Annotated in this window: 86 protein-coding genes and 1 pseudogene (1 of these 87 only partly in view); 50 read left to right on the top strand and 37 right to left on the bottom strand. The window is 60.1% G+C overall.

Annotation, left to right across the window (positions count from 1 at the left end; genetic code table 11):
* On the top strand, window positions 1-469 hold the 3' portion of the coding sequence (locus ACWKV4_RS14835) for a flavin reductase family protein (protein WP_483832851.1). Its footprint begins 149 nt before the window's first position; 469 of the gene's 618 nt are visible here — the last part of the coding sequence; its start codon lies beyond the left edge, outside the window; it ends in the stop codon at window positions 467-469.
* 257 nt (window positions 470-726) lie between these two features.
* On the opposite strand, the gene ACWKV4_RS14840 is transcribed toward ACWKV4_RS14835, so the two are convergent.
* The gene (locus tag ACWKV4_RS14840; protein ID WP_483832852.1) at window positions 727-1,056 is read right to left on the bottom strand and encodes an antibiotic biosynthesis monooxygenase family protein; all 330 of its coding nucleotides are present in this window, start codon (window positions 1,054-1,056) and stop codon (window positions 727-729) included.
* Window positions 1,057-1,364: 308 nt separating this feature from the next.
* Between ACWKV4_RS14840 and ACWKV4_RS14845 the strand changes: the two genes are divergently transcribed.
* Both ACWKV4_RS14845 and ACWKV4_RS14850 read left to right on the top strand, forming a co-directional pair.
* The gene (locus tag ACWKV4_RS14845; RefSeq protein WP_483832853.1) at window positions 1,365-2,300 is read left to right on the top strand and encodes an AraC family transcriptional regulator; all 936 of its coding nucleotides are present in this window, start codon (window positions 1,365-1,367) and stop codon (window positions 2,298-2,300) included.
* Window positions 2,301-2,479: 179 nt separating this feature from the next.
* Window positions 2,480-3,898 (top strand): MDR family MFS transporter, encoded by a 1,419-nt coding sequence (locus ACWKV4_RS14850; protein WP_483832854.1) that lies wholly within the window; start codon window positions 2,480-2,482, stop codon window positions 3,896-3,898.
* Here ACWKV4_RS14850 and ACWKV4_RS14855 read toward each other — a convergent pair.
* A complete protein-coding gene (locus tag ACWKV4_RS14855; protein WP_483832855.1) occupies window positions 3,881-4,540 on the bottom strand; it encodes a TetR family transcriptional regulator in 660 nt (219 codons plus the stop codon). The two genes, ACWKV4_RS14850 and ACWKV4_RS14855, sit on opposite strands and share 18 nt — an antisense overlap.
* Before the next feature lie 225 nt (window positions 4,541-4,765).
* On the opposite strand from ACWKV4_RS14855, the gene ACWKV4_RS14860 reads away from it, so the two are divergent.
* The 4 genes from ACWKV4_RS14860 (at window position 4,766) to ACWKV4_RS14875 (ending at window position 12,149) form a co-directional block, all read left to right on the top strand.
* Window positions 4,766-5,920, top strand: a complete 1,155-nt coding sequence (locus ACWKV4_RS14860; protein ID WP_483832856.1) for an efflux RND transporter periplasmic adaptor subunit — start codon at window positions 4,766-4,768, stop codon at window positions 5,918-5,920.
* Between the two features lie 3 nt (window positions 5,921-5,923).
* A complete protein-coding gene (locus tag ACWKV4_RS14865; RefSeq protein WP_483832857.1) occupies window positions 5,924-9,073 on the top strand; it encodes an efflux RND transporter permease subunit in 3,150 nt (1,049 codons plus the stop codon).
* Complete coding sequence (adeC, locus tag ACWKV4_RS14870) at window positions 9,070-10,521, top strand: AdeC/AdeK/OprM family multidrug efflux complex outer membrane factor (protein WP_483832858.1); 1,452 nt, start codon at window positions 9,070-9,072, stop codon at window positions 10,519-10,521. Before ACWKV4_RS14865 ends, adeC begins: the two co-directional genes overlap by 4 nt.
* A gap of 323 nt (window positions 10,522-10,844) precedes the next feature.
* The gene (locus ACWKV4_RS14875) at window positions 10,845-12,149 is read left to right on the top strand and encodes an OprD family porin (RefSeq protein WP_483832859.1); all 1,305 of its coding nucleotides are present in this window, start codon (window positions 10,845-10,847) and stop codon (window positions 12,147-12,149) included.
* Between the two features lie 194 nt (window positions 12,150-12,343).
* On the opposite strand, the gene pcaF is transcribed toward ACWKV4_RS14875, so the two are convergent.
* The 4 genes from pcaF to pcaR all read right to left on the bottom strand — a co-directional run bounded on the left by pcaF (window position 12,344) and on the right by pcaR (window position 16,167).
* Entirely contained in the window at window positions 12,344-13,549 is a 1,206-nt protein-coding gene (pcaF, locus tag ACWKV4_RS14880; RefSeq protein WP_483832932.1) for a 3-oxoadipyl-CoA thiolase, read from the bottom strand.
* Window positions 13,546-14,328 (bottom strand): CoA-transferase subunit beta, encoded by a 783-nt coding sequence (locus ACWKV4_RS14885; protein WP_483832933.1) that lies wholly within the window; start codon window positions 14,326-14,328, stop codon window positions 13,546-13,548. Before ACWKV4_RS14885 ends, pcaF begins: the two co-directional genes overlap by 4 nt.
* On the bottom strand, window positions 14,325-15,182 hold the full coding sequence (locus tag ACWKV4_RS14890; protein ID WP_483832860.1) for a CoA transferase subunit A: 858 nt from the start codon (window positions 15,180-15,182) through the stop codon (window positions 14,325-14,327). Before ACWKV4_RS14890 ends, ACWKV4_RS14885 begins: the two co-directional genes overlap by 4 nt.
* 142 nt (window positions 15,183-15,324) lie before the next feature.
* A complete protein-coding gene (pcaR, locus tag ACWKV4_RS14895) occupies window positions 15,325-16,167 on the bottom strand; it encodes a pca regulon transcriptional regulator PcaR (protein WP_483832861.1) in 843 nt (280 codons plus the stop codon).
* Between the two features lie 445 nt (window positions 16,168-16,612).
* On the opposite strand from pcaR, the gene ACWKV4_RS14900 reads away from it, so the two are divergent.
* From ACWKV4_RS14900 to gpgF, 5 genes are all read left to right on the top strand, one after another.
* Window positions 16,613-16,816 (top strand): hypothetical protein, encoded by a 204-nt coding sequence (locus tag ACWKV4_RS14900; protein ID WP_483832862.1) that lies wholly within the window; start codon window positions 16,613-16,615, stop codon window positions 16,814-16,816.
* Window positions 16,817-16,947: 131 nt separating this feature from the next.
* Window positions 16,948-18,420: an inorganic phosphate transporter gene (locus ACWKV4_RS14905; protein WP_483832863.1), complete on the top strand. Its 1,473-nt coding sequence runs from the start codon at window positions 16,948-16,950 to the stop codon at window positions 18,418-18,420.
* 179 nt (window positions 18,421-18,599) lie between these two features.
* Window positions 18,600-19,715, top strand: coding sequence for an N-acetylglucosaminyl phosphatidylglycerol synthase (gene gpgS, locus ACWKV4_RS14910; RefSeq protein ID WP_483832864.1), 1,116 nt, complete (start codon window positions 18,600-18,602; stop codon window positions 19,713-19,715).
* On the top strand, window positions 19,708-20,490 hold the full coding sequence (gene gpgD, locus ACWKV4_RS14915) for an N-acetylglucosaminyl phosphatidylglycerol deacetylase (RefSeq protein ID WP_483832865.1): 783 nt from the start codon (window positions 19,708-19,710) through the stop codon (window positions 20,488-20,490). The genes gpgS and gpgD overlap by 8 nt, the downstream gene beginning before the upstream one ends.
* A complete protein-coding gene (gpgF, locus tag ACWKV4_RS14920; RefSeq protein WP_483832866.1) occupies window positions 20,487-21,482 on the top strand; it encodes a glucosaminyl phosphatidylglycerol flippase in 996 nt (331 codons plus the stop codon). The genes gpgD and gpgF overlap by 4 nt, the downstream gene beginning before the upstream one ends.
* Here gpgF and ACWKV4_RS14925 read toward each other — a convergent pair.
* Window positions 21,459-21,686 carry a hypothetical protein gene (locus tag ACWKV4_RS14925; RefSeq protein WP_483832867.1) on the bottom strand — a complete coding sequence of 76 codons (228 nt, stop codon included), beginning with the start codon at window positions 21,684-21,686 and terminating at the stop codon, window positions 21,459-21,461. The two genes, gpgF and ACWKV4_RS14925, sit on opposite strands and share 24 nt — an antisense overlap.
* Window positions 21,687-21,706: 20 nt before the next feature.
* The gene (gene purU / locus ACWKV4_RS14930; protein WP_483832868.1) at window positions 21,707-22,558 is read right to left on the bottom strand and encodes a formyltetrahydrofolate deformylase; all 852 of its coding nucleotides are present in this window, start codon (window positions 22,556-22,558) and stop codon (window positions 21,707-21,709) included.
* Window positions 22,559-22,826: 268 nt separating this feature from the next.
* Between purU and mvaT the strand changes: the two genes are divergently transcribed.
* Window positions 22,827-23,207 (top strand): histone-like nucleoid-structuring protein MvaT, encoded by a 381-nt coding sequence (gene mvaT / locus ACWKV4_RS14935; protein ID WP_483832869.1) that lies wholly within the window; start codon window positions 22,827-22,829, stop codon window positions 23,205-23,207.
* A gap of 42 nt (window positions 23,208-23,249) precedes the next feature.
* Here the strand turns inward: mvaT and sbcB are convergent, their stop codons facing one another.
* Window positions 23,250-24,680, bottom strand: coding sequence for an exodeoxyribonuclease I (gene sbcB / locus ACWKV4_RS14940; RefSeq protein ID WP_483832870.1), 1,431 nt, complete (start codon window positions 24,678-24,680; stop codon window positions 23,250-23,252).
* Window positions 24,681-24,870: 190 nt separating this feature from the next.
* Here sbcB and ACWKV4_RS14945 point away from each other — a divergent pair, with 190 nt between their 5' ends.
* The 4 genes from ACWKV4_RS14945 to ACWKV4_RS14960 are packed head-to-tail and all read left to right on the top strand — an operon-like array spanning window position 24,871 to window position 28,688.
* The gene (locus tag ACWKV4_RS14945; protein ID WP_483832871.1) at window positions 24,871-25,452 is read left to right on the top strand and encodes a DUF4129 domain-containing protein; all 582 of its coding nucleotides are present in this window, start codon (window positions 24,871-24,873) and stop codon (window positions 25,450-25,452) included.
* Window positions 25,449-26,525: a DUF4350 domain-containing protein gene (locus ACWKV4_RS14950; RefSeq protein ID WP_483832872.1), complete on the top strand. Its 1,077-nt coding sequence runs from the start codon at window positions 25,449-25,451 to the stop codon at window positions 26,523-26,525. The genes ACWKV4_RS14945 and ACWKV4_RS14950 overlap by 4 nt, the downstream gene beginning before the upstream one ends.
* Window positions 26,522-27,478, top strand: coding sequence for an AAA family ATPase (locus ACWKV4_RS14955; RefSeq protein WP_483832873.1), 957 nt, complete (start codon window positions 26,522-26,524; stop codon window positions 27,476-27,478). The genes ACWKV4_RS14950 and ACWKV4_RS14955 overlap by 4 nt, the downstream gene beginning before the upstream one ends.
* Before the next feature lie 10 nt (window positions 27,479-27,488).
* Window positions 27,489-28,688, top strand: a complete 1,200-nt coding sequence (locus tag ACWKV4_RS14960) for a DUF58 domain-containing protein (RefSeq protein WP_483832874.1) — start codon at window positions 27,489-27,491, stop codon at window positions 28,686-28,688.
* Between the two features lie 26 nt (window positions 28,689-28,714).
* On the opposite strand, the gene ACWKV4_RS14965 is transcribed toward ACWKV4_RS14960, so the two are convergent.
* Together ACWKV4_RS14965 and ACWKV4_RS14970 are read right to left on the bottom strand one after the other, a co-directional pair.
* On the bottom strand, window positions 28,715-29,074 hold the full coding sequence (locus ACWKV4_RS14965; RefSeq protein WP_483832875.1) for a PilZ domain-containing protein: 360 nt from the start codon (window positions 29,072-29,074) through the stop codon (window positions 28,715-28,717).
* Window positions 29,075-29,193: 119 nt separating this feature from the next.
* Window positions 29,194-29,568 (bottom strand): tetratricopeptide repeat protein, encoded by a 375-nt coding sequence (locus ACWKV4_RS14970; protein ID WP_483832876.1) that lies wholly within the window; start codon window positions 29,566-29,568, stop codon window positions 29,194-29,196.
* Window positions 29,569-29,714: 146 nt separating this feature from the next.
* Between ACWKV4_RS14970 and pyk the strand changes: the two genes are divergently transcribed.
* From pyk to ACWKV4_RS15005, 7 genes are all read left to right on the top strand, one after another.
* Window positions 29,715-31,166, top strand: a complete 1,452-nt coding sequence (gene pyk, locus ACWKV4_RS14975; RefSeq protein WP_483832877.1) for a pyruvate kinase — start codon at window positions 29,715-29,717, stop codon at window positions 31,164-31,166.
* A 100-nt stretch (window positions 31,167-31,266) separates the two neighbouring features.
* Window positions 31,267-32,106 carry an STAS domain-containing protein gene (locus ACWKV4_RS14980; protein WP_483832878.1) on the top strand — a complete coding sequence of 280 codons (840 nt, stop codon included), beginning with the start codon at window positions 31,267-31,269 and terminating at the stop codon, window positions 32,104-32,106.
* A gap of 10 nt (window positions 32,107-32,116) precedes the next feature.
* Complete coding sequence (locus ACWKV4_RS14985; RefSeq protein ID WP_483832879.1) at window positions 32,117-32,539, top strand: STAS domain-containing protein; 423 nt, start codon at window positions 32,117-32,119, stop codon at window positions 32,537-32,539.
* Window positions 32,499-32,897: an ATP-binding protein gene (locus tag ACWKV4_RS14990; RefSeq protein ID WP_483832880.1), complete on the top strand. Its 399-nt coding sequence runs from the start codon at window positions 32,499-32,501 to the stop codon at window positions 32,895-32,897. The genes ACWKV4_RS14985 and ACWKV4_RS14990 overlap by 41 nt, the downstream gene beginning before the upstream one ends.
* Complete coding sequence (locus ACWKV4_RS14995) at window positions 32,888-33,868, top strand: SpoIIE family protein phosphatase (RefSeq protein WP_483832881.1); 981 nt, start codon at window positions 32,888-32,890, stop codon at window positions 33,866-33,868. The genes ACWKV4_RS14990 and ACWKV4_RS14995 overlap by 10 nt, the downstream gene beginning before the upstream one ends.
* On the top strand, window positions 33,861-35,627 hold the full coding sequence (locus ACWKV4_RS15000; RefSeq protein WP_483832882.1) for an ATP-binding response regulator: 1,767 nt from the start codon (window positions 33,861-33,863) through the stop codon (window positions 35,625-35,627). The genes ACWKV4_RS14995 and ACWKV4_RS15000 overlap by 8 nt, the downstream gene beginning before the upstream one ends.
* Window positions 35,617-36,720, top strand: a complete 1,104-nt coding sequence (locus ACWKV4_RS15005) for a hybrid sensor histidine kinase/response regulator (RefSeq protein WP_483832883.1) — start codon at window positions 35,617-35,619, stop codon at window positions 36,718-36,720. The genes ACWKV4_RS15000 and ACWKV4_RS15005 overlap by 11 nt, the downstream gene beginning before the upstream one ends.
* A gap of 148 nt (window positions 36,721-36,868) precedes the next feature.
* Here the strand turns inward: ACWKV4_RS15005 and hemB are convergent, their stop codons facing one another.
* The 9 genes from hemB to ACWKV4_RS15050 form a co-directional block, all read right to left on the bottom strand.
* Complete coding sequence (hemB, locus tag ACWKV4_RS15010) at window positions 36,869-37,843, bottom strand: porphobilinogen synthase (protein WP_483832884.1); 975 nt, start codon at window positions 37,841-37,843, stop codon at window positions 36,869-36,871.
* Between the two features lie 16 nt (window positions 37,844-37,859).
* Window positions 37,860-39,023 carry a cyclopropane fatty acyl phospholipid synthase gene (cfa, locus tag ACWKV4_RS15015; protein ID WP_483832885.1) on the bottom strand — a complete coding sequence of 388 codons (1,164 nt, stop codon included), beginning with the start codon at window positions 39,021-39,023 and terminating at the stop codon, window positions 37,860-37,862.
* A gap of 261 nt (window positions 39,024-39,284) precedes the next feature.
* On the bottom strand, window positions 39,285-40,505 hold the full coding sequence (gene alaC / locus ACWKV4_RS15020) for an alanine transaminase (protein ID WP_483832886.1): 1,221 nt from the start codon (window positions 40,503-40,505) through the stop codon (window positions 39,285-39,287).
* Between the two features lie 181 nt (window positions 40,506-40,686).
* Window positions 40,687-41,577 carry a heme o synthase gene (cyoE, locus tag ACWKV4_RS15025; RefSeq protein WP_483832887.1) on the bottom strand — a complete coding sequence of 297 codons (891 nt, stop codon included), beginning with the start codon at window positions 41,575-41,577 and terminating at the stop codon, window positions 40,687-40,689.
* Between the two features lie 10 nt (window positions 41,578-41,587).
* Entirely contained in the window at window positions 41,588-41,917 is a 330-nt protein-coding gene (gene cyoD, locus ACWKV4_RS15030; protein ID WP_483832888.1) for a cytochrome o ubiquinol oxidase subunit IV, read from the bottom strand.
* On the bottom strand, window positions 41,917-42,540 hold the full coding sequence (locus tag ACWKV4_RS15035; RefSeq protein WP_483832889.1) for a cytochrome o ubiquinol oxidase subunit III: 624 nt from the start codon (window positions 42,538-42,540) through the stop codon (window positions 41,917-41,919). Before ACWKV4_RS15035 ends, cyoD begins: the two co-directional genes overlap by 1 nt.
* A 3-nt stretch (window positions 42,541-42,543) precedes the next feature.
* On the bottom strand, window positions 42,544-44,568 hold the full coding sequence (gene cyoB / locus ACWKV4_RS15040) for a cytochrome o ubiquinol oxidase subunit I (protein ID WP_483832890.1): 2,025 nt from the start codon (window positions 44,566-44,568) through the stop codon (window positions 42,544-42,546).
* 3 nt (window positions 44,569-44,571) lie between these two features.
* Window positions 44,572-45,507, bottom strand: coding sequence for a ubiquinol oxidase subunit II (cyoA, locus tag ACWKV4_RS15045; RefSeq protein WP_483832891.1), 936 nt, complete (start codon window positions 45,505-45,507; stop codon window positions 44,572-44,574).
* A 537-nt stretch (window positions 45,508-46,044) separates the two neighbouring features.
* A complete protein-coding gene (locus tag ACWKV4_RS15050; RefSeq protein ID WP_483832892.1) occupies window positions 46,045-46,557 on the bottom strand; it encodes a disulfide bond formation protein B in 513 nt (170 codons plus the stop codon).
* A 272-nt stretch (window positions 46,558-46,829) separates the two neighbouring features.
* Between ACWKV4_RS15050 and ACWKV4_RS15055 the strand changes: the two genes are divergently transcribed.
* Window positions 46,830-47,723 (top strand): chemotaxis protein, encoded by an 894-nt coding sequence (locus ACWKV4_RS15055; protein ID WP_483832893.1) that lies wholly within the window; start codon window positions 46,830-46,832, stop codon window positions 47,721-47,723.
* Between the two features lie 18 nt (window positions 47,724-47,741).
* On the opposite strand, the gene ACWKV4_RS15060 is transcribed toward ACWKV4_RS15055, so the two are convergent.
* Window positions 47,742-47,879: a hypothetical protein gene (locus ACWKV4_RS15060; RefSeq protein WP_483832894.1), complete on the bottom strand. Its 138-nt coding sequence runs from the start codon at window positions 47,877-47,879 to the stop codon at window positions 47,742-47,744.
* Between the two features lie 324 nt (window positions 47,880-48,203).
* Here ACWKV4_RS15060 and ACWKV4_RS15065 point away from each other — a divergent pair, with 324 nt between their 5' ends.
* Window positions 48,204-49,718, top strand: coding sequence for a GGDEF domain-containing protein (locus tag ACWKV4_RS15065; protein ID WP_483832895.1), 1,515 nt, complete (start codon window positions 48,204-48,206; stop codon window positions 49,716-49,718).
* A gap of 24 nt (window positions 49,719-49,742) precedes the next feature.
* On the opposite strand, the gene ACWKV4_RS15070 is transcribed toward ACWKV4_RS15065, so the two are convergent.
* Complete coding sequence (locus ACWKV4_RS15070; RefSeq protein WP_483832896.1) at window positions 49,743-50,198, bottom strand: ferritin-like domain-containing protein; 456 nt, start codon at window positions 50,196-50,198, stop codon at window positions 49,743-49,745.
* Window positions 50,199-50,387: 189 nt separating this feature from the next.
* Between ACWKV4_RS15070 and ACWKV4_RS15075 the strand changes: the two genes are divergently transcribed.
* Window positions 50,388-50,660 carry a DUF3820 family protein gene (locus ACWKV4_RS15075; RefSeq protein ID WP_483832897.1) on the top strand — a complete coding sequence of 91 codons (273 nt, stop codon included), beginning with the start codon at window positions 50,388-50,390 and terminating at the stop codon, window positions 50,658-50,660.
* A gap of 13 nt (window positions 50,661-50,673) precedes the next feature.
* On the opposite strand, the gene ACWKV4_RS15080 is transcribed toward ACWKV4_RS15075, so the two are convergent.
* Window positions 50,674-51,354, bottom strand: a complete 681-nt coding sequence (locus ACWKV4_RS15080) for a bifunctional 4-hydroxy-2-oxoglutarate aldolase/2-dehydro-3-deoxy-phosphogluconate aldolase (protein WP_483832934.1) — start codon at window positions 51,352-51,354, stop codon at window positions 50,674-50,676.
* A 95-nt stretch (window positions 51,355-51,449) separates the two neighbouring features.
* On the bottom strand, window positions 51,450-52,916 hold the full coding sequence (gene zwf / locus ACWKV4_RS15085; RefSeq protein ID WP_483832898.1) for a glucose-6-phosphate dehydrogenase: 1,467 nt from the start codon (window positions 52,914-52,916) through the stop codon (window positions 51,450-51,452).
* Between the two features lie 213 nt (window positions 52,917-53,129).
* Here zwf and hexR point away from each other — a divergent pair, with 213 nt between their 5' ends.
* On the top strand, window positions 53,130-53,984 hold the full coding sequence (gene hexR / locus ACWKV4_RS15090) for a DNA-binding transcriptional regulator HexR (RefSeq protein WP_483832935.1): 855 nt from the start codon (window positions 53,130-53,132) through the stop codon (window positions 53,982-53,984).
* 46 nt (window positions 53,985-54,030) lie between these two features.
* Here the strand turns inward: hexR and ACWKV4_RS15095 are convergent, their stop codons facing one another.
* From ACWKV4_RS15095 to edd, 10 genes are all read right to left on the bottom strand, one after another.
* Entirely contained in the window at window positions 54,031-55,320 is a 1,290-nt protein-coding gene (locus ACWKV4_RS15095; RefSeq protein WP_483832936.1) for a carbohydrate porin, read from the bottom strand.
* A gap of 145 nt (window positions 55,321-55,465) precedes the next feature.
* Window positions 55,466-56,626: an ABC transporter ATP-binding protein gene (locus tag ACWKV4_RS15100; protein WP_483832899.1), complete on the bottom strand. Its 1,161-nt coding sequence runs from the start codon at window positions 56,624-56,626 to the stop codon at window positions 55,466-55,468.
* A 3-nt stretch (window positions 56,627-56,629) separates the two neighbouring features.
* Window positions 56,630-57,475 carry a carbohydrate ABC transporter permease gene (locus tag ACWKV4_RS15105; RefSeq protein WP_483832900.1) on the bottom strand — a complete coding sequence of 282 codons (846 nt, stop codon included), beginning with the start codon at window positions 57,473-57,475 and terminating at the stop codon, window positions 56,630-56,632.
* A complete protein-coding gene (locus ACWKV4_RS15110; protein WP_483832901.1) occupies window positions 57,468-58,376 on the bottom strand; it encodes a carbohydrate ABC transporter permease in 909 nt (302 codons plus the stop codon). Before ACWKV4_RS15110 ends, ACWKV4_RS15105 begins: the two co-directional genes overlap by 8 nt.
* Before the next feature lie 78 nt (window positions 58,377-58,454).
* The gene (locus tag ACWKV4_RS15115; RefSeq protein ID WP_483832902.1) at window positions 58,455-59,741 is read right to left on the bottom strand and encodes an ABC transporter substrate-binding protein; all 1,287 of its coding nucleotides are present in this window, start codon (window positions 59,739-59,741) and stop codon (window positions 58,455-58,457) included.
* Window positions 59,742-59,855: 114 nt separating this feature from the next.
* On the bottom strand, window positions 59,856-61,103 hold the full coding sequence (locus ACWKV4_RS15120) for a D-mannose isomerase (protein WP_483832903.1): 1,248 nt from the start codon (window positions 61,101-61,103) through the stop codon (window positions 59,856-59,858).
* A 127-nt stretch (window positions 61,104-61,230) separates the two neighbouring features.
* Window positions 61,231-62,643, bottom strand: coding sequence for an ATP-binding protein (locus tag ACWKV4_RS15125; protein ID WP_483832904.1), 1,413 nt, complete (start codon window positions 62,641-62,643; stop codon window positions 61,231-61,233).
* 34 nt (window positions 62,644-62,677) lie between these two features.
* Complete coding sequence (locus tag ACWKV4_RS15130; protein WP_483832905.1) at window positions 62,678-63,397, bottom strand: response regulator; 720 nt, start codon at window positions 63,395-63,397, stop codon at window positions 62,678-62,680.
* Between the two features lie 54 nt (window positions 63,398-63,451).
* Window positions 63,452-64,408, bottom strand: a complete 957-nt coding sequence (locus tag ACWKV4_RS15135; RefSeq protein ID WP_483832906.1) for a glucokinase — start codon at window positions 64,406-64,408, stop codon at window positions 63,452-63,454.
* Entirely contained in the window at window positions 64,405-66,231 is a 1,827-nt protein-coding gene (edd, locus tag ACWKV4_RS15140; RefSeq protein WP_483832907.1) for a phosphogluconate dehydratase, read from the bottom strand. Before edd ends, ACWKV4_RS15135 begins: the two co-directional genes overlap by 4 nt.
* A gap of 351 nt (window positions 66,232-66,582) precedes the next feature.
* Here edd and gap point away from each other — a divergent pair, with 351 nt between their 5' ends.
* The 15 genes and pseudogenes from gap (at window position 66,583) to ACWKV4_RS15215 (ending at window position 83,341) form a co-directional block, all read left to right on the top strand.
* Window positions 66,583-67,584: a type I glyceraldehyde-3-phosphate dehydrogenase gene (gap, locus tag ACWKV4_RS15145; protein WP_483832908.1), complete on the top strand. Its 1,002-nt coding sequence runs from the start codon at window positions 66,583-66,585 to the stop codon at window positions 67,582-67,584.
* A 93-nt stretch (window positions 67,585-67,677) separates the two neighbouring features.
* Complete coding sequence (locus ACWKV4_RS15150) at window positions 67,678-68,190, top strand: RNA polymerase sigma factor (RefSeq protein WP_483832937.1); 513 nt, start codon at window positions 67,678-67,680, stop codon at window positions 68,188-68,190.
* A gap of 51 nt (window positions 68,191-68,241) precedes the next feature.
* Window positions 68,242-68,565 carry a FecR/PupR family sigma factor regulator gene (locus ACWKV4_RS15155; RefSeq protein ID WP_483832909.1) on the top strand — a complete coding sequence of 108 codons (324 nt, stop codon included), beginning with the start codon at window positions 68,242-68,244 and terminating at the stop codon, window positions 68,563-68,565.
* 217 nt (window positions 68,566-68,782) lie between these two features.
* Complete coding sequence (locus ACWKV4_RS15160; RefSeq protein WP_483832910.1) at window positions 68,783-71,275, top strand: TonB-dependent receptor; 2,493 nt, start codon at window positions 68,783-68,785, stop codon at window positions 71,273-71,275.
* Window positions 71,276-71,306: 31 nt separating this feature from the next.
* Window positions 71,307-71,918 (top strand): biliverdin-producing heme oxygenase, encoded by a 612-nt coding sequence (locus tag ACWKV4_RS15165; protein WP_483832911.1) that lies wholly within the window; start codon window positions 71,307-71,309, stop codon window positions 71,916-71,918.
* Window positions 71,919-71,979: 61 nt separating this feature from the next.
* Window positions 71,980-72,384, top strand: a complete 405-nt coding sequence (locus tag ACWKV4_RS15170; protein ID WP_483832912.1) for a YbaN family protein — start codon at window positions 71,980-71,982, stop codon at window positions 72,382-72,384.
* Window positions 72,385-72,760: 376 nt separating this feature from the next.
* Window positions 72,761-73,786 (top strand): annotated as a pseudogene (locus tag ACWKV4_RS15175) (methyl-accepting chemotaxis protein); the annotation flags it as partial.
* Window positions 73,787-73,888: 102 nt separating this feature from the next.
* Window positions 73,889-74,644 carry a methyl-accepting chemotaxis protein gene (locus tag ACWKV4_RS15180; RefSeq protein WP_483832938.1) on the top strand — a complete coding sequence of 252 codons (756 nt, stop codon included), beginning with the start codon at window positions 73,889-73,891 and terminating at the stop codon, window positions 74,642-74,644.
* A 78-nt stretch (window positions 74,645-74,722) separates the two neighbouring features.
* Window positions 74,723-75,082, top strand: coding sequence for a DUF5064 family protein (locus ACWKV4_RS15185; RefSeq protein WP_483832913.1), 360 nt, complete (start codon window positions 74,723-74,725; stop codon window positions 75,080-75,082).
* Between the two features lie 81 nt (window positions 75,083-75,163).
* Window positions 75,164-76,681 carry a sigma-54-dependent transcriptional regulator gene (locus tag ACWKV4_RS15190; protein WP_483832914.1) on the top strand — a complete coding sequence of 506 codons (1,518 nt, stop codon included), beginning with the start codon at window positions 75,164-75,166 and terminating at the stop codon, window positions 76,679-76,681.
* A gap of 246 nt (window positions 76,682-76,927) precedes the next feature.
* On the top strand, window positions 76,928-77,305 hold the full coding sequence (gcvH, locus tag ACWKV4_RS15195; protein WP_483832915.1) for a glycine cleavage system protein GcvH: 378 nt from the start codon (window positions 76,928-76,930) through the stop codon (window positions 77,303-77,305).
* A 10-nt stretch (window positions 77,306-77,315) separates the two neighbouring features.
* Complete coding sequence (gene gcvP, locus ACWKV4_RS15200; protein ID WP_483832916.1) at window positions 77,316-80,174, top strand: aminomethyl-transferring glycine dehydrogenase; 2,859 nt, start codon at window positions 77,316-77,318, stop codon at window positions 80,172-80,174.
* A 65-nt stretch (window positions 80,175-80,239) separates the two neighbouring features.
* On the top strand, window positions 80,240-81,616 hold the full coding sequence (locus tag ACWKV4_RS15205) for an L-serine ammonia-lyase (protein ID WP_483832917.1): 1,377 nt from the start codon (window positions 80,240-80,242) through the stop codon (window positions 81,614-81,616).
* A 30-nt stretch (window positions 81,617-81,646) separates the two neighbouring features.
* Window positions 81,647-82,768 (top strand): glycine cleavage system aminomethyltransferase GcvT, encoded by a 1,122-nt coding sequence (gene gcvT / locus ACWKV4_RS15210; protein ID WP_483832918.1) that lies wholly within the window; start codon window positions 81,647-81,649, stop codon window positions 82,766-82,768.
* Between the two features lie 360 nt (window positions 82,769-83,128).
* Window positions 83,129-83,341, top strand: coding sequence for a cold-shock protein (locus ACWKV4_RS15215; protein WP_003227496.1), 213 nt, complete (start codon window positions 83,129-83,131; stop codon window positions 83,339-83,341).
* A gap of 141 nt (window positions 83,342-83,482) precedes the next feature.
* Here ACWKV4_RS15215 and lptG read toward each other — a convergent pair whose 3' ends face one another.
* Together lptG and lptF are read right to left on the bottom strand one after the other, a co-directional pair.
* Window positions 83,483-84,544, bottom strand: a complete 1,062-nt coding sequence (lptG, locus tag ACWKV4_RS15220) for an LPS export ABC transporter permease LptG (protein WP_483832919.1) — start codon at window positions 84,542-84,544, stop codon at window positions 83,483-83,485.
* Complete coding sequence (gene lptF / locus ACWKV4_RS15225) at window positions 84,541-85,659, bottom strand: LPS export ABC transporter permease LptF (protein ID WP_483832920.1); 1,119 nt, start codon at window positions 85,657-85,659, stop codon at window positions 84,541-84,543. Before lptF ends, lptG begins: the two co-directional genes overlap by 4 nt.
* 226 nt (window positions 85,660-85,885) lie before the next feature.
* On the opposite strand from lptF, the gene ACWKV4_RS15230 reads away from it, so the two are divergent.
* The 6 genes from ACWKV4_RS15230 to rlmF all read left to right on the top strand — a co-directional run bounded on the left by ACWKV4_RS15230 (window position 85,886) and on the right by rlmF (window position 92,586).
* Window positions 85,886-87,370, top strand: a complete 1,485-nt coding sequence (locus ACWKV4_RS15230; protein ID WP_483832921.1) for a leucyl aminopeptidase — start codon at window positions 85,886-85,888, stop codon at window positions 87,368-87,370.
* A gap of 50 nt (window positions 87,371-87,420) precedes the next feature.
* Window positions 87,421-87,849, top strand: coding sequence for a DNA polymerase III subunit chi (locus tag ACWKV4_RS15235; RefSeq protein ID WP_483832922.1), 429 nt, complete (start codon window positions 87,421-87,423; stop codon window positions 87,847-87,849).
* A gap of 11 nt (window positions 87,850-87,860) precedes the next feature.
* Complete coding sequence (locus ACWKV4_RS15240) at window positions 87,861-88,262, top strand: DNA polymerase III subunit chi (protein WP_483832923.1); 402 nt, start codon at window positions 87,861-87,863, stop codon at window positions 88,260-88,262.
* 40 nt (window positions 88,263-88,302) lie between these two features.
* On the top strand, window positions 88,303-88,578 hold the full coding sequence (locus ACWKV4_RS15245) for a hypothetical protein (protein ID WP_483832924.1): 276 nt from the start codon (window positions 88,303-88,305) through the stop codon (window positions 88,576-88,578).
* Window positions 88,579-88,703: 125 nt separating this feature from the next.
* A complete protein-coding gene (locus ACWKV4_RS15250; protein WP_483832925.1) occupies window positions 88,704-91,550 on the top strand; it encodes a valine--tRNA ligase in 2,847 nt (948 codons plus the stop codon).
* 112 nt (window positions 91,551-91,662) lie between these two features.
* Complete coding sequence (gene rlmF, locus ACWKV4_RS15255; RefSeq protein WP_483832926.1) at window positions 91,663-92,586, top strand: 23S rRNA (adenine(1618)-N(6))-methyltransferase RlmF; 924 nt, start codon at window positions 91,663-91,665, stop codon at window positions 92,584-92,586.
* 43 nt (window positions 92,587-92,629) lie between these two features.
* On the opposite strand, the gene ACWKV4_RS15260 is transcribed toward rlmF, so the two are convergent.
* Window positions 92,630-92,911 (bottom strand): HU family DNA-binding protein, encoded by a 282-nt coding sequence (locus tag ACWKV4_RS15260; RefSeq protein WP_483832927.1) that lies wholly within the window; start codon window positions 92,909-92,911, stop codon window positions 92,630-92,632.
* Window positions 92,912-93,367: 456 nt separating this feature from the next.
* On the opposite strand from ACWKV4_RS15260, the gene yejK reads away from it, so the two are divergent.
* Window positions 93,368-94,375: a nucleoid-associated protein YejK gene (yejK, locus tag ACWKV4_RS15265; RefSeq protein WP_483832928.1), complete on the top strand. Its 1,008-nt coding sequence runs from the start codon at window positions 93,368-93,370 to the stop codon at window positions 94,373-94,375.
* Window positions 94,376-94,506 lie beyond the last annotated feature (131 nt).

The raw sequence follows: 94,506 nt of genomic DNA on the forward strand, positions 1-94,506 counted from the left end.
CAACGCTTTTAACTACGTTCCACCCATCGTTGGTTTCAGCAGCGTTGGCCGCAAGGACAGCCTCAATAACATCGAAGCGACCGGCGAATTCGTCTGGAACCTGGCTACCTTTGAACTGGCCGAGCAGATGAACCAGAGCTGCGCGGCCGTTGGGCCGGAGGTCAACGAGTTCGAGCTGAGCCGCCTGGCCACCGCGCCCTCGCGGATCATCTCGGTGCCGAGGGTAGCCAGCACGCCAGTGTCCTTCGAATGCAAACTCAGCCAAATCGTGCAATTGCAGCGCGCCGATGGGCAGACCGTGCCAAGTTGGCTGATTCTGGGTGAAGTGGTGGCGGTGCATATCCGCCGCGACCTGCTCAAAGAGGGTGTGTATGACACCGCGGCAGGGCGGCCCATCCTGCGCGGCGGCGGGCCCGCGGATTACTTCGAGCTGGGCAACCTGTTCAAGATGGGCCGGCCTGGGGCCTGAGTGTTGTAGATACCGTTTTGGCCCTTACCTCGCATAGGCCCATCCACCTCATAGCAGCAGGCCTTGGCCGCGACCAGGCTCAACACCGCTGCATGGCCGGTCGCCAGCAAGCTGTAATTGGTTCCCTCACCTTGCATAGGCCATCCAGCCCGTAGCAGCAGGCCTTGGCCGCGACCAGGCTCAACACCGCTGCATGGCCGGTCGCCAGCAAACTGGGCTGCTACAGGCTGTGTGTAGCCATGGCGTAATTGGTGGTCTTAACCCGCCCGTCGCAGCCTGGCTTCGGGCAGCACTGTATCTCCTGGCTGGAAGTCGATCTGCATCACCAGTCGCCGAGCCACCAGTTCAGTAATCAACTCCGCTGCTGGGCCGGCCAGCCAGGCGCCCATGGCCCGTTCATCGTCCCAGCACAGGCTAAGGTGCCACTCCCGCACATCGTTGGGCGCGTGGCTGGCGGCGATGGACAGGCAACCCGGCACTGAGCGAGTGGCCTTGACCAAGCGGGCCAGGCCCTCCCCAACCGCAAAGGAGCGGCCTGGCCAGGCAAGAATCACTGCGCGGTGGCTGGTCAATGGCTGATAGGTCATGGTCGAACTCCCCGGGGTTGGTATTGCCACAGGGCTTAGGCTAGCGTTACGCGGGCAAGGGCCGTTATACCAATCCTGCCCTTGGGTTGCCTGATCCTGCCGGGCAGGCTTATCGAGGGTTTGTCGCGGGTTTCGCCCCTATTAAGGCGCTGGCCGAGGCTTTGGGCAAAGTAGAGGGTCCCTTCCTGGGCCTAAGCGCAGCTCAGGGCGCCGGTTCGCAGGATCAGGCAAGGATCTGGCAGCTTTTGCCTACCCCCGCGGCTTGCTTGTTTATAAGCTAGCATCCGCTTTCCAACGCCGGAGCCGCCATGACCGAATCCGCCACCGCGCCCGAGCCAAGGGGTACCTTGCTTGAGCAACAACGCGCCGAACTGGCCGATATCATTCGCCGCCATACCCAGGCTCAACCCCTGTGCCAAAGCCCGGTGCAAAAGCTTCACCTCATCCGTTACGACTACTGCGCGAAGACCTTTCCAGCGTTGGCCCAGCCCGCGTTGTGCGTACTGGCCCATGGCAGTAAAGAGGTCGCCTTGGGGGACGAGCGTTATCTGTATGACGCGCTTAATTACCTGGTGGTGTCAGTGGCCATGCCGATCAGCGGGCGGATCCTGGAGGCCAGCGAAGAGAACCCTAGCCTATCGCTACGACTGGATATCGACCCGGCGGATATCACTGCCCTGATCGCTGACACCGGGCCCTTGAGCGTGCCAACGCGGCCCGCCAGCCGTGGCCTGTATGTGGACCACCTGTGCCCTGACCTGCTGGATGCGCTGTTGCGCCTCACCCGGCTGACCGATAACCCGCGCGATGCGGCCGTGCTGGGGCCCTTGATTCGCCGAGAAGTGTTATATCGGCTGTTGCGTGGGCCTCAGGGTCATCGGCTCTACGAAATTGCCCAGGCCAATAGCCAGGCCCATCGGGTCACCCAAGCCATTCATTGGCTTAACGATAACTTTGTAGAGCCGTTGCGGATCGAAGCGCTGGCTCGGCGGGTGAACCTCAGTGCGTCGACCTTGCACCATAGGTTCAAGGCAGTGACGTCCATGAGCCCATTGCAGTATCAAAAGCAGCTGCGTTTGCAGGAGGCGCGGCGGTTGATGCTCAGTGATGGTTTGGAGGTGTCGGTGGCCAGTTATCGGGTGGGGTATGAGAGCCCTTCTCAGTTTAGCCGGGAGTACAGCAGATTGTTTGGGGCCCCGCCGAGTCGGGATATGGCGAGGTTGAAGTTGAGTGTTGGGGGGTAGGCGAGGCTCAACCTGATATGTGCTTCAGGCTTTTAGTGTCACAACGTTCATAGCACTGCCCGGTAGGCTTGGGTAGACTCGATTTCCACTTTGGCCCATGGCCCTTTTAGTGAAGTAGCCCGCCTTTGAATCCAGCCAGCCCTTCTGCCCCTGCGTTGCGGGATATTCTTGTTGCATTGATGAGCGCGATTTTTCTGGGTGCGTTGGACCAGACCATCGTGGCGGTGTCGATGCCGGCGATTTCTACTCAGTTCGCGGATGTGGGGCTGTTGGCCTGGGTGATTTCAGGGTACCTGGTGGCCATGACGGTGGCGACGCCGATTTACGGCAAGCTGGGGGACCTGTACGGCCGGCGGCCTATGTTGCTGGTGGGCATGGGGGTATTCACCTTGGCCTCTGTATTCTGCGCTTTGGCGCAGAGCATGGAGCAACTGGTGCTGGCGCGGATCGTTCAGGGGGTGGGGGCCGGCGGGATGGTCTCGGTGAGCCAGGCCATCATCGGCGATGTGGTTCCGCCCCGCGAGCGTGGCCGCTACCAAGGGTATTTCAGCAGTATGTACGCCGCTGCCAGCGTAGCCGGGCCGGTGATCGGCGGGCTGATGACTGAGCACCTGTCCTGGCGCTGGGTGTTCTGGCTTAACCTGCCCCTGGGCCTGGCGGCCTGGCTGTTTATCCGAAGAACCCTGGCCGGCTTGCACACGCCTCAGCGCCAGGCACGTATCGACTACCTGGGCACTGTGCTATTGATCGTTGGCCTGGGCGCGGTGCTGCTGGCCATCACCGATGTGGGCCAGGGCCTGGCTTGGAACAGCTTAACGGTGCTTGGGCAGTTCGCCGGAGGCGCGCTGGTGTTGGCGCTATTCGTGTGGCATGAGCGGCGTTTCAGCGAGCCCTTACTACCCATGCGGCTGTTCGCGGACCGTTCGGCGGTGTTGTGCTGGGTCACTATCTTCTTTACCAGCTTTCAGGCCATTTCCCTGTCGGCGCTGGCGCCGCTGCGCTATCAGACCATCGCCGGGGGTGGCGCGGACCACGCCGCCTTATTTTTACTGCCCTTGGCCATGGGCCTGCCTATAGGTGCATTTTTTGGTGGCCGCCATACGGCCCATAGCGGCCGTTTCAAGCCCGTTATCCTGACCGGGGCGCTGCTGGTGCCTGTAGGCGTGCTGGGCATGGCGGCTACGCCGGTGACGAATCTGGGCTTGAGCGCACTCTTTATGTTGCTTACTGGGATTGGCTGCGGGTTGCAGTTCCCCACATCCCTGGTAGGGGCCCAGAGCGCCGCCCAGCCCCAGGACATGGGTGTAAGCACCAGCACCACCAACCTGTTTCGTTCATTGGGTGGCGCGGTAGGAGTGGCGGTGATGTCCGCGGTGCTGTTGACGTTGCTCGGCCTTGGCGCCGCGCCTTCGCTTGAGGGTAGCCAGGGCAACCTGCTGTTGGAAAGCCTGGCTACGGTCAACGCCCAGGGCAACGGCAACTTGGAGCGGTTGGCCGAGGTATTCCGCCAATTGTTCTGGGTCAGTGCCGGGTTTTCGCTGTTTGGGCTGGCGGCAGCGCTGGCGATGCCCAACCGGTTGTTACGCGGGCGTGGCTGAGTAGGCGTTCAGTAGCCTAAGGGCGGGGCTGAACCTGAGCATGTCGAACAGGCAAGCCACCAGCCGAGGCGCTTCATGGTCCAGGCGCTGGCTTTCAGGCAGCAACAGCCAGAGGCTGATATGGCCGTCGATAAAAGCATGCAAGGCCAACGCTGCACGGCGGGTGTCCAGGTCTTTGGGAAGCTGGTCACGGTTGACGGCGTTACGCAGGGTGCACTCGATGCGCTCATTGCATTCGCTGGTCACCGCCTGGCGCTGCTGACGCAGGTCGCACATCTCATTGGTAAACTCGCACTTGTGGAACAGGATTTCGTTGATACGTCGCGTCTTGGGGTCCAGAGAAACACCTTGAAACAGTTTAATCAGCAACGCTTCCATGCACCCCAAGGGATCGGGCTCGTCCTCGCTTTCACTGGCGCGAGCAAGGTCTTCCAGCGGTTCGCTCAGGCTGTCGAGCATTGCCTGAAGCACATCGGCCTTGTTACTGAAGTGCCAATAGATAGCGCCCCGAGTGACCCCTGCCCGGGTGGCGATGTCTGCCAAGGTGGTATGCGCCACGCCGCGTTCATAAAACGCATGCTCTGCCGCTTCTACAATTTGTTTACGGGTTTCCAGCGCTTCTTCTTTGGTACGGCGAACCATGGCAGTGACCTCAAGGGCGCTCCGCTTGTGGCGAAGCGAGCCGGCGCTTTTATTGTAGTAACGGGCCGGGGGCTAATCGAGACGGCGGTCGCAGGCAGGCGAAACGCCTATTTACAAACAACCGCGAACGTAAGTATATTCGTTAGTAAGCTATTTATCTAGATGTAACAAATCTTCCGTCCCATTACTCTTGAGCGTCTTCCGCGTTCCGCCCCGAGGATCTTCATGCAATTCAAGCCAGCTGTTACCGCCTTGGTATCCGCCGTCGCCCTGGCCACGCTGCTCAGTGGCTGTGAGAAGCAAGAGGCGGCCCCTCCCGCCCCGCAAGCTCCTCAGGTAGGCGTGGTCACCCTGCAACCGCAAACCGTTACCCTGACCAACGATCTGCCAGGCCGCACCAGTGCGTTCCGCATGGCTGAGGTGCGGCCTCAGGTGGACGGCATCATCCTCAAACGTTTATTCCAAGAAGGCGGGGATGTAAAAGCGGGCCAGCAGCTGTACCAGATCGACCCCTCGGTGTACGAAGCAACCCTGGCCAATGCCCAGGCGAGCGTTGAGCAGTACCGCTCCCTGACCAATCGTTATAAGCAGCTGATCGCAGAGCAAGCGGTCAGTCGCCAAGAGTACGACACCGCACGGGCCCAGCAGCTGCAGGCCGAGGCGACCCTCAAGAGCGCTCAGATCAACTTGCGCTATACCAAGGTGCTGGCGCCTATCTCAGGGCGTATCGGCCGTTCCTCGATGACCGAAGGCGCGTTGGTAACCAGCGGCCAGACGATGGCCATGGCGACCATTTCCCAGCTGGACCCAATTTATGTGGACGTGACCCAATCCACCGCCGACATGCTCAAGCTGCGTCGTGCGCTGGATAACGGCCAGTTGCAAAAAGCCGGCAACAACGCGGCCAAGGCGCGGCTAACGCTGGAAGACGGCACCCCCTACGGCCCGGAAGGTAAGTTGGAATTCTCCGAAGTGTCCGTGGATGAAACCACCGGCTCGGTAACCCTGCGCGCGGTGTTCCCGAACCCCGACCACACCCTGCTGCCAGGGATGTTCGTGCATGCCGAACTGATGGCCGGCGTTGCCCAAGCGGCCATCCTCGCGCCTCAACGCGGCGTGACCCGGGACCTTAAAGGCACCCCGACCGCTTTGGTCGTGACCGCGGACAACAAAGTAGAGCAGCGCCAGCTCAAGACCAGCCGCACCGTGGGCGATGCCTGGCTGATCGAAGATGGCCTCAAAGCAGGTGATCGCCTGATTGTCGACGGCCTGCAGTACGTCAAGCCCGGCGCTGAAGTCAAACCGCACGAAGCTGGCGCCACCGCGCCCGCAGCAAACGGGGCGGCGCCTGGCCAAGCCTCCGGGGGCCAACAGGAGTAAACCATGTCGAAGTTCTTCATTGATCGACCGATCTTCGCGTGGGTCCTGGCACTGGTGATCATGCTGGTGGGCGGCCTGTCGATCCTCAAGCTGCCGATCAACCAGTACCCAGCCATCGCGCCGCCTGCCATCGCCATCGCGGTGAACTACCCGGGCGCCTCGGCGCAAACCGTGCAGGACACGGTGGTGCAGGTTATCGAACAGCAGATGAACGGCATCGATAACCTGCGGTATATCTCCTCGGAAAGTAACTCCGACGGCAGCATGACCATCACAGTGACCTTCAATCAAGGCACGAACCCGGACATCGCCCAGGTACAGGTGCAAAACAAACTGAACCTGGCCACCCCGCTGCTTCCTCAAGAAGTGCAACAGCAGGGCCTGCGGGTGACCAAGGCGGTTAAAAACTTCCTGCTGGTAATCGGCCTGGTGTCCACCGATGGCGCCATGACCAAGGATGACTTGGCCAACTACATCGTGTCCAACCTGCAAGACCCGATTTCCCGGACCTCTGGGGTGGGTGACTTCCAGGTGTTCGGTGCCCAGTACGCCATGCGTATCTGGCTGGACCCGGCCAAGCTCAACAACTTCCAGCTCACGCCCTTGGACGTCACCTCCGCCATCACCGCGCAGAACGTTCAGGTATCGTCTGGCCAGTTGGGCGGCTTGCCTGCCCTGCCGGGCACGCAGCTTAACGCCACCATCATTGGTAAAACCCGCTTGCAGACCGCCGAGCAGTTCGGCGACATTCTGCTGAAGGTCAACTCCGACGGCTCCCAAGTACGCCTGCGGGACGTGGCCAACATCGGCCTGGGCGGTGAGAACTACAGCATCAACGCCCAGTACAACGGCAAGGCGGCCTCGGGCATGGCGATCAAGCTCGCCACCGGCGCCAACGCGTTGGACACCGCCAAGGCCATTCGCGCCACCATCGATAACCTCAAGCCCTTCTTCCCCCAAGGCGTAGAGGCCGTGTTCCCGTACGACACCACCCCTGTGGTGACCGAGTCGATTTCAGGCGTTGTCCATACCCTGATCGAAGCCATCGTGCTGGTGTTCCTGGTGATGTACCTGTTCCTGCAAAACTTCCGCGCCACGGTGATCACCACCATGACGGTGCCGGTGGTACTGCTGGGGACCTTCGGCATTCTTGCGGCGGCTGGGTTCACCATCAACACCTTGACCATGTTCGGGATGATCCTGGCCATCGGCTTGCTGGTGGACGACGCCATCGTGGTGGTGGAAAACGTCGAACGGGTGATGGCCGAGGAGCATCTGTCGCCCAAAGAGGCCACGCGCAAGTCCATGGAGCAGATCCAGGGCGCGCTGGTGGGTATTGCCCTGGTGCTTTCGGCGGTACTGCTGCCCATGGCGTTCTTTGGCGGCTCTACCGGGGTAATCTATCGGCAGTTCTCCATCACCATCGTCTCGGCCATGGCCCTCTCGGTGTTCGTGGCCTTGGTGTTCACCCCGGCACTGTGTGCCACCATGCTCAAGCCAATCGACCCGGACAAACATGGCCAACCCAAGCGCGGGTTCTTCGGCTGGTTCAACCGCACCTTCGACCGTGGGCTGGTTCGCTACGAGCGCGGCGTGAGCAGGATGATCCGCCACCGCCTGCCTGCCTTCCTGGTGTACCTGGTGATCGTGGCCGGCATGGCCTTTCTGTTCACCCGTATTCCGGCAGCCTTCCTGCCTGAAGAAGACCAGGGCGTGATTTTCACCCAGGTACAAACCCCGCCCAACACGTCGGCGGAAAACACCCAGAAGGTACTGGACCGAGCGCGAGAATACTTGCTGGACGCCGACAACGGCGAAGGCAAGGCAGTGAAATCCGTGTTCACCGTGAGCGGTTTCAACTTCGCTGGCCGTGGCCAAAGCTCTGGCCTGGCCTTCGTGATGCTCAAGCCGTGGGATGAGCGTGATTCGAGCATGAGCGTGTTCGAAGTGGCCAAGCGCGCGCAACAACATTTCTTCGGCTACCCCGATGCCATGACCTTCGCCGTGGTACCGCCATCGGTACTGGAGCTGGGTAACGCCACCGGCTTTGACTTCTACCTGCAAGACCAGGGTGGGGTTGGCCACGCCAAGCTGATGGAAGCGCGTAACCAGTTCCTCGGCCTGGCCGCGCAAAGCAAGATTATCACCGGCGTACGTCCCAACGGGCTAAGCGATGAGCCGCAATACCAGCTCATCATCGATGACGAACGCGCACGAGCCCTGGGCTTGAGCTTGTCGGACATCAACAGCACCCTGTCGGTGGCGCTGGGCGGCAGCTACGTCAACGACTTCATCGACCGTGGTCGCGTGAAGAAGGTGTATGTGCAAGGGGATGCCAGCGGCCGTATGCGCCCTGAAGACCTGGAAAAGTGGTACGTACGCAACAGCAGCGGCAAAATGGTACCGTTCTCGGCGTTTGCCACCGGCGAATGGACCTACGGTTCGCCCAAGCTGTCTCGTTACAACGGGGTAGCGGCTGAAGAAGTACTGGGCGCCCCTGGCCCCGGCTACAGTACCGGCCAGGCCATGGATGAAGTAGAGAAAATCGCCAAGCAGCTGCCCGCGGGCATCGGTTACAGCTTCACTGGGCTGTCGTTCGAAGAGCGGCTGTCGGGCTCTCAGGCCCCGGCCCTTTACGCGCTTTCGCTGTTGGTAGTGTTCCTCTGCCTTGCGGCCTTGTACGAAAGCTGGTCGATCCCGATCGCGGTGATTCTCGTGGTGCCATTGGGGGTGATCGGTGCCCTGATCGCCACCAGCCTGCGCGGTTTGTCCAACGATGTGTTCTTCCAGGTAGGATTGCTGGTAACGGTGGGCTTGGCGGCGAAAAACGCCATCTTGATCGTCGAGTTCGCCAAAGAGCTTCACGAACAGGGCAAGAGCCTGATGGAGGCGGCCGTCGAAGCCTGCCGCATGCGCTTGCGCCCGATCGTGATGACATCCATGGCGTTCATCCTGGGCGTTGTGCCACTGGCGATTTCCAGCGGCGCAGGCTCGGGTAGCCAGCACGCCATCGGTACTGGCGTAATTGGTGGGATGATCACCGCAACCATTCTGGCGATCTTCTGGGTGCCGATGTTCTTCGTTGCCGTATCTTCTGTATTCACGGGTCGCAAAAAGCATGACGACCCTAAACCTGATGAGGCTGGCCAATGAGCAAGTCCCTGATATCCCTGGCGGTGGCCGCCGCCCTGCTTAGCGGCTGCTCGCTGATTCCTGATTACCAGCAGCCTGCCGCGCCGGTAGCGCCCCAGTACCCGCAGGGGCCCGCCTACGCCCCGGCGGATGCGGCCAAGACAGCGGCGGCCGAACAGGGCTGGCGCGAATTCTTCCGCGATCCGGCGCTGCAACGGCTGATCGAGCAAGCGCTGCAGAACAACCGTGACCTTCGGGTCGCGGCGCTGAACGTCGACGCCTACGCCGCGCAGTTCCGCATTCAGCGGGCCGACCTGCTGCCGGCGGTGAGCGCCGATGCCGCGGGTACTCGCCAACGCAACCCAGCGGACCTGTCTACCGCTGGCCGCTCGGGTATTTCCAGCACCTATGCCGCCACGCTGGGCATTTCCGCCTATGAGCTGGATTTGTTCGGGCGCATTCGCAGCCTCAGCGAGCAAGCTCTGGAAAGCTACTTGGCCACTGAAGAAGCGCGTCGCTCCACGCAGATCAGCCTGGTAGCTAGCGTGGCTAATGCCTACCTGACGTGGCAGGCCGATAAAGAGCTGTACCAGCTCACCCAAAACACCCTACAGGCCTATGAAGAAAGCCTGCGCCTGACCAGCCGCAGCGCTGAAGTGGGTGTGTCTTCGGCCTTGGACCTGAGCCAGGCACGTACCGCGGTGGAAGGCGCCCGGGCAAACCTGGCGCGCTACCAGCGGCAAGTGGCCCAAGACTTGAACAACCTGACGGTACTGGTTGGCGCGCAGTTGCCAAACGATCTACCGGAGCCCCAGCGCCTGGATGCGGACCTGCTGACCGAGGTACCCGCGGGGCTGCCATCGGACCTGCTGACCCGGCGCCCGGATATTCTTCAGGCCGAACATAACCTGAAGGCCGCGAATGCCAACATTGGCGCGGCCCGCGCGGCGTTCTTCCCTAGCATCAGCCTGACCGCCAGTGCCGGCACCGCCAGCGCAGACCTGGACGGCCTGTTCAAGGGTGGTTCGGGGCGCTGGGTCTTCAGCCCCTCCATTAGCCTGCCGATCTTCAACGCTGGCGCCCTTGAAGCCAGCCTGGATTACTCGAAAATCCAGAAAGACATCAACGTGGCAAACTATGAGAGGGCGATTCAAACCGCTTTCCAGGAAGTGTCGGACGGCTTGACCGCGCGCAAAACCTACACCGATCAGTTGCAGGCGCAGCGGGACCTGGTTCAATCCAGCGAAGATTACTACCGGCTTGCAGATCGCCGCTACCGCATCGGCGTGGATAGCCACCTGACCTTGCTCGACGCCCAGCGCGAGTTGTTCAGTGCCCAGCAATCGTTGATCAGCGACCGCCTGGCGCAACTTAACGCCGAAGTTAACCTGTACCGAGCCCTGGGCGGTGGCTGGTACGAACGCACTACCCAAGCCGGCCCACAGGCTGCGCAGCCTCCTCGGGGCTAAGCCCCTCGCGCCTTGCCCCAGCTTAGCGGCTGGGGTGAAGGCCGCCCTCTTTCGCCGATGCTGTCTCAGAAGAAAGTCATAGCGCGCCCGCAAAATTTTTACATACAATGTGGTCGGACATCGTTTGACTAGGTCCGATGGCATCCACCGTTATTAATGCGCCCCCTGCCACAAAACCAATAACAATAGGTTAGCCACCATGCATATCACTAGCGCTCGCACCAGCTAAGCCCTTTTGCTGCTCGATACTCCACGCTGCGGCTGCCCTTCCGGCTGCCTGCACAGCTTGCTGCTGCCTACGATTACTAGAGACCATAACAACAATGAACGCACTCTCGTCGCGCTTTGCCTGCAACAAAGGTTTTACCCTGGCCTTGCTGGGCCTGGCCGTTTCCGCCGCCGCGTTGCCCTTGGCAGCCGCTGAATCAGGGTTCGTGGAAGACGCTACCGCGAACCTGAACCTGCGTAACTTTTACTTCAACCGCAACTTCATCAACCCGAACTATACCGCCCAGGACAAAGCCGAAGAGTGGACCCAGAGTTTTATCCTGGATGCCAAATCCGGTTACACCCAAGGTGTAGTGGGCTTTGGTGTAGATGTACTGGGCCTGTATGCAATCAAGCTCGACGGTGGCGCGGGGACCTATGGCACGCAGTTGTTGCCCACCCACGCAGGCAATGAGCCTGCTGACGACTTTGGCCGCCTGGCCGTAGCGGGCAAGATGAAGTTTTCCAAGACCGAGTTGAAAGTAGGCGAATGGATGCCGGTACTGCCCATCCTGCGCAGTGACGATGGCCGTTCTCTGCCCCAAACCTTCCAGGGCGCCCAGATCACCTCCAAGGAAATCGACGGAGTGACCCTCTACGGCGGGCAGTTCCGGCAAAACAGCCCGCGTAACGACGCCAGCATGGAAGACATGTTCTTGAACGGCAAGGCGGGAGCCACTTCGGACCGCTTCAATTTTGCCGCGGGCGAATACACCTTCAACGACAAACGCACCCTGGTTGGGCTGTGGGGCGCGCAACTCGAAGACATCTATAAGCAGCAATATGTGCAGCTGCTACACAGTCAGCCCCTTGGCGACTGGACTCTGGGGGCGAATCTGGGCTTCTTCCATGGCTCGGATGACGGTAGCGCCCTGGCCGGTGATATGAACAACCGTACCTATTCAGGCCTGTTCTCGGCCAAGTACGGTGGTCATACCTTTTATGTAGGCCTGCAAAAGGTCACCGGCGATACCTTATGGATGCGGGTCAACGGCACCAGTGGCGGTACCCTGGCCAACGACACCTACACTTCAAGCTTTGAGAACCTCAAGGAGAAATCCTGGCAGCTGCGCTACGACTATAACTTCGCTGCCATGGGCATCCCCGGCCTGACCCTGATGAACCGTTACCTGCAAGGCAGCAATGTGCACGTAGCCGCCAGCCGCACTGCCGCTGAAATCGACGATGGCAAAGAATGGGCGCGGGAAACCGAGCTGGCGTACACCGTTCAAAGCGGTACCTTCAAAGCCCTTAGCGTACGCTGGAGAAACTCCTCCCTGCGCAGGGACTTCGTGGCCAGTGGCAACGGCGATTACAACGAAAACCGGGTGATCATTAACTATCCGTTTAGCCTGCTGTAACAGGAAACGCGAAACCCTGTTCGCCAGCGCTGCTGGCTCCCACATCATCGGTGGCTGGCTTGCCAGCGACCGCGACTGCCTTGATTCACCGCCTGTAGAGCCAGCGAGAGCTGGCGAATGTGGTTTCCAGGCCTAAAGGTATCGGGTTGGAAGCCACGTTCGCTCGATCACCGCGCAGTCATGTGGGCCGATGCCTAAACCCGCTCCAGCGCCAGGGCGACCCCCTGCCCTACCCCCACGCACATGGTGGCCAGGGCTTTACGGCCGCCGCTGCGTTCCAGTTGCCGAATGGCGGTCACGACCATGCGCGCGCCACTCATGCCCAAGGGATGGCCCAAGGCGATGCCGCCGCCGTTAGGGTTGACCTGGGCGGCATCATCGGCGATACCCAATTCACGCAATACGGCCAAACCTTGCGCCGCGAAAGCCTCGTTAAGCTCTATGACGTCAAAGTCCGCTACCGACAGCCCTAGGCGCTCGGTAAGCTTGCGCACAGCCGGCACTGGACCGATGCCCATCACCCGAGGTTCGACCCCAGCGCTGGCAATGCCCAGTACCCGCGCCCGGGGAGTAAGACCCTGTTTTTTCACCGCCTCGGCCGAGGCCAGAATCAGCGCGGCGGCGCCGTCGTTGACCCCCGAGGCATTACCGGCGGTCACGGTTTTGTCTGGTCCATTCACCGGCTTGAGCCGGGCCAAGGCTTCGAGGGTGGTGTCTGGCCGTGGATGTTCATCCACCTCTACCCAGGTATCGCCCTTTTTACCGGGAATACGCACCGGGATGATCTCTTCGGCAAAAAAGCCGTCGGCCAATGCCTGGGCATACCGCTGTTGGCTGCGCAAGGCGAAGGCATCCTGGTCGGCGCGGGACACCTGGTAATCGTCCGCTACGTTATCGGCGGTCTGTGGCATGGAATCCACGCCGTACTCTGCCTTCATTGCCGGGTTGATAAAACGCCAGCCGATGGTGGTGTCTTCAAGTTTCATGGTGCGCGCATACGCGGCATCGGCCTTGCCCATCACAAAAGGCGCACGGGACATGGACTCTACCCCACCGGCAATGGCCAGCTCGATTTCCCCCGTGGCAATGGCGCGGAACGCACTGCCTATCGCATCCAGACCCGAGGCGCACAGGCGGTTAAGGGTGATGCCCGGCACGCTTGGCCCCAGGCCGGCCAGCAGCGCAGCCATGCGCGCAACATTGCGGTTATCCTCCCCTGCCTGGTTAGCGCAGCCCATGAATACTTCGTCCACGGCAGCCCAATCCACCTGCGGGTTACGCGTCATCAACGCCTTGATCGGGATGGCCGCCAGGTCGTCGGTACGCACCGTTGCCAGCGCGCCGCCGAAACGGCCAACGGGAGTGCGGATGGCGTCGCAAATAAACACTTCTCGCATCAGGCTTCTCCTGGCGCCTGGCCATGGGCCTGGGCGGTACGGGCTTCAAGGTCACGCAAGGCGGTCAACTCGGCCTCGTTGGGGGCATCGGTGGTGAGCACCTGCTCGGCGAAACGAATGGGCCAACCCGTGGCAGCGCTGATTTGCTCACGGGTAACCCCTGGGTGAATGGAGGTAACCACAAACTCGTTGGTTTCGGCCTCTGGCTCCATGATGCACAGGTCAGTGATGATCCCCACCGGGCCCGCCCCTGGCAAGCCTAGCCGCTTACGGGCGTCGCCGCCTTCACCGTGACCGAAGGAGGTAATGAAATCGAGCTTGTCTACAAAACTGCGGTGGGACTGCTTGAGAATGATCAGCACGCTCTTGGCCGAGCCTGCGATTTCCGGTGCGCCGCCGGCCCCCGGCAAACGCACCTTGGGTGCGTGATAGTCGCCTACCACGGTGGTATTGATATTGCCAAAGCGGTCGACTTGAGCCGCGCCTAAAAAGCCCACATCGATACGCCCGCCCTGCAACCAGTAGCGGAAAATTTCACCGGTGGGCACTACCGTGTCCGCGGTTTCCGCCAGTTCGCCATCACCGATGGACAGCGGCAACACCGAAGGCTTGGCGCCGATAGGGCCGGACTCGTAGATCAGCACCACGTCTGGGGACGAGGTCAGGCGTGCCAGATTGGCCGCCTTGGACGGCAGGCCGATACCCACGAAACACACCGCCCCGTTCTTCAAACGTCGGGCCGCGGCCACGGTCATCATTTCGGAAGTGGAATAGGTCATCAGGCGTTACCCCCCGCTTGGCTCAATTTGGTGCGGTATTCGGCAAAATCGCCAGTGCCGCGCACGTACTCGTCGATCCAGGCGGTAAAGGTGTCACGATTTCGGGCAATCGGGTCCCAGTCCTGGTAAAAGCGGTTGTCACGCTCCGTATAACCGTGCGCGTACGACGGGTGCGCGCCACCGGGAACCAGGCACACCGCGCTCAGCGCCCAAGTGGGCAATACGCAGGCGTTCATGGGAGCTTGCAGGTCATCGACGATCTCTTCCACGGTGACGATGCAGCGCTTGGCGGCCAGGGCGGCCTCTTTTTGTACGCCCAGAATCCCCCACAACAATACGTTGCCCTTGCGGTCGGCCTTCTGCGCGTGAATCACCGTTACATCCGGGCGAATCGACGGCACCGCCGCCAACACTTCTCCGGTGAAAGGGCAGGTCACGGTCTTGATCAGCGGGTTGACCTTAGGCAAGTCAGAGCCGGCATAGGCACGCAACACCGCAAAGGGCAATCCCGAGGCGCCGGCTACATAGGCGTTGGCCAGGTCTGCGTGGCTATGCTCTTCGATTTCGATCCCATGGGGCCACTGCCTTTCAACGGCGTCGCGCAGGCGGTGCAGCGAACCTACTCCTGGGTTGCCGCCCCAGGAGAAGATCAACTTGCGCGCACAACCGGCGCCGATCAATTGGTCGTAGATCAGGTCGGGGGTCATGCGCACTAACGTCAGGTCTTGCTTGCCCTGGCGAATGATCTCGTGGCCGGCGGCCGTGGGAATCAGGTGGGTGAAACCTTCGAGGGCGAGCGTGTCGCCGTGGTTCACGAACTGCTTTACCGCATCGTGAAGCGAAAGAAGTTCAGCCATGGTGCATGGCCTCCTTGGGTCAGTGCGCTGGGGGCGAGGTGATATCTGAGTAGCTGAGGTTATGCCGCTCCCCGGCACCAAACAATCCGATTATCGAGTATACGTTCGATTACCGAACGCTCTACGCGCCTCTTAGCCCCACTCAGCTAAACAACTGAGTGCTTAGGTCTCGGCTGGCAGCCAGCATGATGGGCAAAAAGCGTTGCTCAAGGTCGCCGCGGCCCACGCGCCCGGCATGGGTACTGACGTTCAATGCTGCCAATACTTGCCCTGAGGCATCGTAGACCGGAACCGCAATGGACCTTAGTCCTTGCTCCAGCTCTTGGTCCACGATACACCAACCTTGCTGGCGCACCTGCTGCAAGCAGTGGCCAAGCTGGGTTTTGTCGATCAGCGTCTTACGGGTTTTGGGCTGCAACTCGACCTGCGCCAGGTAATCCTGGAGGCTGACGTCATCCAGCGCCGCGAGCAAGATTCTGCCCATGGACGTGCAATACGCTGGCAGCCGCCCACCTACGGAGAGGTCCACGGAGATCAAACGCTGGGTGGTGGCACTGCGCGCTATATAAAGAATGTCGTTGCCTTCAAGTGTGGCCATGTTGCAGGCCTCGTGAAGTTGTTCGCTCATACGGTCCAGATAAGGTTGGGCGGACACTGCCAAGGGAGTGGACGAGACGTAGGCATGGCCCAGGGTCAATACCTTGGGTAACAACGAGTAAGTTCGCCCATCGTTGGTGGCGTAGCCCAGTTTGATCAAAGTATGCAGGCAGCGCCTCACCGCAGCCCGAGGTATTTCAGTGCGGTGGCTGATTTGAGCAATGGTCAAGTGACGCTTGCGCTCTTGAAACGCTTGCACTACCGCCAGCCCACGAGCCAGTGACGTCATAAAATCCGGATCACCCGTAAGCGCCTGAATGCGTTTGGCTGGGGAGGCCACGATCGGCGGCGCTAAAGCGGTAAGGTTATTGCGTGCTTGATCACTCACGGGGCGGCCTTGTTAAGCTTGAATCACCAAAGGATAGGCCGATAATCGAGCATAGGTCGATTATCGGCCTATTCCTCACTGGTCTACCTAGTGGAAGAGCCTCCCATGGTTCCCTGCCCCCCCCTCGCCACCTATGACGGAACGCTGCCCCTCTCAACACTCTTTCTTATGACGATGTTTATTCATACCCCTATTCTCTCGGGCCGGTGAGTTTCAACTTATTTGTTATAGAAGGATCCAAAGAGCTAAAAAAGCGTTTACTCTCAGAGTTGAACTGACTGGCATTTTTTTGTTCTATATTTCGAAATCAACTGCAAGTTGACCGCTCTTAGCGTTAAGCGTTAACGTTAGCGCCGGCTCCAAATTGTCCATTATGGCCGGGCCCGACGGGGCGATATTCCCGCTTGGTCCCAAACTTTTATCACCGCATTAATAAGGTAAACACGTGACCAAAGAAGAACTGCGCGCAGAACTTGAGCGCCAGGAAAAACGCTACAAGGATGTATACGGCGGTGAAATCACTACCTACGCGGCACAGCCAGAGCCCGAACGCAAACCTTGGCGAAAACGCGCAAGCCTGCTTGACCAAGCCTTCCAGCAAGAACTCGAAAAAATCGAAAAAGACCTGAACACCCCCGAGGCGTCATGACGCCAGATCATCGCCGGTGTCAAGCATAAGGTTTTGTAGAAACGGTTTTAGCTGATCGACAGCCGAGGGCATCGACGCCCGAGATTTTCTGTCATAATCGCGCCCCCTTATCGGCTGGTCACAAAACCTTCATGATCGATCTATTCAGCGGACTGGACGCTTGGGTCCTGATAAGCCTGTTCATGGCTTTAGCCTTCGTCCTCGCCTTTGAGTTCATCAACGGCTTTCATGACACCGCGAACGCGGTGGCGACCGTCATCTATACCAAGGCCATGCCTCCTCACCTGGCGGTGCTGTTGTCAGGTCTGTTCAATTTCCTGGGGGTATTGCTTGGTGGTGTTGGCGTGGCGTATGCCATCGTTCACCTGTTGCCGGTGGAGTTGCTGATCAACGTCAATACCAGCCACGGTTTGGTCATGGTCTTCTCGTTACTGGCCGCAGCCATTGCGTGGAACCTGGGTACCTGGTACTTCGGCATACCCGCGTCAAGCTCTCACACCTTGATCGGCTCCATTCTGGGTGTGGGCCTGGCCAATTCCGTGATCAACGACATTCCGTTGCGCGATGGGGTGAACTGGCAAAAAGCGATCGATATCGGCGCCTCACTGGTGGTCTCACCCATCGTGGGCTTTGGTATCGCCGCGCTGATGCTGCTAGCGCTCAAACGCTGGCGGCCACTGTCGAAAATGCATAAAACCCCGGACCAGCGCCGCAAGCTGGACGACAAGAAGCACCCGCCGTTCTGGAATCGCCTGGTGCTGGTGCTGTCTGCATTGGGCGTGAGCTTCGTGCACGGCTCCAACGATGGCCAAAAAGGCATCGGCCTGATCATGCTGGTGCTGATCGGGATAGTCCCGAGCCAGTTCGTGCTCAACCTGACCAGCAGTACCTATGAAATCGAGCGTACTCGTGACGCGACCTTACATTTGGCGCAGTTCTACCAGCGCAACAACGAAAGCCTCGGCGACTTCCTGGCATTGGGCAAAGCGCCCGCCGGGGACCTGCCCGGCCAGTTCGAGTGCAACCCGTTGCAGACCGAACCCACCCTCAATGCCCTGCAAGAGAACCTGCGTGGCATCTCTAACTACCACGCATTGTCCTCGGACAAGCGCATCGAAACCCGCCGCTTCCTGCTTTGCCTGGACGATACCGCTCGTAAGGTAGGCAAGCTGCCCGCACTTGATGCCCGCGAAAAGGCCGACTTGGAAAAACTGCGCAAAGACCTTACCAGCACCACCGAATACGCACCCTTCTGGGTAATTTTCGCCGTGGCCCTGGCCTTGGGCGTGGGCACCATGGTGGGCTGGAAGCGCGTGGTGCTGACCATCGGCGAGAAAATCGGCAAACAGGGCATGACCTACGCTCAGGGCATGTCGGCCCAGATCACCGCAGCCTTCGCCATTGGTCTGGCCAACGTGTTCAGCCTGCCGGTATCCACTACCCACGTGTTGTCGTCGGGCGTGGCGGGAACCATGGTGGCTAACCGCAGCGGCCTGCAAGGCAGTACCGTCAAAAACATCATGCTGGCTTGGGTGCTTACCCTGCCGGTATGCATGGCACTGGCCGCCGGCCTTTTCTGGCTGGCTTCGTGGGTAGTGGCGTAAAAGGCCACCCCTGACTGTTCCGTGAGGGGCAGGCGCCACGTGTGAGCTGACAGCTACTCGAAGGCAACGCCCCCTTGTCACAGGCAGGCCTTTGCTCCCTTTAAACGAAGCCGCCTGATCGAACATATAAAGTTCATAAGGGTCCATGGTAGGGACCACGGCCCGGAAGGAAGCTGAACGTGCACATTGCTGACATCACCATGTTCTACGCCCCAGCCAGCGGCGGGGTGAGGACTTACCTTGATGCCAAACACCGTCGGCTGGCCGGCAGAGCCGGTATTCGCCATAGCCTGTTGATCCCTGGCCCAAGCCTGAGCGAGGACAACGGCGTGTATCGAGTCCCCGCGCCCGCACTACCCTTTGGTAATGGCTACCGTTTTCCTGTACGCCTTGCACCCTGGTGCAATGTACTTAGAGAGTTGCAACCTGATGTTATTGAAGTAGGTGACCCCTACTTGACCGCCTGGGCGGCCCTTGATGCGCGCCGCCAACTGGATGTGCCTGTGATCGGGTTTTACCACTCCGATCTTCCTCTGCTGGTAAGCAACCGTATGGGCAACTGGGTGACTCCCAACGTGGAAGCCTATGTCAGCAAGTTATATGGCAACTTCGACCGCGTGCTGGCACCTAGCCGAGTGATGGCCGACAAGCTTAGCCGCCTGGGTGTGCGTGATGTATATGTGCAGCGCCTAGGCGTGGATACCGAAGTGTTCCATCCGTCCCGTCGCGACCCTGAAATGCGTAAACAGCTGGGCATCGCCGAAGACGCTCGGCTGCTGATCTTTGCGGGCCGGGGCTCCAAGGAAAAAAATATTCCGGTGCTGCTTGAGTGCATGCGGCACTTGGGGGCGGACTATCACTTGCTGTTGGTAGGCTCGAATATGCCGGCCAATGTTCCGGCTAACGTTTCGGTGATCAACCACTTCTGCCCTATTCCAGAAGTGGCCAGATTAATGGCCAGCGCCGATGTGCTGCTGCACGCTGGCAATCAGGAAACCTTCGGCCTGGTCATTCTCGAAGCCATGGCCAGCGGTATTCCCGTGGTGGCGGTGGACGCCGGCGCCTTCAAAGAGCTGATCACCGACGAAGGCGGTTTACGCTGCCCACCTTACAACCCTGGGGCCATGGCCGAATCCGTGCGTCACCTGTTTGATCGGGACCCTGCCGCCTGGGGCAAACGTGCACGGGCCTACGTGGAGCGCGAGTACGCCTGGGGCGCGGTGGTTAATGGCCTGCTTGGTCATTACCAGGCCGTGCAGAGCGGCTATGGCCTGCCGGTGGCTGCCCATGGTTGAACAGCGCGCCAACCGGCAGCCGCCAAGCGTGCTGTTGGTACTGCACGACGTTGCACCTGAAACCTGGCCTGATTACCAGCCTTTCGTGGACGCGGTAGATGCCCTAGGCAACGTACCCATGACGCTGCTCGTGGTGCCAGACTTTCATCACCGCAACCCGTTGGAAAACGACTTAGCGTTTCGCCAGTTGCTCGATCAACGGCTGGCGGCGGGAGACGAATTGGCGCTGCATGGCTTTTACCATGCGGACGATGCCCCTGCCCCACGCACGCCATGGGAATGGTTCATGCGCCGGGTGTACACCTGGGAGGGCGAGTTCTATACCTTAGCCGAGCGCCAAGCCTTGGAACGCCTGAGCCGGGGCGCCGAACTTTTCCAGCGCTACCAGTGGCCCGTGCAGGGCTTCGTGGCCCCTGCATGGTTGATGAGTGAGGGCACCCGAAAGGCGCTGCGTCAACTGCCCTTCAGTTATACCAGCGACCCTCAGCATCTGTATCGGTTGCCCTCCTTTGAGAAAATCAAAGCCCCAGGCTTGGTTTGGAGCGCCGGAAGCGCATGGCGCCGTGGCATGTCCCAGGCCGTCAGCGAATGGCAGCTCAAACAGTGGCAACAGGCGCCTTGCATCAGGCTGGGCTTGCATCCGGTAGATATGCGCTTCTCGCAGTCCCGGGAGTACTGGCTCGCGACCCTGCGCCGGCTATTGGCTGGCGGCCGTGTAGCGCAGACCAAACTGGACTGGCTCGCGGCCCGTGACACCCTGGCCCTAGCGGCATGAAACGCCTGGCATGGCTCGTGGTAGCCCTGGCCATTGCCATCGCGTTGCCATGGGCCCTGGGGGGTGGCGAATTGCTCAGCCGCCTGCAAGGCTTTCCTTTGCCCTTGCTATTGGCACTGTTCGCCATGATCGGCGCCTGCTGGACCCTTAACGCGCTGCGCCTGCGGGTACTGCTGCAGGCACAGGGCAAACGCCTCAGCTTGGCCAGAGCCGTTGGCATGGTCATGGCCACGGAATTTGCCATTTGCGCGACCCCTGGCGGCAGTGGGGGGCCATTGGCGCTGGTGGCCTTGCTCAACCGTCACGGTATAGGTACCGCACGCAGCAGCGCAGTATTCGCCATGGACCAGCTCAGCGACCTGCTGTTTTTCGGCCTGGCGGTAATAGGCGTATTGTTGTACGCCGTATTCCACAACTTGAGCAGCCGCCTGGAATGGTTGCTGGGTAGCAGCGCGGTGCTGATGGCGCTGGCGCTCCTGGCCTGCTGGGCTATTGGCCGACACCAACGCCAGTTTGTGGCCCTGACCGGCTACCTGTTGGCGCGCCTGCGCATGTCTAGGCCTCACCGTTGGCGTTGGGCGCGGCGCTGGTTGCACTTCATACACGCGTTTAAGGATACCCTGGGGATGCCCAAGCGTTCGCTTGCCCTGGCGTTCTTGCTCACCTGCTCTCACTGGGGCCTGCGGTTCAGCGTGCTGTGGTTGGCGTTGAAAGGGCTGGGATCGGATTTGGCCTGGGCCTGGAGCTTTCTGGTGCAAATCCTGTCCCTCAGCGCCGGGCAATTCAGCCTGCTGCCTGGAGGAGCGGGTGCCGCGGAGCTTACCAGCGCGGCCTTGCTCGCCCCCATGGTTGGCAAGCCCACCGCGGCGGCGGCGATCCTGATCTGGCGGGTGGTGACCTATTATTTCTACTTGCTCGCCGGTGCGCCTGTGTTCGTATTGATGGTCGGGAAGCCCCTGCTGCGACGGCTAATGGCCTTTCGGGCAAGCTGAGATTAAGCCGGGTTCGCCAGCTTTGCTGGCTTCTACCGGTAGAGTGTCATTCTGTTCAGAGTACAGGGCCTTCCACAATGCCTGGGCATCGGGGAAGTGCGTGCCGTCGCTGTCGCTCAAGGCGCTGGGATCGTAACGGGTGGTGCAGCCCTCCCCCAGCGTGGGCGGCGCAACGGAGGTCGCACGGTCAAAGGGGTTTGCCATGCGGCCTCCTCTACCAAGGGTTAGTCAAACACTACGGTCTTGTTGCCGTGAACCAATACACGGTCTTCAAGATGGTAGCGCAGGCCACGGGCCAGGACCATTTTCTCGACGTCACGCCCCAAGCGCACCATGTCTTCGGTGCTGTCGCTATGGCTGATGCGTACTACATCCTGCTCGATGATCGGCCCGGCATCCAGTTCTTCGGTTACGTAATGGCACGTTGCGCCAATCAGCTTAACGCCACGGGCAGCGGCTTGATGGTAGGGCTTTGCCCCTACGAACGAAGGCAGGAAGCTGTGATGGATATTGATCACACGCTGGGCATATTCACGGCATAGCCGCGGCGGCAAAATTTGCATGTAACGGGCCAGCACTACCACATCGGCGGCATGCTCGCTAACCAGCCGGGACACTTCGGCGAACGCAGGCTGTTTGTCCTGCGGGTTGACGGGCACATGGTAATAAGGAATGCCGTGCCACTCCACCATGCTGCGCAGGTCTTCGTGGTTGGAAATCACGCAGGCGATATCGCAGTCCAGCTCCTGGCTGTGCCAGCGGTGCAGCAGGTCGGCCAGACAGTGAGACTCCCGGCTGGCCATAAGCGCAACGCGCTTCTTGCAGGCCGAATCGGTGATGTGCCAAACCATCGAAAAGGCTTCAGCGATGGGCGTGAAAGCGGCACGGAACTCATCTAGTCCGAAAGGCAGGCTGTCGGCGCGGATTTCATGACGCATGAAGAACCACCCGCTTTGCTCATCGGAGTGGTGGCTGGCCTCGGTGATCCAGCCATTGTGCGAGGCCAGGAAGTGGCTGACCTTGGCAACAATGCCAACGCCGTCGGGGCAGGCAATCACCAGCCGGAAAGTGTGCATCGGTAAAGCTCCAGTACATCGAAAAAGAGAAGCATTCTATCGATTACCACAAGATTCTGCAGTAGCCATAATGCCGCTGCAGGCTCCAGCACAGTGGCCGAACTCGGATCAAGGCGAGCGTCATTTCACGCCGCGAATAAACATCAGGAAATAAAATACCAGGCTTGCTGTTTAGGGGATAACTCAGAAGAACGCAGCTTAATCTTTACTCTATTTACCGACATGTTTATTATCGGCGCAGATCGTCAACCCATTCATAGGTAGTGTCATGTCACTTATCAACGAATACCGCACCACAGAAGAAACCATCAAAGAACTGCAAGCCCGCCTGCAAAGCTTGTCTCAGGACAAAAACCTGCAAACCGAGCTGGAATTCGAAGGCAAATTGCGTGACCTGATGGGCGAATACCAGAAGTCCCTGCGCGATATCATCGCCCTGCTGGATCCAGAAGCACGCAATACTAAGCCCGGTCGTGCCGCGCCTGTTAAAACTACTGGCACCAAGCGTGCCCGCAAGGTCAAGCAGTACAAGAACCCGCACAATGGTGAAATCGTCGAAACCAAAGGGGGCAACCATAAAACGCTGAAAGAGTGGAAAGCCAAGTGGGGCGGCGACGAAGTCGAAGGTTGGGCAACTCTGCTGGGTTAACTCCCGGTTCCCTGCTCAAACGCCAGCCCTGCTGGCGTTTTTTTATATCTGCATCTTCAGGCGCAACCCATTTACGTACTGTTGCCATTGGCCTAACAGCTCCCGCTGGGCCGGGTTGGCCCCCACCAAGGCTTGAGCCAGGGCCTGTTCGAAACTGGCGAGGGTATGGGGTGCGCCGTAAGCCGGGTCGGTCAGCCGCCCGCGACAAAACTGTTGCCACATGGCCTGCTCGGCCTTGTCGAGGGTGTTTGGATAATTCCGGGCGCGGTAACGAAACAACAACTCTGGCAAGCGCGGATCATCGAACATCCAAGCGTGACTCGCCAGGGCTTCGGGGGAGGAGTCACGAACTTTCTCGCATAAACGCCTATCTCGATCACCGATAAAACCGGCATAAAGCTGTTGCTCTGGATCCTCATTGGGGGCGAACTCGTCGCTACTGTAAATATGGTCGAGCTTTTGTGCCCATACATCCTGCGCGCGCACAAGGTTCTTAACGCGATGTTCATAAATCGAGAAATCCAGTTGCAGCCGTTCTCGATCTTTCTCTGCCAGCACTGTCAAAGGCGCAATGGCCGGGCAACGATTTACATGGATCAACTTAAGCGGCACGGGCAGTTGCCCACCTTCGAGTTGATCACGCCGGGTATAAAGCCGCTGGGCCAGAACTTCAGGCGCTTCCTCCCAGAGTACCTTGGGGTCGTGGCTCAAATCGCACACCACCAACGCATTGCGATTACGCGGGTGCCAGCGCAAAGGCAATACGATACCCAGGTAATTACGCTGGGCACCGAAACGCCCGGATATATGCACCATGGGCTTCATCATCTGGATGCGTTCGATCACCCTGTGCTTGCTACGCATGTCGAACATCCATTCATACAGGCGTGGCTGGCGTTGACGCACTAACCTGGCCAAGGCGATGGTCGCTCGCACATCGGACAAGGCATCGTGGGCCTGCCCGTGCTCCAGGCCGTTGGCAGCGGTCAACAACTCCAGCCTCAGCGACACCTGGCCATCGACCCTTGGCCATTCGATACCCTCCGGCCGTAGGGCGTACGCAGCCCGCACCAGGTCGATCAGGTCCCAGCGACTGTTGCCGCCCTGCCACTCCCTTGCGTAAGGGTCGTGGAAATTACGGTACAGGCTGTAACGGGTGACTTCGTCATCGAAACGCAGGCTGTTGTAACCGGCGCCACAGGTACCAGGTTGGCCCAGCTCGGCCTGTACCCGGTCCATGAAGGCCGCTTCGGTCAAGCCTTTGTCTCGCAGGCGCGCAGGGTCAATGCCAGTGACCAGGCAAGCCGCCGGGTGGGGCAGAATGTCCTCGGCCAGGCGGCAATAGAGGTTCACTGGCGTATCGATTTCGTTGAGCTCAAGGTCCGTACGGATACCTGCAACCTGCACGGGGCGGTCACGGCTGGGGACGATGCCGGTGGTCTCGTAGTCATACCAGAACAAACTGTGGGTCACGGAAAATCCTTGGTGCGAGTCTTAGTGCAGTGTACGGCCGACGACCATTGAGGCGAAGCGCGGGTTGCCGGAACGCCTGCGCATGGCTAGCATCCAGCTAAGCCCCTTGCCATGTACGGCCATGCTGTCTACAGGACTATCCCTCTTCCTTCGCCGAGCCTGCAAGGGCGCACCTTTACCTGGGATGTTCGTGAGCCTGGGCACCTTTGCTATTGCCCTGCCTGCCTGCGCCTACACTCAGGCATCGCTACTGACCGGCCCTAACGCACGGGCGGCGATTAACGAGGTGCTGGCCGCACCCACGTTCTCTTCGAGTTTTTCAGCCTCGACTGGACTGGCCGTGCTTGGCGCAATAGCCGGGCTTACGGCCTTGACCTTGATAGTTCGGGCGCAGGCCGGCAGCCTGGCGGCGAATAATCTCCCAACGGTGTCGTTTACTTCCCTGCCTGCACCTGGGATAGACACTCAGGCGTTGTCACACGCCCAGGCCCTGTGGCCCCAAGCGCCCGTACAGGCTGTTACGCGACTCTATGGGGGCTTGCTCGCACGGTTGCAATCGGACTACCACGTGCGCATAGACAGCGCCGATACCGAAGCCGATATTCTGGCCCGGGTGGCTGCCCTACGCCTAAGTGGCCTGGAGGATTTCAGCCAGCGGCTGACCCGGCACTGGTTGCAGGCTCGTTACACGGGCGATGCACCACCGAAGCCAGCCTGGGCCAGCCTGTGCGAAGGCTGGCGACGCCTGTTCCCCACAGATGACGCCGCATGAGCCAAGCCAAGGCCGCCTGGGCAGCCGGGGTATTACTGGTAATAGCACTTGCGGCATGGGCAGCGGCCTGGGCGAACCGGGCCGACGACCCATTTCTAGCGGCAGAGCGCTTCCTGCGAGACCGTGGTGTAGAAGTGACCCGCACGCAAGACCTGCGCCCACTCAATCAGCGGCCCGCCAGTGCCTTGAGCGTGCTGCTGCTGGGCGAGCGCGGCCGTATGAGCGCGCCCCAGGCCCAGGCGCTGCTAGGTTGGGTGTACGCCGGCGGGCGCTTGCTGGTCACCGTTCAGGGCTATTGGACACCTGGTGGCGGTGGCGACCCCTTGCTGGACCCGCTCAACATTCGCTCGCTCAATGCCTACGCCAGCGCCGGCGTAGCGCCCATGACCGCGCGCAGCACCTTGACCGAGCTTTACCTGGAAAGCCAGGACGCGCCCCTGCTACTAGGCTTCGCGCCAGGGCGGCACTTGGAAGATGCCGATGGTTTGGCACAGTCTTGGGCCAATAGCCCGCAAGGCACTCACATGCTTCAACTCAACTTGGGGGCGGGCACGCTCACGGTGGTCAGCGACACTGGCCTGTGGCGCAACCATGCCATCGGCCAGTTCGATAATGCCTGGCTACTGTGGTACCTCAACCAAGGCCGTGAGGTAATCATGCAGTACCGCGCGCCCGAGCGAGGCCTGCTTTCTGAGCTTGGGAATTACCCCCTGACCCTGGCCTGCACGGCCCTGCTGCTGATCCTGTTCGGTGCCCGCGCAGCGGCACAACGCGGCGCGGCACCACCACGTATCAAGCGCCCTACTCCGCCTGCGGGCGCCCTGTATCGCAGCGCCAACCGAGCGCATTCGCTACGCGTTTTGCGCGAAGAACTGCAGCGCCATGTCGACCACCGCCACCCTGGTTATAGCCAGCTGCCAGTCGCGGAGCAATGGCAGTTAGTGGCCGAGCTCACCCGGACCTCGACCGCCGAAGTGGCCCAAGCCCTGCGGCCAGGCCCGGCGGGGCGGATCAGTGCCAACAGCTTTTGCCAACAGGTAGCCCGCCTTCAAGCCCTCAGGAATGCTTTATGACCCCTCTATTCGACAGCGAAGACCCACAGCCAGGCGCCCCAGACGCCGTGGCCAGGGCACTGGCCCATTGGAAAACCGAACTGGGTACCGTACTGATTGGCCAAGCAGCAGTGATCGAGGCGCTGTCGATCGCCCTGCTGGCAGGTGGGCATGTACTGCTGGAAGGCCCACCAGGCGTAGGTAAACGGCTGATTGTCAGGGCCCTTGCCTTGTCTTTCGGGGCGCGCTTGAGCGAAGTGCGCAGCCAGCCGGCATTGGCTGCTACTTCGCTATACCCAGGTACAGCCGCCGATGGCACTACAAGCCGCTCTGGCCAGGTGCTATTGGTCAGTGCGCTGGAGCAGGCTTGCCTGGCCACACAGGCTGCATTGGCCGACGCCCTGCGCCTTGCCGATGAACAAGACGCCCAAACCCCACCCTTTATGCTGATCGCCAGCCGTAACCCCCTGGCGGGTTCGGGCGTGGCGGCCCTTGGGGAAGCGTTGCTGGACAGGTTTACCCTGGGTGTCGCGGTGCCCTTCCCCAGCCAAGACGATGAAACTCGGCTGGTGCGCGAAATCAGCCTGGCCCCCGCCCCAGACATGCTAGCCATTGCCGCGCCCGAGCCTTCGTTCACTGCCGCCCAGGTTGTCGCGCTCAAAGCCAGGCGCGCTGCCATCACAGTGGATGAGCAACTGCTCAGCTATGCCGTACGCATCGTCCGCGCTACCCGCTTCAGTGCGCAACTGAGTCAGGGCGCAGGCCCCAGAGCTACTATCGCATTGGTCCGCTGTGCGCAGGCCAGGGCTCTATTGCAGGGCCGGGCTTATGTGGCACCCGAGGACATCAAACGGTGTGCCCCGGGGGTGTTGCGCCATCGGGTTCGCCTGGCCGCGAGCCAGCGTTTGGAAGGGGCGCCCTTGGATGCGGTGGTGACGGAGGTGGTCGAGCATGTGGCCGCGCCCCGCCCATGAGTGGCCCCCTATGATTCGCCCATGCCGTCGGGCCATTGCCGTGACGGCTGCACTGGTGGCGCTGAGTCTTCTCTGCGAGGCGATGATTGCGCCCAGCGGCCTAGGCGCGGCCGTGGGCTGGGCGGTACTCATGGCCGTTTTACTGGCCAACCTCGGGGACATTGCCCTGGCGCTGCGCCTACGGATTCCACCCCCTACAAGGGTACTACCCAAGCGGCTAATAGCAGGTCAACTTCACAGCGTACCCGTGACGGTGATCAACCCCTATGGGTTCAGCCTCAGGCTGGATTTCAACGAGCGCCCCGCTCGCTCTGGTACCAGAGCCTTACAGCTGCAGGGCCTGCCCCGTAGCCTTAAAATGCCCGCGCGCCACCGGGCCAGCTTCGAGTACCGGCTACAACCGCTTTACCGCGCAACAGTAGCCCTGGGCGAGTGCGAGCTACAGATCAGTGGCCCGCTGGGGTTGTGGCAGGTACGCCGTACGTTCGCCTTGCCTCAACGCGCCCAGGTCGGCCCAGACACCGCTGCCCTGGAGTGCCTGGCGATTCAGGGTTCAGGGCCAGCAGAGCGTTCTGGTCATCCCGGCCCGCCTCGGTTAGCCCCGCCCCTCACCCTTGTAGTGTGGCTGGATACCGGCCCTGCCCTACAAGCAGGCACAGCGCACGGGCGGCTCTGGGACCACGCCACGGATGCCACGGTGGCACTGGCCTTCACGGCCTTGGGCAAAGGCTGGCCCATAGGGCTGCACCTTAATGCCGGCATGGGCCCCAGGCAGTTATTGCCCAGTGCCAGCGAAGGCCAACTGCCTGAACTTCATCGTGTATTGAATGCTGTACAACCTGGCGGCCAGCCTGTGGACTTCGTCGCTGAAACCGCTCGCCTCTTAGAGCGCACCCCAGGCAACACGATGATCGTTCTGATTACCCGGCTGCCTGGGTATGCCGATGACCTGCAAGCCCCCTTGCGCCAGCTTGCCCAGCAGCGTCGCTTGCTCATTGTCGATGTACTGGACGAAGCGCTGGCAGAGGCGCGGCGTGCACCGGTGCGAATCGAGGCGCAAGCCTTTGGGTATTGCCGGGCGATACAGGCCTTCAGCGCCCACCAACAGGCCGCCTATCCGTTGATAAGTGAAGGCTTGAACGTGGTGCAAACAACCGGTAATAGCCTGGCCAGCGTTGTGGTCAAACACTACGCCCACGCCTGTGACTGACAGGAAACAGGCAAGCAGGCGCTAAGTCAGGCCGAGGCGCTCATTGGAAGGAAACTGAAATACCGACGCAAAGCGCCGACCAGTTGCTCGTATTCCACTGGCACATCCAGCAACATAAACCCTGAATCATAGAAGCCTGGGGTGGTGTCTTCCTGGCACCACAGGCAGCTGCCGGTCAGGTTGATCAACTGCAGTTCACCGTCGTGGGCGGGCACTTTAAGCTGCAATTCGAAATCCGGCCCGACCAACAAGGGCACGTTGCTGATCAACATCAACCCGGCTTCGGAAACGTTGCCCAGATAGCCGATCGGCCGATCGGTATAGCGGTTATACACTTTGAGGTAGTACGGCAGTTGGTGCCGTTCTATGCGACGTTCGATATACATGGCCTGTTCACTGTTCCCTAGCCGGGTGTACCGGGCTGGCCCTAGGGCGTAATGCCCTCTTGGTCTTAAGCTTAACGCAAGGCTAGCACTCAGCCAGCAACTATCGCGCCACTGGTCATTCAGTTGGCCCGAGGCACCGTTGTAGCAGTACCTCCGGTCGGGTAGTGCCCTAGCTGTTCCAATGTCTGTAAACGCGCCTTGGCACGGAAGGCATATTCACTGCCAGGATACTGGTAAATAATGAATTGATAGGTTTGCATTGCATCCGGGAACAGGTTCTGGCGCTCCAGGCACTGGCCGCGCAGCATAGCGCTTTCAGGGCGGATATAGGGCCGCGACCGGCTTTTGCGATCAACCTGGGACAATTCCAGCATGACCTTCTCGCAATTACCGTCGTCATAAGCTCGGTAAGCGCTGTTCAAATGCTGGTCCATGGACCAGCGGGTGCACCCGGCCAACGCGGCCAGCATCGTTACTACAATGAGCATTCGCATGGAGATCTCCTTTACGTCTGAAGTGTATCGGCCTTTGGCGGAAATTCTTCAGTAGGGTCTCGCGCTTGCAGGTAGTGCAAACCGTCAATGACTACAACGCGATTGAGGAGTAGCCTTCCTTGGCGTGTCAATTAAGGAGCCAGTGCATGACCGTACGCCGTACCAAAATCGTCGCTACCCTAGGCCCAGCCAGCAATTCGCCTGAGGTGCTGGAACAACTGATCCTCGCCGGGCTCGATGTGGCCCGCCTTAACTTCTCCCATGGCACGCCTGACGAACACAAGGCACGCGCCCGCCTGATTCGTGAAATCGCCGCGCGCAACGGTCGCCACGTGGCACTGCTGGGTGACCTGCAAGGCCCCAAGATCCGCATCGCCAAGTTCACCAACAAGCGCATCGAACTCAAAGTCGGTGACCCTTTCACCTTCTCCACCGCCCACCCCCTCACGGACGGCAACCAGCAAGTGGTGGGTATCGACTACCCAGACCTGGTCAAGGACTGCGGCGTGGGTGATGAGTTGCTGCTCGATGACGGCCGTGTCGTCATGCGTGTCGAGCGCGCCGACGCGGATGCCCTGCACTGCGTGGTACTGATCGGTGGCCCGCTGTCGGACCACAAAGGCATCAACCGTCGCGGCGGTGGCTTGACCGCACCGGCCCTGACCGAGAAAGACAAAGCCGATATCAAGCTGGCTGCCGAAATGGAGTTGGACTACCTGGCCGTGTCCTTCCCGCGCGACGCCAAGGACATGGAATACGCCCGAGAGCTGCGCGACGCCGCTGGCGGCACCGCCTGGCTGGTGGCCAAGATCGAGCGCGCCGAGGCCGTGGCCGATGACGAAAGCCTCGACGGCTTGATTCGCGCCAGTGACGCGGTCATGGTGGCTCGGGGTGACTTGGGCGTTGAGATTGGTGATGCCGAACTGGTCGCGATTCAGAAGAAAATCATCCAGCACGCCCGCCGTAACAACAAGGCCGTGATCGTGGCAACCCAGATGATGGAGTCCATGATCCAGAACCCCATGCCTACACGGGCGGAAGTGTCTGACGTAGCCAACGCCGTGCTGGACTACACCGACGCGGTCATGCTGTCGGCTGAAAGCGCCGCCGGTGCCTACCCGATCGAAGCCGTACAGGCCATGGCGCGTATCTGCCTGGGCGCTGAAAAGCACCCCACCAGCAAAAAGTCCAGCCACCGGCTGTATACCCAGTTCACCCGCTGCGACGAAAGTATCGCGCTGGCCGCCATGTACACGGCCAACCACTTCCCTGGAGTGAAGGCCATCATCGCGCTGACCGAGAGTGGCTATACCCCACTGATCATGTCGCGGATTCGCTCATCGGTGCCGATCTACGCCTTTGCGCCAAACCGCGAAACCCAAGCGCGCGTGGCAATGATGCGCGGGGTGTATACCGTGCCCTTCGACCCGTCCGCGTACGAAGTGGGCAAGGTCAGCCAGGCAGCGGTGGATGAACTGATCAAGCGTGGCCTGGTGGAAACCGGCGATTGGGTCATCCTGACCAAAGGCGATAGCTACCACACCATTGGCGGCACCAATGGGATGAAAATCCTCCATGTGGGTGATCAGTTGGTCTAGTGGCAATAAAGGGTGGTCGTTAGCGCGACTGCCCTTCAGTTCCCCAGGCCTTCTTGCTACTGTGGCGTGTTTCTAAGAAAACTCCTACAGGAAGGCCTTTATGACCGTCGCTGCGCTTGCCGCCATCTTCAAACAGCACGAAAGCGCTATTCTTCAACAGTGGATCGACGTTCAACGTCTAGCTGGCGTGCGCCTGGATTTGATTGATGACAGCGCCATGGTCGAAAACTCACAGGATTTGCTCAGGGCCTTTCTGCGCGCCTTGGCCGAAAGCGGCGAAAACCTCGACCTGCCAGGTTGGGCGCCGGTCAAAGCCTTCCTCGAACGCCTAAGCCAGGCCCAAAGCCGCCAAGGCTTTACCCCCACAGAAACCGCCACCTTTATCTTTTCGCTCAAAGAGCCGCTGTTTAACCTTTTGCAGCAACACGGCAGCCAATCCGCTAAAGAGCTGCTAGCCACCAGCGAACTGATCGATAAGCTCGGGCTATATAGCATGGAGCGTTTCGTCTCCAGCCGTGAGCAGGTAATCCGTGAGCAGCAGGAAAGCATGCTAGAGCTGTCCACCCCCGTGGTGCAGCTGTGGAAAGGTGTACTGGCCGTGCCGCTGATCGGCTCGCTGGACAGCAACCGTACCCAAGTGGTGATGGAAGCGCTGCTACAGAAGATCGTCGAAACCGAGTCAGACATTGCCATTATCGACATCACGGGCGTCCCTACCGTGGACACCATGGTGGCCCAACACCTGCTAAAGACCATCACAGCCGCCAAGCTGATGGGCGCGCGCTGCATCATCAGCGGTATCCGCCCACAGATCGCCGCCACCATCGTGCATTTGGGCGTGGAATTGGGCGATGTGGTCACCAAGGCATCGCTATCCGATGCGTTCCAGGTGGCGCTTAAAGAACTGAACGTCCGCCTCGTCAGCGCCAACCCCCGCTGAGGTAACTCCTATGGTCGATAAAATCCCGATTCTCAAGATGGGCCGCTACCTGTTGCTGAGCATCCAGGTGGACATGCATGACCAATTGGCCATGGACCTTCAGGAAGACCTTACCGAACAAATCGTCCGGCACAGCGCCAGAGGCGTGCTGATCGACATCTCCTCCCTGGAAATCGTCGATTCCTTCATTGGGCGAATGCTGTCGCACATCGCCCATGTATCCCGGATTCTCGACGCCAAGGTTATCGTGGTCGGCATGCAGCCAGCCGTGGCGATCACGCTGGTCGAGCTTGGCCTGTCGCTGGAAGGAATCGCCACCGCGCTCAATGTGGAAAAGGGCATGCGTTGGCTGGAAAACAACGTTAACGACGATTTGGTCGCAGAGGTCGAGAGTGACGAACATAGAGACACTCCCGCTCAAGCAGGAAACTGACATCGTCATCATCCGCCAACGGGTCCGCAAGGCCGCGGAAGAGGCTCGCCTGGGCCTGGTATCGCAGACCAAGATCGTCACCGCCGCCAGCGAAATCGCCCGTAACGCGTTGATTTATGGCGGCGGCGGCGAATGCCAACTGGAGCGGACCCTGCGCGACGGTCGCGCGGCGGTTCGCTTGGTGGTGGCAGACCAGGGTCAGGGCATTGCCGATCTGGACCAAGCCATGGTGGATGGTTATACCTCAGGCAGCGGCCTGGGCCTTGGCCTGAGCGGCGCGCGTCGGCTGGTGGACCATTTCACCATCCGTAGCGCAGCAGGGGCCGGCACCACCGTGGAGCTGTGGAAATGGAAGTAGACAGTCAAGCCTGTAGCCTGGTGATCCCCATCAGTGATCTGGCCCATGTAGACGCGGCACGTCGGCTTATCGTGCGCCAGGCCAGCAAGCTTATGGACGATGAGCAGCGCCTGGGCAAACTCACCATCGTGGTGCAAGAGTTGGGGCGCAACCTGGTATTGCACGCTGGGCATGGGCAGTTGATCTACCGGCAAAGCGAGCAAGGCCTGCGCCTGCTTGCGGTGGACAATGGCCCCGGCATGGCGAGCGTGCACCAGTGCCTGGCCGATCATTACTCTTCCATAGGCACCATGGGTGTTGGGCTTGGCTCGGTGCGGCGCATGGCCGACGAGTTCGACCTGTTCTCTCAACCGGCACAAGGCACCGTGGTATTCGCAGGGTTTACCCTGGATGCAGCGGCACCGGCTTTACGCCATGGCGCCCTGTGCGTGCCCTATCCAGGCGAGGTGATGTGCGGTGACGCCTGGGCGGTCAGTGGCCTGCGAGTGATGATTTGTGATGGTTTAGGCCACGGCCATGCCGCCAATACCGCCAGCACGCGCGCGCGAGAAGTGTTCCTGGAACAGGCGCCAACGCTGCCCTTGGAGCAGCTTATGGACCAGTTGCACCGGGCCCTGGCAGCAACCCGCGGAGGCGCGGTGGGCATCGCTGAAATCAAGCCGGAGGCGCGACAGGTGCTGTACTGCGGCATGGGAAATATCGCCGGTTTGCTGCTCGGCGAAAAAAATCGAGGCATGGTCTCCAGTAATGGCACGGTTGGTTACAAGATCGGTCGAATCCATACCTTCTCTTACCCCTGGGAGCCCGGCACGGTGCTAGTAATGAGCAGTGATGGCATCAAGACGCGCGTGGATACCGATCAGTACCCGGGACTGCATTTGCGCCACCCAGAAGTCGTCGCCGCCTTGCTGCATAGGGATTTTCACCGCAGCAATGATGATTCGACCGTGGTGGTAGCTCGAAGTGACTGAACTCCGGCGCTTGACCAGCCTGTTGATCCAGGCTGAAACCGATGTAGTGACGTGCCGCCAATGCGCCAAGCAGATCGCCAGCTGGCTGGGCCTACCCTCGTTGGATCAGATTCGCCTGGCCACCGCGGTCTCGGAACTGGCCCGTAACATCTACCAATATGCAGGCAGTGGTACCTTCCACTTTTACCTGGAACGCAACCTTATCGGCAACGTAACCGGTATTGTGTTTGAGGCCACGGACCAAGGCCCAGGGATCTCGAACCTGCCGCACATTCTCGATGGCAGCTACGTGTCTCCTACCGGCATGGGGGTAGGCCTGCGCGGCGCCCAACGGTTATTGGACCTCTGGCAGATAGACACCAGCCCTTCAGGCACGCGTATTCAGGCGGGCAAACGGGTGCATCCGCCCCGACCCTTCCCGGATGAACGTCAACTGGAAGGGTTACGCCGTCTATTGGCCAGCGCAGGCTTCGCTGATCCGTTCATCGCCCTGCAGGAACAAGGCTCCGAGCTATTGCTAACAGCCTCTGAGCTGACCAACAAGCAACGAGAACTGGAAGCGACCAACCTGGAGCTGGAAACCACCAACAAAGGCGTGGTGGCACTGTATTCGGAACTGGAGAAAACCGCCCAGGAGCTGGCGTTTGCCAGTGAATCCAAAAGCCGTTTCTTCTCTAACATGACCCACGAATTTCGTACGCCTATCAACATCATCGAGAACATCTCCAAGCTGCTGCTCAATGGTACCGATGGCTTACTTAACCCTGAACAGCTCAAGCAGGTAGGCTTTATCAGCGCAGCGGCCGGTGAACTGGCCGAGATGGTCAATGAACTGCTGGACCTGGCCGAGGCCGAGTCCGGGCGTATGGAAGTAATCGCCTCTGCCTTCTCGCTGGAAAGCTTCGTTGAGCAACTGCGCCAGTTCATGGCCGCCCTTGCCCTGCGTTACCCCAGGCTGAGCTGGGACATGATTGCCCTAGAACACCCGGTGATGCTCGAAACGGACCGCAACCGCTTGTTCCAGATAATGCGTAACCTGATCAGCAATGCATTCAAATACACGCCGGAAGGCTCGGTGACCGTAAGGGTGTTTCAGCCCTGCGAAAAGCGTATCGAGCTCGTGGTGGAAGACACGGGCGTCGGCATCTCCGAGGGGAACCTGGGGCGGATTTTCGAAGAGTTCGCACGCATACGCATGCCTGGCTTGACCCAAGTACAAGGCAACGGCCTAGGCTTGCCGCTGGCTCAACGCTTGGCCGTGCTGCTGCATGGCGAGATCCGTGTGAGCAGCGTACCTGATCAAGGCAGCCGGTTTACCGTGGAACTCGCCCGGCGCCTGCACGACAGTGAAGAAGAAAACCTTCAACACCTGACCCTCGAAGGGCTGACGGTATTGATCATCGACGATAACGCTGGCGACCGTTACCTGCTGCGTCACCTGTTGGAGCCCTATAAACCCTTGATCATTGAAGCCAGTACCGCGGGCGACAGCATCGACAAGCTTCATGCCGTACGCCCCGACGTGATTTTCCTAGATCTGGAGCTGCCTGACATCTACGGCGCCGACCTGCTCGAAAGCATGGATTGGGCCATGCATGCCCGCGTGCTGATTAACACCGCCAAACCCTTGGGCGAGGCCGAACGCCTTGCCTTGGCTGGCCAATGCGCAGGCGTGCTGCTAAAGGGGCAACCCGCCTACGCCGACACCGTGCTTCGGCAACTGCAACGCCTTACCGGGAGCATGCGTGATGCGCACTAGGCGGATCCTCATCATCGATGACATGCAGGCAAACCGCTACGTGTTGCGCAAGATCCTCGCGGCCGAACCCAGCTACGATGTACTTGAGGCAGGCAACGGGGCCGACGGCCTGGCGCTGATGGACGCAAGCGTCGACTTGGTGATCCTGGATATCAACCTGCCTGACATGAGCGGTTTCGAGTTGATTCGCGAAGCCGAGCGCAAACTGGGCAGCGACAAAGTGCCGGCGATTATCAATATTTCCGCAACCTTTATCAGTGGCGCGGATAAAGCCATGGGCCTGAACAAAGGCGCCCGAGCCTACCTGACTCACCCGATCGACGCTGAAGAAATGCTGGCGACCATTGCTAGCCTGGTGAAGTCTGACAACCGCCTGGAACGGGTTGAACGTCGCCGGCAAGTCGCTGTGGCGCGCAGTGAAAGCCTACAGGCCGAAAAGATCATGCTAGAGCGATTCATGCGCTCTTTCAGCCACGACCTACGCTCCCCTCTGGCGGCGGCCACCATGGTGACCGGCCTGATGAAGAAGAACCCTGCCCGGCGCACTGAAGAGTTGCTGCAGATTCTTGAGGACAACCTCAAGCGGATCGACCGCATGATCGGCAACGTGCTGGACATCTCTCACGTGGCCATGGGCGGCGGCATCAAGCTGTCGCCGGAGCCCATGGTGGTAGGCCCGCTGTTCGAAGACGCCTTGAACAACCTGCGGCTGCAGATACCCCAAACGATCGAAGCCAGGGTCGAGGCGACGGACGTGGTGGTGAACTGGGACCGCAATGCGTTCTTGCGAATACTCGACAACCTGGTGATCAATGCCAGTAAGCATGGTGACGCCAGCCAGCCAATCCGGGTGACCCAATGCCTGGAAGCCAACCACATCCATTTCAGCGTGGCGAACGTGGGCACCTTTCCCCAGGAAGTGCTTACCAACCTGGCCACGCCCTACTTCATCTCTACCCGCAGCGAAACCAAAGGGTGGGGCCTGGGGTTGCCTATCGTTAAGGCGCTTTGCGAAAGTTGCGGCGCCCAGGTGGCGTTCGACAACCAAGAAGGCCACGCCAGGGTGCAAGTGCACATGCCCATGGCCCTGTAAGGGGCCGTAGGGCGGGGTAAGCTTAGGCACGGCCTGTCGACTCGTGGGCTTGCGGAATCGGTGTAGGAGCCAGCAAAGCTGGCGAAATTACGTCACTGCCGTTTCTTCGCGAGCTGGCGCTCGCTCCTACACGCAATAAATGCCGCCGCTAAATCCCATCCCGAGCGATATCCATGGCGAAGTAGGTCAGGATCATATCCGCGCCCGCGCGCTTGATGGCGCCGAGGCTTTCGCGCATCACCCGTGCTTCGTCAATGGCCCCGGCCGCGGCACCGAACTTGATCATGGCGTATTCACCGCTGACCTGATAAGCCGCCAGGGGTAGCCGGGAGGCTTCGCGAATGTCGCGGATAATATCCAGGTAGGCACCCGCGGGCTTGACCATCAGCGCGTCCGCCCCTTCATGCTCGTCCAGCAGTGATTCTCGTACCGCCTCGCGGCGGTTCATGGGGTTCATCTGGTAGGCCTTGCGGTCGCCTTTGAGCGCCGTACCACCAGCCTCGCGGAAGGGCCCGTACAGGGCCGAGGCGAACTTGGTGGAGTAGGCCATGATCGAGGTGTCATGGAACCCGGCGGTGTCCAGCGCGCTGCGAATGGCCTGCACCTGCCCGTCCATCGCCGCCGAAGGCGCGATGAAGTCCGCCCCGGCCTGGGCCGCCACCACGGCCTGTTTGCCCAGGTTGATCAGGGTCGCGTCGTTGTCCACATCGTGGCCGTGGACCACGCCGCAATGGCCATGGGAGGTGTACTCGCAGAAGCAGGTGTCGGACATCACGATCATTTCTGGCACGGTGTCCTTGCAGATCCGCGCCATCCGGGCCACCAGGCCGTTTTCATTCCAAGTGTCGCTGCCGGTTTCATCCAGGTGATGGGACACGCCGAAGGTCATGACCGAACGGATGCCAGCGCGGGCATAGCGCTCGATTTCGCTGGCCAGCCGAGACTCCGGAATGCGATTGACGCCAGGCATGCTGGTGATGGGTACGAAGTCATCAATACCTTCTTCCACAAAGATTGGCAGTACCAGATCCTTGAGGTGAAACTCCGTCTCCTGGAATACGGAACGCAGGGCCTCCGAGCGACGCAGGCGGCGCGGGCGGCTGACGGGATACATAGTGCTCATGGCTTTACCTTTTTGGTCAACTGACGCGCTCATAACCACCAAGCACGCCTTGTTTGGACAACACCCACTGCCAGAGCTGAATGTCGCGTGCCCTGAACGCACCCGCGCAGGACAACAGATAATACCGCCACATCCGGAAGAACCGTTCTCCCATCGCGTCGGCGAAACGTGGCCAGGCGGCTTCGAAGTTCTCGCACCAGGCCATTAAGGTTTTGTCAGAGTCCGCGCCGAAGTTATGCAGGTCTTCGGCCACGAACAACCCATCGATGGCGTCGCCTACCTGGCCAATGGACGGCAGGTCACCGTTGGGGAAGATGTACTTGTCGATCCACCGGTCTGTCGCGCTATGTCGGCGGTTCTTGCCGATAGTATGCAGCAGCAACAGGCCGTCGTCTTTCAGGCAACGGTGGGCAGCCTCCATATAAACACGGTGGTTTTTCCGACCTACGTGCTCGAACATCCCTACGCTCACGATATGGTCGAACTGCTCGTCTACATCCCGGTAGTCTTGCAACCGAAACTCCAGCGGAAGGTGGGCATAATGGGCCTGGGCCCATTCGCACTGCTCCTTGGAAATGGTTACGCCCACGCAGGTCACACCATAATGCTCGGCCGCATAGGACATAAAGCTTCCCCAGCCACAACCGATATCCAGCACGCGTTGACCAGGTTGCAGGTCGAGCTTTCGGCAAATCAGATCAAGTTTGGCTTCTTGTGCCTCGGCCAGGGTACCGGCCTCTTTCCAATAACCACACGTGTAGGTCATGCGCGGGTCGAGCATGCTTTCATAGAAGTCATTGCCCAGGTCATAGTGCTGCTCACCTACCTGCCAGGCCCGCTCTTTATTTTGCAGGTTGAGCAACTTGGCTTTCACCGCATGGAACATCAGCGCGGCTGGGTTCACCATGTCCGCGATCCCTGCCCGCAATAAACGGGCAAAGAATTCATCCAGATGCTCGGCTTCCCAGTCCCCGTTCATATACGCCTCCCCCAGGCCTAGGTTACCTTCGGCCAGCGCACGCGCCGGTACGCTGGGGTCTTTAAGGCTGATATCCCAGGGCTGTACGCCATGCATTCCGATACCCGCCCGCACCAATAGCTGCTGAGCGAAGCCTAATGAGCTGGAAGCATGGCTGTCGGTAGCCGAAGAAGCGGGTGAACCAGAAAGCTTGGTGTGCATAGCTATCCCCTGTTCAAAACGTTCTATCTGAGCGGGTAGGTATCCAAAGGCTTTGCTTGGCAGTGTAGTGGCTATCCAACAAACGCGAAGCGAAGCGTTGTCACCTGAGCCTAGTTAGCAATTACTGTTTTGGCCAAACCCAGCGCGGTCAAGAGATGGGACGAAACAGCACTAAGAGTAAGCCGCCGTGGGCATTCCCAAACAGCGGCTATAGAAGAAAAGAGCCTTACCGGTACGACAATAATTCCAGTAGTCGCCGGATCAGGCTTTAGCGGCCTTGGCGAGCAGGCCGTCGGCCCGGAACATCTGGCGAATACCCCGAACAGCCTGGCGTATGCGGTCCTGGTTCTCGATCAGCGCGAACCGAACGTGGTCATCGCCATAGTCACCGAAGCCAACACCGGGCGAGACACACACCTTGGCTTCGGCCAGCAGCTTCTTGGCGAACTCCAACGAGCCCATGGCTGCGTAGCCTTGCGGGATCTTGGCCCACACGTACATGGACGCCTTTGGGTTTTCTACCATCCAGCCCATTTCATGCAGGCCCTTGACCAGGGTATTGCGGCGCTGCCGGTACTGCTCGGCGATGTCCCGTACGCACTGTTGGTCACCTTCCAGGGCGGCGATAGCGGCCACCTGCAGCGGGGTAAAGGTGCCATAGTCGTGGTAGCTTTTGATCCGAGCCAGCGCGGCGACCAGTTCCGGGTTGCCCACCATAAAACCTATGCGCCAGCCGGCCATGTTGTAGCTTTTGGAAAGGGTGAAGAACTCCACCGCGATATCCTTGGCACCAGGTACCTGCATGATCGACGGGGCCTTCCAGCCGTCGTACACGATATCGGCATAGGCCAGGTCATGTACCACCAGCACGTCGTAACGCTTGGCCAATTCCACCACGCGCTCGAAGAAGTCCAGCTCCACGCACTGAGCCGTGGGGTTGGACGGGAAGCCGAGGATCATCATCTTCGGCTTGGGTATGGACTCACGAATGGCCCGCTCCAACTCGTTGAAGAAGTCCACCCCGGGCACCAAAGGTACCGAGCGCACCTGCGCACCCGCGATCACCGCGCCATAGATATGAATCGGGTAACTAGGGTTTGGCACCAGTACCGTGTCGCCCTGGTCCAGGGTCGCTAGCATCAGGTGAGCCAGGCCCTCCTTGGAGCCAATGGTCACAATAGCTTCGTGTTCGGGATCGATCTCTACGCTGTAGCGGTCGGCGTACCAGCGGGAAATTGCCCGGCGCAGCCGAGGAATGCCTCGGGAGGTAGAGTAGCCATGGGTGTCATCACGCTGGGCAACTTGCACCAGCTTCTCGACGATATGCGGTGGCGTGGCTCCATCGGGGTTGCCCATGCTCAGGTCGATGATGTCCTCACCGCGACGGCGCGCGGCCATCTTCAATTCGGCGGTAATGTTGAAAACGTAGGGAGGAAGGCGATCAATACGCGCAAAGCGGCGTGGCGAACGGAGTTCGGGCATGGTGTTCTCGATGTACGTAAGCGCCCGGAACCGTCCGAGCGACGCAGGCCAGACAGCTGGCCTGGCAAAACGATACGACCAATCCCCGATAACTGTCCAGCCCCCAGAACGCTTCGCTCATAAAAAAACCGGGCCAGGCCCGGTTACTTGTACAGCGCTTATCAGGCTTCCAAGCCGGTGGCTAGGGCAATGCAGAGGTGAGCAGCAGGCCTGCGGAGGCTTTGAAGTCTACCGACATCATCACGCTCAAGGCCGTGATGGTGAAAATGGAAAACACAAACAGCTTGCGAGCCCATACGCGGTCATCCTTGGCCTTGTAACCTGTCCAGGCCATATACAGCCAGTACATGCCCATGGCGGCCGCAACAGCCATGTAACTCAGCCCAGCGTAACCGCCCAGGGTGAGCATCAAGGTTGCTAGTACGAAAGCCAGGATGTAGTACAGGATATGCCGCTTGGTCACCGAGATTCCGCGAGCTACCGGCAACACCGGAATGGACGCGGCACGGTAATCGTTGAAGCGGAAGATCGCGATGGCGTATGAGTGAGGCATCTGCCACAGGCTAAACATCACCAGTAGCGTCAACGCGGCCATGTCAAAGCGCCCCGTTACCGCTACATAGCCAATCACCGGTGGCATGGCACCCGAAAGGCTGCCTACCAGGGTGCCGTGTACGGATTTGCGTTTAAGGTAAAGGCTGTAAAGCCCTACATAAATCGCAAAGCCTATCAAGCCACACCATGCTGCCAGGGGATTAGCCTGCGTATACAGCAGGCCGAATCCCAGCACACCCAACACCGTGGCGTAGACCAAGGCCACTTTGATCGAAATCAGGCCTTGGACGATTGCCCGGTTGCGGGTGCGCTCCATCTTCACGTCGATGTCGCGGTCAATGCAATTGTTGAACGCACAACCGGATGCAACCACCAGCGAAGTACCGATCACCGTAACAAGGAACAGACCTAGGTCAATATGCCCTTGCGCGGCCAGGAAGAAGCCGCCTGCCACAGAAAGCACGTTACCGAAAATGATCCCCGGTTTGGTGATTTGGATAAAGTGCTTAAAGGACATGCCAGCTACCTCACTTCGCCAGCATAAAGTGATGAACGCTGAACATGATCCATAGTGACAAGCCAACCAGGAACGCGATGATCAAGGCCGAGAACACGAACGCGATCACGTTCCAACGTTGTTCCGAAGAACTGTCCAAGTGCAAGAAGTAGATCAGGTGAATAATCACCTGAATAACCGCGAATGCCAGGACGATCGCGAGGATGGTGCCTTTGCCCATGGACGGGAACATCACCAGACCGAACGGAATGACCGTCAGGATCACGGAGAGGATGAAACCGGTCATATACGATTTGGTACTGCCGTGGCTTGCGCCGCCAGCGGAATGGTTGTTATCCATTACAAGGCCCCCATCAAGTAGACAACGGTGAACACACAGATCCAGACCACGTCGAGGAAGTGCCAGAACAGGCTAAGGCAGCTCATACGGGTCTGATTGGTTGCAGTCAGGCCCCTCTTGTTGATCTGCACCATCATAATCGCCATCCACAGCAGACCACTGGAAACGTGCAAGCCGTGGGTACCCACCAGCGTGAAGAACGCTGACAGGAAACCGCTGCGCTGAGGGCCGTAACCCTCTTCGATCAGCTTGTGAAACTCATTAAGCTCCATACCAATGAAGCCAAGGCCCAACAGGAAGGTGACGAACAACCAGGTCATCACGGCACTCTTGTTGCCCTTGTGCATCGCCAGCATGGCAAAGCCGAAGGTGATCGAACTGAACAGCAACAGGAAGGTTTCGACCAGAACATAGTCCAGTTCGAAGATCTCATGCCCCGAAGGGCCGCCCGCGAAGCTGCCTGCCAGCACCCCATATCCGGCGAAAATCGACGCGAACAGGATGCAGTCCGTCATCAGGTAGATCCAGAAGCCGAAGACGGTAGTGCCCCCAGCATCATGGTGATCGTCATGCCCATGCTCATGGCTATGGGCGACTTCACCGTGCAGAACGGTATTAGTCATGGTTCAAACCTTCCCCAACGTGGAATTCACACGAGTACCGCTGGTGACACCAGCATTGGCCATGGCCAAGGTGCGCTGACGCTCGCCTTCGATACGAGCGACTTCTGCCGCCGGAACGTAGTAGTCAATGTCATCGTCGAAGCTGCGGATGATCCAAGTGACAATCATGCCCACAAGACCAATCGCAACCGCCCACCAGATGTGCCAGATGAAAGCAAAGCCAAACACCAGACTAAACGCACCAATAATCACACCGAGCCCGGTATTGCGAGGCATGTGGATCTGCTTATAGTCAGCGGCATTGGTGGTAGCTTCGCCACGTTCCTTCATACCCCAGTAAGCATCCAGGTCCGACACCACGGGTAGTTCGGCAAAATTGTAGAACGGCGCGGGCGATGAAGTGGACCATTCCAACGTACGGGCATCCCATGGGTCGCCAGTAAGGTCCATGTTCTGCTTACGGTCGCGGATCGATACATACAGCTGCAGCAACTGGCACGCAACACCAGCAGCAATGAACACCACGCCCACCATGGCCACGTAAAAATACGGGGTCCACTCGGGGTTGTCCGTGTGGTTCAGGCGACGTGTCATCCCCATGAAGCCCAGCGCGTACAACGGCATGAAGGCAAAGTAGAAGCCTACGAACCAGCACCAGAAGGCGTACTTGCCCAGGCGCTCGTTCAATTTGAAGCCGAAGACTTTAGGGAACCAGAAGCCGAAGCCGGCCAGGTAACCGAATACCGCGCCACCGATGATCACGTTGTGGAAGTGAGCGATCAGGAACAGGCTGTTGTGCAGCACGAAGTCCGCACCCGGAACCGCGAGCAGAACACCAGTCATGCCACCGATACTGAAGGTGACGATGAAGCCCACGGTCCACATCATTGGAGTCTTGAACTCGATCCGACCGCGGAACATGGTAAACAGCCAGGTGAATATCTTCACGCCTGTCGGAATGGCGATAATCATCGTCATAATACCGAAGAAGGCGTTGACGTTAGCCCCGGCACCCATGGTGAAGAAGTGGTGCAGCCATACGATGAACGACAGTACAGTAATGGCAATGGTCGCCCACACCATAGACACATAGCCGAACAACCGCTTTTTACTGAAGGTCGAGGTAACTTCCGAGAACACGCCAAACGCCGGCAGAACTAGGATGTAGACCTCAGGGTGACCCCAAGCCCAGAACAGGTTGACGTACATCATCGGGTTGCCACCAAGTTCATTGGTGAAGAAGTGCATACCCAGATAACGGTCAAACGTCAGCATGAACAATGTAGCGGTCAGGATCGGGAACGAGGCAGCGATCAGTACACAACTGCACAAGCACGTCCAAGTAAATACCGGCATCTTCATCAGGCTCATGCCCGGCGCACGCATCTTGAGGATGGTGGCGATGAAGTTTACGCCTGTGAGTGTGGTACCCACGCCGGAAATCTGTAGCGCCCAGATATAATAGTCGACACCCACTCCTGGGCTATATTGGAGCCCGGAAAGCGGGGGGTAAGCTACCCAGCCAGTTTTGGCGAATTCGCCGACACCCAGCGAGATGTTCACCAGCAGCATGGCCGCGACAAATAACCAGAAACTCACTGAGTTCAGGAACGGGAAGGCCACGTCGCGGGCACCGATCTGAAGCGGCACCACGATGTTCATCAAGCCAATCATGAACGGCATGGCCATGAAGATGATCATGATCGTACCGTGGGCGGTGAAGATCTGATCATAGTGCTCAGGCGGCAAGTAACCGGTGGAACCACCTGTTGCCATGGCCTGTTGCGTACGCATCATAACGGCATCGGCAAAGCCGCGTATCAGCATGAGGAACGCTACGGCGATGTACATCACGCCGATTTTCTTGTGGTCGACAGAGGTGAACCACTCTTTCCAGAGATAGCCCCATTTTTTGTAGTAGGTAAGCGCCGCGAACACACCAAGCCCAAGCACGGCAACGACGGCAAGTGTCACCATCACTATCGGCTCGTGGAACGGTACCGCTTCCAGAGTTAATTTACCGAACATCGTTTACTCCTCTGCCCCAGCAGCTGAATTCTCACTTACTTCCTTACCTTCCTTTCCAAGCACACCCTTCTCGTGCATCCCGGGGCTGGCTGCGTTCATGCCTTCATACTTATCGATGATGGACTGGAACAAGTTAGCCGGAGCCGAGGAATACAGTGCAACAGGGTTCTTTTCACTTGGTTTGGCCAGTGCTGCGTATTCTGTCGAATCAAGCTTTTTCGGTGAATTGCGGACTTCGTTCACCCAGGCGTTGAAGCCTTCCTGAGTGGTGGCTTGCGCCTGGAACGTCATACCGGTAAAGCCTGCGCCGCTGTAGTTCGCGGAAATGCCCTGATAATCGCCATTCTGGTTGGCAATCAGGTGCAGCTTGGTCTGCATGCCCGCCATGGCGTAGATCTGACCGCCCAGCGCCGGGATGAAGAAGGAGTTCATGACTGCGTCCGAGGTGATCTCGAAAGCTACCGGAGTGTGCGCCGGGAACACGATCTTGTTGACCGTGGCGATGCCCTGCTCTGGATAGATGAACAGCCACTTCCAGTCCATGGCCACAACTTGGATGCGTACCGGCTTGACGTCCGAGTCTATCGGGCGATAGGGATCGAGATGGTGGGTCGATACGTAGGTAGCCCATCCTAGAATGGCGATGATGATGAGCGGAATGCCCCACACGACCGATTCGATTTTAACGGAATGGGCCCACTCGGGCGTATAGGTGGCATTACGGTTCGACGCGCGATATCTCCACGAGAACCACAACGCCATGACGATCACCGGAATGACCACCGTGAGCATCAGGCCAAACGCGAGGAGAATCAGGTTTCTCTCGTCAATGCCAACTTGCCCCTTCGGATTGAGCAGGGTCCAGTTGCACCCACTGAGAAAAAGCATGCCGAAAAAGGGCAATATGCCAAACAGTCTGGGGTAACGCTTTTTACTCATCTCACGACCTCTAAAGCTTGCTTCAATGCAATGGTGTTGTGATCGCCAACACTTCGTCCTGCCAAGCGTTAGCATTTTTTCAGTTCGATCACGGGAATGCCTGATAACCAGCCGCTGCTGAGGGCAACCTGTGTTCGCGCAGTGCTCAAATTGCTTTGACTCGTCGGATTATAGGCAAGTCGCACGATTGCGCCCTATTCCTTTCAGGCAGACAACCGTAAAGGGTAGACAACCGGGCACCGCAAGCGCCTCGCAAGGCCGAAAAAAAAGGCTTATGCCTTGATTTCCAAGGGCCTGAAGAGGTCGACCTACAGAAATTGCCGCGATTGTAGTGAGCTAACCTCACGATGAATATGACTTATATAGCAACAGTAATTTACGGATTATGCAACAATACCGCCCTATTACAAGCCCTTGCGACACGATGTCGCACCGCATTCGAAACGGCTAGAAGCCTCGCGGGCCGGGCCTTTCAGAGGATTGCGCGTATCGCTGGGTGAGAAAGGCAGGAGAAGAGATCGTTGCATTCGGCATGAATTATGACCGGCGACGATTGCGCCAAATGCCCAATGGCACCAATACGGCAGTCAGTACAAAGGCCAGTAACGCCCAATCGGCCAACGACAGGCCCAGCATGGGCGGATAGGCGGTTGTGCAAAAGCCCTGAACCTCGAAGACTGAGGGAAGCATTTTTGCAAGCGGCAGCCCATCGACAATAGGCTGAAGGGTATCTACTCCACAGCTAGAGAAGGGGTGCGCCAGTACCCAGGCGTGCTTACCGGCAGCGGCTAGCCCGCCCAACGCACTGATCACCACTAAGGCTTCGAACACTGTTACCCCGCGGCGGCCTGGCATGGCGGCGCCGATAAATGCAAATAGCGCGATGAACAGGAAGGCATAGCGTTGAAGAATGCACAGCGGGCATGGCGCCTCGCCGAGCACGATCTGCAAGTAAAGCGCCCCGCCCAGCATGGCCAGGCAGATGATACCGAGCAACACCAGGAAGCGGCGTTCGCGAGTCAAGGGGTCGTGAGGCTGGGTGTAGGTCATTGAAGGTCCTGGTCTTAGCAAATACCTGCGCTCGCCGCGCGCCATTAGGGTAGCACCGTTGATCGGCAAGCATTGGAAACAGCCCTGATTAAAATACAGTTAAGTGCCGGAGAATATTGCCACCTTTCCTGAACCCTTCGAAGGCCAGCAATCCACCCTATCCCTCTCAGGCCTCAGCTGTCGCAACTTCCCGCGCCCTGGCTATAAAGGCACTCCATCAGTGGCCGATACCCTCTGTGTATTTCTCGCCGTAATCGCTTCTGAAGGTAACCATGTCTAACGCACGCGCCGAATCACTCTCGCTTTTACTATTTACCTTGCGCAGCGGCAAGCTGATGGCCATCAACCTGCTCAAGGTGAGCGAGATCATTACGTGCCCACCGCTCACTCGGCTGCCGGATGCCCACCCTCATGTGCGCGGCGTGGCCACGCTGCGCGGGGCTACGCTATCGGTGATCGACCTAAGCCGGGCCATTGGCGAGCGCCCCTTGGAAGATCCTTCCGGAGGCTGCCTGATCGTGACCGACGTGAGCCGCTCCCGCCAGGGCCTGCATGTTCAAGCGGTGATCCGGATCATCCATTGCCTGCCCACGGATATCCGTCCACCGCCCCACGGGTCGGGCGCACGGTCGTTTATTACCGGGGTGACCCAAGTCGATGGCAGTCTGGTCCAGGTTCTGGATATCGAAAAGGTCATTCATGGGATCGCGCCGCCAAGGGCCGAAACGTCTACGAGCACCTTGACCCAGGAGCAGGCGCGCCTGTTGGCCGGTGCCAGGATTCTAGTGGTAGACGACAGCCAAGTCGCCCTACAGCAATCGGTGCTAGCGTTGCGCAGCTTGGGATTAGAATGCCACACCGCGCGCAGCGCCAAGGACGCGATGACCTGCCTTCTGGAGTTGCAAGGCACAGCCGGTGAAATCAACATTCTGGTGTCAGACATCGAAATGCCGGAAATGGACGGCTATGCCCTCACCCGGACCCTGCGCAGCGCAGGTGATTTCAGCCATTTATATGTGTTACTGCACACTTCGCTGGACAGCGCCATGAACAGTCGTCGAGCCGAAGAAGCGGGGGCAGACGCGGTATTGACGAAATTTTCGTCGCCGGAATTGACCGAGTGCCTGATACGAGCCGCCCAGGCCGTGGCCGATAAAGCCCGTTGAGGCGGCAGGTCTACTGGTTCAGAGCTGAATGATCAATGTGCCGAATCCTATGAGCCAACCGGCGATGGTGGAAGCGGCGTGAGGGAACAACACATGAACGGCGCCAGCGAAGCCTAGGAGCAGCAAGCCAGGGATCACACTGTAGGTAGCAGACATCGGCGCACTCTTTTAAGCATGTGCGCCTAAGTGTCCATACGCTTACCTCTACAATCTATAAGTCGTTTCTGTTTGTTCCGTAGGAAAATTCGGTACTTCTTGCAAGGATAGACAACAGGAACGATTATTTTCAAACGATCGTTTGACACAGATTGGATCTCACTTTGCATTTAACCCTATGAAAATAAAGGATATTTGGCGGCGCTTAACATGACCCCCCATTCCCGGGGGCACGCGATGCTACAGGCCCCCGCCCGCTTGGGTTGTGACGCCCCCTCCCCCTCCCTAGAATGTGCGCGCCCCAAGCCCTGAGCCTTTGCTGCCATGTCGCGCCACTCTATTTGCCGAGGTGTAAAAGCCGAGCGTGCCCTGATGATAGGCAGCGTAACAGCGATTTTAGTGATGCTCGGGCTGGTGTTGTTTCTACTCAGGGCCGAATATCAGAACGCCTGCCAAGTGGCCTTGCGCAGTGCCAAGAATGTGGTCGAGCTGATCAACAGCGACCTTCAGCGGAACGTAGAACTCTACGGTCAGTCCTTGCAGGGCTTGGCGGACGCTGCGCAAAACCCTGATCTGGCCCAGGTGCCTGCGTCGCTCCGGCGCCAACTGTTATTCGGCCGAGCGATTACAGCGCCCTCGCACGGCGATATGCTGTGGATCGATGAGCATGGCCGTATCGTAGAGGATTCCCTCAGCCCGGTGCCTCGCCAGCTGGATTTTTCTGAACATCAAAACTTCCTTGCCCACCAGGCCTCACCCAGCATGGCCCTGCGCATCAGCCGCCCTTTCCGGGATCAGCTCGGGGAGCTGAACTGGTGCATTGCCTTCACGCGCAGAATGTCTGGGCCCGACGGCGCGTTCAAAGGCATGGCGTCTGGTGTGCTACGGCTCGATTACTTCAGCACGCTGTTCAAAAGCCTGAACATCGGTCGCGGCAGCGTAAGCCTGACCAATACCCAGGGCGACCTTCTCGCGCGGGAACCCCACCTGGCAGGGGGCTCCTCTATTGGCCAGAATCTTGCTGACCTTCCTAATATGCAGCACATGCTCGAAGGCGAGCCTACTGGTTATTTCATTGGCGAATCCAGCCTTGATGGGCACCAACGCTTTTATGTGTATAACCGGGTTGCTGGCCTGCCGTTATTAGTCATCGTGGCCATGGCGTACGACGACGTATTTGGCGCCTGGCAGCGCACGGCGTGGTTTATCTGCGTGGCCACCTTAGGGATGTGCCTGGGTATTGCCTGGCTGACCCTGTCGTTTCGCCGTGAACTTCATCGGGGTAGGCGCTCGGAAACCAGCCTGGCCGCGCTGGCGGCCACAGACCCTCTTACCGGGCTTGCCAATCGCCGCCAACTGGACCACACCCTGGAAATGGAATGGGCGCGCGCCCAACGCAGCGGCCGGGGCATAGCGGTACTGATGATCGACGTGGACCATTTCGGTGCCTTTAACGAAACCCATGGCCATCACGGCGGCGATGAAGCATTACGGGCCGTGGCTTGGGTGGTAGCACAATATGCGCAGCGGCCTGGCGACCTGGCTGCGCGTTACGGCGGGGAGGAGTTTATGGTGGTACTGGTAGGGGCCACTTCCGTCGGCTCACTAGCGGTCGCCGAACGCATTCGTCATCAAGTCGAGCAATTATTGCCGCTTTCCAACACAGGTATATCGGTCACGGTGAGCATCGGGGTAGCCACCAGAAATGGCGGGAGTACAAGCCCCGCTACCTTGAAAGACTTGCTGGCCGGGGCCGATGCAGCCTTGTATCAAGCCAAGCGTAGCGGCAGGAACCAAGTGCGCCACACCGAAGTAGAGGCAAAAAAAACGCCGGCATAGCCGGCGCAACAGAGATGCTTTTGATTAGCTGGCGCGAGCGATGTTGCGCAACGCTTTGATCTGGTCATGGGTACGCTGTACACCTTGAGCCTGGCGTTCGATGATCGCGTATACGTTCGCTGGCAGTGGCTCAGCCAGGGCCTCTTTGTAGGCTTTCATCGCTACGTCTTCGCCACGTTCGGCTTCGTTGAGTACTGCTTCTTCGCTCTTACCGGTTATCAAAGACTTCAAGTCTAGCCAACGGCGATGTAGGTCACCGCTCAGGCTGGTGGAATCTTCCGGGCTACCGCCCAGTGCGGTTACTTCGGCCTGCAGTTCGCCAGCGGCCACGCCACAGTCTTGAGCGCGCTTAACGAACAGTGCCTTCAGCTCAGGGTTCTTTACGTCGTCGGCGCAGGCTTTGAAGCCCTCTTGGCCGTCTTTGCAGGTCTCAATCAGGCGGTTCAGTACCGAAACTACGTCTTGGCCAGACTTGGTCATGCGCTCTTCTCCAATTAGGTCAGCTATGTCAAAAAGAGTGCAGGCCCCATGCCAACCTATAAATTTAAATAAAAGCCTTCTAAAACATAAAGTTAATAATATACCGATTATAAGCGAACCGTTCCGAATGCAACAGCGAGCTAAGATCGCATTGCAAAATGCACGTTATACGAGAAAGGAAAAGCCCCGTTGGATTTTGAAAAAATAGAAGCGTTGTTGACTGTGCGAATGCCCTATGGCAAGTACAAAGGCTCCCTGCTGGCAGACCTACCGGCGCCTTACCTGGGATGGTTCGCGCGCCAGGGCTTTCCTTCCGGAGAATTGGGCGCGCTCTTGGCCTTGATGTATGAGATCGACCACAACGGCCTGGCCGACTTGTTGGGGCCCCTTCGGCTCACGCTCGGAACGCCTGAACCTGAGCAAAAAAAAGGTGCGCCGACCAAGCGCACCCAAAAGCCATGAAACAACGGTTGGGTTAGAACAGCGCCACGGCCTCGCGACTGCTTTGCTCGATCTGGTCCCATTGACCTGCCTCGACCCAGGCTTTATCCAGCATCCAGGTCCCGCCCACGCACATCACGTTTGGCAGGGCCATGTACGCTTGTACGTTGCCGATGTTCACGCCCCCGGTTGGGCAGAAACGCACATCCCCGAAGGGCCCGGCGAAGGCTTTGATCGCCGCGACGCCGCCGCAAATCTCTGCCGGGAATAGCTTGAAGCGGCGATACCCCAAGGCATATCCCATCATGATTTCCGAAGCCGTGGCGATACCAGGCAGCATAGGGATGGGGCTGCTTACGCCGGCTTCCAGCATCTGCTGGGTGGCGCCTGGGGTCACCACGAACTGCGCGCCGGCCTGCTCTACCGCTTTGAGCATGTCCAGGTCCAATACCGTACCGGCGCCCACGGTCAGGTTCGGGCGATGCTCACGCAGCATCTTGATCGCCTTGAGGCCGTGCTCAGAGCGAAGGGTCACTTCCAGGCAGGTAAGGCCACCGGCCGCTAGGGCGTCAGCCAGCGGTAGAATCTCGTGTTCGGCATTGATGACAATCACCGGCAACACGCGCGCCTTGAGCGCAATCTCGTCGATGAGTGTGACCTTGTCCGCCATGCGGGATTGTTGTTCAGGCGTCATAACGGCTGATCCTTGACTCATGGCACCGGGTAGACCCAGTGGCGTGTGGAAAATAGACGTTGCCACGGCAGGCCCGTGCATGGCGTTGCCGTAGTGGGCTTTACCGTGGCGTAGCTTCAGATGTCGCCGTACCAAGACCTGCCATCACGGGTAATCAGGGCGATCGAACTCATCGGCCCCCAGGATCCGGCGGCATAAGGCTTGGGGGCGTCACCCGATTTCTTCCAGCCTGCGATCAACTGGTCGCACCAGCGCCAGGCGTATTCGATTTCGTCCTTTCGAACGAACAGGTTCTGGTTACCCTGCATCACTTCCAACAGCAGCCGTTCATAGGCATCAGGAATGCGCGTGCTGCGGTAGGTGTCGGAAAAATTGAGCTGCAAAGGCCCACTGCGCAAGTGCATGCCTTTATCCAGGCCCTGCTCTTTGGTCATCACCCGCAGAGAGATGCTTTCGTCCGGCTGCAGCCGAATGATCAGCTTATTGCTGATCTGCAAGCGCTGCTCCGGGGCGAAGATATAGTGCGGGGGCTCTTTGAAGTGGATAACGATCTGCGACAGCTTTTGCGGCATGCGTTTGCCGGTGCGCAGGTAAAACGGGACTCCCGCCCAGCGCCAGTTACGGATATCCGCGCGCAGCGCCACGAAGGTTTCGGTATCGCTTTGGGTGTTGGAGTTTTCTTCTTCCAGGTAGCCCGGTACCGCGCGGCCCTCGCTGTAGCCGGCAATGTACTGCCCGCGCACCACATGGGTGCTAAGCCCCTCCCCAGTGATGGGCGCCAAGGCTTTGAGCACCTTTACCTTCTCATCCCGAATCGCGTCGGCTGACAAATCTGCCGGCGGGTCCATGGCAATCAAGCACAACAGTTGCAACAGGTGGTTCTGCACCATGTCCCGCAACTGGCCAGCTTTGTCGAAATAGCCCCAACGGCCTTCGATGCCGACTTTCTCAGCCACGGTGATTTCCACGTGGGAAATGTAATTCTGGTTCCACTGGGTTTCGAACAGGCTGTTGGCGAAGCGCAGGGCGATAAGGTTCTGGACGGTTTCCTTACCCAGGTAATGGTCGATCCGGTAAACGCGGTTTTCCGCGAAGTAATGGGCAACCGCATCGTTTACCCGACGAGAAGATTCCAGGTCATGGCCAATGGGCTTCTCCAGCACTACCCGGGTACGTTCTGCCAGGCCAACCTTGGCCAGGTTTTCGCAGATCGCGCCGTATACCGCCGCAGGCGTTGCAAAGTATGCAATCACCTGGGCCACAGGGCCAATGCGTTCAGCCAGCACGGCGTAGTCTTCAGCCAGGAGAAAGTCCACATGCAGGTATTCCAGGCGCGCCTTGAAACGCTCCAGATGGTCGGCGTCCAGCTCTGCCGCCGGAACGAATTCGCGCAGGTGGTCGTCAATTTCCGCCAAATGCCCGGGGGCATCGCCAGCCTCGCGGGCCAGCGCGAACAGGCGGGTATCCGGATGCAATAGCCCAGCGCGCTCGAGCTGATACAGCGCTGGGAACAGCTTACGCAGCGCCAGGTCACCGAGGGCGCCGAAAAGAGCGAAGGTGCAAGGTTCGGAAATCGACAGCATGATATGGGTTCTTTTATCAAGTTAGACGAGTATTACGGGTTTTCACCCCGGCGATCAAGTCGAGATGTAGTAATAAAACAACAAATGCGCCTTGGGCTTCCAGGCTACTGGTGATCCCGATGGCCCATCAGTACGATAGACCACCCACCAGGGTAGCCGTGTTGGAATCGACCCGCGGCGCAAGCCCCTATGACAGGAGATTACATGGATCGCGTGCGCAACCTTCTGGAACAAATCCAAGGGCGCCTCGAAGAGCTTAACAAGGCAGAGCGCAAGGTGGCGGAGGTTATTCTTGGCAATCCGCAACAGGCGACCCGCTTCAGTATCGCCGCCCTTGCCCAGGCCGCCAAGGTCAGCGAGCCCACGGTCAACCGCTTTTGCCGCTCGTTCGGTGTCAGCGGTTACCCTGAACTCAAGCTGCAACTGGCCCAAAGCCTGGCCAGCGGTGCCGCTTACGTCAGTCGCGCCGTGGCGCCGGACGACGACCCGGCCGCCTATACGCAGAAGATTTTTTCTAGCGCCATTGCCTCCTTGGACAGCGTGTATAAACAGCTCGACCCACAGTTGGTGAGCCGCGCCGTGGACATGATGATCCAGGCCAGGCAAATCCACTTCTTTGGCTTGGGCGCCTCGGCACCGGTGGCACTGGATGCGCAGCATAAGTTTTTCCGCTTCAACCTGGCGGTGTCGGCCCATGCCGATGTGCTGATGCAACGCATGTTGGCATCAGTGGCGCATACCGGTGAGCTGTTCGTAATCATTTCCTATACCGGGCGTACCCGGGAGTTGGTAGAAGTGGCGCGCCTGGCTCGGGAAAACGGCGCTTCGGTCCTGGGGCTTACCTCTGCTGGCTCCCCTCTGGCCGACGCCAGTAGCCTGAGCCTGAACATTCCTCTGCCCGAAGACACGGACATCTACATGCCCATGACCTCGCGGATTATTCAGCTTACGGTACTGGATGTGTTGGCTACGGGCATGACCTTGCGCCGTGGCGTGGATTTCCAGCCGCATTTGCGCAAGATCAAAGAAAGCTTGAATGCCAGCCGCTACCCCCTGGAAGAAGGCTGAGGCTGGCGCGGCTGCCGCATGAACGCGGCAGCGCGACAGGTACCGCTTAGAACTTCGACTGTACTTTCAGGCCGGCAACCAAGGCGTTGTCGACATCATCCACGCCGCCAGGGCGCTTGATGTACTGCAAGTTAGGCCGCACGGTGAGCCAATTGGTCACGTGGAAGCCGTAGTAGATTTCAGCGTCGTATTCACTGCTGCGAATCGGCGTGAAGCGTGGATTGTCGTAGTCGTTAAAGCCACCCAAGGCATTGGCCAGGCGAGCGTTGTCGGACACGTCGTCGTTCACATGGATACGCGCAACGCCCACGCCGATGTCGTCTTTCGGGCGACCGTCGAACAAGCCCTTATAAACGAAACCAACCTGCTGGTACTGGTCCACTACCGTGGTGGCCTTGTCGTGCACGGTGGCGTTGGCAAAGATGCTCAAACCACGGCTTGCATCGCCATTGTGGCTGGTCAGCTGCTGCTGGGCCACGATCCACCAGCCGTGCTTGCTGCCATGGCTGCGGTAGTCACCGCCGCTGGCTGCTTGCAGTTGGCCGTCTTCGCCTTCGGAAACGTCGTTGGCCTTGGCAGTGCTGTAGTAGTAGCCCAGGCGGTATTCGCCTGGCAGGCCATTGACCGACGGCGACCACACGAACTCCACGGGCAAGATGGCGCCCTTGGTACCGCTGCCGCTGAGTTTCCAAGCGTTGCCGGTTTCCAGGTAGGACGGGTTCTGCTCGTATGCACCTACCTGCGCGTAGAACTCAGGCGTGATGTTGTACTTCACGCGCAAAGCCCATTGGGAAACAGGCCAGTTGTACCAGATGTCGCCGATCCAGTTACCCACCTGAGAGCCGCAGAACGCAAGGTTTTGGAAGTCACAAGGGAAGCTGTTGAAGTCTTCGCCTTCACCGAAACGACCGAATTTCACGTCCAGCTTGTCATCCAGGAAGGTCTGCTTGACCCACATCTGGGTCAGACGCCAGGTTTGGCCCCGGCCCCAGACTTCCTGTGACGAGCTCAGCGTACCGGCACGCGGGTCGCCAATGCGGTCGTTGCTGATGTTGCGTCCGCTACGTTCGGTAACCGCCAGCTTAAACTCGGCGCCATGCCAGCCCAGGAGTTTTTCCAGGTCCAGCTGTACGCCTAGGGCGAACTGGTCCGAGTAGCGCGCGGTGCGATCATCGTTATAGCCGCCATTGAGGTTGGTGGCGGCTTCACCCACGTACTCAAGGGTGAAATCGTAGCCCTTGTCGTACAACTCGTGGCGCAACCCGCCCCAGTCCCCGGTGCCGTACTGAGAAGCATCGTAAGGCTTGGCAGCGTACGCGGTTGTCGCCAGCCCCATGGCACCGAGCACTGACAAGTGCCGGGCCAGCCGTAAGGTGTTCGCTTTAGAGGTTTTTTGCTTGTTCATTCCCTGGCTACCCTCGTTTTATTGTTATTGTAACTCATTGTTATACATAAGGTGTTGCCACCCCATGCTTGCTTTTTTAGCGGCCAGCGAGCTGGGCCACGTTGTTGCCTGGCACCTGGCTGGGGGCCGCGGCCACACGGCCCAAACGCTCCCCGCTCGCGGCGTCGAACAATAGCACTTTGCTTGGATCAAAGCGTACATCCAGCGCGTCTCCTACCCGCGGCGCTTCATCCGGGGCGACCCGGCAGCACACCTTAGTGTCGTTCAGCGTGACGAATACCAGTGTATCGGGGCCGGTGGGCTCGGTCACCTGAACCTCGGCACGCACGCCGGGGAAAGCACTGCCCTGCTCCTTGGCCACGATCAGCTGTTCTGGGCGCACGCCTAGAATCACATCACGGTCTTCCAGCCCGGGCGCCTGCAAGCCCAGGGGAACCTCACAACGGGCCTGGCCACTGTCGAGTACGGCGACCCATCCACTGTCCCGGCGCTGCAAGCGCAGGGGAATGAAGTTCATCGGCGGTGAACCGATAAAGCTGGCCACGAACAGGTTAGCTGGATCATTGTAAATGTCACGCGGGGTACCGAATTGCTGGATGATGCCATCCTTCATCACGGCCACCTTGTCACCCAAGGTCATCGCCTCGATCTGGTCGTGGGTCACATACACCGTAGTAGTACGCAGGCGCTGGTGCATCAGCTTGATTTCAGTACGCATTTCCACGCGCAGCTTGGCGTCCAAGTTCGACAAGGGCTCGTCGAACAGGTAAATCTTCGGCCGTCGGGCCAGGGCTCGGCCCATGGCCACACGCTGCTGCTGGCCACCGGACAATTGCCCAGGTTTGCGTGTAAGCAAATGCTCAATCTGCAATAGCTTGGCTACCCGCGCTACTTCCTGGTCGATCTCAGCGGCAGGCATTTTGCGAATTTTCAAGCCAAAAGCGATGTTGTCCCGCACGGTCATGGTGGGGTACAGCGCATAGGACTGGAACACCATGGCGATGTCCCGGTCTTTCGGGCTCATGCCACTGATGTCGGTACCGTCCACCAGGATCGCGCCACCGGTGATGTTTTCCAGCCCCGCGATGCAGTTCATCAGGGTGGACTTACCGCAGCCGGAGGGGCCCACGAGGATTAGAAACTCCCCCGAGTCGATGGACAGCTGAATGTCCTTGAGCGTGTCCGGCAGGCCACTGCCGTAGCTCTTGATTACATTGCGCAGTTCAAGCGTTGCCATGTTTTACCCCTTGACCGCGCCGGCCGTTAGCCCGCGCAGGAAATACTTGCCCGCCAGTACATACACCAGCAGTGTTGGTAGCCCGGCGATCATTGCCGCGGCCATGTCCACGTTATATTCCTTCACGCCCGTACTGGTGTTGACCAAGTTATTCAGCGCCACCGTGATGGGCTGGGCATCGCCACTGGCGAACACCACGCCGAAGAGGAAGTCGTTCCAGATCTGGGTGAACTGCCAGATCAGGCATACCATGATGGTGGGAATGGACATTGGCAGCAAAATGCGCCCAAAGATGGTGAAAAACCCTGCCCCGTCCAACCGCGCGGCTCGCACCAGCGCTTCTGGCACGCTTACATAGAAGTTGCGGAAGAACAGCGTGGTAAAGGCAAGGCCGTATACCACATGTACCAGTACCAGGCCGGTAGTGGTATTGGCCAGGCCGATCTTGCCCAGCGTAAAGGAGGCCGGCAGCAGCACGGTCTGGAACGGCAGGAAGCAACCGAACAGCAACAGGCCGAAGAACAGCTGCGAACCACGGAAGCGCCACATGGACAGCACATAACCGTTGAGTGCGCCCACGAAGGTAGAAATCAATACCGCCGGCACGGTGATTTTCACCGAGTTCCAGAAGTAACCCCCTACCGTGCCCCAGGCCTTGCCCCAGCCTTCGACCGTAAAGCTAGCGGGCAGGCTGAGCAGATTCCCGGCGAATACGTCTTCCGGGGATTTGAAGCTGGTCAGCAGCATCACCACCAACGGCACCAGATACACCGCCGCCGCGGCAATCAGCACCGCGTAGATGGCCACACGGTCCCAGGTCAACCCTTGCTTGAGGCGAGTGTCAGTCATGGCGCTTGCCTCGCAGTTCCGAGTACAGGTAAGGCACCAGGATTGCCAGGATTGCCCCCAGCATCAGCATGGCGCTGGCTGAACCAATGGCCATCTGGCCACGGCTGAAGGTGAACGAGTACATGAACACCGCAGGCAGGTCGGAGGCATAGCCGGGGCCACCCGCGGTCATGGCCATCACCAGGTCGAAACTCTTGATGGCGATGTGCGCCAGAATCATAAAGGCGCTGAAGAACACCGGCCGCAGGCTAGGCAGCACGATTTTCAAATAAATGGTGGGTAAACTGGCGCCATCTACCTGAGCGGCACGTACAATGGAGCTGTCCACGCCGCGCAAGCCTGCCAGAAACAACGCCATCACAAAGCCGGAGGCCTGCCATACGGCGGCGATTACCACGCAGTAAATCACCCGGTCCTGATCGACCAGCCAGTCCAGGCGAAAACCTTCCCAGCCCCAGTCCCGCAGCATTTTGTCCAGGCCAAGGCCAGGGTTGAGCAGCCACTTCCAGGCGGTGCCGGTGACGATCATCGACAAGGCCATGGGATACAGGTAGATGGTGCGCAGGAAGCCTTCGCGGCGAATGCGCTGGTCCAGCAATACTGCCAGGAATACACCGATAACCAGGCTGATAGCAATGAACATGCCGCCGAAGATCATCAGGTTCTTGCTCGCGACCCACCAGCGGTCGTTATCCATCAGCCGTGCGTACTGTTGCAGGCCTACGAATTTGTAGTTGGGCAAGAATGTGGAATTGGTGAACGAGAGTACAAACGTCCAGATGATGTAACCATAAAAGCCCACGAGCACGATGACCATGCTCGGCGCCAATACCAACTTGGGCAGCCAGCGTTGCAAGGCGTCCAAGGGCGAGGCTTTGCTCAGTGCCGCTACAGCGCTCATAAACTTGGGTTCCGCGAAAACATTCAGGTTCGGGACCGCCGCCCCTGCAATGGCAGGCGCGGGGTCAGGCCAGCGTTCTTACTTGGCGGACTTGATAGCCGCCGCCAGCTTTTTAGCCGCCGCTGCTGGGTCTGCCTTCGGATCGTTGATGTAGTTGGTCACCACATCGAAGAACGCCCCTTGTACCGCCAGCGAAGTGGCCATGTTGTGGGCCATGCTTGGCTGCAAGCCACCAGACTTGTCATCAGCCAGGAAGTCCTTGGCCGCCTGCTGGGCGCAGGAATCGAAGCCGAGTTTCTCCATGTCGTTCTGCATGTCCGTGCGGACTGGGATCGAACCCTTGTTAAGGCTGAAGATTTTCTGGAAGTCAGTACCCAGCGCAACCTTGGCCAAATCCTGCTGTGCCGCGATGGTGCCTTTGTCCTTGACCAGGAACACTGCCAGCGAGTCAATATTGTAGGTGAAGGCTTTATCAGTGCCTGGGAATGGCACGCACTGGTAATCCTTGCCCGCTACCTTCTTGGCGGCGGTCCATTCGCTCTTGGCCCAGTCGCCCATGGCCTGCATGCCGGCTTTGCCGTTAATCACGTCAGCGGCTGCGATGTTCCAGTCACGACCGGCGCGGTTGACGTCCATGTAGGTGGCGACTTTTTTCAGCTCGGTGAGGGCCTTGACCATGTCCGGGCCGGTCAGCGCGCTTTCGTCCAGGTCTACCAATGCCTTCTTGAAGCCTTCAGGGCCCATCACCGACAGCACGACGTCTTCGAATACCGTACTGTCCTGCCAGGGTTGACCACCGTGGGCCAGGGCGATGAAACCGGCGGCCTTGAGCTTGTCGCCAGCGGCATAGAATTCTTCCAGGGTGGTCGGCGCCTTGGCGATACCGGCCTTTTTGAACACTTCAGGGTTGATCCAGAGCCAGTTAACCCGATGAATGTTCACCGGCACGGCCACATAATCACCCTCGTACTTGACGGTGTCGGAGACCTTTTTAGAGAGCAGCGAATCCCACTTCTCTTCCTTGGCTACGTCTTTGAGGGCATCGGTACTGAGCAAGCCGGGGCTGGCCCATTCCTGAATGTCGGGGCCTTTGATCTGGGCAACGCCGGGGGGGTTGCCGGCCACTGTGCGGCTTTTGAGTACGGTCATGGCCGTAGAGCCACCACCCCCCGCCACAGCGCCGTCTTTCCAGGTAAAGCCGTCTTTTTCAACCTGGGCCTTGAGCACATCGACTGCGGCTTTTTCGCCACCGGAGGTCCACCAGTGCACCACTTCTACAGTGCCTTTGCTGTCAGCGGCCTGGGCAGCGAACGGGGCCAGGGTGGCGAGGGAAATCAGAGCGGCGAGGCGATTGATCGCGTTCATCGAAATACCTTTTTGTTGTTATGGGTTGCAAGTCTGATGCTTGCGCTGCGGGGAGTGTAGGCAAGGTTGTTAGCGCGCCAGGTAACGAATGGATGCGTAATTGTCACAATCTCGTTACATAAGTAAGTGTTGGGCCACGGCTGTCGCCATACTAGGCGCCAAGGGTAGCCGCGGGAGCAACACCGCCTGCCAGGCGTGATAAAGATCTGGCTTGCCACCCCACACCTGCGCGGAAGGTTGATTGGCCGAGTCCAACTCGTGGTGCCAACTGCCGGCCTGAAGGTCGATCAAATGCGTTGCGGTGAATTCCCAGAAGGTCCGGTACCATTGCTCGAAGCCCCGCTCCCCGGTACGGCGCAACAAGGCCGCGGCGGCCGCGCTTGCCTCGGCATGCACCCAATGCATGCGCTCACGTACCACGGGCCGGTCTTGCCAATCGAGCGTGTACACAATGCCGTCAGCGCCATCGGCGCACCAGGCCGTTCGGCAGGCAGTGTCGAACAACTGGCGGGCGCCGCTCAGCAACCAGGCCGGCGCTTCCAGCCCGCCACGCGTCAGCGAGGCCTCCAGATGGAGCAACAAGCGCGCCCACTCAAAGGCATGCCCAGGCGTGCTGCCGTAGGGGCGGAAGGGGTCCGCCGGGGTGGCTTGATTGTAGCCAGGCAGTGGCTGCCAATCGGCGCTGAAATGCTCCAACACGCGGTGGCCATTGGCGGCTGCGTGGTGGTGGATGATCCGTTCGCAGATCCGTAGCGCGCGGCTTAGCCACAGGGTGTTGCCGGTGGCGTCGGCCAGGGCCAGAAAGGCCTCGACACTGTGCATATTGCTGTTGGCGCCGCGATAGGCTTCTTCACTACCCCACGCCTGGTCGAAACCTTCGCGCATGGCACCTTCGCTTTCGCTCCAGAAGTGCTCTTCGATCACCGCAACGGCCTGGGTAAGCAGTGCCTGGGCACCGGGCCGGCCTGCGACCACCGCAGAGCTGGCGGCCAGCGCCACGAACGCATGCAGGTAAGCCGCCTTTGCGGTGTCGCCATCAGCGTGATTCGCGCTGGCGTACCAGCCGCCATGGGTGTGGTCACGCAGGCAACCCGCCAGGGCGCTTATGCCATGGTCCACCAAGGCGGCGAAGCCTGGCAGCCCTTGCAACTGGGCAAGCGCGAAGCTGTGGGTCATACGGGTGGTGATCAGCAGTTGGGCCGGCGCGGGTGTTAGCGCACCTTGCGCGTCCAGGTAGCCAAAGCCTTCTGGGAGCCGCGCGGCACGGGCAAAGGCCAGCAATCGCAAGCCTTCGTCCGCGAGCCATTGGCGGTGGGCAGGGGCATTGAGCCAACTGCTGAAATCCAGTTCTAGCGTATTCATCAAGTACCTTGTTTTTGTTGTTCGCTCCGCAGTGTACTCAAGGCACGAAAGCCTACGCGTAACGAAACGTTCTTGAATGTCACTACCCGGTGACGTTAGAGCCACACCTACCTCGGCCGATTCAGTTTCAGCAACAAGGTTGCCCACGTGGCAGATTCAGTGTGACCCTCAAGCCGCCTTGGGGAAGGTTGCTCAGGGTCACTTCGCCCCCATGGCTATGGGCGATATTGCGCGCGATACCCAAACCCAAGCCGTAGCCTTGCTGGTTGGTGGACAAGCGAAAATTCGGCTCGAATACTTTTTCCAACCGCTGGGGCGCAATGCCGGGCCCTTCGTCGTCCACATGCACGACCAAGCCGGCTTCGGTATCGGCAATGGAGACATGGGCGCGCTGGCCGTACTTGAGCGCGTTGTCGATCAAGTTACCCATGCACCGTTTGAGCGCCAGGGGCTTGCCCTGGTAGGGCCAGCACGCGACACCTGAGAGGGTGACCCGCCCGTTGCCATCGTTAGCGACATAAGGCTCCACCAAGCAATCAAGTACCTGATTCAGGTCCACAGGTTCGATGTTCTCGTGGATGTCAGTGTCTTTTACACACTGCAGCGCACCCTTGACCAATAACTCCAGCTCGTCCAGGTCGCGACTGAACTTAGCTTGCACGGCTTCATCTTCCAGCAGCTCTACCCGCAGGCGCAGGCGGGTGATGGGGGTGCGCAAGTCGTGGGAAATCGCGCTGAACAGCTGACTGCGCTCATTTAGGTAGCGGCTGATGCGGGTACGCATGGCGTAGAAGGCACGGCTGACCTCCACCACCTCGCTGCCGCCGCCCTCCACTGGTGGCTGCTCCACTTCCGCGCCCAGGGATAGTTCACGGGCTGCTCGGGCCAGGCGCTTGAGCGGGCGGCTTTGCCAGTGCACCAACAAGCCAATGAACAGCAATAAAAACGCGCTGGTCAGCAGGATAAACGCCACCTGCTGGGCTGGGAGTTCTTCTTCTTCCAGCGTGGTGTAAGGCTCTGGCAGCAGCGAGGCGATATACAGCCATTCGCCCTCCCCCAGGCGGATCTGGGTCACCATGACGGGCGGGTTTACCGGTTCCAGCGTCAACGCATAATGGGCCCAGGAGCGTGGCAGTTCGTCCAGGCTCAGGCCACTGTTGAAAATCCGCAAGTCCTGCGGGTGCACGAATTGCACGGTCAGCTCTACACCGGCGCCTAACTGCTGGTGAAGCACGTCGCTCACCGCCTCGATGACCGCGCTTCGCCGGGGTGTCGGCTCCAGCACGCGCATCCCTAAGGGTTTGTCGTTAAGCGAGACCACGAAGCGCGTTCCGCCCATGCTGCGCAGTTGGTCCAACACCAGCGGGCGGTAGGCCAGGGGCAATGAGCGGAAATAACTGGCGCTGGCCGACATGGAGTGGGCCAGGCTACGGGCACTGGTAATCAACCCCTCGAGTTGGGTGGCACGCAGTTGGGACAGCCAGATCACGCTCGACAGGGCCTGCCCCAAGAGCACCGCAAGCAGGGTGAGCAGAAGCATGCGGCTCAGCAGCGACCGGGGCAGCCTCGGCTGTTTAAGCCGTAACAACGTTGGCCGCCAGCAGGTAACCACTGCCGCGCACGGTGCGAATCAGCCGCGGCGGCTTTTCGGTATCACGCAGCCGCTGGCGCAACCGGCTGACCGCCATATCCACGATGCGGTCCAGAGGCATGGGTTCGCGCCCTCGGGTGGCATTGCCGATGGTGTCGCGATCGAGAATCTGCTGGGGGTGGTCCAGGAACAACTTGAGCAAGGCAAAGTCGGCCCCCGACAGGATTACTTCTTCGCCGTCCACATGGAACAGCCGGTGGCTAACCACGTCCAGGCGCCACTCATCGAAGGCCAGCAGTTCACCGGCCCGCTCACTGCCAAACTGCGCCCGGCGCAGCAGGGCTTTGATCCGCGCTTGCAGCTCTCGCGGGCTGAAGGGTTTGCCCAAGTAATCATCCGCGCCTAACTCCAGACCCACGATACGGTCGGCCTCGTCGGAGCTGGCAGTGAGCATGATAATAGGCACCTGGGCCTGGCGAGGGTGCTGACGTACCCAACGGCATAGGCTGAAGCCGTCTTCGTCAGGCAGCATGATGTCAAGAATGACCAGGTCGAAACTGGCTCCGTTGAAGGCCTCGCGAAAGCCTTGGCCATCGCTGACCGCCCTGACCTGAAAGCCGGAGCGGCCCAGGTAGGTGATCAGCAGTTCACGGATGTCCTGGTCGTCGTCTACCAGAAGGATGGTTTTGCCGGCAGTGGTCAAGGCTGTTATTTCCCGTCAACCCGGGTCGTCGCCCGTTCGACGCCGATTAGACGCCTAGACTGGCCCTTCCCGCAAGGCTACACCGGCCCCGATCAACCCCGAGAACTCGGCAGTCACGACCCACACCGGCACATTGGCGAAATAGCCGCTCATGCAGCCCTTGTCGGTAAAGCTTTCGTTGAAGCCGCTGGCCAGGAACAGCTCGATAAACTTGGGGATCACCCCTCCTACGATATACACGCCGCCCAGGCCGCCTACCGTCAGCACGTTATTGCCCGCGACCCTACCCAGGAAACGGCAGAACTGGTCGATGGTCTGCCGCGCCACGGCATCCCCGGCCAGGGCCAGCTCGGTTACCTTGGCAGGCTCGGTGGCCTTGGGCGTATGGCCGTCCACCGCGCAAATCGCCTGGTACAGGCGCAGCAGGCCGCCCCCACTGAGGATGGTCTCGGCACTGACATGACCAATGTCGTTCTGAATGTGCTGACGCAGGCGGGCCTCGCGCTCGCTGCCTACGGGCAGGTCTACATGGCCACCCTCCCCTGGCAGCGCCATGTAATGACCAGCGCCCAGGTTTAGCAGGGTGCCCATGCCCAGCCCGGTACCTGGGCCGATCACCACCGCTGGCCGGGCGGGGTCGGCACGCCCTTCGCGCACGGCCTGGTACTCGCTCGGTTGCAACCGGGTCATGCCCAGAGCCATGGCGGTGAAGTCGTTGACCAGCAGCAGGCGGTCAACACGCAAGGTGGCGCAGAAGGCCTTCTGGCTGATCCGCCAATGGTTGTTGGTAAAACGGAATTCGTCCCCATCCACGGGGCCGGCGACCGCCAGGCATACCGACTTGACCGCGCCAACGGCCAGGCCCTGGCCCTGAAGGTATTGAGCGATCGCTTGCTCGGGGCTGGTGTAGTCGGCGGTGGCAAACACCTGCACCGCACGCATCGCGTCGTTTTCCCACAGGGCAAAACGGGCGTTGGTGCCGCCGATATCACCTACCAATGCCAATGTCATTTAAGGGCTCCCAAAGCCGAGGTAAAGGCGCTGGCGCCTTGCTCGGCCGAGCTGAAGGCCACCCGCATGAAACTGAAAAGTTCGCGACCACAGCCTACGCTGCTGTCGACACTCGGCACCGCCGCTTCGCGGGCAGCCAGTTCGGCTGGATCTACCATGATCTGCAAGGTACCCGTCGTTCCATCCACGCGGATGACATCCCCATCGCGCACGCGCGCAAGAGGGCCGCCATCGACCCCTTCGGGGCATACATGGATCGCCGCCGGGATCTTGCCCGAAGCACCTGACATTCGTCCATCGGTAACCAAGGCGACTTTAAACCCTCGGTCTTGAAGTACGCCCAGGAATGGAGTCATTTTGTGCAACTCGGGCATGCCGTTGGCCCGCGGGCCTTGGAAACGCACCACGGCTACAAGGTCCCGTTCCAGCTCACCGGCCTTGAACGCATCGGCCAACTGCTGCTGGTCCTCGAACACCCGCGCCGGTGCTTCCACCACGCGAAACTCCGGCGCCACGGCCGACACTTTCATCACGCCCCGGCCCAGATTGCCTTCCATTACCCGCAGCCCACCCTCGGTGGAGAACGGTCGGCTCGCCGGGCGCAGAATGGTGTCCTCAAGGCTGGCGGTCGGCCCTTCGCGCCATACCACCTTGCCGTTGTCCAGGAACGGCTCTTGGGTATAGGCTCGCAAGCCCTCGCCCATGACGGTCTTTACGTTCTCGTGCAACAGGCCAGCGGCAAGCAACTCGCCGATCAGAAACGCCATGCCGCCGGCGGCCTGGAAGTGGTTGATGTCCGCCTTGCCGTTGGGGTAGACATTGGACAGCGTAGGCACCACCTCGGAGAGGTCGGCCATGTCTTTCCAAGTGAGCTGGATACCGGCCGCCATGGCAATGGCCGGCAAGTGCAAGGTGTGGTTGGTGGAACCACCGGTAGCATGCAGCGCTACACAGGCGTTGACCAAGGCGCGTTCGTCGACAATCTCGCCCAAGGGCATGAAGTTACCGCTGGCCTTGGTGATGCGCACCACTTGCTGCGCGGCCTCGACAGTGAGCGCCTCGCGCAGTGGCGTGTTGGGGTTGATAAAAGACGCACCTGGCAAATGCAGGCCCATGACTTCCATCACCAGTTGGTTAGTGTTGGCCGTGCCGTAGAAGGTACAGGTGCCCGGGCTGTGGTAGCTCTTCATCTCTGATTCGAGCAGTTCTTCACGGCTGGCCTTGCCTTCGGCGTAGCGCTGGCGAACGTCGGCTTTTTGCTTGTTAGAAATGCCCGAAGGCATAGGCCCGCCGGGTACGAAGATCGTCGGCAGATGGCCAAAGCGCAGCGCGCCTATCATCAAACCCGGCACGATCTTGTCGCAGATGCCCAGGCACAACGCCGCGTCGAACATGTTGTGTGACAACGCCACCGCGGTGGCCATGGCAATGGTTTCGCGGCTGGCGATAGACAGTTCCATGCCCGGCTCACCCTGGGTGACACCGTCGCACATGGCCGGCACGCCACCGGCGAATTGCCCTACCGAGCCCATCTCTCGCAACGCCGCCTTGATCACCTCAGGGTAGCGCTCGTAAGGCTGGTGGGCCGAGAGCATATCGTTATAAGCCGACACGATGGCCACGTTGGCAGCGTTGAGCAAGCGCAACTGGTGCTTGTCCTGTTCGCCGCAGCCCGCCACGCCATGGGCGAAGTTGGCGCATTGCAGCTTGCCGCGCTGGGGCCCCTCGCTGGCGGCCCCCTGGATCATGGCCAGGTAACGCTCGCGCGTGGGGCGGCTGCGTTCGATCAGCCGTTGGGTAACCTCGAGGACGCGGGGATGCATGTAGGACTCCAGGCTTTCAGGAATGGGACCGTTGTCGGGCGCGCATCTGGATCGACCTGGCGAAATCTTTCAACTTAACTGCCAGAGGTCGATCAAAAGACAGAACCGTACCGGTCACGCGTTGTAGATAAAACAAAATTCTGCCATTAAAAAGGCTTGTTTTCTATTTCTATGCGAATAATCTTGTAATTCCAACAACAAAACAGATTCCGGTGATACGGTTCTTCGGCTAACAGCCGGTTGAAAAACCAAGGCGCGGCAGCTAAGCCTGTGATTAGCACGCCTTGGCAACGCAGGTGTTTTTTCAGCAGCCTGTTAAGGGCACTCACATTCTGACAGTAGGTAATGCCAATGACCCTTCGCATCGCTATCAACGGTTTCGGCCGCATCGGCCGGAACGTGCTTCGCGCACTCTATACCCAAGACTATCGCCAACATCTGCAGGTCGTCGCCATCAACGACCTGGGCGACAGCGCAATGAACGCCCACCTGCTCAAGTACGACACCGTCCACGGCGCCTTTGATGCAACTGTAGAACACGATGACAATGGCCTGAGTGTCAATGGCGACCAGATTACCGTGACCGCCCTTCGCAACCCTGCCGAGCTGCCTTGGAAAAGCCTCAACGTAGACGTGGTGTTCGAATGTACCGGTTTATTTACCAGCCGGGAAAAAGCCGCCGCGCATATCACTGCCGGCGCGCGCAAGGTGATTATTTCCGCCCCTGCCAAGGGCGCCGACGCCACCGTAGTCTATGGCGTGAACCATGACATCCTGACTGCCAAGCACGAGGTGATTTCCAGCGCTTCTTGCACCACCAACTGCCTGGCACCGGTAGCTCAGGTGCTGGACCGGGAGCTGGGAATCGAGCAAGGCCTGATGACCACCATCCACGCCTACACCAACGACCAGAACCTGATCGACGTGTACCACGCCGACCCATTCCGCGCGCGCTCGGCTACTCACTCGATGATCCCCAGCAAAACCGGCGCCGCAGAGGCCGTTGGCCTGGTATTGCCACAATTGGCCGGTAAGCTCACGGGGATGGCGGTGCGGGTACCGGTAATCAACGTATCCTTGGTGGACCTGACTCTGAACGTGGGGCGCGATACGAGCGCAGAAGAAATCAACGCGTTGTTCAAAACCGCGGCACAGGGTTCCAAAGTGCTGGGCTACAACGCTCTGCCGCTGGTGTCTTGTGATTTCAACCACAACCCTCTGTCGTCGATCTTCGACGCCAACCACACCAAGGTAAATGGCCGCATGATCAAGGTCATGGCCTGGTATGACAACGAATGGGGCTTCTCCAATCGCATGCTGGACAACTGCCTGGCATTGATGAAGGTTGCCTGAGCCTCGATACAAGGGCCATTCTTAAGCGCAACGGCTTGACCGAGATAAAAGATGAGAAGCATTATCATCTTCTGCCTCGGTCAGGTTATCGTTGTGAGCCAATCCCGATTCGACACCCTCTTTCTTCAGCACCGCCTTAGCTTGCTGCGCACATTGCAACGCATGGTCCACAATACCAGCGTGGCCGAGGAGCTGCTGCACGACACCTGGCTGCGGGTGACCACAGCAGTGGCCGACCGGCCGATCGAACACCTGGAACCCTTTGTCTTTCAAACCGCCCGCAACCTGGCGCTGGACCACTTGCGCGCGCGGCAGCGCCAGGCGCTCACCCTCGAAACCCTGCCTTTGGAAGACCTGCACCAAGTACCCGCTCCAGGCAGCAGCGCTGAAGGGGCTACCCACGCCCAGCGCGTGCTTGAGCGTTTGAACGCCAGCCTCGCCGACCTTACCGCCCGTCAACGGGCAATCTTCTTGCGCAGCCGCGTGCAGGGCCAAGCCTGCCCAACCATCGCCAAGGCCTTGGGGGTGTCCACCAGTACGGTGCAAAAGGAGCTCACATTCATCATGCGAACCTGCGTGAAAGCGGTGGGTGACCCGCTTCGCTAGGCTGTGTACCCTTGGCCCTTATTTCAGGATTAAGCCCAAGGACTCTGCTCGATGACTGAACCCGCCCTCCAGGCCCCATCGGCAATGCCCGCGCAAACCATGGACGAGGCTCTGGATTGGTTGATCGTGCTGGCAAGCCCTACCCCGGCACAGTGCCAGGGCTTCGATGCCTGGTTGGCTCGCGACCCTGACCATGCCGCGGCCTATGCCAAGGTTAGTGCTGCCTGGAGCCACACGGCGATCAGTGAGGCCGCAAAGGCCCTTCCCCCTCTCGCCCAGTCGCGGCGGCACTGGCGTGGGCTATGGCCGGGCTTGGCGGTGGCGGCTTTGGTCCTGCTGGGTATTGCCCTGTACGGGTGGATCGCGGCCAGGTAAATCTGCTGGGCGATCAACCACCGCGTCCGCGCCTGCCCGCGGGCACGAGCGTAGAGGTGGCGTCCAGGGGCTTTGGCCAGCCTACCCCGCTACTGTCCGGCCCTGGCAGCTATTTACGTTTTGTAAAAAATACCTGCCCTAAATAGTTACGCGATTTCCCGCCTGGTTCGTCTCGTCTTTTGCCAATGCAAATAATTCGCATCGAGACGGAGCCTTTATGCCTTACCCTTTATTTCCCAGCGCGCTACTGGCCGCTGCCGTCACCCTGAGTGCGCCAGCGCTGGCGGAGCCCAGCCCGGCGCGTGAGTTTTCCATCGCGCCTCAGCCGTTGGCGAGCGCGCTCAACGCCTTTAGCCAAGCAACCGGCTGGCAACTGGGCATGCCCGCCGAACTGGCCAAGGGCATCGATTCTCCAGGCGTTACAGGGCACCTTGCAGCCGAGCACGCCTTGGTACGTTTGCTAAGCAACACGGGGCTTTCGTATCGCACCGTCAGCAACGGCTCAGTGGTGCTGGAGCGCGGCAACACGGTGGAACTGGGCCCGGTGACCGTCAGCGCCACCCGTCGGCCCCAGGCCGTCACCCGCGTGCCCGGCAGTGTCAGCGTGATCGAACGTCAAGCGCTGGACCAAGGCCAAGTCAATGACATTCAGGACCTGGCCCGCTACGAGCCGGGCGTAAGCGTGGGCGGTACTGGCCAGCGGGCGGGCATCACCGGCTACAACATTCGCGGCATTGATGGCGCTCGGGTTCTGACCCAGGTCGATGGAGTGGCAGTGCCCGACAGCTATTTCTTCGGCCCGTACGCGCAAACCCAGCGCAATTACGTGGACCCTGAGATCGTCAAGCGCGTGGAAATCCTTCGCGGCCCGAACTCGTCGCTTTACGGTAGCAGCGCCATTGGCGGCGCCGTCAGCTATTACACCCTGGACCCTAGCGACATCCTCAAGCCCGACCGGGCCACTGGCGCTCGGCTCAAGGCCGGTTACAGCGGCAAAGACAGCAGTTGGCTCAAATCTGGCACCCTTGCCGGGCGAGACGGGGACTTCGACGCGTTGCTGCACCTAAGTCAGCGGGACGGCCATGAAACCGAATCCTTCGGCGAGAACCGGGGCACAGGCCTGGCCCGTACCGCAGCCAACCCTAAGGACGTTCACAGCACCAGCCTGTTGGCGAAAACCGGCTGGAACTACAACGACGATGGCCGCCTGGCGCTCACCTACGAGCGCTACCAAAGCCGTGCCGAGGAAGACGTCAAAAGCGCCTATGGAGGCCCCTTCGCAGGCGGCGGTGGGCAAAACCTGTACCGTTGGCGCAAGAGCGACGACCTGATCACCCGTGAGCGTTTCAGCCTGTCGCATTCCACCGCGCTCAGTACAGCCTTCGCTGATCAGGCCAACTGGAGCCTTAGCTACCAGGTGGCCAAAACAGACCAGCGCACCGCCGAACACTATGTGCCGTGGACTCGCCAAGTGCTGCGTCACCGGCAAACCACGTATAAAGACCGCCAGTGGTTCTTCGACGGGCAACTGGAAAAGGCCTTCGCCCTTGGCGCCTTTGATCATGAGCTAACCTACGGCGCCAGCCTGAAGCACCAGAAGGTCACGGGCCTGCGTTCGGGTCACGGCATTTGCCTGGCCGCAGGTTTCAACTGCAAGCCGGGCCAGAGCAGCCCCGGAGATTACCTGACGCCCCAGAGCGACTTCCCCGCCCCCACCGTGAACACCTACAGCCTGTTTGCACAGGATGAAATTCGCCTGGGCGACTGGACGCTTCTACCAGGGGCACGCTACGACTACACCCGCCTGCAACCGCGCCTGACCGATGAATTTCTGCGTGCCGTGAACAACCCCGGCGAGGTCAACGATGCCGCCAAAACTTGGCACCGGCTATCGCCCAAACTGGGCGTGACCTACGCGCTGAGTGAGCATACCCGTTGGTACGGCCAGTATGCCGAGGGCTTTCGCACCCCTACCGCCAAGGCCCTGTATGGCCGCTTCGAAAGCGCCGATGGCAGCTATAAGGTCGCGCCCAACCCAAACCTGAAGCCCGAAAAAAGCCGCAGCTTTGAAACCGGCCTGCGCGGCTATTTTGATATCGGCAACTACGAGCTGGCGCTGTTCTACAACAGCTACCGGGATTTCATCGATGAAAACGCCCTGCAGCCGGGCTACAGCGAAACGACCTTCCGCAGCAACAACATCAAGCGTGCCAGCATTCATGGCGCCGAAGCCAAGGGCCGGCTCAACCTCAGTACCTGGGGCGCGCCAGATGGCCTCTATACCCAAGGCTCGCTGGCTTACGCCTACGGCCGCAACCAAGACACCGGCGCCCCGCTCAATAGCGTGAACCCACTGACCGCGGTGATCGGCGTGGGCTATGAGCAGCCGCGCTATGGCGCGCAAGCCAGTTGGACCCTGGTCAAACGCAAGACCCGCGTGGATGAAAGCGCGCTCAACACCCCAGATGGCGGCACGCTGTTCCGTGCCCCAGGCTTTGGCGTACTGGACCTGACCGGCTACTACAAGGTCACCCGCGACCTGACGCTCAGCGCCGGGTTGTACAACCTCACCAACCAAAAATACTGGCTGTGGGACAACGTGCGCGGCTACGACAGCGTAGGCGAAGCCGCGGTGACCGCCCCTGCCAACCTGGGCCGGCTCACCGAGCCGGGCCGCAACCTGTCCTTCAACCTGGTGTGGGACATCTGATCCCCTGGCCGCCGACACGGAGTTTACGACCATGCCTCTAACCACCATGCACCTGAGCACCTCCCCCCTCGCACACCCGCTGCGCTCGCAACGTCTTAACCAGGCTATCCGCAGCCCTCACGAAGCCCTGGACCGCCAAGTCAAGGCCTACGCCCCCTTCGACAACCTGGCCGGCTTCAGCCGCTTCGTAGTGGCCCAATACGGGTTCCAGGCCGAGCTTGCGCCTTTGTATAACGACCCGCGCTTGACGGCCTGCTTGCCTGAGCTACCCGCCCGCTGCCGGGCCAGCCACGCCTTGGCTGACCTTACCGACCTGGGCGTTAACGTGCCTGCGGCGGTGCCCGGCGGCCCGCTGGGCTTGAGCGTTGCCGAGGCGCTGGGCTGGCTTTTTGTCTCGGAAGGGTCGAAACTCGGCGCCGCTTTCCTGATCAAGCGCGCCGAGGCGCTAGGCTTGTCGGCAGACAAGGGCGCTCGCCATCTGGCCGAACCCCTAGGTGGGCGCGCCGCCGGCTGGAAAGCCTTTACCCAGGCCCTGGATGGCCTGACGTTGGCCGCACATGAGGAGCGCCTCGCCGAAGCGGGTGCCCTGGCAGCCTTTGAGCGCTTCACCCTGTTGTTGCAAGCGGCCTTCGCGGATGCCTAGGCTTGAACTCACTCCCGGGCCCGTCACGTACGTGGCCCGACCTGAAAAACCCTTGGTGTCAATGGCCCAGCTTCCCCCACAACGTTCTCGATTGGCCCGTATCCTTTATGGGCTGCTGGCCTATGTGTGTCTGGGCATTGGCATCGTGGCCATTTTCATCCCCGGCTTGCCGACGACCGAGTTCGTGCTGATCGCTGCCTGGGCAGCCACCCGCAGCTCCCCCCGCCTGGCTGCCTGGCTGGAGCGGCATAAGGTGTTCGGGCCAATCATCAGCAACTGGCGCAATGGCAAGGTCATTACGCGGCGCTCCAAGCTGGCGGCCACCTTCAGCATGCTGGTGTGCGCAGGCATCATGTGGGCGATGTTGCGCCACTATTGGCCTATCTACGCAGCCATTGGTGGGATGGTGCTGGTCAACTTATGGATCTGGTCGCGGCCTGAAGCGCCAAAGGCCTCCAAACCGTAATGACCGCCTATCGGGTGTGCTTCAAGGGGTAAGGCCTGGCGCCGATGGGGTGAGGTAGCCGACCCTCGGCGCGCGGGCCATTGAGCTCGCGGTTCCAAGCCTTGTCCATTGCGAGCGCCTTATGTTTCAGTCCTTGTCCATCCGCTTGAAGATCGTTCTCCTGGCAGGGTTATGCCTCGTTGCGGTGGTGGCCACCGTGGTGGGCATGAACCTGTACCAAAGCCGCCAGAACAACCTGCTGGTCAGTGATTCCAGCGAACGTATGTTGACCTTAAGCGTAGAGCAACTGCTGCTGGCCCAAGCCGCGGAAAAAGCCACCCTGCTGCAAAAAACCTACAGCGCGGACTTGATGCTCGCCAGTACGGTGGCTGAACACATGGCCCAATTGGCCGGTGTGAGTCAACGCCAGGGGTTCGACCCAGCTGCCGTGCGTGAAGAGGCCAACCGTACCCTGGCGTCCAACTTCAAGCGCAATACCGGCGTGTTGGGCGTATGGGCGATCTTCGAGCGTGATCAATTTACGGGCAAAGACGAGGCGTTCGTTGATGACGACGCCCGAGGCTCCAACGACGTTGGGCGCTTCAGCAGCTATTGGAGCCGCTACGGGGGCAGCGAAGGCGATGAAGCCATAAAAGAAGCCGACCTGTTCAAGACGGACCTCAACGCCAGCGGCCAGCCTTATAACAGCTGGTACACCTGCGCCTTGAAAAGCGGCAAGCTGTGCATGCTCGAACCTTATGCCGATACCGTAGGCAACAAAAGCGTATTAATGACCACCATCGCCGTGCCCATTCGCGTGGAAGGCAACGTAGCCGGCGTGGTGGGCGTGGATGTAGCCCTGGATTCGCTGCAAACCAGCGCCCTCAAGGCCAAGGCAGGTTTGTTCGACGGTGCCGGGCGGGTGATGGTGCTGTCCAACAAAGGCCTGCTGGCGGCCAACAGCGACGATCCAGGTACTTTGAGCAAGGCCGTGGACAACGTATTGGGCGACCAGGGCCGGGAAATTTTGCAACTGGTACAGGGCGACACCGCCAAGGTGGTGGCCCGTGGCGATCTGATCCGCGCGGTGTACCCGGTGACTCCAGTGGACGGCGTGCCAGCCTGGGGCATTGTGATCGACCTGCCGCGCCAGGTATTGCTCGCCGACGCCCTCAAACTGCAAAACGTGCTCGACCACGCGCAAACCAGCGGCACGCTGCACACCTTGCTGATAGCGATCGTCGCGGGCCTGCTAGGCCTGGCGCTGCTGTGGCTGACCGCCTCTGGCGTAACCCGGCCGATCACCAGCGTGGCGATGATGCTTAAGGACATCGCCAGTGGCGAAGGTGACCTGACCCGACGCATCGAATACGCTCGCCGTGACGAACTCGGCGAGCTGGCCAGCTGGTTCAACCGCTTCCTCGACAAGCTGCAGCCAACCATCGCACAGATCAAGCACAGCATCACCGAAGCCCGAGCCACCGCAGACCAGTCTTCGGAGATTGCCCGGCAAACCAGTGAAGGCATGCAGGTGCAGTTCCGCGAGATCGATCAGGTGGCCACCGCGTCCAACGAAATGAGTGCCACGGCCCATGAGGTGGCCAGCAGCGCCTCCAACGCAGCCAGCGCCGCCAAGGGCGCCGATCAATCCGCACGGGACGGCCTGCGCATCATCGAGCGCAGCACTCAGGACATCAACGACCTGGCCGAGGAAGTGAGCAAGGCGGTCACCGAGGTGGAAACCCTGGCAGTCAACAGCGAACAGATCGGTACCGTACTGGAGGTAATCCGCAGCATTGCCGAACAAACCAACCTGCTGGCGCTCAATGCCGCCATCGAAGCCGCGCGGGCCGGGGAAAGTGGCCGTGGCTTCGCGGTGGTTGCCGACGAAGTACGTAACCTGGCCAAACGTACCCAGGATTCGGTAGAAGAAATTCGCCAGGTGATCGAGCGCATCCAGGGCGCCACCCGTGACGTGGTGTCGACCATGCATTCAAGCCAAGGCAAGGCCCAGGAAAACGCCGTGCAGATTCTCCAGGCGTCGGCGGCCCTGTCCCGCATCAGCGAGGCAGTGGGCGTGATCAGCGACATGAACCTGCAAATCGCCAGCGCCGCCGAAGAGCAAAGCGCGGTGGCCGAAGAGGTGAACCGTAACGTGTCGGCCATTCGCAGCGTGACCGAAACCCTCACCAGCCAGGCCACGGAATCGGCTCAGGTAAGCAGCCAGCTCAATGCCCTGGCCAGCGAGCAGATGCGCTTGATGGACCCATTCAAGGTGTGACCGCACCCGCTTGGTCCAGCTATGCTGGGTGTGCCTTGCCCCGCCTAACGCGGGGCACTCACCAACGGAGCACCCGCAATGTTCGAACCTGGCCATCTGCACCTGGAGCATGAACCGGTACAACCTGAAGACGTTGCCTACCGGCTGGATATCACGTACGCCCCACAGGCCAGCGATCAGGGCCAAGTGATGCGCTTTCAGGTAACCGGGACCATTGCCGGGGCTGCTGTGAATGAAGGCTTCGACCTGCCCAGCGACCTGGCTTTCAACTTTGCCAGCGGAATCGAGCATGTGGTTCGGCGGCATGGCCTGCCCACCACCCAGGTGATTCCGCTGCACCTGCACCACCAGTACGACGCGATGTTCAACGATATTCAGCGGGCACTAGGGCGTCATTCAGGTGACCCGGTGGCCCCGGAGCACCTGGGCCACTCATAGGGGCCGGGCCAGCAACGGTTCCTTCGCTGGCGGCGGCAAGGCATAATTTGCACCTTCAGCCGTTCAGGCCCGCCCTTCGTCATGCGTATTCACGTCAGTTTCCAAGACCGCGTTGGTATCACCCAAGAGGTGCTCGCCCTGTTGGGTGCGCGCAACCTCAACCTGGATGCGGTGGAGATGGTGCCCCCTAACGTGTATATCGATGCCCCCACCCTGAGCACGGCAGTGCTCGATGAATTGCGCGGCGCGCTGTTCAGCGTGGCAGGGGTACAAGCGGTGACCGTGGTGGACATCCTGCCCGGGCAGCGCCGCCACTTGCAGCTCGATGCTCTGCTGGCGGCCATGAGCGACCCGGTGCTGGCGGTGGATTCTTCCGGTACGGTGCTGCTGGCCAACCCGGCCATGCTCTCGCTGTATGGGCGCCAGCCGGCGGGCCAGCGCCTGGACCAACTGCTCGACGAGCCAAGCCTGCTGACCGCGCTGCTGGAGAACGGCTTTCGCCTGCCCCTCAGGGAGGTTTCGGTACAGGGTGAAACCCTGTTGCTCGATGCCACGCCGATTCCCAACGCCGGGGCCCTGCTGACCTTTTACCCGCCCAATCGCATGGGCGAACGCCTGGCCGCGTTGCACCATGACCATGCCGAGGGGTTCGAGGCACTGTTGGGCGAATCCGCCGCCATCCGACAGCTCAAGGCCCGCGCCCAGCGCATCGCGACCCTGGATGCACCTTTACTGATCCAAGGCGAAACCGGCACCGGCAAGGAGCTGGTGGCGCGTGCCTGCCACGCCGCCAGTGCCCGCCACGGTTCGCCCTTCCTCGCGCTCAACTGCGCGGCCTTGCCAGAAAACCTGGCCGAGAGCGAACTGTTCGGCTATGCCCCCGGCGCCTTTACCGGGGCCCAACGCGGAGGCAAGCCTGGTTTGATGGAGCTGGCCCACCAAGGCACGGTCTTCCTGGACGAAATCGGCGAAATGTCCCCTTACCTACAAGCCAAGCTGCTGCGCTTTCTGAACGATGGCAGCTTCAGGCGCGTGGGCGGCGAGCGCGAAGTAAAGGTCAACGTGCGCATTCTCAGTGCAACCCACCGCGACCTGGGCAAGATGGTCAACGAAGGCACCTTTCGTGAAGACCTTTACTACCGCCTGAACGTACTCAACCTAGAGGTACCTCCGCTACGTGACCGGGGCCAAGACATTCTGCTCTTGGCCCGCTGGTTTATGCGCCAGGCTTGCGCGCAGATTGGTCGGCCGGTGTGCCGCCTGGCGCCTGGCACCTACCCAGCCCTGCTGGGCAATCGCTGGCCCGGTAACGTACGCCAGTTACAGAACGTGATCTTCCGCGCCGCGGCCATTTGCGAAAGCACGCTGGTAGACATTGGCGACCTGGATATCGCCGGTACCTCGGTGGCGCAACAGCGTGACAGGGAAATCCATACCCTGGAGCAAGCCATGGACGATTACGAGCGCGCGCTGCTGGAGAAACTCTATGTGGACTATCCCTCCACTCGCCAGCTCGCCGCGCGGCTCAATACTTCCCATACCGCCATTGCCAACCGCCTGCGCAAGTACGGCATTTCAGGCATACAGCGCGCTGAGTAAGGTGTGGCACGTTTACGTTACATCGTATCGAATTCAATACGCTAAAAGTCTCAATAGATAAACGACCCGCCTTTCCGGGTGTAACGTTTCCATTACAGATCTCTGACAACTAGGCCTGGTTAGCGCTCGCTAACCTCAATGAATGCGGGCTTTTCACCCGTTTGGCAATCAATTTGCAATAAAGCCTGCAATTGGCCCGTGACCCCGGGCGCTCGTTCTATGGCCTTCGGGCTTCAGGAGTGTTGCATGAGTGGTTTACGTTTTACCCCAGAGCACGAATGGCTGCGTGTTGAAGCCGATGGCAGCGTGACCGTTGGCATTACCGAATTTGCCCAGGAGGCGCTGGGCGACGTGGTGTTCGTGCAGTTGCCAGAGCTGGGTGAGCACGCTGCCCACGCCGAAGTTGCCGTGGTGGAGTCGGTCAAGGCCGCCAGCAGCGTCTACATGCCCTTGGCGGGTGAGATTCTGGAATCGAACCAAGCGCTGAGCGATGCCCCTGAACGGGTTAACGAAGCCCCACTGGGCGAAGGCTGGTTTTTCCGTTTCAAACCGACCGACGCCACCCAGCTCGATGGCCTGTTGGACCAAAGCGCCTACGATACATTGACCGCCGGCCAGGCTTGAGGAGCATTCCATGCCTTTTGACGTAGCGTTGACCACTGACAACGAATTCATCGGCCGCCACATCGGCCCTCGCGCAGTGGACGAAAAAGCCCTGCTCGACACCCTGGGCTTCGACAGCCTGCAAACCCTGACAGCGGCCGTCATCCCGGAAAGCATCAAGGGCACCAGCGTGCTGGGTAACGAAGCTGGCCAAAGCGAGGCCGAGGCCCTGGCAGCGCTCAAAGCCATCGCCGGGCAGAACCAAACCCTTAAAAGCTTGATCGGCCAGGGTTACTACAACACCCATACCCCGGCGCCGATCCTGCGTAACTTGCTCGAAAACCCAGCCTGGTACACCGCCTACACCCCCTACCAGCCGGAAATTTCCCAAGGCCGCCTGGAAGCGCTGCTGAATTTCCAGACCTTGGTCAGCGACCTTACCGGCCTGCCCATCGCCAATGCATCGCTGCTTGATGAAGCCACTGCTGCCGCCGAGGCCATGACCTTCTGCAAGCGCCTGTCGAAAAACCGCGGCGGGGGCGCGTTCTTTGCCTCTGTCCATTGCCACCCGCAGACCCTGGACGTGCTGCGCACCCGCGCCGAGCCCTTGGGTATCGAAGTGGTGGTGGGTGACGAGCAGGCTCTGGAAGATACCCGTGGCTTCTTCGGTGCCTTGCTCCAGTACCCCGCCAGCAATGGCGATGTGCTGAACTACGCCGCGGTGGTTGAGCGCTTCCATGCCAGCCAGGCCCTGGTGGCGGTAGCGGCGGACCTGCTGGCCCTAACCCTGCTCACCCCGCCAGGTGAGTTCGGCGCGGATGTAGCCATCGGTAGCGCCCAGCGCTTTGGCGTTCCCCTGGGCTTCGGCGGCCCGCACGCCGCCTATTTCTCTACCCGCGATACCTACAAGCGCGACATGCCGGGGCGCCTGGTGGGGGTTTCCATCGACCGCCATGGCAAGCCTGCCTACCGCCTGGCCATGCAAACCCGTGAGCAACACATTCGCCGGGAAAAGGCCACCAGTAACATCTGCACCGCCCAGGTACTGCTGGCCAACATTGCCAGCATGTTCGCCGTGTACCACGGGCCCGAAGGCTTACAACGCATCGCCAAACGCACCCATGCGCTGACCGCCATCCTCGCCGCCGGGCTGCGAGAAGTGGGCGTGACCGTAGAGCAGACGCACTTTTTCGACACCCTCACGTTGCGCACTGGCGCCACCACTGCCGCCCTTCACGACAAGGCCCGAGCCGCGGGCTACAACCTGCGCCAGGTGGACGCCGAGCGTGTAGGGCTGTCCCTGGACGAGACCAGCCGCCAAGCGGACGTCGAAGCCCTGTGGGCGCTGTTCTCAGACAGCCAGCAGCCGAGCTTCACCCGCCTGGCTGACAGCACCTCCAGTTCATTGCCGGCCGGGCAATTGCGCCAGGGCGCGATCCTCAGCCACCCGGTGTTCAGCCGCTATCACTCGGAAACCGAGCTGATGCGCTACCTGCGCCGCCTGGCCGACAAAGACTTGGCCCTGGACCGCACCATGATCCCCCTGGGCTCCTGCACCATGAAGCTGAACGCGGCCAGCGAGATGATTCCGGTCACCTGGGCTGAATTCGGCAATCTGCACCCCTTTGCCCCCGCCGAGCAAAGCCAGGGTTACCAGGCATTGACCGAAGAGCTGGAGGCCATGCTGTGCGCGGCCACCGGTTATGACGCCGTGTCGCTGCAGCCCAACGCCGGCTCCCAGGGCGAATACGCGGGCCTGCTGGCCATCCGCGCCTACCACCAGAGCCGCGGCGACAGCCAGCGCGACCTGTGCCTGATCCCCTCCTCCGCCCACGGCACCAACCCGGCCACCGCGCACATGGCCGGGATGCGCGTGGTGGTGACCGCCTGCGACGCCCGCGGTAACGTGGACATCGAGGACCTGCGCGCCAAGGCCCAGGAACATCGCGACCACCTGGCGGCGTTGATGATCACTTACCCATCCACCCACGGGGTGTTCGAGGAAGGCATCGGTGAAATCTGCCAGATCATCCACGACAACGGCGGCCAGGTGTATATCGACGGCGCCAATATGAACGCCATGGTGGGCCTGTGCGCCCCGGGCAAGTTCGGCGGCGACGTGTCCCACCTGAACCTGCACAAGACCTTCTGCATTCCCCACGGTGGTGGTGGCCCAGGCGTAGGCCCGATCGGGGTGAAAGCTCACCTGGCGCCCTTCATGCCAGGCCATGCTCAGCTGGCCCGCAAGGAAGGCGCTGTGTGCGCGGCCCCCTTCGGCAGCGCAAGCATTTTGCCGATTACCTGGATGTACATTCGCATGATGGGCGGCGAAGGCCTCAAGCGTGCCTCGCAGATGGCGATCCTCAATGCCAACTACATCGCTCGCCGGCTTGAAGAGCACTACCCGGTGCTCTACACCGGCAGCAACGGCCTGGTTGCGCACGAGTGCATCCTGGACCTGCGCCCTATCAAGGACAGCAGCGGCATTAGCGTGGACGACGTGGCCAAGCGTCTGATCGATTTCGGTTTCCATGCCCCGACCATGTCCTTCCCGGTGGCTGGCACCTTGATGATCGAGCCTACCGAGAGCGAGTCCAAGGAAGAACTGGACCGCTTCTGCGAGGCGATGATCTGCATTCGTAACGAAATCCGCGCGGTGGAAAACGGCACCCTGGATGCCGAGGACAACCCGCTGAAGAACGCACCCCATACCGCAGAAGAGCTAATGGGAGAATGGACCCACGGGTATAGCCGCGAACAGGCGGCCTACCCGCTGGCCTCGCTCAAGGCCGGCAAGTACTGGCCACCAGTTGGCCGCGTGGACAACGTGTTCGGTGACCGTAACCTGGTGTGCGCCTGCCCGCCCATGGAAGCCTACCAGCAAGCGTAACTCCCGAGGGGCGGCGGTACGCTGCCCCTTTTACCTGCGCATACCGGCTTGTCTTTGGAGGGATCATGTCCCTGAGTGTGTTCGATCTGTTCAAGATCGGTATTGGCCCATCCAGCTCCCATACCGTTGGCCCCATGCGGGCGGCGGTACAGTTCGCCGATGGGCTAAGGCGCGACGGCCTGCTGGCCGACGTGGCCGAGGTAAGGGTGGAGCTGTATGGTTCGTTGGGCGCTACCGGAAAAGGCCATGGCAGTGACAAGGCGGTATTGATGGGGCTGGAAGGTGAACAGCCGGATACGGTCGACACCACTACCATCGATACACGGCTGGCGGCCATTCGTGCCAGCGGGCGCCTGCGCTTGCTGGGCGAGCACGAGATTGCCTTTATCGAAAAGCAGCATCTGGTGATGATTCGCAAGCCGCTGGCCTACCATCCCAACGGCATGATTTTCCGCGCCTTCGACACTGCGGGCCTGCAACTACGCAGCCGCGAATACTACTCCGTCGGTGGCGGTTTTGTGGTGGATGACAACGCGGCGGGGGCCGACCGCATCGTGGCTGACACCACTGCGCTGGCCTGGCCCTTTACCACAGCCAAGCAGTTACTGGCCCACTGCGCCGAGCAGGGCTTGTCCGTTAGTCAGGTGATGCTGGCCAACGAGGCGGCGTGGCGCCCGGAGGCAGAAACCCGCGCCGGTTTGCTGCGCATCTGGCAGGTGATGCAGCAATGCGTCAATGCCGGTTGTGAGCACGAAGGCATCCTGCCAGGAGGCTTGAGGGTCAAGCGCCGGGCTGCGGGCCTGTACCGACAGTTACGCAGTAACCCTGAGGCGGCCCTGCGTGACAGCCTGTCGGTGCTCGATTGGGTCAACCTGTATGCGCTGGCAGTGAACGAAGAAAACGCCGCCGGTGGACGCGTGGTAACCGCGCCTACCAACGGGGCAGCCGGCATAGTGCCTGCCGTGTTGCACTATTACATGCGCTTCGTGCCTGGCAGTAACGAAGAGGGGGTGATCCGCTTCCTGCTCACCGCTGCGGCCATTGGTATTCTTTATAAAGAAAACGCGTCTATTTCGGGCGCGGAAGTGGGCTGCCAAGGTGAAGTAGGCGTGGCCTGTTCAATGGCGGCCGGGGCGTTATGTGAAGTATTAGGCGGTACGGTACAGCAGGTTGAAAACGCCGCCGAGATCGGCATGGAACATAACCTTGGGCTGACCTGCGACCCCATTGGCGGCTTGGTGCAAGTCCCTTGCATAGAGCGTAACGCCATGGGTTCGGTAAAAGCGATCAATGCGGTGCGTATGGCACTACGCGGTGACGGCCAACACCATGTGTCCTTGGACAAAGTGATCCGAACTATGCGCCAGACCGGTGCCGACATGAAGAGCAAGTATAAAGAAACGGCTCGCGGCGGCCTGGCGGTCAACATTATCGAATGCTGATGGCCAAGGCCACGGCTGAAGGAGTTAAAGGTGTCTGAAGTTCTATTAAAAACCCCATTACATGCTTTGCATCAAGCGTTGGGCGCACGCATGGTGCCTTTTGCGGGCTATGACATGCCTGTGCAATATCCCATGGGCGTACTTAAGGAGCATTTGCATACGCGGGCTCAGGCTGGTCTGTTCGATGTGTCACATATGGGGCAGATTCACCTCACCGGGCCGGGCGTAGCGGCGGCGTTGGAAGCGCTGGTACCGGTAGATATCATTGACCTGCCCGTAGGCACTCAACGTTACGCGCTGTTTACCAACGATCAAGGTGGCATTCTCGATGACCTGATGGTTGCCAAGCTTGCCCAGGACCACCTATTCCTAGTGGTCAATGCCGCCTGCAAGCACGCTGACCTGACGCACTTGCAGCAGCACTTGCCAAGCACGTGCACGATAGAGCCGGTATTCGAAGCCCGCGCCCTGCTCGCCCTACAGGGCCCTAAAGCCGCCGATGTGCTGGCGCGCCTGCAACCGGCCGTTGCCAGCATGACCTTTATGCAATTCACAGCCCTGGACATAGACGGCGCCTCCTGTTTCGTCAGCCGCTCCGGCTACACCGGTGAGGACGGCTATGAGATTTCGGTACCTAGCGACCAGGCCGAACGTCTGGCCCAGCGTTTGCTGGCTGAACCTGAGGTAGCACCTATCGGGCTTGGCGCGCGGGATTCGTTACGATTGGAAGCAGGCCTATGCCTGTACGGCCATGACATGAACGAGACACTGACTCCGGTCGAAGCCAACCTGGGCTGGGCGATCTCCAAGGCACGGCGTGTGGACGGGCCACGGGCGGGCGGCTTCCCAGGCGCGGAGCGGATCTTCACCCAGCAGCGGGAAGGCGTGGCGCGCAAACGCGTAGGCGTGCTGCCTCAAGACCGCATGCCAGTGCGCGAAGGCGCTGAAGTGCTGGATACCGAAGGCAAAACAGTGGGCCAGGTGTGCAGCGGCGGCTTTGGCCCTACCCTGAACGCACCGGTGGCCATGGCCTGGGTCGACACGCACCTTAGTGCGCCAGGCACTGAACTACAGGCACTAGTACGGGGCAAAAAGGTAGCGGTGAAAGTGGCACCCATGCCGTTCGTGGCGCAACGTTACTACCGCGGCTAAATGCCTTGGCGAAGCTGTACTGTCATAGAGGCGTCATGGCGCTGTGTTTGCATAGCAAACCCTGCTGTTACCCGCTCGTAATAACGGGCGGTTTTGTTGTGCCAGGTTGTTTGGAATAAGGCCGCGCGGTCATACTTGAAAGGCAAGAATGCATCCTGTTCCAGGGCTTGTTTTTGCAACTGAAGTTAGCGTAGAGTCTTGCCGACTGTGTTTGCATGGGTCGCTATGGTTCGTGACCTGGGCAGTAGCGTTAGACTTTGCTACAACCCGTTCGACGGCTCTTACCTTCCTGCAACCAGCAACAGCGTTCTTCATTTGAAGAGCAGCTGACATTAATTTTGAGTTCCAAGGAAATAAGATATGAGCACCCGTCAGAGCGGTACCGTCAAGTGGTTTAACGACGAGAAAGGTTTTGGTTTTATCACTCCCGAGAGCGGTCCGGACCTGTTCGTACATTTCCGCGCTATCCAGGGTAATGGCTTCAAAAGCCTGAAAGAAGGCCAGAAAGTAACCTTCGTTGCCGTGCAAGGCCAGAAGGGCATGCAGGCTGACGAAGTTCAAGCCGAAGCCTGATCTTCTTGCCATAAAAAGCCCCGACTGGAAACAGCCGGGGCTTTTTTATACCTGTTCTACCTGTAGGCGCCAGCAAAGCTGGCGAACATTACCTGATAAGGCCAGCTTCGCTGGCTCCTACAGTGGCCCCAAGAAAGGGTATTACCCTGCCCGCTTCAGCAGCCACGCACCGGCCAGGGCACAGACTGCCGCGGGCAATGCCACGGCCAACAATGGCGGGAAGCCAAAGACCAGGCTGGATGGACCCAACAGGTCCTGGGCAATACGGAACACGAAGCCTACCAGTACCCCCGTGAACACCCGTTGGCCCAGGGTCACCGAACGCAGCGGGCCGAAGATAAAGGAGATGGCCATCAGCACCAAGGCGGCGGTTACCAGTGGTTGAAGCACCTTGGTCCAGAATGCCAGCCAGTACTTGCCGCTGTTCAGGCCCTGGGCACTAAGGTAATGGATGTAATCCCACAAACCTGTGATGGACAGCGATTCCGGTGCCAGCACTACCGTACTCAGCAACTGAGGCGTAAGCGCCACGTTCCAGCGTTCGGTCTCGGCCGGTACCACTTCGGTGTGATTCTCCTTGAACAGGGTGGTGGTTACTTCGCTCAATACCCAATGGTCCTGCTCGTACACCGCCTTGCGGGCGAAGCTCGATTGCAGCAGGTGGCGCTGGTCATCGAACTCATACCGGGTCACGCCATACAGCAAGCCTTGGGGCTGTACGGTGTTGATATGGATGTACTCATTGCCCTGGCGGTGCCACAGGCCATGCTTACCGCTTTGGGCATCCCCGCCACCCTGGGCCAGCGAACGAGCCGCCTGCGCCTGGTCTTCCGCTGGCGGGGCCACGTACTCACCGATCAGCACGCCGGCAACCATCAACACCAGCATGGGTTTCATCACCGCCCACACGATGCGGGGCACCGAGACGCCCGCGGCGCGCATAATCGTCAGTTCGCTGCTGCTGGCCAGGCTGCCCAGGCCGATCAAACAGCCGATAAGCGCGGACATGGGTAACAGCTCATACAAACGCCGAGGCGCCGTGAGCATCACATACCAGCCTGCGTTACCCAGGGTATAGGTATCGCTGAGGTCGCTCAGTTCATCGATCAACGCGAACAGCGAGGCCAGGCCCAGGATAATGCCCAGCACCGCGAGTATGGCGACGAATACGCTACGGCCAATGTAGCCATCGAGCTTTTTCATTTCGCCCCCTCCACGCGAGCCTGGCGCTGCGCCCGGGCAAGCTTCCAGGGGCCCCACCCCATCATGCCCGCGCCAATGGCCAGGAACAGTACGTGTACCCACCACAGGCCCAAGGCCATCGGCACACGGCCTTTTTCAAGGGCACTGCGCAGGGAGATCAAAATGGTGAGGTAGGCCATGTACAGCAGGATGGCCGGCAATAGCTTGAGAAAACGGCCTTGACGAGGGTTCACTCTGGCCAAGGGCACGGCCATTATCGCGACCACGAATACCAGCAAGGGTAGCGACAGGCGCCATTGCAGCTCGGCGCGGTCCCGCCGTTCGTCGGAAGCGAACAGGGTACGGGTCGGTATCGCCTCCCGCTCACTGATGTCCTCGCTCACCTCAGGTCGCGGCAGCATCACGCCGTAGGTTTCATAGTGGATCGCGCGGTAATCGGGCTGCCCCGGGTTGCCATCGTAGCGATAGCCGTTTTCCAGGATCAGGTAACGGTTGCCGTGGGGGTCAACCTCTTGACGGCCCTTGTCGGCCACCAATACAGAAATGCCACGGTCTTTCTTGCCGTCGCCGGATTCGCGTTTTTCCGAGATAAACACGCCGCCCAGGTTAACCCGATCATCGGAGAGCTCTTCGGTGTAGGTCACCCGCGAGCCATCGCGCAGCATCTGGAAACGCCCCGGCACCAAGGTATCGAACTCGGTAAGGGCATCCTGTTGGTTAAGGATTTGCGCCACCCGCGCCACGCCCTGCGGCGCCAGGCCCAGGCTCAGCCAGGCGACCAGCAGCGCGACCAGGGTGGCTGGCGCCATGGTGATGGCCAGCAGGCGCTGCTGGCTCATGCCGGTAGCCGACAGTACGGTCATCTCGCTTTCCAGGTACAACCGTCCATAGGCAAGCAGAATGCCCAGGAACAGGCCCAGGGGCAGGATCAGCTGGAGGAAGCCCGGCAGCCGGTAACCCATGATCTGGAACAATACCCCCGGGTCGAGGGCGCCGCTGGCGGCCTGAGCCAGGTACTTGATGAAGCGCCCGCTCATGATGATGACCAGCAACACCGCGCTTACAGCGCTGAGGGTCACCAGGACTTCGCGGGATAAATAGCGGAAAACGATCAAACCAGACACTCCGGGGTTACCAGGCTCAGCGACCATCTGCCTGCATGGCGCGCGCAGGCCCAACGGAAAAAGTGCGCGCATTATCCTGTGAATAGCGGTGGCTGTCACTTGGCGGCGCGCCTGGGGTTGTCAGGGGCCAAGGCTCAGGCTCAAACTGGGCGCTTATGCGTGAATACCCGTGGCGATAAGCCGCGCTGAAGTCGATCAATTGATTAGGGACCGCTAAATGGAACTGCTTGTAAAAAGCGTAAACGCCGAAACGCTCAAGACCGCCACTCTCGTGGTACCGGTCAGCGAAGGTCGTACCTTGGGCGCGGTAGCTCGCACGCTCGACGAACAAAGCAACGGGGCGATCAGCGCGGTGCTCAAGCGCGGCGACCTGGAAGGTAAGTCCGGCCAGACCCTGCTGCTGCATACGCTGCCTGGTGTGCGCGCCGAGCGCGTACTGCTGCTTGGCATCGGTAAAGACACCCTAAATGACCGTCAATGGCGCAAAGCGATCACCGCCGCCGTTGGCGTGCTGAAAAACCTCGGCGGCGCCGATGCCGCCCTGGCCCTGGACGAAGTGGTCGTAGGCGGCCGCGACACCTATGGCAAGGCACGCCTGTTGGCCGAAAGCGTACTCGATGCCAGCTACGTGTTCGAGCGCTACAAGAGCAAGAAAGCCGAACCCCGCGCCCTGAAAAAACTCATTCTGGTCACTGGCAAGGCCGACACCGCCGAAGTAGAGCGCGCCGTGCAGCATGCTCGCGCCATCGGCCTGGGCATGAGCCTGACCCGCGACCTGGGCAATATGCCGCCGAACGTGTGCCACCCTACCTTCCTGGGTGAGCTGGCCAAGAGCATGGCCAAAGAGCACAAGGGCCTTAAGGTCGAAGTTCATGACGAAAAGAAACTCCAGCAATTGGGCATGGGTTCGTTCATGGCCGTGGCTCAGGGCAGCGCCCAGCCACCACGCCTGATCGTCGCTCAGTACCAGGGCGCCGACAAGAACGAGCAGCCTTATGTGCTGGTGGGCAAAGGCATCACCTTCGACACCGGCGGCATCAGCATCAAGCCAAGCGCCGGCATGGACGAAATGAAATTCGACATGTGTGGCGCCGCCAGCGTCTTCGGCACCTTGCGCGCCGTGCTGGAACTGCAGTTGCCCATCAACCTGGTGTGCCTGATGGCCTGCGCCGAGAACATGCCCAGCGGCACCGCAACCCGGCCAGGCGACATCGTCGAGACCATGAGCGGGCAAACCGTGGAAATCCTTAACACCGACGCCGAAGGCCGCCTGGTGCTGTGCGATACCCTGACCTACGCCGAGCGCTTCAAGCCCAAGGCGGTCGTGGACATCGCCACCCTCACCGGTGCCTGTGTAGTCGCCCTGGGTGGCCACACCTCTGGGCTGTTGGGCAACAACGATGGCCTGATTCAAGACCTGCTGTCTGCGGGCCAGCGCGCCGATGACCGTGCCTGGCAGCTGCCGCTATTCGAAGAATACCAGGAGCAACTGGACAGCCCCTTCGCCGACATCGCCAACATTGGCGGCCCCAAGGCAGGCACCATCACCGCGGCCTGCTTCCTGTCGCGCTTCGCCAAAAACTTCGAATGGGCCCACCTGGACATCGCCGGCACGGCCTGGACCAGCGGCAAGGACAAAGGCGCCACTGGCCGTCCAGTGCCGTTGCTGACCCAGTACCTGCTCGACCGCGCCGCGGTTTGAGATAAACGTTTGCCGGGTTGGCCGATGCCGGCCCGGCAGCGCTCGATGCCATGACCCAAGTCGACTTTTATATTCTGCCCACGCCGCTGCCTTCAGCGCGGCTGGACTTCGCCTGCAAGCTGGCCGAGAAAGCCTGGCGGCTGGGGCACCAAGTGCATGTGCACTGCGCCGATGCCGACCAGCGAAACGCACTTGATGCCCGCCTGTGGGCGTTCAAGGGCGAAAGCTTCGTGCCCCACAGCCAAGCGGACGACCCTGCCCAGGCACCGGTGACCCTGGGCCTGAACACACCTGCGGGAGACACGGGCGACCTGCTGATCAACCTTACCCTGGCGGTGCCAAGCTTCATTGGGCGCTTCGCCCGGGTGGCCGAAATCGTCATTGCCGACCCGCCCGTGCGCAACCAAGCCCGGGAGAATTTCCGCTTCTATCGCGAACAGGGCTATCCTTTACAGGATCATCGTCTGACGCGTATTTGAGTGCCCCTTTGATGGACAAGCCCACCCCTTTGCCCGATTCCACTCAGTTGCTCGATGACCTGGAGTCTATCCGCCGGCTGCTGGGGGACGACTCCCTGGAACCGCCGGTACTCACCGAGACCGTGGTGGAGCCCGCGCACGAGCCTATTGCGCTGTTGTTCGAAGCCGTAGAGCCGCCGACGCTGCAACCGGAGGATATTCCCGTGCTGGTTTCGGTGGCCGAGCCCACCGGCCCTACACCCGCGCAAAATCGCCAGGACACCCTGTTGCACCTGGATGCCGAACTGCGCGAGGCCGCTCGGCGGATCATGCAAGATGTGATTGACGACTTCGCGCCCCATATTGAAACCGAGATCAAGCGGCGGCTGGAGGCAAGGATGCAGCGCCTGCTGGATAGGCCAGCCGGGGCTTGAACATCCCCTGCCCATGTACCGATACGTGCCGAGAGACGCAATGAAACCTACCTGTCTTGCAGTGTTGCTGAGCGCGCTAAGCCTGCCCGCACTGGCGCAGAACCCGTTCACGCCAAGCCCTTCCATGGCGCAAGCCTACTCAGTGGTGGCGGTGAACCAGCAGGCCGAAACCCAGCGCCGCCACGCTGCCGAGAACGCACGCCAGGCCCAGCGCGCGGCAGAGTACCGCCGCCAGGATCAACGCGCCGCTCAACAGCGTGAACGCCTGCGCCTGGAGGCCCTGCGCAAGCGCCAGCAGGCCGAACAGGCGCGCTGACTCGTCAGAGGGTAGGCGTCGCCCGCGTCTGCTTCGACTAGGCGGATGCCGCCTACACCCTGAGCGCCCTTGACGTTATACTGTGCGGCTTTCCCGAATACTTGCCTTACAGGGCCCTGCCGCGCATGGACAAGACTTACCAGCCGCACGCCATCGAAACTTCCTGGTACCAGACCTGGGAAGCGCAGAACTACTTCGCGCCCCAGGGCTCCGGCGACCCGTACACCATCATGATCCCGCCGCCAAACGTGACCGGTAGCCTGCACATGGGCCATGGCTTTAACAACGCCATCATGGACGCGCTCATTCGCTTCCGCCGAATGCAGGGCCGCAATACCCTGTGGCAGCCGGGCACCGACCACGCCGGCATCGCCACCCAGATGCTGGTAGAGCGCCAGCTCGAAGCCAAGGGGCAGAACCGCCACGATTTGGGCCGCGAGAAATTTCTGGAGAAGGTCTGGGAATGGAAGGGCCAGTCCGGCGGCAACATCAGCCGGCAGATCCGCCGCCTGGGCTCCTCGGTGGACTGGACCCGCGAGCGTTTCACCATGGACGACGGCCTGTCCGAGGCGGTGAAGGAAGCCTTCGTGCGCTTGCATGAAGACGGCCTGATTTACCGTGGCAAGCGCCTGGTGAACTGGGATACCAAGCTGCACACCGCCATCTCGGACCTGGAAGTGGAAAACCACGACGAGAAGGGCCACCTATGGAACCTGCGTTACCCGCTGGCCGATGGCGCTACCACCGCAGAAGGCAACGCCTACCTGATCGTGGCCACCACCCGCCCAGAGACCATGCTGGGCGACGCCGCCGTGGCGGTGAACCCCAGTGACGAACGCTACCAGGCGCTGATTGGCCAGTTTGTCGAGCTGCCTTTGGTGGGCCGACGCATCCCCATCATCGCCGATGACTACTGCGACCCTGAATTCGGTACCGGCTGCGTGAAGATCACGCCCGCCCACGACTTCAACGACTACGAAGTAGGCAAGCGTCATAACCTGCCACTGCTGAACATCTTCGACAAGAACGCTCAAGTATTGGCCAGTGCCCAAGTGTTCAACCTCGACGGCAGCGTGAATAGCCAGATCGACGCCAACCTTCCCGCCCAATACGCAGGGCTGGATCGCTTCGAGGCGCGCAAGCGTATCGTGGCGGACTTCGACACTGCCGGCCTGTTGGTGAGCGTGGACGACCATGCCCTAAAGGTGCCCAAGGGTGATCGCTCCGGCACGGTGATCGAGCCCTGGCTCACCGACCAGTGGTACGTTTCCACCAAGCCGCTGGCAGAACCGGCCATTGCCGCCGTGGAAAACGGTGACATCCAGTTCGTGCCCAAGCAATACGAGAACATGTACTTCTCCTGGATGCGCGACATCCAGGACTGGTGCATCAGCCGTCAGCTGTGGTGGGGCCATCGCGTGCCTGCCTGGTACGATGACAGCGGCAAGGTCTATGTGGGCCGCAGCGAAGCCGAAGTGCGCGCCAAGCATGGCCTGGGCGCCGAGGTGAAGCTCGAACAGGACACCGACGTCCTGGACACTTGGTTCAGCTCCGGGCTGTGGACGTTCTCCACCCTGGGCTGGCCAGAACAGACCGAATTCCTCAAGACGTTCCACCCCACCGATGTATTGGTCACCGGCTTCGACATTATTTTCTTCTGGGTCGCCCGGATGATCATGCTGACCCTGCACCTGGTAAAAAACCCAGACGGCACGCCGCAGATGCCATTCAAAACCGTGTACGTGCATGGTTTGGTGCGCGATGGCCAAGGGCAGAAGATGTCCAAGTCCAAGGGCAACGTGCTCGACCCACTGGATATCGTCGACGGCATCACCCTCGACGCCCTGCTGGAAAAACGCACCAGCGGCCTGATGCAGCCCAAGCTTGCGGACAAAATCGCCAAGCAGACCCGCGCAGAATTCCCTGAAGGCATCGACAGCCACGGTACCGACGCCCTGCGCTTTACCTTCTGCTCCCTGGCATCTACCGGCCGTGACATCAAGTTCGACATGGGCCGTGTGGAAGGCTACCGCAACTTCTGCAACAAAATCTGGAACGCTGCCCGCTATGTATTGGACAAGGGCGAAGACTGCGGCCAGAACGGTGAGACGGTAGAGCTGTCCCTGGCGGACCGCTGGATCATCTCCCAATTGCAGCGCACCGAAGCCGAAGTGACCCGCCAGTTAGAGCAGTTCCGTTTCGACCTGGCGGCGCAGGCGCTGTACGAATTTATCTGGAATCAGTACTGCGACTGGTACCTGGAACTGTCCAAGCCGGTGCTATGGGACGAAAACGCACCCGTGGAACGCCAACGTGGCACCCGCCGCACCCTGGTACGGGTGTTGGAAGTCGCGCTGCGTCTGGCTCATCCCTTCATGCCCTTCATCACCGAGGAAATCTGGCAGCGCCTGGCGCCGCTGGCCGGTATCGAAGGCAAGACCATCATGCTTCAACCATGGCCTGTCGCCGTGGAGGCGCGTATCGATGAAGCAGCCGAGCGCGACATCGAATGGGTGAAGGAGCTGATGCTGGGCGTGCGTAACATTCGTGGCGAGATGAACATCGGCCCGGGCAAGCCGTTGCAGGTGTTCCTCAACCATGCCAGCGACGAAGACCGTCGGCGCTTGGCGGAGAATGAGCACTTGTTGCGCAAGCTGGCCAAGATCGAATCCTTCACCGTGCTTGGCGCCGGCCAAGAGGCACCGCTGAGCGCCACGGCGCTGGTAGGCGAACTGGAGGTGCTGGTGCCCATGGCGGGCCTGATTGACAAAGGCGCGGAGTTGGCTCGCTTGGATAAAGAAATCCAACGCCTGCAAGGGGAGGTCCAGCGCGTGGGTGGCAAGCTATCCAATGCCGCCTTCGTGGACAAAGCCCCACCGGCGGTGATCGACAAAGAGCGCGCCAAGATGGCCGAAGCCGAGCAAGCCCTGGCCAAGCTGGCCGAGCAGCACGCGCGTATCAGCTCGCTATAGGCTCGCTGCAGGCTCTTTGTAAGCTCTCTGCAGGCTCGTTGCCACCCTTGGCGGCGAGCTGCTGCCCTTACTTCCCGTACAGGGCGGCTCGCCGTTTCTTATGGTCCCTTCTATGAAAGCCACGCTGCACCCTCGCAACCGGCACCAAGGCCGTTACGACTTTCCCAAGCTGATTCAGGGCACGCCGGAACTGGCAGCCTTTGTGATTCGCAACCCCTATGGCAAAGAAAGCATCGACTTCGCCAACCCCGACGCCGTACGGGTATTCAACCGAGCCCTGCTCAAGGCCCTCTATGGCGTGCGGTTTTGGGATATTCCCGCCGGTTACCTGTGCCCACCGGTGCCGGGGCGAGCTGATTATGTGCACGGCGTGGCCGACCTACTGGCCGCCGATTTTGAAAATGCGCCTCCACGGGGCGCGGGCGTGCGCGCGCTGGATATCGGCACGGGCGCCAACTGCATCTACCCCCTGCTGGGCCACTTGGATTATCGCTGGCGCTTTGTAGGCTCGGATATTGACCCTATAGCCTTGGCCTCCGCCCAGGCCATCGCCCAAGCCAATGGCCTGGGCAAGGCCATCGAGCTGCGTCAGCAGCCTAACCCTGCGCATATCCTCAAAGGTGTGCTACAAGAGGTAGATCGCTTCGATGTGACCTTCTGCAACCCGCCCTTCCATGCCTCGGCCCAAGAAGCCGTTGTCGGCAGTCAACGAAAATGGCGAGCCCTGGGCAAGGCAGACCCTAGCCGCACGCTACCCATGCTTAACTTTGGCGGGCAAAACAATGAGCTGTGGTGCGAGGGTGGCGAGCTGCGCTTTATCAGCCGCCTGATCGAAGAGAGCGTCGCTTACGGGCCACAGGTGCGCTGGTTCACCTCCTTGGTGTCCAAGGCATCGAACCTGCCTCCCCTGCGGGCGCTACTCAAGCGCGTGAAAGCATTCGAGGTCCAGGAAGTTGCCATGGGCCAAGGGCAGAAGCAAAGCCGCTTTCTGGCCTGGACTTTCCAAACGCCTGAGCAACGTAAACGCCAGGCATAAAAAAACCGTGCCCTGGGGCACGGTTATGACAGCAGGCAACAAATTACTTGTTGATCGCGTCGGTCAGCACTTTGGCAGGAACGAACTTCACCACTTTCTTGGCGGCGATTTCGATAGCGGCGCCGGTGGATGGGTTACGACCGGTGCGTGCAGGGCGCTCGTTGACTTTCAGCTTGCCGATACCTGGCAGGGTGATTTCTTCGCCGTTTTCCAGCTGGTCGGCAACGATCTGGCCAAGCTGCTCCAGAGCGTTCTTGGCGGTAGCTTTTGGCGCGTCTACAGCTTCAGCGATGTCAGCGATCAGTTGGTCTTTGGTAAGTGCCATGTGGTTTTTCTTCCCTTTCAAATTCGTTGGGTTGCCAGAGCAACGTCAGCCGTCGGACCGGCCCCAGCGGGGCCCGGCGTCTGATTACAGCCACGCCAATCGGCAAATGTAGATGCCCGAAACCTTGTTTGGTTCGAGCTTATAGCCACTGCCTGGCCTGGTACAAAAACGGGCTCGCCAATTTTTCGTACAGAGCCTAACGCTGGGGCCATCGGCCTAAGCCATTGGCCCACCCGCGTAAGAGCCGGCAAAACTAGCACAGAGCCAAAGAAATATCCGCCACAAAGGCAGTAAATATTAACGTTTATTGACCTTTTGGCTAAAAAATAGACAAATACTGACCCTGGCCACCGCTTGGGCCCACCAGCGCGGGGCACACCACCGCGCTTGGCGCTTTGTACGCCGCAAGGGGCAGTTACGGTACACTTGGCGTTTTCCGCTATTCCCGAGACGTCCATGCCGATCCGTCACTGCATCGTTCACTTGATCGATAAAAAGCCCGATGGAACCCCTGCGGTGTTGCATGCCCGCGAGCGCGAACTGGAGCCCTCCCAGGCCCTGGATGACATGCTCGCTGACCTGAATGAAAGCTACAACGCCAAGCAAGGCAAAGCGTGGGGGTTGTTCCACCCGGAATCCGGCGCCTACCCCTTCAGCGGCTGGCTCAAGGCCTACCTTGAAGGCGAGCGTGACTTCACTGCGTTTTCCAAGGAAGCGGTGGAGCACCTGCAAAAGCTGATGGAAGAATCCAACCTCTCGGTAGGCGGCCACGTGCTTTTTGCTCATTACAACCAGGGCATGACGGACTACCTGGCCATCGCCCTGCTGCACCATAGCGATGGCGTGGCGGTGAACGCCGAACTCGACGTCACACCCTCCCGCCACCTGGACCTGGGCCAACTGCACCTGGCCGCGCGTATCAATGTGTCGGAATGGCAGAACAACAAGCAGTCCAAGCAGTACATTTCGTTTATCAAGGGCAAGAACGGCAAGAAGGTGTCGGATTACTTCCGGGACTTCATCGGCTGCCAGGAGGGCGTAGACGGGCCAGGCGAGACTCGCGCCCTGCTCAAGGCCTTCAGCGACTACGTGGAAAGCGAAGACCTGCCCGAAGAGGCTACCCGGGAAAAAACCAAGGCACTGGTGGACTACGCCACTTCGCAGAGCCGTCAGGGTGAACCGGTAGAGCTGGAAGAGCTGTCCGGGCTGATCGACGAAGACCGGCCACGTGCGTTCTACGATCACATCCGTAACAAAGACTACGGGCTATCCCCCGAGATCCCGGCGGACAAACGCACCCTCAACCAATTCCGCCGCTTTACCGGCAGGGCCGAAGGCCTGTCCATTAGTTTCGAGGCGCACCTACTGGGCTCGAAGGTGGAATACGACGAAACGGCCGGCACCCTGACCATCAAGGGGCTGCCGACGCAGCTGACGGATCAGCTGAAGCGGCGCAAGGATTGAGGTACGGCGATTTTTAGATGTGTTTTTCGCCAGCTCCGCTGGCTCCTACAACCGGTGAACTGCGCCCCAAATGTTGGACACCTATCCAACCTTATGGGGCGTTTTTCATGGGTAAGTACTCAAAAGACTTC

This window comes from Pseudomonas artemisiae (assembly GCF_057128685.1).

Coding starts and splice junctions, on each gene's coding strand:
- ACWKV4_RS15110 (WP_483832901.1), bottom strand. CDS start 58,376: ATGAGCGCTGTAGCGGCACTGAGCAAAGCCTCGCCCTTGGACGCCTTG.
- gcvP (WP_483832916.1), top strand. CDS start 77,316: ATGCCTTTTGACGTAGCGTTGACCACTGACAACGAATTCATCGGCCGC.
- ACWKV4_RS15245 (WP_483832924.1), top strand. CDS start 88,303: ATGAAACCTACCTGTCTTGCAGTGTTGCTGAGCGCGCTAAGCCTGCCC.
- ACWKV4_RS14840 (WP_483832852.1), bottom strand. CDS start 1,056: ATGACCTATCAGCCATTGACCAGCCACCGCGCAGTGATTCTTGCCTGG.
- ACWKV4_RS15240 (WP_483832923.1), top strand. CDS start 87,861: ATGGACAAGCCCACCCCTTTGCCCGATTCCACTCAGTTGCTCGATGAC.
- lptG (WP_483832919.1), bottom strand. CDS start 84,544: ATGAAAAAGCTCGATGGCTACATTGGCCGTAGCGTATTCGTCGCCATA.
- ACWKV4_RS15170 (WP_483832912.1), top strand. CDS start 71,980: ATGGCCCAGCTTCCCCCACAACGTTCTCGATTGGCCCGTATCCTTTAT.
- ACWKV4_RS14850 (WP_483832854.1), top strand. CDS start 2,480: ATGAGCGCGATTTTTCTGGGTGCGTTGGACCAGACCATCGTGGCGGTG.
- ACWKV4_RS15205 (WP_483832917.1), top strand. CDS start 80,240: ATGTCCCTGAGTGTGTTCGATCTGTTCAAGATCGGTATTGGCCCATCC.
- ACWKV4_RS15180 (WP_483832938.1), top strand. CDS start 73,889: ATGCAGGTGCAGTTCCGCGAGATCGATCAGGTGGCCACCGCGTCCAAC.
- ACWKV4_RS14950 (WP_483832872.1), top strand. CDS start 25,449: ATGAGCCAAGCCAAGGCCGCCTGGGCAGCCGGGGTATTACTGGTAATA.
- ACWKV4_RS15125 (WP_483832904.1), bottom strand. CDS start 62,643: ATGCTTCTGCTCACCCTGCTTGCGGTGCTCTTGGGGCAGGCCCTGTCG.
- ACWKV4_RS15160 (WP_483832910.1), top strand. CDS start 68,783: ATGCCTTACCCTTTATTTCCCAGCGCGCTACTGGCCGCTGCCGTCACC.
- gcvH (WP_483832915.1), top strand. CDS start 76,928: ATGAGTGGTTTACGTTTTACCCCAGAGCACGAATGGCTGCGTGTTGAA.
- ACWKV4_RS15100 (WP_483832899.1), bottom strand. CDS start 56,626: ATGGCAACGCTTGAACTGCGCAATGTAATCAAGAGCTACGGCAGTGGC.
- ACWKV4_RS15135 (WP_483832906.1), bottom strand. CDS start 64,408: ATGACATTGGCATTGGTAGGTGATATCGGCGGCACCAACGCCCGTTTT.
- pyk (WP_483832877.1), top strand. CDS start 29,715: ATGACCGTACGCCGTACCAAAATCGTCGCTACCCTAGGCCCAGCCAGC.
- rlmF (WP_483832926.1), top strand. CDS start 91,663: ATGAAAGCCACGCTGCACCCTCGCAACCGGCACCAAGGCCGTTACGAC.
- ACWKV4_RS14855 (WP_483832855.1), bottom strand. CDS start 4,540: ATGGTTCGCCGTACCAAAGAAGAAGCGCTGGAAACCCGTAAACAAATT.
- ACWKV4_RS15260 (WP_483832927.1), bottom strand. CDS start 92,911: ATGGCACTTACCAAAGACCAACTGATCGCTGACATCGCTGAAGCTGTA.
- cyoA (WP_483832891.1), bottom strand. CDS start 45,507: ATGAGTAAAAAGCGTTACCCCAGACTGTTTGGCATATTGCCCTTTTTC.
- ACWKV4_RS15080 (WP_483832934.1), bottom strand. CDS start 51,354: ATGAGTCAAGGATCAGCCGTTATGACGCCTGAACAACAATCCCGCATG.
- ACWKV4_RS15035 (WP_483832889.1), bottom strand. CDS start 42,540: ATGACTAATACCGTTCTGCACGGTGAAGTCGCCCATAGCCATGAGCAT.
- cfa (WP_483832885.1), bottom strand. CDS start 39,023: ATGCACACCAAGCTTTCTGGTTCACCCGCTTCTTCGGCTACCGACAGC.
- ACWKV4_RS14960 (WP_483832874.1), top strand. CDS start 27,489: ATGATTCGCCCATGCCGTCGGGCCATTGCCGTGACGGCTGCACTGGTG.
- ACWKV4_RS14875 (WP_483832859.1), top strand. CDS start 10,845: ATGAACGCACTCTCGTCGCGCTTTGCCTGCAACAAAGGTTTTACCCTG.
- hemB (WP_483832884.1), bottom strand. CDS start 37,843: ATGAGCACTATGTATCCCGTCAGCCGCCCGCGCCGCCTGCGTCGCTCG.
- ACWKV4_RS15065 (WP_483832895.1), top strand. CDS start 48,204: ATGTCGCGCCACTCTATTTGCCGAGGTGTAAAAGCCGAGCGTGCCCTG.
- alaC (WP_483832886.1), bottom strand. CDS start 40,505: ATGCCCGAACTCCGTTCGCCACGCCGCTTTGCGCGTATTGATCGCCTT.
- ACWKV4_RS15095 (WP_483832936.1), bottom strand. CDS start 55,320: ATGGGGCTGGCGACAACCGCGTACGCTGCCAAGCCTTACGATGCTTCT.
- zwf (WP_483832898.1), bottom strand. CDS start 52,916: ATGCTGTCGATTTCCGAACCTTGCACCTTCGCTCTTTTCGGCGCCCTC.
- ACWKV4_RS15155 (WP_483832909.1), top strand. CDS start 68,242: ATGACTGAACCCGCCCTCCAGGCCCCATCGGCAATGCCCGCGCAAACC.
- ACWKV4_RS15165 (WP_483832911.1), top strand. CDS start 71,307: ATGCCTCTAACCACCATGCACCTGAGCACCTCCCCCCTCGCACACCCG.
- ACWKV4_RS14925 (WP_483832867.1), bottom strand. CDS start 21,686: ATGGCAAACCCCTTTGACCGTGCGACCTCCGTTGCGCCGCCCACGCTG.
- cyoE (WP_483832887.1), bottom strand. CDS start 41,577: ATGTCCTTTAAGCACTTTATCCAAATCACCAAACCGGGGATCATTTTC.
- adeC (WP_483832858.1), top strand. CDS start 9,070: ATGAGCAAGTCCCTGATATCCCTGGCGGTGGCCGCCGCCCTGCTTAGC.
- ACWKV4_RS15105 (WP_483832900.1), bottom strand. CDS start 57,475: ATGACTGACACTCGCCTCAAGCAAGGGTTGACCTGGGACCGTGTGGCC.
- edd (WP_483832907.1), bottom strand. CDS start 66,231: ATGCATCCCCGCGTCCTCGAGGTTACCCAACGGCTGATCGAACGCAGC.
- ACWKV4_RS15235 (WP_483832922.1), top strand. CDS start 87,421: ATGACCCAAGTCGACTTTTATATTCTGCCCACGCCGCTGCCTTCAGCG.
- mvaT (WP_483832869.1), top strand. CDS start 22,827: ATGTCACTTATCAACGAATACCGCACCACAGAAGAAACCATCAAAGAA.
- ACWKV4_RS15120 (WP_483832903.1), bottom strand. CDS start 61,103: ATGAATACGCTAGAACTGGATTTCAGCAGTTGGCTCAATGCCCCTGCC.
- ACWKV4_RS15190 (WP_483832914.1), top strand. CDS start 75,164: ATGCGTATTCACGTCAGTTTCCAAGACCGCGTTGGTATCACCCAAGAG.
- ACWKV4_RS14845 (WP_483832853.1), top strand. CDS start 1,365: ATGACCGAATCCGCCACCGCGCCCGAGCCAAGGGGTACCTTGCTTGAG.
- ACWKV4_RS15115 (WP_483832902.1), bottom strand. CDS start 59,741: ATGAACGCGATCAATCGCCTCGCCGCTCTGATTTCCCTCGCCACCCTG.
- ACWKV4_RS15230 (WP_483832921.1), top strand. CDS start 85,886: ATGGAACTGCTTGTAAAAAGCGTAAACGCCGAAACGCTCAAGACCGCC.
- yejK (WP_483832928.1), top strand. CDS start 93,368: ATGCCGATCCGTCACTGCATCGTTCACTTGATCGATAAAAAGCCCGAT.
- ACWKV4_RS15070 (WP_483832896.1), bottom strand. CDS start 50,198: ATGACCAAGTCTGGCCAAGACGTAGTTTCGGTACTGAACCGCCTGATT.
- ACWKV4_RS14865 (WP_483832857.1), top strand. CDS start 5,924: ATGTCGAAGTTCTTCATTGATCGACCGATCTTCGCGTGGGTCCTGGCA.
- ACWKV4_RS14955 (WP_483832873.1), top strand. CDS start 26,522: ATGACCCCTCTATTCGACAGCGAAGACCCACAGCCAGGCGCCCCAGAC.
- ACWKV4_RS14860 (WP_483832856.1), top strand. CDS start 4,766: ATGCAATTCAAGCCAGCTGTTACCGCCTTGGTATCCGCCGTCGCCCTG.
- ACWKV4_RS14890 (WP_483832860.1), bottom strand. CDS start 15,182: ATGGCTGAACTTCTTTCGCTTCACGATGCGGTAAAGCAGTTCGTGAAC.
- ACWKV4_RS14985 (WP_483832879.1), top strand. CDS start 32,117: ATGGTCGATAAAATCCCGATTCTCAAGATGGGCCGCTACCTGTTGCTG.
- ACWKV4_RS15250 (WP_483832925.1), top strand. CDS start 88,704: ATGGACAAGACTTACCAGCCGCACGCCATCGAAACTTCCTGGTACCAG.
- cyoD (WP_483832888.1), bottom strand. CDS start 41,917: ATGGATAACAACCATTCCGCTGGCGGCGCAAGCCACGGCAGTACCAAA.
- ACWKV4_RS15185 (WP_483832913.1), top strand. CDS start 74,723: ATGTTCGAACCTGGCCATCTGCACCTGGAGCATGAACCGGTACAACCT.
- ACWKV4_RS14995 (WP_483832881.1), top strand. CDS start 32,888: ATGGAAGTAGACAGTCAAGCCTGTAGCCTGGTGATCCCCATCAGTGAT.
- gpgF (WP_483832866.1), top strand. CDS start 20,487: ATGAAACGCCTGGCATGGCTCGTGGTAGCCCTGGCCATTGCCATCGCG.
- ACWKV4_RS15050 (WP_483832892.1), bottom strand. CDS start 46,557: ATGACCTACACCCAGCCTCACGACCCCTTGACTCGCGAACGCCGCTTC.
- ACWKV4_RS14965 (WP_483832875.1), bottom strand. CDS start 29,074: ATGTATATCGAACGTCGCATAGAACGGCACCAACTGCCGTACTACCTC.
- cyoB (WP_483832890.1), bottom strand. CDS start 44,568: ATGTTCGGTAAATTAACTCTGGAAGCGGTACCGTTCCACGAGCCGATA.
- ACWKV4_RS15055 (WP_483832893.1), top strand. CDS start 46,830: ATGTCTAACGCACGCGCCGAATCACTCTCGCTTTTACTATTTACCTTG.
- purU (WP_483832868.1), bottom strand. CDS start 22,558: ATGCACACTTTCCGGCTGGTGATTGCCTGCCCCGACGGCGTTGGCATT.
- ACWKV4_RS14980 (WP_483832878.1), top strand. CDS start 31,267: ATGACCGTCGCTGCGCTTGCCGCCATCTTCAAACAGCACGAAAGCGCT.
- gpgD (WP_483832865.1), top strand. CDS start 19,708: ATGGTTGAACAGCGCGCCAACCGGCAGCCGCCAAGCGTGCTGTTGGTA.
- ACWKV4_RS14905 (WP_483832863.1), top strand. CDS start 16,948: ATGATCGATCTATTCAGCGGACTGGACGCTTGGGTCCTGATAAGCCTG.
- ACWKV4_RS14970 (WP_483832876.1), bottom strand. CDS start 29,568: ATGCGAATGCTCATTGTAGTAACGATGCTGGCCGCGTTGGCCGGGTGC.
- ACWKV4_RS15060 (WP_483832894.1), bottom strand. CDS start 47,879: ATGTCTGCTACCTACAGTGTGATCCCTGGCTTGCTGCTCCTAGGCTTC.
- gap (WP_483832908.1), top strand. CDS start 66,583: ATGACCCTTCGCATCGCTATCAACGGTTTCGGCCGCATCGGCCGGAAC.
- ACWKV4_RS15005 (WP_483832883.1), top strand. CDS start 35,617: ATGCGCACTAGGCGGATCCTCATCATCGATGACATGCAGGCAAACCGC.
- ACWKV4_RS15215 (WP_003227496.1), top strand. CDS start 83,129: ATGAGCACCCGTCAGAGCGGTACCGTCAAGTGGTTTAACGACGAGAAA.